Below are 115,343 nucleotides of genomic sequence, written 5' to 3' on the forward strand. Positions count from 1 at the left end.
CGCCCGGGATCCGAGTTCCTCGAGGTTTCCGGTGGCCTTCTGTGGGCGCTCGTGGTGTTCACCTCGCTTCTGGGTCTGAACCGCTCGTTTTCCAAGGAGACGGAGAACGGGTGTTTGGAGGGCCTGCTTTTAGCCCCGCTCGACCGAGGCGTGATCTTTCTGGCTAAGGCCACGTCGAATTTGGTGTTTTTGGCGTTGGTGGAAGTGATCGCCGTGCCGCTGTACTGGGTGTTCTTCTCCAGTTTCGCGGCGCCGGCCGATACGGGCTGGCTGCTCGTGGTGCCGCTCGTCGTGGGCAGCATCGGTATCGCGGGTATCGGCACCATGCTCTCCACCATCACGGCGGCCACGCGCGGCAAGGACGTCATGCTGGCGCTTTTGTTCGTGCCCGTGATCTTCCCGCTTCTGTACGCCTGCGTGTCGGCCACTACCTGCGCGCTCGTGGGCGGAGATGTGTTCGCCGACGGGTTTTTCACGTCGCTGGCGCTCGGTGCCGGTTACGACGTGATTATGATTCTGGCCAGCTGGGTGCTGTATGACTTTGTCGTCAACTAAAGGAGGACTGAGTGACTGATAAGAAATTGAAGCTGCCTGAGGTGGGGCAGTGGCCCGACAAGCTGGTGGTGCCGGCGCTCATTGCGGGCGCGGTGCTGTCCACGGTCGGCTTCCTCATGGCGTTCTTCTACGTGGCCCCCGTGGGCGGTGCGGCGGTGAACGGCGCCGAGCTCATCGGGGACGTGATGGTGTCCCAGAAGATGCTCCTGTCCCAAAAGATCTTCTACTTCCATATGCCCGTGGCCATCACTTCGTTCCTTGCCCTCGGCTTCGGGTGCTACTATGCGGTGCGGTTCCTCATGACGAAGAACCAGCGGTTCGACACCTGTTCGCGCATTTGCCTGGAAATCGCGCTGCTGTTCGTGGTGCTCACCATGATCACCGGCGAGATGTGGACCCGCTTCGAGTGGGGCGTGTGGTGGAGCTGGGAGCCGCGGCTGACGACGTATCTGATTCTGATGCTCATCGTGATCGCCTATTTCGTGCTGAGAAGCTCCGTGGACGAGCCCGAGCGCCGCGCCACCTTCGCCGCGGTTGTGGCCATCATCGCCACCATCGACGTGCCCATCTGCTTCATGATCACGCGGCTCATTCCCTCGTCCATCCATCCGGTGGTGCTGCGCGAGGGCGGTATGAGCCCCGAGATGGGCCTGTGCGTGGGCCTGTGCGCGCTCGGCATGCTGCTCGTGGGCTTCGTGCTGTACCGTACGCGCTTCAACCAGGTGCGCCTTACCCAGCGCGTTGAAGCGCTCAAAGAGACCGTCGACGACGAACGTTAGCCCTTGTCATCCTGAGCGAGCGAAGCGAGTCGAAGGATCCCGCTTGAGTCGCCAACCAACGAGAAAGGTCGAACATGAATCCCATTCTTGCCGATATCTATTCCACCATCCTGCCCTCCGCCCCCTACATCATCGCGGCTTACGCGCTTCTGTGGGTGGCCCTGCTCGTGTACGTGCTCATGATCTTCCGCGGCACCAAGAAGGCGACCGCGCAGCTCACGCTTCTGGAAGAGGCCGTTGCCGATAAGCAGGCGAAGAGCAAGTAGCGCGCTTTCACTGAACCAGAAAGCATGAAGAAGGCCTCGGTGTCCTTGTTCGGGTACACCGAGGTCTTTTCTTTGCGCTAGAATGGCAAGTCAATGAGATGCCGTGCAGGAAAGGAGGCGACAGGCCATGGCCTATGGTTCGGCACTGAGTGCGGCAGAGGACGCTCCGGGGACGCGCAAGGCCCGTGGCGCCTTCTTCACGCCGCCCGAGTTAGCGCGCTTCGTGGCTCGATGGGCGATTCGCTTTCCGGACGATCACGTGCTCGAGCCCGCTTGCGGGGAAGCCGAGTTTCTTGTCGCCGCCTCTGATTGCCTGCGGTCGCTGGGCTGCAAATCTGCCGTGGCCGAGCGTAACGTCGTCGGCTGCGAAGTGCACGAGGCCAGTGCCGAGAAGGCCGTCGGGCGACTGGGAGCCTTAGGGTGCTCCGCGAATATCGTCGTCTCTGATTTTCTTCGGCTTGCGCCCGATCCATCTTTCGACGTGGTGATCGGCAATCCGCCCTATGTGCGGTTTCAGTCGCTGTCGTCCGATCAGAAAGATGCCATCGGAGCCATCGCTGAGCGCCACGGCGTTGCCGTAAGCTCGCTCTCGTCCCTCTGGATGCCCTTCGTGCTCCACTCAGTTTCCTTCCTGAAGCCCGGAGGACGCCTCGGCTTGGTTCTTCCCGCCGAATTGCTCACGGTGAACTACGCGGCCCCTCTGAGGTCCTTCCTCATGGCGTCGTTTTCGTCGGTGCGTCTGGCAACATTTGACGAGCCGGTTTTTCCCGAGGTGCAAGAAGAGGTCGTCCTTCTTCTGGCCGATGGCTGGAGGGCAGGGTCATGCTCGTCTATTACCTGGCAGCAGTGCGACGATATTGCCGATCTTGCGTCGGGCAAGCTAGCGCTCTACCAGCCCCCTTCGGAAGGCGCGCGCTGGTCGGGGCTTTTCGCCTCGAGTGACTCGCTTTCCTCGCTGGGCCGGCTTACGGGCGCGGGCGAATTCGTCTCTTTGTCCCAATGGGGCACTCTGTCGCTGGGAGCCGTGACGGGCAACAACAGCTTCTTCGTTCTGAATCAGAGCGAATTCGAGCAATGGGGGTTCGCCTCTGACGACGTGCTGCGCCTTTGCCCGCCGGGCTCGAGGCACTTGCGTCGCTTGGCGTATACGGAAAAGGACGAAGGAGCCGCCGCGGAACGGGGTGCAGGGGTCTATCTCTTTCGCCCTGGCGCTGATCCTTCTGAGGCGGCGCAGCGCTACATTGCCTACGGGGAGGAGCTCGGCGTGCAGAATGCCTACAAATGCCGGGTGAGGAGTCCCTGGTGGCGCGTGCCTGTTGGGGGAGTCCCCGATGCGTTTGTCACCTATATGAATGCTTACGGTCCCAGCATCTGTGCCAATGACGCGAAGGTGCGGGTTCTGAATTCCTGCCACAGCTTGTTCTACCATCCCGAGATAAGCGAGGCGGCGCGTTCGCTTCTCCCCATTGCCTCCCTCAACTCCGCTACGATGTTCGGCGCGGAGATAACGGGGAGGGCCTACGGAGGCGGCATGCTGAAGCTGGAGCCGCGCGAGGCCGGCATGCTGGCGGTGCCCTCGCCTGTGTTGGTGGCCTCGTGCGCCGACGATCTTCGGACCGTCGCCCCCTATGTGGAAAAGCTTCTGGAGAAGCGCGACTACGATGGCGCGATCTCGCTGGTGGACGCCGTGCTCATTCCTCGGACTTCCCTGCAGGAGGTGAGCTTCGTGCAGATGAAATCAAGTGCGACGCTCATGCGCCTGCGCCGGAAGAAGCGTGCTAAGTTCAAGAAGGTGGGGTAATGGATTCCTATCAGAAGTTCGAAGACGCCATCGTGGAGCACTGGGAGGCGCAGGGCACCTCGAGCGTGCGTCGGCCCTATTGGTCCGATGCCGGCGAGCCACTTCTGGAAATACCCCTGTTGGAGAAGCTTCTCACGGTGGCGGTGCGGGATGGGAGCAGCGCCCAATCCGGCAGTTTGGCTAAGGCTTTGGACATGTGGGTGGCCGAAGAGCTGCGCGCGGCTGGCTTCGATGCGCAATCGGTGTGGCCTCGGCTCGTGCGGCCGCGGGTTTTGGATCCTTCGGTCCTGCGTTTCATCGGCTCACTGGATGCGCGAACGGCGGAAAAATGCTGCGAGGTCCTTCCTCGCTTTGCCAGCGCCAACGCCAACGTGCTCGGGTCGACCTATTGCAAGCAGGTCGATGTGGGGCTATCCTCTTGGATGACGGGTCCTGAAATCCTCATCTCGACGAAGACCATGAGCTCGGCATTTGGCAAAAATCTCGCCAACCGCTTCGAAGAGGCCTATGGCGATGCGAAGAATCTGAAAGGGCGTCATCCGCTTGCCACGCTCGGCTTTTTCTTCCTTTTGAACTCCTCCATCGTCGATGAACCGCGGAATTTTTCGAAGGCCATTACCATGCTTCAGAAGCTGCGCGTGGAAGACGATGCCTACGATGCAACCTGTCTTATGCTCGTCGATTGGGAGGAGGACGGGCGGCTTGCGATCTCCCCTTTGAACGAGAAAGTGCCTGAAGGGCTGTCGGCCACCTCGTTCTTCCGCGAGATCGTCGATCTGACCTTGTTGCGGGGAGCGCCCGAGAGCCACGAATTGGCACGGGAGAAACGGCGTCTTCTGTAGGGGAGTGCTCTGGAACCGCCTGGTTGGGACATGCGGGCCTGAGCGCAATATAGCCCGTTTAGGTGATACGCCTAGGTGGGCTTTCCCGTATTATAGTGGCAGAGCAAAGCTCGAAACCTTCCTCGGAGCCGCCCTTCCTCCTCCTTCCTTCCAGCGGTACCCGAGCCCTCCGCAAGGCGGCCGCCCAATAGGGTTGGCCGCCTTTTGCTTCCGGCCGCGGTCGTTGGGCTCGCACACGACGATTGCCCCCGTGGGTCAAGAGAACCGTCCCCTTGACCCACTTGAATCAGTTCTGGCTCACGCGGACTCCCGCATGCGCTGGGCGCGATCTGCCCCTATCGCAAGAACCATTTCCACGCGGGAACGACATCGATGGGACCGGCGTCGGTCTCGATACGGTCCTCGTTGAGGCGATTCTGCACGCCGGGGAAGCCACCCTCCGTCAGGTGGCGGTCGAACATCCCTTCCAGGAGTGTTTGCGTCTGGGGCGAGAACGCCGATCCTTCCAAGCGGTCTTCTGTGATGCCTCCGCCGTAAGGGCCGCAATGTTGTCCATGGCTTTCTCCAGATACAAACTTCTAAAAATTTTTGAGAAGTTGGCGCGTAGGCTTCTCAAAAGTTTTTAGAAGCTGTAAACAGGGATGGTATTAAAGAGGAGCCGACCCAGCTGTTCGGACAGTTCGGATTGCCCATTTAAAGCCCCAGCTCCTTCTCTCCCCATTGCTTCAGAGCGAGGAGGATGGGCACGAAGCTTTCGCCTTGCGGGGTGAGGGCGTATTCCACCCGTGGGGGCACCTCGCCGAAATCGGTGCGTGTGAGGAAGCCGTCGGCCACCAGTTCTCTGAGCTGCTTGGAAAGGGTGGACTCGGATATGTTCCCGATGCAGCGCCTGAGCTGCCCGAAATGCCGCACGTCTTTAAGGGCGATATAGAAGAGAATCTCGATCTTCCATTTTCCGCCGATCATGCGCTGGATGGTGGAGACGGACTTGCAGCGCTCCACCTCCTCGCCCCGTCTTTGTGCCATGGGCTCTCCTCGCTTCTACTCCAGAAAAAGACAGTACTTCAAATTGAGCACTGATCTTAGCATGATGGGGAGCGACGTCGAATATGAGAGAAAGGATTGCCATGCATTACACGGGAACGATCTGGCGGCCGCCCTACGAGGCGGACTCGCTCATCATCGAGGCGACGGCGGGCTGCACGCATCACCGGTGCAAGTTCTGCACGTTGTACGAGGACCTGCCATTCAAATTCCGCCCCTCGCCTTTGGAGGACATCGAGGCGGATCTCCTGGAGGCGCAGACGTGGTATCACGATCCGCTCCGGAAAACCGAGGAGCACCTGTTCGAGCTGCCCGGCGCCCGCGCGAGTCGGATATTTCTTGCGGGAGCAAACCCCTTCGGGATGAAGGCGCCGCATTTGCGGAAGATCGCGTCGCTTGTTCGCGCCTACTTCCCGCAATGCAAGAGCATCGGGTGCTTCTCCCGCGTGACCGATGTGGCGGCAAAGACCGACGAGGAGCTCGCCGAGCTCGCGGCGGCTGGGTTCGACGGCCTCACCATCGGCATCGAGACCGGTGACGAGGAGGCCCTTGCGTTCATGGACAAGGGCTACGGGGCCGAGGACATCGCGAAACAGTGTGCACGGCTCGATGCTGCGGGGATCTCCTACGCATTCTTCTACCTGGTGGGTATCTCGGGCGCCGGGCGCGGTCTGGCGGGGGCGCGGGCGACGGCGGATGTCTGCAACCGGACGAACCCCTGGCTCATCGGTGCGAATATGCTCACCATATACCGTAGCTCGGCGCTGTACCGAGAGATCGAAGCTGGACGATGGCATGAGGCGACCGAGGTGGAGAAATATGAGGAGGCGAAGGAGCTGGTCGCCCAGCTGGATATTCCCGTGGAGTTCGCCATGCTGGGGGCGTCCAACCCGGTGATGTTGCACGGTCGGTTGCCCGAGCAGCGCGAGGGGCTCCTTGCGGCTCTCGACGTCGTCATCTCCGACATTGGTGAGGAGCGCCTGCGCCGCTACCGTGTCAACTTGCGGCATTTGTAGGCGGTTCGCGAAGAGGTCCTGACGTGGGTGATTCGCGAAAAGGGCGCCGTAGATGCCAGTTGGGGGTCGAAATGGTCGAAAGGCGGCGCGAGAAATCGCGGTTATCCGGCCATTTCTACCCTCAACTGGCATTTTCCGAATCGGGCATTGACCATTTCTGCCCCCAACTGGCATTCACTTCGCGAAAATGAAAAGGAGGGGGATTCACGCGAAAAAGAAGAGGGGGGATCCGCGCCGTTGCGGATCCCCCCCTCTGCGGGATGAGCTTGTTTTGGGAAATGGGCTTGCTCGAGCGTCCGCGGCCAGGCTGGTTTCCCTGGCCAGCCACTTAGTCGAATGCCAGCTTAGCCAACCAAATGACTACTGCTCGTCCTTCTCCACGGCGACGTAGACGTAGCCAGGGGTGCCGGTCGCGGGCAGCTCGTTGTAGGCCACCATCTCGGCGATCTCGGCGGCTGTGGCGCTCGCGGGCTCGGTCTCAAGCAGGTAGGCGGTGTCGGCGCGGCGCTCCATGGCCTTCTGGAAGTCCTTGGTCCCCACGAACACTTCCTGCTTGTAGGGGTTCACGCCGAGCTTCTTGGCACGGTACATGATGTAGGCCAGGGCGGCGACGTTCGCGAGGAGCGCGATGAGGGACACCGCGAGGTTCACGTTGGGGTTGTTCACGGAGTTCGCCGCGAAGATGGAGTCGTTGGCGAACATCGGCACCATCTGACAGAACATGCACCACATGGACAAGGTGAAGGCGCGGTTCTGGATCCAGCCGCCCTTGTTCCACAGAAGCCCGGCGATGGTCGGCGCCAGCAGCAGGGCCACGCCGCAGTACCAGGAATGGGTGGGCAGGCAGTTGTAGGTGTAGCAGAAGTTCCACAGATCGTAGGCGATGATGAACACCCAGGTCATATCGGGCCACAGCATGTCCTGGCGCTTCTTGGAGATGTAGATGCCGAACCAACCGGTCATGCAGGCGATATTAAGCAGGCCGGCGATGCCGTTGAACACGTTGTGCCAGCCGCCGTAGAGCGTGACGCCTTCGGTGGACACCCAGGTGGTGCCCCAAGCGCGAAACGCGCTCTCGAAGTCGCTCACCACGGCGATGAGGATGTTGATGGCCACGATGACGAAGGGGAAGGCCTTGAACCAGTGGGAGCGGCCGATCTTGCCCCAGGAGTACTTGAGCATCATGAAGCCGATGCAGCCGGCGGTGGCGGCATACACCTTGGCATAGTGGAACCAGCTGTTCATGTCGGTGTGGGTGGGGTTGGCAAGCGCCCATTCGGCGCCGGCCGCCGCGCCGATCTCCACGGCGAGGCAGTAGACGGTCATGGCGCCGCACACGCCGAAGAACATGAAGCATCCGCCGAACTTGGTGCGGCGGGCGAACTCGTTCAGCAGGATGAGCAGGACGAGCACCATGGCCAGGCCGAGCCATTGGTAGAGCGCGTTGGGACCGTACACATCGAATAACATGGTGATCCCTCCTTTAAGGATCGGTGCCTTCCTTGCCGCGAAGCCCGCCGCGGGTGGAGCACAAGAGGCCTCGCTGACCCACTCGCACCGGCTGCGCAGGGCATCAAATAGATGCTGTGCAGTACCATACCTGTGAAGAACTCTTCAGTCAATATCCATAATTTTGCAAGTTGGTAATAATTGACGGAATTGGTAAAAGAGTCAATAAAGCATTGATAAGCGGGGAAAATACTGCTAAGATTCCCCAAATAAAGTTCATTGAAGAAAGAAAAAGAAAACTTTCACGAAGAAATAATTGGAACGCACAGCCGAATGATAGGAGGGAACATGAAGCGAACAACGACGGCCATCGCCTGCAGCGCGGCCGCCCTGGCCCTGGGGCTTTCCGGTTGCGGGGCGTCCTTTGAGGGATCCGGGTCGAAGGACGCCGCCTCGGCGGAGCAGCTGGCCCTGCGCACCGACGATCCCTGGGCTGCCGAAGTGGCGGTCGATGGGGCGGCCCGGGCCGAGGGTGCCTACGCCGACGGGGTGTATGTCGGGCGCGGGCGCGGCATGGAGGGCGCTATCACGGTGACGCTGCTTCTGGATGACGGGCGTATCACCTGCTTGGAGACGACCCAGGAAGGGGAGAGCCAGAGCCGCGGCGGCTACGAGGCCATCCGCGACGGGCTGTACGCCGAGATGATCGAGGCGGCCCAGGGCGCCGACATCGACGCTGTCGCCGGGGCCACCATTACGACCGCCGGGGTGAAGCAGGCCGTGGCCGACGCGCTCGCCCAGGCGGAGATTGCCGCCGGCGCCGAGACGACTGGCGGCGCGGCAGCGCAGAGCAGCGAGGATACCGCCGCAACGAGCGGCGCCGACGGGGCCGGCGTCCCAACCGGAAAGGAGGCCTAGCCATGGCCGAGAACATCACGGGCGTTGGCGCCCTTTCCCGTCGCGACTTCCTGACCGGCTCGGCCGTGGCCGCCGCCGGGGCTGCCATGCTGGGCCTTGCCGCCGTCGAGCCGGCCACGGCCGCCGAGACCCGCAGCGGCAACTGGGCCGCCGACGGCTCCGCGGCCGTGGCCGCCGAGCCTTCCGCCGCCACCAACGCCACCGCCGCCGACGGCACCTACCGCGAGCACAACGCCAGCTCGTTTCCCGCCGACGACGCCACGCCCATCCCTCCCCGGGCCGTGCCTGCTCGTTGGGACTACGAGTGCGACATCTGCGTGGTGGGCGCCGGCGGCGGTGGCCTGAACGCGGCGGCCCGCGCGGTTCAGCTGGGCGCCGACGTCATCTGCGTGGAAGCCATGGGGCTTCCCGGCGGCAACGCCCAGGAGGCCGGCATGTGCGGCATCTTAGGCGGCTACTCGGGCCAGGAGGAGAAGAAGTTCGCCTTCCCGAGCTATCCCTTCGATCCCAAGGCGCTGACCGATTGGGCCATGGACGAGTACCACTACGCGGCCGACCCGAAGCTCATCTATCGGCTCGCCTGCGAGGGTGGCAAATCGCTGGATTGGATGGCCGACTGCGGTGTGCACTGGCGTTTGGGCGAGGTTCCGGTGTACGTGGCCCCGAAGCGCTCGACGCTGGACCACCACGTGCTGAAGATGAAGGACGCCACCGACGCCATGTACAACTACGGCTATGCCCACGGCGTCGATTTCCACTTCCAAAGCCCTGCTGTGGCCCTCGTGCAGGACGACGGCGGCCGCATCGTGGGCGTCGTGGTGAACGAGGACTACGAGACCGAGCGCTACATCCGCGCCGACCGCGCCGTCATCCTCACGGCGGGCGGCTTCTGCAACAACAAGGCGCTCTTGGACAAGTACATTCCCACGGCCGCCATGGGCTGCGCGTCCAGCTATCTGACGGCCGGCGAGCGCGGCGAGTGCTTCCGCATGGGGCTGGGCGTGGGCGCCGATGTGTCCGGATTCAACAGCTCCGCCTCCTTCGACGGCGGGGTCGACTGGCAGGCCGAGGGCGGCACCTGGGCGCGGTTCCTCTACGACGGTATGACCCAGCTCTCGCGCCAGCCGTGGCTGACCATCGACCGCTGCGGCAACCGGCTGCGCTACATGGACTCCCGCGTGGCCGAGGACGGCGCGAACGCCATCTACGCCTTGGGCGACCTCGCCACCATCCAGATGACCCCGCCGGGCCACCGCTCCTACATCGTCTTCGACGCGAACTACGAGGACCACCTGGCCGGTTTCGCCCAGGAGCACTGCCGCAAGCTCCTCACGCCCGACCTGGAGCAGATCGAGAAGGTGCCCGAGCACTACCGCGACTGGCACCACGGCGTGCAGGACGCCATCGACGCCGACGTGCTGAAGCGCCGCGACACCCTGGAGGAGTTGGAGCGCGATTTGGGCCTCGCCGAGGGCGTGCTCACCGAGGCCGTGGCTAAGTGGAACGACGCCTGCGAGCGCGGCGAGGATGACTTTCTGTACCCTATGCCGCCCGAGTGGCTGCACGCTATCACGACGCCGCCCTTCTACGGCTGCCGCATCGGCGGCAACCTGTACGGCACGAAGGCGGGACTGCTCATCAACGACCAGATGCAGGTGATGAGCGTGAACGGGCGCGTCATCCCGGGTCTGTACGCCGGCTGGCACACCGCGGGCGGCGCCTGCGGCGAGAACAGCTACATCGGCGACCCCATCCTGGGTTCGCTCATGGGGGACGTGGGGCTCGCCTTCTGCGGCGGGTATCTCTGCGGAACCTCGGCGGTGGAAAACGAGATGGGCGAGGCCTAAGGGCGCGTCCTCGAACGCGCGGGGCGCAGGACGTCCTGTGGGATTGCTTCGGAAGGAGCTGACTATGAACGATATGAAAGCAATGGCGCGGCCGTTTCTCACGCTGTACGCCATGGCGCTCGTGATAGCGATTCTGGCCCGCATCGGGCTTACCGTGGCCGGCGGCACCGGCGTGCTCGCCTTCGACTACATCTCGGCTTCGGGCGTGCCCATCCTGGATGTGATCTGCTCCATCCTCACGGGCTCGGCCTTCGTGGCCTTCCTGTTCGCGGCGGGACTGGCACTCGTTGTGTCCACGGCTGGCGCGGTGCTCTACACGGCGCTCACGGCTCGCGGCGACGGGCGGGCGCGACCTGCGACTGCGTTTCTGTGGGGCTGGGCCACGGCGCTTGTGGCCATCGTATGCCTGGTCGTGGTGGTGCTCGGCATCCTGTCGGCCGTGCAGGTGGGCTCCATGAGCTCGAAGCTGCCGGGGCTGCCCGTCATCGTGCTGGGCGTTATCGCCTTTGCGGCCTTCCTGGGCACGCTGCTCGGCGCGGCGTCGATGGTGGTATGCGCTTGCGTGGCCCGCGCTCGCGCCGGGCATTCCATGGCGGTGGGCCTTATCGTGGCCTGCGCGGCTTGTGGCGCGGTGGTCATGGTGCTTACGGTGGGCACCTTCTCGGCCCTGAACGTGGCAGCGGTGAGCCTGCCGGCGCTCGGCGGATGGGCGGCGGCCGACCTGGTCGTGAACGTGATCCTGCTCTTTGGCTCTGCGGCCCTTATTCGCAGGCAGGAGGGCGCCCCGGTGCCGAAGGCGAGCGCGGAACCAGCGGCGGCCGGCGCTGCAGGGTAGGGCGCGGCCGACCGTTTCCTGTGCGGGATGGCGGTCTCGACCGAGATAGGAGAAGGCCCCGATTGCCGGCATCGTCGCTGGCATCGGGGCCTTTTGCATCGGCTGAAAACGAGTGGGTGGGTAGCTTCTAGATTTCCTGGAGCAGGTCGTAGGCGGCCTGCTCCTTTGCTTGGCGCTGGGCGTTCAGGTCGGCCACCACCACATGGCCCACGCGCTCGATGGCGTCCCTCTGCTCGGGAGTCAGGCGCACCCACAGCTTGGTGGCAGCCAGCTCGTTCACGGTGGCGCTGATGAGAAATCCCTGGTAAACGCCCTCGTCGGTGAGGGCCACGTAGACGGCCTTCTTGTCCGCGGGCGATTTCAGCCGCCGGGCCCAGCCGCGCTGCACGAGTCGCTCGATGGCCCGGGCGGCGTTCACCGGCGACATGCGGAGCGCCTCGGCCAGAGCGCCGACGCGCTCGGGGCGGTCGGTTTCGCCGAGGCGCTGCACGATGCGGCACTCGTTGAATGACGCGCCCGTGGCCTCGCGCAGGGTGCGCTCGGTTTCCGCACGGATGAGCTCCACCGACACGAGCGAGCGCGAGGCGGGGAAGCGATCGGCCACCTCGGCGTTGAGCGGCGGCTCGATGGCGGCGCCGGCGGCCACGGCGGCCTCCAGGATAGTGCGGTAGGTGGGGTTGCCCGTGGGGAAGTTCGCGTACAGGCTCGCGACGAGGGACTCGTTCACCGTGGCGATGTGGGCTCGCCCCGCCTCGGTGATGGCCAGAAGGCGCGTGCGGCCGTCGGACTCGCCGGCGGCGCGGGTGGCGTATCCGCGCGATTCCAGCGCGTCCACTGCCTGGGTGACCACGTTGGGCTTCATGCCCAAAAGCCGTCCCAGCTCGCCTTGGCTGATGGCCCCGTTGGCCTGCAAGAGCTTCGTGAGCACGCGGTATTGGGTGATGTTCAGCTCGCTCGCGGCCGCCAGCCCCTGGCGCAGCGTCTCGTGGGCCATCTCGAAGGCCACGAAGTACGTGGAGTCCAGGTTGAACTTGTCTTTGGCGGGGGTGGGGCGCGTCTCGGTCATGGAAATCCTCACTTGTCGCGGTTGCCGAGTTGGCGAGCGCTAGATAGTTCACTGCTGTAATAATTGTACTGCGCAGAGCGCGTGCGGCAGAGGTCTGCAAGGTAAACAGTCATAATTTGGCCAGAAAAGCCGTTTTTGGTGCAACAGCGGCATTGCCGAGATGCTGCACAGGTCGGAAATGCACGAGTATCAACAATCGGCATCGTGAATGAGCGGAAAAGCGGGTCGCTCGAAGACGAGGATGACCCCACTCTGCACCAAAACCGTCAATATGCGCCACATTGCAGAGGTGGAAGATGCAGCATGACAGCGGCGAACGCTACGGCGGCGAACACTACAGTGGCGAACGCGGCGATCGTTTCCGATGTCGAGTTGGCTCCGGGGTCTAGCCGCGTGCCGGAGTGATAGTGCCCTGGGCGTCGATGAAGAAGGCCTGCTCGATCTCGGGTCGGCGGCGGGCGAGGGCGAGGCCGCGCTTAAGGCCGAGGGCGAGCAGGGTGGTAGAGAAGCCCTCCGCGTCGATGGATTTCTCGCAGATGACGGTGACGCCGGCCACGTCGGTTTCGACGGGGCGTCCCGTGCGCGGATCGAGGATGTGGTGGTAGAAGGTGCCGTCGGGTGCGGTGAAACAGCGCTCGTAGACGCCACTCGTGACAGCCGACCCCACAACCAGGGGCACGGCGCCGATGAGCTGGGAGGGGTCGCGCGGATCGCGGATGCCCACGCGCCAGGGGTCGCCTGTGGGCTTGGTGCCGCTCACGGCCACGTTGCCGCCGAGGTTCACGATGGTGCCCGAGAGTCCGTGGGCCTCCATGGCCGCCACGAGTGCATCGGCGATCCATCCTTTGGCGATGCCGCCGGCGTCCACGGCGGCATCGGGGTCGGCCAGCTGCGCGAAGCAGGTCTTGGGTTCGGGCACTGTCTCGAACCCGGGCATCGCCTCGGTTGCGGCATCGGCGTCGCTCTCGGCCGCTGTGACTGCCGGCGTCTTCCACAATCTGAGCGCGTGCCAGTCGACGTGGCGCACCGCCTCGGCGAGTGCACCATCATCGGGCACCGTGCCCTCGTGAAAATTCCACAGGCGCACCGCCGGGCCTACGGTAATGTCGAAGGCGCCCTCGCTTTCCGCGCAGTAGGAAAGCGCCCTCTCGAGCAGGTCGTAGGTCAAAGGGTCGATGGCCACGGGCTGGCCGTGCGCGCTGTTGATGCGCGCGATGTCGGAGTGGGGAAGCGTGCGGCTGAACAGGCGCTCATAGCGGCGGCAGAGCGCCCGGGCCTCTTCGAAGGCCGCCTGACATGCTGCCGTCTCGCCGTAGGCCTCGATGTCGATGACGGTGTTGAAGGCCAAAAAGCGCACGCCGGCCGGTTTGCCCTCGGCGGCGTCGTGCGTCTCCAGGAATTGCTCGTCGGGAATGGGGTCGAGGCTATGTGCGTCCATTTTACTCATGGGGGACAGTATAGCGAACTCGGCGAAGGAGAGAGGCGACGCGCGCGCCATCTGTAGTATCATGGGCGGCACGCGAACAACGAAGAGAAAGGCGCTCGATGAAGGCACTCATTCCCGCGGCGGGGCTCGGTACCCGCTTTTTGCCGGCCACCAAGGCCCAGCCCAAAGAAATGCTGCTGGTGGTGGACCGCCCGGCTATCCAGTACGTGGTGGAAGAGGGTCTGGCTTCCGGCGCTGACGAGGTCGTGATCGTCAACAGCCGCGAGAAGAAGGCCATTGAGGACCATTTCACGCCGAACCCGGAGCTGGTGGCGCTTCTGCGCGAGCGCGGCAAGGACGCCTATGCCGATGCGGTGGAATATGTCGGCAACCTGCCGGTCAGCTACGTGTATCAGGAGGAGGCGCTGGGGCTGGGACATGCCGTGCGCTGCGCGGCAGAGAAGACGGGCGACGAGCCGTTCTACGTGCTGCTCGGCGATGTGCTCGTGCCGGGCAATGAGATGCTGCCGGCTATGAAGGCGGTTTCCGACGCCCATGGCGGGGCCAGCGTTATCGCGGTCATGCCCGTGCCCGACGACCAGGTGAGCCGCTTCGGCGTCATCGCCGGGGAGGCGGTGGCCGAGAATGTGTGGAAGGTGGACTCGCTGGTGGAAAAGCCGGCGCTAGAGGATGCGCCGTCGAATCTGGCGGTGTTCGGCCGCTACCTGCTCTCGCCCCGCGTGATGGAACTGCTGGCCGATGTGGAGCCGGGGGTGGGCGGCGAGATTCAGCTCACCGACGCGCTGGACGCGGTGCTTGCCGAGGAGGAAATGTACGCGCTTGTGGTGGATCCGGCCGACGGCTTCGACACGGGCACCGTGGAGAGCTGGCTCGAGACGAACAACGTGCTGTTCGCGCGTCGTCAGGGATAGGTACGATTCGGCATTCGGCGGCGCGGGGTAGGGTGCTGATGGCGCTCCATCAACGGTGCCGTCGCTCAGGCTCGCCGTCGTATTACCGCTGATGAGGTTTCTTCTAAAATGTGAAGAATTACTTAACGATGAGCCTATGAATCCACAAGTTCACCATGGGTGCATCATAGGGAATTCAAGGGTGGCTGTTATACTGACGTCAGTAAGTGAGACAACCCCCTCCGATCACTTGCCTGCTTTGTCTCTTTAAAGCAGAAAGCGGCTCCGCGAGAGTCGCATCCCCCCTCCTTCTGGCCCGGCGGCCCCCTCCGCCGGGCCGCTTCTTTTTGTCGTGCATTTCGCATTGATAAAACATTTGTTCTATTATTTTGGCGGGCTCCGTGGTACCATTACGGGCTATGGATACTTTGTTTACTGCTATGGAAAATGATCGGAAGCGTGATGTGGCTCCGCTCGCGGTGCGCATGCGGCCGCGCACGCTCGACGAGGTGGTCGGGCAGACGGAGGCCGTGGGCGAGGGCAGCTGGCTGCGCGCGGCCATCGAGAACGACACGTTAAGCTCCGTCATCCTCTTCGGGCCGGCGGGCACGGGCAAGACGTCGCTTGCCCACGTCATCGCTGAATCGACCCGCGCCACCTTCGTGGAGGTGTCGGCTATCGGGGGCACGGTGTCCGACTTGCGCCGGGAAATCGACGCGGCGGAGAAGCGTCTCGTCATGGGGGGCTTGCGCACCATCCTGTTCGTCGATGAGATCCACCGCTTCAACCGCAGCCAGCAGGACGCGCTTCTGCACGCGGTGGAAGATCGCCTTGTGGTGCTTGTGGGCGCCACCACGGAGAACCCTTTTTTCGAAGTGAACTCAGCCCTCATCTCCCGCTCGCGCATCGTGGAGCTGCATTCGCTGTCCGACGACGAGATCGCCGAGCTGGTGGGTCGCGCTGTGGAAGACGCGCGGGGGCTGGCTGGCTGCTATGCTCTGGAGGAGGCCGCTACCGCGGCCATCGTCACCCTGGCCGGCGGCGACGGCCGCGGGGCGCTCACAACGTTGGAGTTGGCCGCTGGTATGGTGGCGCCGGGCACGAAGGAGGCCCCCGTTTCCATCACCGAGGCCATGGTGCGGGCCGCCACGCCCCACCGCGCGCTGCCCTACGACAAGAACAAGGACATGCACTACGACATCATCTCCGCGTTCATCAAGAGCATGCGGGGCAGCGATCCGGATGCCGCCGTGTACTGGCTCGCCCGCATGATCGACGGGGGAGAGGATCCGAAGTTCATCGCCCGCCGCATGTACATCGCTGCCTCGGAGGATATCGGGAACGCCGACCCCCAGGCCCTGCTCGTGGCCGAGGCCGCCTTCCGGGCTGCCGAGGTCATCGGCTACCCGGAGTGCCGCATCAACTTGGCCCAGGCCGCCATTTACTTGGCGCTGGCGCCGAAGTCCAACAGCGCCGAGGCCGCGATCGATGCGGCGCTGCGCGAAGTGCGCAACGGCCCGGTGCGCAAGGTGCCCGACTACCTGCGCGATCGTCATCGCCCCGGCTCGGAAAACTACGGCGAGTACAAGTACCCCCACAGCTACCCGGCCGGCTGGGTCGATCAGCGCTATCTGCCCGAGGGCCTTGAGCGCGGCTGCTTCTACCAACCCGGCGAGCGCGGCTGGGAGGCTTACCGCACCGACGCCGCCGCCCGCGACCGCCAGGGGAGTTGAGTCGCGGCTCGGCGTGTTGCGTCCGCCGCATTGCGGGCACCGCGCAGCGAGCCAGGCATCGTGCTGGGGCGACGTTCGGTCGAGGGCGCCCCAGCACGGGTGCCGCTGGCGATGCCGCTCGCGTGTGACACGATGTCAACTTCCGTTTACGGAATGGCTACCGTAGCGGCGCGTTCCGTGGAGGCCCTGCGCAACTTAATTAGAATGACTCCAGTAATGGTATAGTCAGGTCTTCGGAATTATAAGGAGGCTCATCATGGATTTCGCAGGGATCGTGGACATCGCGCTGCCCGTCATCTACGTGCTCGTCGGCGCGGTGCTCGTATGGTTTGTCGTGGAATTGGCGCTCACCATCCGCTCGACGCGCTCGACCATCGACGACGCCCATAAGGAGCTCACCCCCACGCTGAAGAACGTGGAGAAGATCACCGCCCAGGTCGATCCCCTCATCGCCCATGTGGATGCCCTGGTGACCGATCAGATCGACCCGCTGCTTACCCGCGTGAACGAGATCGCCGAGGAGGCCAAGCCCGCCGTGGGCCGCGTCGATCCGCTGGTGGAGCGTCTGTCGCTCACGGTGGACGCGGCGAATTTGGAACTCATGCGCGTCGACCAGATTCTGGAAGATGTGACCCAGATCACCGATTCCGTCTCGAAGGCCGCCGGTGCCGTCGATACCGTGACGAGCGCTCCGATCGATTTGGTGAACTCGCTCACGGGCAAGTTGCGCAGCAAGTTCAAGCCGCGCTACGCCTCCGATGAGTCCGTGAGCTTGGGAGCCGCTGCCGACGCCAGCGCCGCCGCGAAGGCCGGCCGCGCGCCCGAGCGCGGGGCGACCGTTGCCGACGCCGTCTCGGCCATGGGGGATGCCGCCCGCGCCGTCGTCGCCGAGGGCAAAGACCGCCGCGCCGCTGTCAAGGCCGCCAACGCAGCCAGCCAAGAACGTGCCCACGACTTCGAAGACCAGCTCTCCGGCACCGCCGGCACCATCGCCGATGCGGCCGTGGCCAACGCCAACGCCGACATCGACACCGACGCGCCGGCCGCGCCGGCCGCGACGGCCCCTGCCGACCCCGCAGCCGCTGCCCCGCCGGCCGTCTCTCCCAACGCCGCCGCGGCTCAGGCCAAGCCGGCCTCCGCGGGGAACAGCCCCTACACCGTTCAGTAGCTTGCACCCGAGGAGATTCCCATGAGCACCGACGCGTCTCAATCGCAGGGAGGAGCCGACGCGCCCGCTTCCGTCAACAACCCGCGCAGCGCGGCCGCCGCGGCCACCGCTGCCGCCAATGCCATCTCGCGCACCAAGCAGGCCCGCGCCCGCACGCGCTTCTTCGACCTGTGGGCCGTGGTGGCGGCCATTCTGCTTTTGGCGGCGACCGTCTATCTGCTGAACATCCTGTCGGTGCCCGTGGCCATTCTCATCTGGACCGTCATCATCGTCTTCTGCCTGCGCGGCATTGTGAACGGGCTGGAGAAGCGCCATATCAACCGCGGTTTGGGCACCACGATCGCCTATGTCATCATGGCGCTCGTGCTCGCCCTTATCGGCTTCCTTCTGTTCTCGCCTATGTTCGGCCTGAACGCCCAGTTCAACGACTTGGTCAGCAACCTGCCCCATTATGTTGATGCGGTCATCGCCTGGGGCAACGACCTGTACGCCCGCTACGCCCCGATGCTCGAGGACGAAACGGTGAAGAACGTCATCAGCGAGGTGCAGAAGTCTGCTGCCTCGTGGGCCTCCTCCATCGCCCAGGGCAGCGCCAACGGCATCGTGGCCTTCTCCACGACGCTGGCCAACGGCCTTATGGCCTTAGGGTTCGCGCTCGTCATCGCCTTCTGGATCCTCATGGAGCTGCCGGCCATGGGCCGCGAGACGCGCCGGCTCATCGGCCCCAAGCACGCCGAGGACGCCGAGTTCTTCCACGCCACCTTCACCCGCGTCATGGGCGGCTACATCAAGGGAACGCTTCTGCAGTGCGCTGTCATCGGCGTGGGCTGCGGCATCCTGTTCCAGGTCGTCGGCGTGCCCAACGCGGCCGTGCTCGGCCTCATCACCGGCGTGATGAACATCATCCCCATCATCGGCCCGTGGCTGGGAGGTGCGCTCGCGGCCATCGCGGCCGTCTTCGTGAGCCCGCTGGTGGCCCTTATCGCCCTGGCCGGGACCGTGGTCATCCAGCAGCTCGTCTACACCTTCGTCTCGCCGAAGATCATGGCGAACTCGGTGGACATCCACCCGGCTCTCACCCTTATCGCGTTGATGGTGGGCTCGGCCCTCGGCGGCGCCATGAGCGGTCTTATGGGGTCGCTCGTGGGCATGCTCGCCTCCATCCCGCTGGTGGCCGTGGCCAAATCGGTGTTCGTCTACTACTTCGAGAAAAAGACCGGCCGGCACCTGGTGGCCGAGGACGGCGTGTTCTTCAAGGGCGTGCCGTCGGACAACGAGGAAGTGAACCCGCTGTCGGACGCCACGTCACCGGGCGTCACCACCGGCTCCATGAAGCCCATCAAGCTGGACGACGCGACGCTGTTCGGCCGCAAGTTGCCGAAGCTGCGCTCGCAGGCCCATGGGAAGGTGACGGCGCGCCATTCCCATGATGACACGTCGTCTTCCAAAAAGTAGCGCGCAAGGAGCGCTATAATCTGCTGCAACTGTTTTCGTTGACCGTAAAGGACGGATAGAACACCTATGCGTTACATGACCACCGCTGAGATTCGCGAGAAGTACCTGAACTACTTCCAGGAGAAAGGCTGCAAGCTCGTGCCCTCCTCCTCGCTCATTCCCGACGACCCGTCGCTTCTTCTGACGAGCGCCGGCATGGTGCAGTTCAAGCCCTACTTCCTGCAGCAGAAGCAGCTGGAAGCGCCCTATATCGGCACCACCTCCGTGCAGAAGTGCGTGCGCACCAACGACATCGACATCATCGGCACCACGGGACGTCATCTGAGCTTCTTCGAGATGCTCGGCAACTTCTCCTTCGGCGCGTACTTCAAGGAGGAGATGTGCGCCTGGGCCTACGACTTCTCCGTGAACGTGCTGGGGCTGCCGCCGGAGCGGCTGTACTTCACGGTGTTCGAGGACGACGACGAGACCATCGAGATTTGGAAGAACCTGGGCGTGCCCGAGGACCACATCTCGCGCCTTGGCGAGGACGACAACTTCTGGCGCGCCGGCCCCACCGGTCCCTGCGGCCCCTGCTCGGAGATCTACTACGACCAGGGCCCGGAGTTCGGTTGCGGCAGCCCCGACTGCGCTCCGGGCTGCGACTGCGACCGGTTCCTGGAGTACTGGAACTGCGTGTTCACCCAGTACGACGGCCAGGAGGACGGCACCTTGGCGCCGTTGCCGAAGAAGAACATCGACACGGGCATGGGGCTCGAGCGCATGGCCGCCATCATGCAGGGCGTGCAGTCCAACTACGAGACCGACGTGCTGCGCAGCCTGGTGGCCGTGGGCGAGCGTCTGGCCGGCGTGACCTACGGCGAGGATGCCGAGTGCGACCTGGCCCTGCGCATCATCGCCGACCACTCCCGCTCGGTCACCTTCATGATCGCCGACGGCATCCTGCCGGGCAACGAGGGCCGCGGCTACGTGCTGCGCCGTCTGCTGCGCCGCGCCATCATGAAGGCCCAGCTCATCGGCATCGAGGGGCACTTCCTCAACGAGTACGTGGACGAGATCGTGCGGCTCATGGGAGATGTGTACCCCGAGATCGTGGAGAACCGCGAGCTGGAGCGCGGCCTCATCATGGCCGAGGAGGACCGCTTCGGCGCCACGCTGCGCCAGGGGCAGGCCTTCCTGGAGGAGGCCCTCGGCAAGCTTGAGGGCGACGTGCTCTCCGGCGAGGAGGCCTTCACCCTGCACGACACCTACGGCTTCCCCGTGGAAGTGACCCAGGAGATCGCGGAAGGCCGCGGCGTGAAAGTGGACATGGAGGCCTTCGAGGCCGCCATGGAGGCCCAGCGCGAGCGTGCCCGCGCCGCCGGCGCAAAGGACGCCGAGGCCGCCTGGTCCACCTACGGCGGCATCTACAGCGATCTTTTGAACGAGCTCGGCCCCACGGAGTTCATCGGCTACGACGCCACCGCCGCCGAGACGCGCGTGCTGGCCGTCGTCGTCGATGGCGAGCGCGTGGGCACCCTGGCGCCGGGGCAGACCGGCGAGGTGGTGCTGGCCGCCACGCCCTTCTACGCCGAGATGGGCGGAGAAGTGGGGGATACGGGCGTCATCGAGAACGGCGAGGGACGCCTTTACGTGCTGGACACGAAGGCTCCCGAGAAGGGCCTGTTCGTGCACGCGGTGCGCGCCGAGGAGGCCGGTCTTGCCGAGGGCGATACCGTTGTGGCCCGCGTGGACGCGAACCGCCGCGCCGCCATCGAGCGCAACCACACCGCCACCCACATCCTGCACGCCGCGCTGCGCCGCGTGCTCGGTGACCACGTGAAGCAGGCCGGCTCCTACGTGGGCCCCGACCGCCTGCGCTTCGACTTCACCCACTTCGAGGCGTGCACGCCCGAGCAGCTGGCCGAGGTGGAGCGCGAGGCCAACGAGCACATCATGAGCGCCACGCCCACCACCATTTACGAGACGTCGCTGGAAGAGGCCCGCGCCGCCGGGGTCACGGGCTTGTTCGGCGAGAAGTACGGCGAGGTCGTGCGCGTGGTGGAGGCGGGCGACCTCTCCCGCGAGCTGTGCGGCGGCTGCCATGTGAACAACACCGCCGAGATCGGCTTTTTGAAGATCACGAGCGAGTCGTCGGTGGGCGCCAACGTGCGCCGCATCGAGGCCGTGACGAGCTACGGCGCGCTCGCCTACGTGAACAAGGTGGAAGCCGAGCTGAAGGAAGCCGCGGCCACGCTGCGCGTGCCGCCCTTCGACGTGTCCGAGCGCGTGGCGGCCGACCAGAAGGCCCTGAAGGAGATGCGCACCAAGGCCAAGCGCGCCAAGAGCATGATCGGCGACGACATGTTCGCGACGCTGCTCTCCCAAGTGCAGCTGGCTCCGGCGGGCTATCCCGTCATCATCGCGCGCACCGAGGTGCGCGACGGCGGCCAGATGCGCAACATGTGGGATGTCGTGCGCAGCCGCATGGACGCGCCCGGCGCCATGGTGGTGGCCGGTGTGAACGACGGCAAGCCCGTGCTCATGGCCGCCGGCACCGATGAGGCGGTAGCGGCGGGCTTCAACGCCGGGGCCATCATCAAGGCCATGGGCCCGGCCATCCAGGGCGGTGGCGGCGGCAAGCCCACCATGGCCCAGGCCGGCGGCAAGAACCCCGACGGCATCGATGAGGCCCTGGAGATCGCCCGCAACATGATCCTGTAGCGGCGCTGAAGAGCGATCAAGAGAGGGGTGTGGCGGTTTGCCTCGCCCCTCTTTTGCGTCTCGAGGAATACGGCTGTGTGCTGCTTGAGGGAATCTCGCCGAACGACGGTCATGTCGGTATAAATGTCGGTATAAATGTCGGTATAACCGCGTCGCTCGGAAACATTGCCCCGACTGATTTTTCTCTGCGATAAGGTTTCCTTAGCATACGGCGATTTGCCGTGCGTGGTTGCTTTTGGAAAGAATTAAAGGTGGTGCGCATTCCGTGCGGTTGGGCGGGGGCTTGGGGGTGCCGTGGTAAGATGACTCAGAAATGAGGAATGCGCGGTTTGATGGCCGTGCGGGCGCGTTAGGGGTTATTCCATGAATCCGCAGAGTCCGGGAACGGGCGGTCGAGGGCCGTACGACAGCTGGGGGAGACCTCAGGGCGCGCCGCAGCAACCCGGGCCGCAGCAACCTGGGCCTGAATATGTTTACGAAGTGCCCGAGGATTTTCAAGGGCAACAGAGTGCCTGGCAGAGCGGCGCCAGCGGGAATGCGAATGGACATCCTCAGGGCAGCGCCCCCGCGTCGGGCGCGTCGGGGACTGGTTCCTGGTCGGCCGGCCCCTCGGGCAGTCCCATTCCCGGCATGTCGGCCAAGGATTTCCAGAAGATGTGCCGGTCGGTTGACAAAGCGTTCTCGCAGTTCGCCCGCATGGTCGACCAAGGGGTGAACGAGGCCGCCGAGGCGCTAGGGCAGTCGCCCGAGAAGAACCTGAAGGCCCATAAGGAGCTGCAGGAGAAGCGCAAGCGCGAGAAGAAGGCGCGCAAGGCCCAGGAAGAGGCGCAGCGCCGGGCGGCTCAGCAAGCCCACGGGCAGCAGCGTTACGGGCATCCGGGCTACGGGGCGTCCCAGGGCGCGCCGACAGGTGGCGTCCCCCAGGGTTTTCAACAGGCGGTGACCTCCGCGGCCCAGCAGGCCCAACAGTGGGCGCCGCTGGCCAAGGCAAAGAAGCGCTTCCGCTCGTCGTGGGGGCTGACGGCCTCCGGGGTCGTCATGGCGGCGGCCGGCGGGGCGGGCATGGTCTTTTTCGGCATTCCCGCCTTAGTCTCGGCGCTGGCGCCGGCGGTGGCCGGGAATCCCGAAGTGGCCGTGACGGCGATCCTCGGCATTCTGACGGCCGGTTTCGCCACGTTGCTCGGCTTCGGCATCCGCAACCTACGGCGTGCCTCGAAACTGAAGGCTCTCCAGCGGGCGGTGGGCCAGCGCGAGGCCGTTGGCTTCGACGACCTCGCCGCGCGCATGCAGGTGAGCCCCAAGGCCGCCCTTGCCGCCTCGCGCACGCTCATCAAGGGCGGCTACCTCCCCGAGGGGCGCATCGACGACGAGAACACCACCCTCATGGTGACTGAGAACGCCTACCACCAGTATCGTCAGTTCCAGCAGAGCCAGCGCCAGACGCTCGCCGAGCGCGAGGCGGCCGAGGCGGCCCGGGCAGCTGAGGCGGCGGCGCGGGCGGCCCGCGAGCAGGATATCTCCGAGCGCCTGACGCCCGAGCAGCGCGCCTTTGTCGCCTGCGGCCGCGACTACGTGCGGCAGATGGACGAGCTGAACGCCGCCATCGACGACGCCGCGGTGAGCGAGCGCATTACGGCCATTCAGGACGTGGTGGGCCGCATTCTCGCCCGCGCCGAGGAAGAGCCGGCCATCATCGCCGGGCTCGACCGCCTGACCGCGTACTACCTTCCCACCACGGTGAAGCTGCTCGATGCCTACGACCGGTTAGAGGAGGAACCTATTCAGGGCGAGAATATCTCCAGCTCGCGCAGCGAGATCGAGCATACGTTGGAAGTGTTGCACAGCGCTTTCGAGAAGCTCTTCGACGACACGTACCAAGACCTCTCCCTCGATGTGTCCGCCGACATCTCGGTGCTGCACGCCATGCTCGCCCAAGAGGGACTCACGGAAGGCCCCTTCGATGTGAAACCGTAAGCAATGGCTTCGAGCGCCTAACCCCGGACGCTCTTGAGCGCGAGGCTCGCAAGGCCCCCTCGCAATTTCCGATTCATCCGTACCGTGCCCGTGAAAGGATATGCTATGACCAACGAACTGACCGATCTCACGAACATTCCCGCCCCGACGCTCACGCTCGATCCCGTAAGCGACGGCGAGGTGGCCGAGGCCTCCATCGTCGAGGTGGACACGCCCGCCGCGCCCAGCCTCGCCGACTCGCTTTCCGCCGAAGAGCTGGCCCAGGTGGACGCCTTCGCCCAGCAGATCGACATCGCCAATTCCCAGCAGGTACTCACCTTCGGCGCCGGCGCCCAGAAGAAGATGGCGTCGTTCTCGGAGACGGCGCTCGCGAAGGTGCGCACCCAGGATTTGGGCGAGGCGGGCGATCTTATCGCCGGGGTAGTGACCGAGCTCAAGAACTTCGACGTTGATGACGACGACAAGGGCTTCTTCGGCCTGTTCAAGAAGTCGGCGAACAAGATCACGTCGCTCAAGGCCCGTTACGACACCGCCGAGGCCAACGTCGACAAGATCGCCAAGACCCTCGAGGGCCATCAGGTGCAGCTCATGAAGGACGCGGCCACGCTCGACAAGCTCTACGAGCTGAACCTCACCTACTTCAAGGAGCTGACCATGTACCTTCTGGCCGGCCGTCAGCGCCTGGCCGAGGTGCGCGAGGGCGAGCTGGCCGAGCTGTCCGCCAGGGCTCAGGCGTCGGGTTCCACCGAGGACGCCGAGGCGGTGCAGAAACTCGCCGCTGCGTGCAACCGCTTCGAGAAGAAGCTGTCGGATCTGGATCTGTCCCGCACCGTGGCCATGCAAATGGCGCCGCAGATCCGTCTCGTGCAGAACAACGAGATGCTCATGATCGAGAAGATCCAGACGACGCTCGTGAACACTATTCCTCTGTGGAAGAGCCAGATGCTGCTGGCGCTGGGGCTCGCCAACAACGAGGCGGCGCTCAAAGCCCAATCCGCCGTCACCGACATGACCAACGAGCTTCTGCGCAAGAACGCCGAGAAGTTGAAAGCTTCCACCGTGGAGGTGGCCCGCGAGTCCGAGCGCGGCATCGTGGACATCGAGACGTTGAAGGCCACCAACGAGAACCTCATCCAGACCTTCGATGAGGTAATGAAGATCCAGGCCGAGGGCCGCGCCAAGCGTGCCGAGGCCGAGGCGGAGATGCGCCGCATGGAAGCCGAGCTGCGCCAGAAACTGCTGGAGGTGAAGTAGCCCGTGCGCGTGATGGCGCTGGATATCGGGGAAGTGCGCGTGGGGGTGGCGGTGAGCGACCCGGGCGAGCGCGTGGCAAGTCCGGTGTGCGTGATGCCCGCCGCCGAGGTGACCGGTTGCGCCAAGCCCTTCCGCCGGCTTCTGGAAGACTGGGAGCCGGAGCTGCTCGTCTGCGGGCTGCCCCGCACGCTCGCCGGCGAGGAGGGCCCCCAGGCGGCCCGCATTCGCAAGGAGGCCGCGCGCATCAGCGACGCCTGCGGCATTCCCCACGTTTTCGCAGATGAACGGCTCAGCTCGGCCGAGGCCAAGCGGAGTTTGCGTGAAAAGGGTCTGACTGAGAAGGAGATGCGCGGCAAGGTTGATATGATAGCCGCAAGTCTGTTTTTGCAATCTTGGCTCGACGAGCGTGCCCGCGCTTGAGGTATTCGCGGGGCTAATCGCCGGGCCGTTTCGTAGAGAAAGGCCGCACCTTGGCTCTCCATGGCAAGAAGGTCACCTATTCGTCCCATTCCTCCCGCGCTGCCCGGGCGGCGCACGCCAAGGGGGATCGGGAGTTCCGCACCTACGACACGAGCGCCATCATGCCGAAGAAGTCCCCGGCGCCCTTCATCTGCGCGGCCGTCGTGGCTGTCGTCGTTATCGCCGCCGTGTGCTTCTTCGCCTTCCGCGGTTGTGCCGGCTCGCAAGTGGAACTGCTCGCGCCGGGCCAGTCGGCGGAGGTGACCATCACGGAGGGGGAGACCGCCTCCTCCATCGGCGACGCGCTCGTGGCCGCGCGCCTCATCGGCAGCTCGCGGGAGTTCACCGACGAGGTCACGCGCCTGGAAGCCGCCTCGGCGCTCATTCCCGGCACCTACACCTTCCAGGGCGGCAGCACCCCCGAGGAGCTGGTGCGCGCCATCATGGTCGGCCCCGCTCAGGTGGGCGACACGCTCGCCGTGCCCGAGGACATCACCCGTGCGGAGCTGTCCGAGCTGGTGGCGAGCGCCACGGGCGGCCGCATCACCGCTGAGGCCTTCCTCGCCGCTTCCGAGAACGCGAGCGCCTATGCGGCCGACTACGCGTTTCTGGAAAGCGCCGGCGAGAACTCGCTGGAGGGCTTCCTGTTCCCCAAGACCTACGCCGTGACCGAGGACATGGATGCCGAGGCCGTCGTGCGCATGATGCTCGACCAGTTCGGCACGGAGACCGCCAGCATCTTCGGCGACTTCGCCAACAGCTACCCGGCGAGCCAGGGGCTCACGCTGTACCAGGCGGTGAACCTGGCCTCCATCGTCGCCAAGGAGTCCACCGGCGACCAGGAGGTGCGCGATCATGTGGCCGGGGTGTTCTACAACCGCCTCGCCTCCGATCGGCCCTACCTGGAATCCGACGCCACCACGGCCTACGAGGTGGGCCGCGAGCCCACGGCCGAGGAGGTGCACGCCGAGACGCCCTACAGCACCTACGCGAATGCGGGCCTGCCGCCGACGCCCATCTGCTCGCCGGGCCTCGAGAGCCTCACCGCCGTGTGCGAGCCGACCCAAACCGAGGACATGTTCTTCTACTTCTATCCCGATGCCGACGGCAACATGCAGGCGGCGTTCAGCAAGACCTACGAGGAGCATCAGCAGGCCATCGCCGATAATTCCAACGCTGGTGGCGCCGACGGGTCGGGCGATGCTGCCGCCGGTGAAGGCGCGGCCGCCTAAGGGCGCCCTTTTGGTCTTCAGGTGCGACCCATGGCGCTTCTCACCCCCGATCGCTATTTCTCGCGCATCAGCGCCATCGATATCGAGCGCGATTTGCTCGGGTGCGGCCTGACTCATGCGCTGCTCGACATCGACAATACCGTGCGCGCCCGGGATACGGGATGCGTGCCGCGCGATGTGGGGATGTGGCTCGGTCGGGCGCGGGAGGCCGGGGTGAGCTTCTGTTTGCTCTCGAACAACTGGCACGCCGACGTGTACCGGTTCGCCGGCGAGTTGGAGATGCCCATCGTGGCCAAGGCCTTAAAGCCGCTGCCGCCGGCGTTTCTCGCGGCCCGGCGGAAGATCGGGGGAGCCGCCGCCGACACGGTCGTTGTTGGCGATCAGCTGGCGACCGATGTGCTGGGAGCCCATCTGACGGGCATGAAGGCCTATATGCTGCAGCCGTTGGTCGAGCAGGATCTGCCCCACACGCTGCTGCTGCGCAACGTCGAGCGGGCTATTTTGGGAGATCGCAAGCCGGAGCCGGCAATCAATATCGCGGAATGCGAGGCGAGCCGTTCCGCGGCGCGCCGCGGACAAGGAAGCGCCCCGCGCCGCTTCGGGCAGGGCGCGCAGCGCGGGGTCGAAGGGGCCTCGCGCGAAACGGGAAGGGAATCGCTGTGAGCGAGAAGCTGTATGTGCTGGGGCACCCGGTGAGCCATTCGAAATCGCCGGTCATGTACAACGCCGTCTACGAGAAGGCGGGGCTGCCCTGGCATTACGGTCTCATGGATGTGCCGACGGCGCCCGAGACCGAGGCGTTCCTTGCGGCTCGCGACTTCCTTTCCATCAACATCACCACGCCCTATAAGCCCGAGGCTTTCGCTGCCGCCGATGTGCGGGCCGCCTCGGCCACGCTCGCCCACGGGGCCAACGTGCTCGTGAACAAGGACGGGGCCCTTATCGCCTACAACACCGACGGCCAGGGCTGCGTGGCCTATTTGGAACGGGCCGGCGTCGATTTTCGCGGCACGTCCGTCGTCGTCTGCGGCACGGGGCCGACCTCCCTCTCCATCCTGCACGCCGTGGCCCAGGCGGGGCCGGATGAGGTGATCCTCATCGGCCGTGACAAGGCCAAGGCCCGCAACGTCATGCGCACCTACGCCGACGAGCTGGGGGCGATGGTCGGACGGGTGGTGGACATGCCCGCCTTCAAGGAAGGGCACCTGAGCTTTTCCGAGGTGTACAAGCAGGTGGGCTTCAAGTTCGGCAGCTACGCCACGTCGCGGCAGGCCATCGCGGGCGCGGACATCATCATCGACGCCACGCCGCTCGGCATGAAGGCGGGCGACCCTGCCCCCTTCGACACGGCGCTTCTGAGCGCGGACCAGACGGTGTTCGACGTGGTGTACGGCCACGGCGAGACGGCGCTGGCCCGGGCGGCCCGGGCGGCGGGGTGCCGGTTTTTCGACGGTGCCGGCATGCTCGTCGGCCAGGCCGTGGTCACGGTGGGCATCCTGCGCGACATCACCGGCGAGGCGGCCCTCGACATCCCCGAGGACGAGCTGTTCGCCCTTATGGCCCAGGCGGCCGGGTTTAATCTCGCCTAAGACGCCTCGGAGGCGCAGGTGGGCGGCCGAAATGCCTTTGGCCCCATAGGCGGCGCGGCGCTGTCCTGCTATCATAGCGGCAATGGAAAACACCCTAGCTCGAAAGGTCGCGCCATAATGAACCGCACTAAGATCGCCCAGCTCTACGCCGATGCCGACGCCTTCGCCGGGAAGACCGTCACCGTTGCCGGTTGGGTCAAGTCAGTCCGCGATATGAAGAACTTCGGTTTCGTCACGTTGAACGACGGCAGTTGCTTCAAGGACTTGCAAGTGGTCATGGACCGTGCGACGCTGGAAAACTACGACGAGATTGCGCACCAGAACGTGTCGGCGGCTCTCGTGTGCGAAGGCGCGTTGAAGCTGACGCCGGACGCCCCGCAGCCCTTCGAGCTTGCCGCCGAGAGCATTCGCGTCGAGGGCGCCTCGGCTCCCGACTACCCGCTGCAGAAGAAGCGCGCCACGCCGGAGTTCCTGCGCACCCAGCAGCATCTGCGGCCGCGCACGAACCTGTTCCGCGCCGTGTTCCGCATCCGCTCGGTGGCCGCCGCCTCCATCCACCGCTTCTTCCAAGATCGCGGGTTCGTCTACGTGCACACGCCCATCATCACGGCGAGCGACTGCGAAGGGGCCGGCGAGATGTTCCGCGTGACCACCATCGACCCGGCCCAGGTACCGCTCGTGAGCGAGGAGGCTGCCGCGGCCTCGGACGGCGCGCTTGTGGCCGGCGAGGTGGATTGGAGCGCCGACTTCTTCGGCAAGCCCGCCTCGCTCACCGTGTCCGGCCAGCTGAACGCCGAGAACTTCGCCATGGCCTTCGGGGATGTGTACACGTTCGGCCCCACTTTCCGCGCGGAGAACTCCAACACGGCGCGCCATGCCGCCGAGTTCTGGATGGTGGAGCCCGAGATTGCCTTCGCCGACCTTGAGGACGATATGGAACTGGCCGAGAGCATGCTCAAGTACGTCATCCGCGACGTGATGGAGCGCTGCCCCGACGAGCTGGCCATGTTGAACAAGTTCGTCGACAAGGGGCTTCTCGAGCGCCTGGACCATGTGGCCTCCTCCGACTTTGCGCGCGTCACCTACACCGAGGCCATCGATATCCTGCTCGCGGCGCAAGCGGCCGGGCGCGCCTTCGAGTATCCCGTTGAATGGGGCATCGACTTGCAGACCGAGCACGAGCGGTTCCTCACCGAGGAGCACTTCGGTCGCCCGACGTTCGTGATCGACTATCCCGTCGGCATCAAGGCCTTCTACATGCGCCTGAACGACGACGGGCGCACCGTGGCCGCCATGGACTGCCTCGTGCCGGGCATCGGGGAAATCGTGGGCGGCTCCCAGCGCGAGGAGCGCCTGGAAGTGCTCGAGCGGCGCATCGCCGAGCTGGACATGGACGCCGAGCAGTACCGGGCGTATCTGGACTTGCGCCGTTTCGGCACCTGCCAGCACGCGGGCTTCGGGCTCGGGTTCGAGCGCCTCGTGATGTACCTCACGGGCGTGAGCAATATCCGCGACGTCATCCCGCACCCGCGCACGGTGGGCAACGCCGAGTTCTAAGAGGGCTCAGGGGCCGCTTCCGCCCGCACTTTACCGTCCCGAAACGGTCGGGTGCCTCTGCGTGCGCTACAATGGGTGCCGATCTGTCTCGGGCGCCCTCTGTCGGCGCGCCCTGCGAGAAAGCTGCGTCTATGGAATACATCACTGCCGGAGAAAGTCACGGGCCGAATCTTACGGCCATCGTGACGGGCGTGCCGGCCGGCCTGCCCGTGTCCGTCGATCACATCAACTCCGATCTGGCCCGCCGCCAGGCCGGCTACGGGCGCGGCGGCCGCATGGTCATCGAGAAGGATACGGTGCGCGTCACGAGCGGCATCCGCTTCGGTCGCACCATCGGCAGTCCCATTGCGCTTGAGGTGGCCAACCGCGATTGGGAGAACTGGACGGAGCGTATGGCCGCCTTCGGCGAGGCGCCGCGCGACTTGGTGCGCGAGGTGACGCCCCGGCCGGGGCATGCCGACCTGGTGGGCGCCCTGCGCACGAACACCGATGACTGCCGCAACATCTTGGAGCGCGCGAGCGCCCGGGAGACGGCGGCCCGGGTGGCCGCGGCCGGCGTGGCGCGCGAGTTTCTGGCGGCGCTCGGCGTGGAAGTGATGTCGTACGTGGTGTCGGTGGGAGATGCGGCCATGCCCGAGGAGACGATGGCCGACGCCGCCGAGCACAAGCCGCTCGACATCGAGCTGTCGGAGATGCGCTGCCCGGACGCGAAGACGACCATCGCCATGAAGAAGGCCATCGACCGCGCGAAGTCCGACGGCGAGAGCTTGGGCGGCACCTTCCGCATCGTAGTCTGCGGGCTTGCGCCGGGGCTCGGCACCTACGCCACGGGCGCCGATCGGCTCACCTCGCGGCTGGGCGCGGCGCTCTTTTCCATCCCTGCCATCAAGGGCGTGGAATTCGGCCTCGGTTTTCAGGCAGCCGCGCGTCCTGGGTCGCAGGTGCACGACCCCATCGTGCTCGCCGACGGCGAGTTCCGCCGCACGTCGAACAACGCCGGCGGCTTAGAAGGCGGCATGACCACGGGCATGCCGCTCGTGATCACGGCGGCCATGAAGCCCATTCCGACGCTCATGACGCCGCTGGAAACGGTGAACCTGGACACGCTCTGCGTGGAGGAGGCGTCGAAAGAGCGCTCGGACGTGTGCGCGGTGCCGGCGGCGGCCGTGGTGGCCGAGGGCGAGGTGGCCTTCGCGCTGGCGAACGCCTACTTGGAGGCCTTCGGCGACACCTGCATGGCCGACATCAAGGCGAACATCAAGGCCTACAAGGCGCGGCTGCGCACCATGGGGCGCTAAGATGGCAGAACGCATGGAGCTGACTCGCCCGGTCTTTTTCGTCGGGTTCATGGGCGCCGGCAAGACGTCGGTGGCCCGGCGCCTCGCCCGCACGTGCGGCGCGGCCTCGGTGGACATGGATACCTACATCGAGCGCCGCGAGGGCAAGAAGGTGAAGGAGATCTTCGCCGAGGGCGGCGAGGAGGGATTCCGCGCCATCGAGACGGACGTGCTGCGCGAGCTGGGCGCTAAGCCTGACCCTTTGCTCATCTCCTGCGGCGGCGGCGTGGTGGTCACGCCGGCCAACCACGACGTCTTCCGCGAGGCCGGCTTCGTGGTGTATCTGGAAGTGACCGCCGACGAGGCCGCCAGCCGCATCAGCGATACGTCTACCCGGCCCTTGTTCCAGAACCTGGAAGCGGCCCGGGCCCGCTGCGAGGAGCGCCTGCCGCTGTACGAGGCGGTGGCCGACGTGCGCGTGAGCACCGCTGGCAAATCGGTGCCGGTCATCGCGCGGGAAGTGCAGCGCATTTTGGAAAAGGAGGGAATCCTGTGCCCGCAACAAAGATAGTGGTCAACATCCCCGGCGAGGCGCCCTACGACGTGCGTATCGGAGCCACGGTGCTCGCCGGCCTCGGCGAGTCGGTGCGGCGGCTCGATGGCGTGGGACGGGCGCCGCACCTGCTCGTCCTCACCGATTCCAACGTGGGGCCGCTGTATCTGGAAGAGGCCAAGTCGTCGCTGAAGGCGGCGGGCTTCCGCGTGAGCGATATCGTCGTGCCCGCGGGGGAGGACTCGAAGTCGCTCGCGGTGGCCGGGGAGATCTGGTCGGCCATGGCATCGCTTGGGCTCACGCGCGACTGCGCCGTGGTGGCCCTCGGCGGCGGCGTCGTGGGCGACTTGGCCGGGTTCGTCGCTTCTACCTACATGCGGGGCATCCCGTTTGTGCAGGTGCCCACTTCGCTTCTGGCCATGGTGGATTCCTCGGTCGGCGGCAAGACCGGCGTGAACCTTCCCGAGGGGAAGAACCTCGTGGGCACGTTCAAGCAGCCGGCCTACGTGTGCGCCTCCACGGCGGTGCTCGCCACGCTGGACGACCGCGAATGGGCCTGCGGCTGCGCCGAGATCGCCAAGGCGTCGGTGATCGATTCCGACGAGTTCTTCTTCTGGATGATGGATCACGCCGCCGCCCTGGAGACGCGCGATCCGGTGGTGGTCACCGAGGCCATCGCGCGGTCGGTGGTGTTCAAGGCCAACATTGTGGCCGAGGACAAGACGGAGAGCCGCGGGGTGCGCGAGTGCCTGAACTACGGGCACACCCTGGGGCATGCGGTGGAAGCGCTCGCGGGCTATGGGACGTTCTCCCACGGGGCTGCGGTGGCCGAGGGGATGCGCTTCGCGGCGCGCCTCGGCGTGGATGTGGTGGGCACGTCGGCCGAGCTGGTGGATGCCCAGGACGAGCTTTTGGACGGGCTCGGGCTGCCGGCGCTTGACTGGTCGGAGCCGGCCGATGAGATGCTGGCCGCCATGAAGCGCGACAAGAAGACCCGTGCCGGCGAGGTGCGCTTCGTGCTGCCCCGTGACATCGGCGACTGGGAACTGGTGGCCGTGCCTGACGACGTGATTTTGGAGCATCTGCGCCGGTGGGAAGCTTCCAAATGAAGAAGATATTGCTCATGAACGGGCCGAACTTGAATATGTTGGGGGTGCGCGATCCGGCCATTTACGGGTCGGACACGCTTGAGGCCATCGAGGAGATGGTGCGTGCCTACGGGGCCGAGCATGGCTGCGAGGTGGACTGCTTCCAGTCGAACCACGAGGGCGCGCTCATCGATCGGCTGCATGCGGCTCATGGCAACTACGACGGCATCGTGTACAACCCCGGGGCCCACACGCACTACTCCTATGCGCTGCATGACGCCGTAGAATGCATCGACGTGCCGGTGGTGGAGATCCATATCTCCGACATCAGCAAGCGCGAGGAGTTCCGTCGCACCTCGGTGATCGCGCCGGCCTGCATCGCCCAGGTGAAGGGCCTCGGCAAAGAGGGCTACCTGCGCGCACTGGATATTTTGCTGGAAAACGCTGTGGCCGAAGGTAGCGAATAGCCCGATAGGGTAGGACGCCGGTGCGACGGGGCGTCCCGCGCGCAGGTTGCGCAGCGAACGGAACAGTCCAGTGAACTGTTCCGCCGAGCGAGCCATTGCTTGAGCACGGGATGCCCCGTCGCACCGGCGTCCGGACGAACCAGGAGGAATTCATGACGGTATTCGACGAATTGAATGATCCGAAGGCCTGCGAGCGGCATCTGGCTCGCTTGCGCGAGACGTTTCCCGAGCTGGGCGTGGGGGCGTTTCTCGTGCGCGACACGTCGAACGTCCAGTGGCTCACCGCCTTCGACGATGTCTTCGACGAGGAGGCGGCTCATGCTCTGTATGTCTGTCCCGACCACGCGTGGCTGCATACCGACTCGCGCTACGTGACGGCCTGCGAGAACGCCGCGCGGCACAAGCCTTTGGAAGTGAGCGCCGAGCGCGAGACCCACGCGCAGTTTGCCGTCAAGCGGTGGGGAGGCCGGCCCTCCGGGGCCGCCGATGCGCTTTTGGGCATCGAGGACGGTGTCTCGCTCGCCGAGTACCGCTGCTTGCAGAAAGCGTTCGCCGAGGCCGATGCCGGGGAGCCTTTCGTGGAGACCGACGGCGTCGTGGTGGGACTGCGCGCGGTGAAGGATCGCTACGAGATCGCGCGGATGCGCGGCGCCCAGTCCATCACCGACGCCGCCTTCGAACACATCGTTCGCTATATGCGCCCGGGCATGATGGAGCGCCAGGTGCAGCTGGAGCTCGAGGAGTTCATGCTGCGCCATGGTGCCCAGGGCCTGGCGTTCCCCTCCATCGTGGCCACCGGGCCCAACGGCGCGAGCCCGCACGCCATCCCCGGCACCACCATGCTGGAGGCCGGCCAGTGCGTCGTGCTCGACTTCGGCGCCCGCTCCTACGGCTACTGCTCGGACATGACCCGCACGGTCTTCCTCGGCGAGCCCGACCCGGAGATGCGGGCGGCGTGGGACGCGCTGCGGGAGGCCAACGAGTCCGTGGAAGCTATGCTTCGACCCGGCGTCACGGGCAAAGAGGGCCACGAGCAGGCCGAGGCGGTGCTGGCGGCGGCCGGCTTCGGCGGCCGCATGGGCCACGGCCTCGGCCACGGCGTGGGCATCGACATCCACGAGGAGCCGGTGCTCGCTCCGCGCAACGAGCGGCCTCTCGTGGCCGGCAACGTCGTCACCGTGGAGCCGGGCATCTACCTGCCGGGCAAGTTCGGCATGCGCCTGGAGGATTTCGGCGTCGTGACCGCCGACGGCTTCGACGTGTTCACCAACTCCACCCACGACCTCGTGGTCATCTAGGGCTTCGCCTTGTCGCCGTTGCGTCGCCGTCGTTCTGCCGCTCGTCGGTGGTGAGCGGTTGAGTTTGCGCCATCTAACCTTTGCGCAGTCGTGCTCGCGTATTTTCTGCGAACCGCGTCTCTTCCCGTGCTATAACTGAAAGGTATTTGCACGCCGCGACACCGGAAAGGACGGTGAGGAGACGATGACGGAACGGAAGATCAATCGTGGAAGCGAGATTCGGACCAAGGGAAAATCCATGGGGCGCGAGCGCTCGGGCGCATCTGCCGATCCGTCCGACAGACCCTCGCCGCAAGCCGGCGGCTTAAAGACTGCGTCTTCGGCCGAAGGCGTCCGAGGCACTCAAGACGGTCTTCCTCCTTCGACGAAATCTGCGGAAGGCTCGGCCGCCGCTCTCGCCGAGCGATCGCTGACGCTGCGCGCCGCCCTGTTTCTGACGGGCCGCATCGCGCTTATGCTGGCGGGCATCGCGGTCATGGGGCTTGGCATCGACATCGTCGTGAAGGCCGATTTGGGCAACTCGCCCATCTCCGCCACGCCCAACGTGCTTTCCATCGGCTTCACAATGGTGAGCTTCGGCACGTTCATGCTGGGGTGGCAGTGCTTTCTCGTGCTGGTGCAAATCGCTCTTCTTCGTCGGGAGTTCCGTCTGGTGGACTTGTGGCAGATTCCCATCTCGGTGTTCTTCGGCGTGTGCATTGACGCCTTCATGGCACTGCTCGGCCCCGCTGCGCCGACGAGTTATGTCGCCTCGTGGCTGTGGCTTATCGGCGGCATGGTCGTTCTCGCGCTGGGCATTGTGATGACGGTCGTCTCGGGCACGGTCATGAACTGCGGCGAGGCCGTGGTGCAGGCCGTGGTGCGCAAGACCGGCGCCCGGTTCGGCACCGTGAAGGTGGGCTTCGATCTCGCCTGCGCGGCCTTGGCGTGCCTGTGCGCGTTCCTGTTCGTGGGTCATTTGGCCGGCGTGCGCGAGGGCACCTTCGTCTGCGCCGCCTTCACCGGCGTCATCGTGAACGCCTACATGGGCCTCTACGGCAAGCTGCGCGACGCCGCCCGCAGACGGCGCAAAGGGACGGAGAGGCCTTCCGCCGACGAGCCGCAGGGCGCCCCCGCAACAGAAGAGGCGTAGGCGACAGGGCCGAAAGAAGCGCCACTGCCGACCGATCGTCCAACAGGGTGACGTGTCCGGGCAAGAATAAGCTCCCGATGGGGCGGAAAATTCGACTTGTTAGACTTTGGGGATCGTAAGCGCCGAGTATCGCGGGGCAAAACTGACGAATAACGTAAATAGCAGGTCTTATCGGAGCTGCTTTGCCAAACAAGAAATCTAACAAGTCGAAATTTTCGCCCATATCGAAAGGGGTAGTTTGCTCGTGCCTTTAAGCGGCATCTCCGACGGCCGCCTCTTCTTCTATGGCGATGGCTGGCGTTGCGCTCGCGTCCTCCTGCGTCTCTTCATGGCGCTCCGCAACAGCTTTGCCCAAACGCAGTATTCCGTAGGCTCCGAACACCGCCGTATACACGAAAAGCGATTCTTGGGCGGCAACGCCTCCGTGTAGGGCAGCAGGAAGAAGCATGAGCGCAAGATGGCAGAATATCAGAGCGAAGAATAAGTAGGCGAATCGCTGGATGCGCGTCCAGCGACGGCTGCTCATGGCCCGCTTCACGATGCCGAGGGACGTCACGCCAAGAAGAGCGAGCAGCACGAAGAGTGCGACGGCCACGCCGAAGGCGACGGCAACATTGCTGTTGATGCTCGCATTGCCGAGCAGTCTGGGCAGGTAGGAGCCAAGGTACACGGCCATGTGCCCGAGGCAGAGAATGCAGGCAATAATGGACAGCTCGGCCCTGATCGGCTTCATTCGACGGTAGAGAGTCTGCTCCTTGCCGAGGCAACCTATGAGCATGACGACTGCGAAGAGGGCGACGGCAAGCTCGCACTTTTGAATGAGATCGACCAGGGGCATCCACAGCCAGCGGGGAACGCCGAAGGTGGCACCAAAGAAGTAGAGAAGGACGAGCATCGCGGCAATGCTGTAGAAGAGAGAGGGATGAGCCTTGAGAGGGCTTCGGAGGAGGTAGGCCGCCACTGCCGCGATAATCAAGAGAAAGAGGAAATTCATAGGGGCTCCTAAGGTTGCCGAAGGGCGAAGCTGACTGCATGGACCAACTTCACGTGAGAAAGAGAAGGGCGTCCGACGAAGGGGAGGGTCGGACGCCCTTGAAACGGGGAGGGACTAGGATTACCGCGACTGGGCGATGGCCTCCAAAGTGAGCAAGGCGAGGCGCCCCAGCGGCTCGTACAGGGTGCCGGCGGCCGCTGGCCCAAGCTGTTCGAAATAGCGCAGTGCCCAGGTCATCAAGTGCTCGTCCAGAAAAGGGCCGACCTGGTCCGGCTGGTTGTCGGAAAGCCAGCTGAGAAGCACGAGCATGCGCCCAATGTGGTCGACGGGCTCGCGACTTTCCCCTTCGTGCAGCTGGATGCCTCGGGCGCGCATCCAGCGCTGCAGGGCGACGCACGAATCGCCGAACAGCACCGACTCCGAGTCGAGGTAGACCGACCCCCACGGGGGCGCGGCGAGCTTGCCTGGCCCCACGAACAGCCGATGGTAGTCGCGGTCGAGGTCAGCAGGGTCGGCCCCGACCGTGCACTGGAGCTGCTCGCCGATTTCCTCCAAGGCCGCCTTATCGCCATAGGGCCACTCGGCCGGAAGATCCGCGGACGCCAGGCCCTCCAAAAGCAGTTTGGCTGTCGAAGAAGAGGGCTTCTCAAGGAAGAGCGTTCCCAGTACCAGCGCGCAGGGCGCGGTGTTCTCAGCGGGCGCGTTCATGGCTACTCCACTTCGAGGGGGTTGGCTAGGTAGCCCTCGTCGAGGTTGTAGGTGTCGGAGTCGATGGCCTGGCAGCTTCCGATGACGAGGTTGGGGCCCGTGGTCGGCTCGGGCAGGGGCGGCACCTGGCAGAGATCGCCGTGCTTCTCGCGCAGCTCGTCGATGGGGCCGAACTCCAGAGCGCGCAGCGGGCAGGAGCCGACGCACATGGGCTGCTCGTCGTTGCGCACGCGGGCCAGGCAGCCGTCGCACTTGCGGGAGACCGACAGCTCCGCATCGATGCGCGGCGCGTCGTAGGGGCATGACTTCTGGCAGGTGCCGCAGCCGATGCACACTTCCGGGTCGGCGTTCACAAGGCCCGTCTCGGCGTCTTTCCGCATGGCGCCCGTGGGGCAGTTTTCCACGCAGGCGGGGCTGTCGCAGTGGTTGCAGGAGACGGCCAGATGGTAGTTGAAAGCCGTCTTGTTCCACGCCCCCTCGGGGGTTTTCTCCCAGCTGCCACCCTCGAAGTCGTAAATGCGGCGGAACAAGATGTCGGGCCCCAGGTCGTGGTAGTCCTTGCAGACGAGTTCGCAGGTTTTGCAGCCGGTGCAGCGCGAAGAGTCGAAATAGAAACCGTATTGCGTCATGGGAAGCCTCCTTAAGCCTTCTCGACCTGCACGAGCGTAGAGCCGGTCGACGGGCAGTTCTTGGAAATGGGCGACCAGTGGTGGCCGCTCAGGGTGTTGGCGTTGGCACCGATGTCCACGCCGTCGACCACCTCGCGCCGGTGGGCATGGGGCATGCCCACGACGCCGGGCATGATGCGCGCCGTCACGCGGGCCATGATCTCCACCTCGCCCCGGTCGTTGAACACGCGCAGGGTGTCGCCGTTTTCAATGCCGCGCGGCTCGGCGTCGATGGGGTTGATCCACAGGCAATGACGGCAGGCCTGCTGCAGCTCCTCGATCACCTGGTAGCGGCTGTGGAACTGGTTTTTCGCCTTCCAGGTGGAGAACAGGAGGGGGTAGGTCTCGTTAACGTCGGCCACGCCCTCGATCTCGGGGAAATAGCTGGGCACCGGCCGCACCACGTCGCGCTCCCCGTTGTGGAACGTCCAGGTGTCCCGTATGGTGGCCAGGCGCTCGGAGTACAGCTCGATCTTGCCCGAGGGAGTCGTCCGGGGGCGTCCTTCCGGGTCCTCGACGTAATCTTTGAGCGCGATGAAGGGGACGGCCTCGACGGGATCGCGCCAAAAGCCCATCTCCAAGCCCTCCTGGAAGGACGGGGCGTTGCCGTTGGGGGCCGAGGGGCGACTGTACTCCTCGTAGCGGGTCTCCATCCATTCCTCCCATGTCTTGCCTTCGGTGAACTCGTCGCGCAGGCCGAGGCGCTCGGCGAGATCGGCGACCCAGTCGTAGGAGAGGCGGCATTCGAACTGCGGCTCTTGCACGGGGCGGCCGAAGACGAAGCCGAGCGCGGAGCCGCCGGTCACGGTGGAGACCATGTTCATGCGTTCCTGGTACATGAGATCGGGCAAGATGATGTCGCAGAAGGGCAGGGAGGTAGACATGATGACGTCGCAGCCGAGGATGAACTCGCACTTGCTCTCGTCCTCGAGGATGGTGGCCGCCCAGTTCAAATCCGAGCTGGAGTTGCCGAAGCAGCCGGCCTCGTAAAGAGCGAGGAACTTGATGCCGACCTCGAGCTTGTCGCCACCCTGGATGCCGTCGGTCAGTGCGGTCATCTCCAGGGGATGGTCCATGGCGTTGAAGCGCCCGGAGATGGAGATCTTCTTGGTGACGGGGTTTTCGCCGATGGGCACCGAGTTCCACATGCCGCCGTCGAAGTTCATCTGCATACCCTTGCCGTTGAGCCCCGGGCAGGTGCCCGCTCGGCCGATATTGCCGGTGATGACGGGGAGGGCGGCGATGGCGGCGGCGTTCCATTCGCCGTTGTGGCGGCGCTGGGGCCCGAAGCCCTGGGTGATGAAGCAGGTCTCATGGTCGGTTATGAAGTGCGCCAGGTACGTGATCTTCTCGGAGGGAAGGCCGCAGATGGGGGCCGCCCACTCGGGCGTCTTGGGGATATTGTCGTAGCCGGTGCCCATGATGTAGTCCATGTAGGAGGAGTTCGCCGGAGCCGATTCGGGCATGGTGTCGGCGTCGAAGCCGACGACGTATTTGTCCAGGAAGGCCTTGTCGTGCTTGCCCTCGCTGATGATGACGTAGGCGATGGCGCTTGCCAGGGCGCCGTCGGTGCCGGGGTAGATAGGGAACCACTCATCGGGGTTGCCCGAGGACCCCTCGCCCAGGCGGTAGTCGACGAAGGCGACGGGGATGCCGGCTTCCCGCGCCTTGGCCACCTCGTACACTTCCCCCATTCCGCACATGCGCGATTCGCCCGAGCCGCAGCCGAAGAACAGCCCGCAGTCGGCATCTTTAATGGCGGAGGTGTTGCTTCCGAGGCCACCGGCACAGTCGAAGGTCTGGCCGTCGAAGCCGAAGAGGTAGTTGGCGGTCTGCGCGATCTGTCCGTTGGACTCGGAGTTGATGGTTCCCAGATGTCCGCCGGTGAGGTTGAACAGGCGCTGGATGGGGTAGTTGCGGGTTCCCGTTGCGCACAGGAAGAACGCCTCGGGCCCGTAGGTGTCAAGGGTGTAACGGTACTTCTCGGCGATGATGTCGAGCGCCTCGTCCCAGCTGATGCGCTCGAACTCGCCTGAACCGCGCTTGCCGGTGCGCTTCATGGGGTACTTGAGGCGATCGGGGCTGTTGATCCACTTCCGCACAGAGCGCGCCTTCAGGCAGGAACGGAACGAGACGCCACCGAACTCGTCGTCGCCTTCGGTGTCGTTGTCGACCCAGCGCAGGGTTCCATCCACGACGTGGCACTTCAGGGGGCAGGCGACGAAGCCGCAGTGGCAGCAGCTCTGCCAGATGACCTCTCCCTCCTCGGGGATGTCGTTGGCCACGACGTCGGTGGTTCCCGTTTGCGCGAGGTCTTCGCCCTTCTCTGCCGTTTGGGGTGCGCAGCCGAAGAGGGAGCTTGCGGCCCCTGCTCCGGCCATGGCCGCTAAGGCCGATAGGGTAGAGCCCTTGACGAACCCCCTCCGCGAGACGGTCCTCTCTGTTGCTTGTGCCATAAATGGTCTCCTTTCTCCTCGAGGCGACACCCCTCCGGTGTCTGTGCCGTCTGATGCCAGTTTGGCCTCGGAAGAGCGGCTTGTGTGAGACCCTGTTTTGGTGAAAAGTCGTTTTCAGCTGTCAACCTTTTTCGTGAATTACCGAGAAATGCCTGATGGCAGAGAGATTGGAGAGGAGCGAAAGATGCCCCGCTTGCGGCGGTTCTCCTCCTGATCTGGTAGACTTCGGTTTGTTCGCAGTTGAAGAGGGGGTCGCAATCGGTGAAGCTGTTCGATGTGGGCAAGGTCGTTTCATCGTCGATCGGCATGGCGGCGGCCATGTCGCTCTCGTCGCTGTTCTTGTGGAAAAGCGACTGGCTCTCTGTCCCTTCGGGGGCCTTCTACGGTTCCCATGGCGTGGGAATTGCAATTGGCGTCGTGGTGAGCGCGGTGGCGATGCTGTGGTGCACTCTGTCGCGGCGGTCGCTGCGCCATTTCGGGATGGGCGTGGTTCCCTGCGTCGCCCTTGCGAGCTTGCTCGTGTCCGGCCTGCCGATGGTGGAGGGGACGGCTCAGTGGGTGCTCGGCATCGCGATTCCCGTTGCGGGCTCCTATGCGCTTGTATTCTCGTGGTTCTACGTTATATCGTTGCGCGATATCGAGGTCAGTTTGATGACGCTGCTCTTGGCATGGGTGGTGAGCTTTTTCGCAAGGACGTTCTTCGAATCCTTTACGGGCGCGGCGGTGACGCTGGCGATTTCAACGGCCCTTATGGCCGCCAGTTGGATATTGCTTCTCGCGCAGAACCGCCAGATCGACCTTGCCTCGCCGATGGCGACGTGCTCTTTCGCTGACAACCGGGTGAGCTATATCCACGGGCTCGGCAGTTTCTGGCGCAGCGTGCTGTACTGCGGAGCCTTTGCCTTTCTCGGCGGAGTGGTGCGGTTTCTCTCCATCGACACGACGGCGATGACGTTTGTCAACTACGGTTCCGCGCTCGCGGGGCTGTTCGCCCCCATCGCCCTTATGCTGCTGTGGCGGTTTCGGACGGTGCGCTACACCATCGACGGTGTGTTCCGGCTGGCGTTTCCCCTGATCGTGGTGGCTCTCGGGGCGCTTCCGTTCGCCTATGGGACTCCGCTTGTCGTTGCGGCCGCGCTTCTGTACATGATTTACAGCTTTCTGTCGCTGAGCGTTCAGATCCTCGCCGTTCAGGTGTCGCACGACTACGGCATCGACCCGGTGTTCTGCCTGAGCTTCCAGACGCTCGTTTGCGTAGCCGCGCAAGGTCTGGGGTACCTTCTGGGCGCTTTGGCCCCCTGCGGCACGGCATTCGACGTCTCCCCGTATGCCGTTATAGCTCTCGGGTCGGTGTGCTTTCTGGCGCTTGTTCTGTACGGAACACGGGCGCTTCATCCCTCGCGCTCGGAGACGAGCCGGCCCATCGAGTTCCTGTCGCTGGCTCGGACGCGGGAGGGCGCGACCGATCCGGCGTCGGATGGCGCCATCGACTTGGATGCGGACGACGCGATCGCGGAAGAGGCCCTGGGAGATGCCGAGCAGCCGCACTACGAGGATAAGACGGCCCTCCGGTGCGACCTCATCGGGAGGAAGTACGCCTTGTCGCAGCGGGAAATCGAGGTGATGGCCCTGGTGGCGCGAGGGCACACCATCTCCTCCATCGCCACGGAGCTGTTCATTTCCGACAACACGGTGAAGACGCACCTGCGCCGGCTTTACCAGAAACTGGACATCCACAAGAAACAGGAGCTGTTCGCCCTCATCAACAGCTACGTCGATTAGGGGCGATTAGGGGTCGATGGAGGGATGCTTGTCCTCGTCGACCTGCGTCCTCTCATATTTTCTTTGCGAAGAGGGCGCGAGACGGCTATACTGTACCAGTTTGAACCAAACGCGGCGGGCGACCAGAGGGTTTGCCGCAGCGCGTGAGCAGGAAAGGAAGCATCCGTGGCAAGCATTTCTACCGCCGATTTCAAGAACGGCATGTGCATCATCAACAACGGCAAGATGTGCACCATCGTCGAGTTCCAGCATGTGAAGCCGGGCAAGGGCGGCGCGTTCGTGCGCACCAAGCTCAAGGACATCAAGACCGGCCGCGTGGTCGACTACACCTTCAACGCCGGCACGAAGTTCGATTCCGTGCGTCTTGAGTCCAAGAAGATGCAGTACCTCTACAACGACGGCGCCGATTACTGGTTCATGGACAACAGCACGTTCGAGCAGATGCCCGTCTCCGCCGATATGGTGGGCTCCGCGGCCGACTGGCTGAAGGAGAACGACGAGGCGACGCTTCTGTACGCCGGCGACGAGCTCATCAGCCTGGAGCCCCAGATGTTCGTGGAGCTCGAGGTCACCCACACCGAACCGGGCTTCAAGGGCGACACCGCCACCAACACGCTGAAGCCGGCCACGCTTGAGACGGGCAAGGAGGTGCAGGTGCCGACGTTCATCGAGATTGGCGACGTCCTGCAGATCGACACCCGCGACGGCCGCGTCATCAAGCGCGTTTAAAGTTCCGCGCCGCTTCGGTGATCTCGAGGGCTCCCTTAGGGGAGCCCTTTTTGTGCTTTGGGCAAAACGCCGTCGCGTTTTTTCCGAAATATTGCGTTTGTTAGCATTCACGGACTCGTTTTCGGAGCGCTGCCCCTTCCGATGCGGTGAATTTGGGCGCAATTCCTCCGTTTTGAGCTGAAAACAGAGTCAAACGGAGGCGAATAGCCCCTCTTCACGCTAACAAACGCAATTTCTTGGAAAAAATGGGCATGCAACTGTTCTGGAGGATTGGACTAGTTCCATGGAAGAGCGAACGGCGCCCTTCTGGTTCCGTCTATTCTCTGGCAAAGAAGGCGAAAGCGACGCCGCCCGGGCCCACATGGGTGCCGATGACGGCGCCGACCTGCGCGAGGGGCAAGTCGTCCGGCACGGCGGACTCGTCGGCGGCTGCTTCCTCGGCGGCTTTCGCCTGCGTCAGGCTGTCGGCGATGTACTTGCGGGCCGTCGCGTCGGACAGGCCCGAGTAGGCCACCCAGATGGGCCGCGTGAAGTCGATGCCGCCGGCCTCGTCGATCTTCTGGAACACCATGTTCTTCGACTGCTTCGATCCGCGGGCCTTGCCCAGCACAACGACGTCGCCATCGACGACGCCCACCACGGGCTTGATGGAGAGCATGCCGCCCACGAGGGCCGCCGCTCCGGAAATGCGGCCGCCGCGGCGCAGGTACTCCAGCGTATCCAGGGAGGCCACGAGCCGGATGTCCTTCTTCTCCTGGTTGAGGCAGTAGGCGATGTCGGCGGCGGAAAGCTCTTCATCGCGCAGGGCCCAGGCGCGCTCGGCGAGGATACGCTCGCCGATGGTGGCGTTCTCGCTGTCGACCACGAAGACCGACTCCTTAAACGGCGCCGCGGCGATGCAGGCGCTCTGGTAGGTGCCGGAGATGTGGCTGGAAAGCGTGATGCAGACGACCTCGTCGCTGGCATCGACGGCCTCTTGGAAGAGGTCTTGGAACACCATGGGAGGGATCTGGCTCGTGCGGGGCAGCTCGTCGGTTTCTACGAGGCGCTCGAAGAACTCCTCGCGCGAAAGGTCGACGCCCTCGGCGTACTGTTCGGAGCCGAATGCGATGGTCATGGGGATGATGGTAATGTCGTGGGCGCGGGCGTAGCCCTCTTCCATGTCCGCCGACGAGTCCACGATGATGCGAATGGCCACAATGCCTCCCGTGTCAATTGTTTTCTTGCATATTTTATCGTCCGTACACGGGGCTTTGTTGAAGCGAGGAAAAGGCAAGTAAATTGTTCATAATTAGGCAACAGTTTCTCGATTGACAGCGCGCTGCAAACGTGGCCGCTGGGAAGTGTTCAACCTTCCACTAGATCGAGCAGCTCCTGGTGGGAATGGATGCCGAGCTTCGCGTAGACGTGCTTCACGTGGGCCTTCACGGTGTTGCGGGACACGACGAGCGCCTCCTCGATGTAGGCGCGGTCGCGGCCGCGGGCGAGCATGGCGAACACCTCGGCCTCGCGCGGGGTAAGGGAGAACTCCTCGGCGATGGCCGCGCAGCGGGAGGCAAAGGCCTCCTCGGGGGTGCGGGCCGCGGGCATCGGCACCGGCACTGACCCCGTTCCGGCGCCCGGTACCGCTTGTGCTCCCGCATCGGTTCCCTTCCCAGTGGTCGTCGCCCCCACCAGCACCGGATCGATGCCGTCGATGGCGCCGGCGAAGGTGAAGCGCTTCAGCCCGATGGTCACGTAGGCGGCGAAGACCAGCAGCAGCGCCGCGGGGATGGCCACGCGCAGGGCAGGCACGCTGGCAGCGGCGCCGTTGGCGAGCATGCCCGCGGCGGCTCCTGTGAGCGATCCTAAGGCCGAAACGCCGTTGCCCCAGGCTACCGTTGTGATGGCCCCGAGCGGATTGCGCGTGGCAATGGTGATGAGCGCCATCTGGGCGGCCATGATGAACAGGCCGTTGCCGGCGTTCAGCAGCGCCACGTCGGCCGCTCCGCTGTCGGCGGCGAGCAGGGGCTGGGTTGCCAGAAGGAACCCGGCCATCACCGCGAGGGCCGACAGCTGCACGAGACCGTCGGCGGGAAAGCGCCGGCGCGAGCAAATCACGTAAAGGGCCACGAGGGCAAGCGGGATGGCCGAGAGAAACGACATGCGCGGCGTGCCCGCCACCTCTCCGAAACGCAGGGCGAACCCGAAGGCCACCTGGAACAAAAACAAGCACACGAACAGGGCCGAGAACGGCGCGAGGAACGAGGCCGGCCGCGTGACGGCGATGTCGCTCGGCGAAGGCCGGTCGTGGGCCACGGCGAAGTAGAGGCGCGCCCCCCGGGCGGTAAGCGCGATGGCCGCCAAGGGGAAAGCCAGGAAGAGAGCGGTTCCGACCCACGGGGGCAGAAGCGATGACGCGGGGCTCGCCGCCAGCTGAACGGTGTAGGCCGCAGCGATGATCACGGCCGTCGCGTGCATTTCGAGGCGCGCGAGATAAAGCGCCACCGATATGGTCGCCACCGATCGGCCGATGGCGGCGAGGCTCGCACCCGCAACGAGGGGCGCCGGCGCGGAAAACCCAAGCCCCAGGGCCAGAAGCGCGCCGCCGCCTACAAGACACGCCACCGCCACGGCGACGATGGCGCGCTCCCGCAGAAGGCGCGGGGCGCGGTAGGCCGCAAGTCCAAGGCCGAGCAAAGTTGCTGCCGAGAACGTGACGGAGATGTCGCGGGCGAACATGAAGATCGCGTCGAACTGCGGGAAGAGCGAGCCGTTCATAAGAGAGGTGGTGCCGAGCGTCAAAAGCAGCGCGACGAACCCGCACAAGGGGCTCGCCTTTTCTGCAGTGCATTCCGTTTCCATGTCGCTCCCTTTCGCTCCTTCCCGCTTCCCTCCATTCTACACGCGAAAGCCCCCTGTCCGCGCGGGACAGGGGGCTCGCTCTCATAACCGCTGGTCGCTGGAGGGGAGGCGCGACGGGTGGTGTCCCTTAGGAAGGGCTTGACGAACTGCCTTCGCGGGTTGCGGAATAAACGACTCGCGAAGGCGAAGGGGCCTTGAAGACGCGGACGCCTTACGCCTGCCCGGTTGCCGCCAGCATGCCGGCGCGGCGGCCGAAGGTCATGGTGCGCCCGCAGGCGAGTCCCGTCAGCAGGTTTGGATAGCTCACCGAGAAGAAGCCGCCCGAGTCGTTGCCGGTGAGGTACAGGCCCTCGATGGGGTCGCCGTTTTCGTCGCACGGGTGCATGTTCGTGTCGATGGTGACGCCGTCGAGCGTCGCCAAGAACCACGCCCCGGTGCGCACGCCGTAGAAGGGCGGCGTGTCGATGGCCATCAGGCGGTGCTTCTCCTTGTAGTAGTCGGTGTCCTCGCCGGCCGCGGCCATCTCGTTGTAGTGCTTCCACGAGGCCACGGTGGTCTCCACGGGAAGGTTCAGCTTCTCAGCGAGCTCTTCCATGGTGTCGGCCTTCTGCACGTAACCGTCCTCGATGAGCTTCTCTATCATACCGTCCACCACCTGCATGGGGATGTTGTTCTTCGCCCCGTTGGGGAAGGGGAACAGACGGCAGCAGCCCACCTCGTCGAAGGCCTCGGCCTGCGCGGCGTGGTTTGCGTCCCAGATGTCCACGTAGGTCTGGTGCGGCTGCATGATGGTGGAGTGCAGCATGTAGTCGTAGGGGCCGCTCTCGTTGCAGAAGCGCTCGCCCTTCAGATTCAGCTTCAGGAAGGGCTGCTCGCCAAACCAGAACCAGCGGCCGAGCACGCCGTCGCCGGCGTACTGGTCGGGCTTCACGCAGGCGCGGTTGAAGGTGCAGGCCGCGCCGAGCGGGTCCATAGTGGCGCCGAGCCACAGCGCCGCTTTAATGCCGGAACCGGTGGGGTTGCCGCCGGAGCCGGGGGCCGCGATGCGGATCTTCTGGTTCCAGGCCTGGCGGTCCTCCATCATCTCCAGGTTGTTGCCGTAGCCGCCGGTGGAGAGGATGACGCCCTTGCTGGCGTTGATGCGCAGGTAGTGGCGGTCGCCCTGCACGTCGCGGGCGATGACGCCGGTCACGCGGCCGGACTCGTCGGTCTCGCATTTGATGAACTCGCAGTACCAGCGTGTCTCGGCGCCCTGCTCGGCGGCGTAGGCCAAGATGGACTCGGCGAAGCCCCACTCCTCGTCCTCGGCCACGGCATCGGTTTTTTGCGGACTGTGGCCGGTGGCGAAGGCCTTGTCGCGGCCCGGGTCGGAGGTGTCGCCCACGCCGCCCTCGAATTCCATGACGAGCTTGCCGTCGCGCTGGATGATGTCGGTGAGCCAGTCTACCATGGCGCCGGACTCGTCGGCCCACAGCTTCACCAGGTCGTAGTTCACAAAGCCGTTGGCGTAGCGGACGATGTCCTCGACGGCCTCTTTCTTCTCGATGCGGAACTCCGGGAACTCGTCGAAGGAGGCCTGTTGCAGGCGCGAATCGATGGCGCCGATGTCCTCGCGGACGTTATGGGGGGTGCCCTGGCGGTCGATGCCGAGCACCTTCGCACCGTTCTCGGCGGCCGAGATCATGGCCGGGATGCCGCCGGTGCCCATGCCCACGACGAGCACCTCGGTCTCGATGGTCTCGGCGATATTGGCCTCGTCGATGACGGGCGGCGCTCCCAACCAGGAGGGGCCGTCGAAGTCGCCGGTGCTCGGATTGGTCGGCTCGGCGGCGGCGTAGCCGTGCCCGCAGCCGGAGAGGGCCGCAGCGGACAGGCCGCCCAGGGCCGCAAGGCCCGCGCCCTTGAAGAAGCTGCGACGTGTTATGTTACTGGACATTGGGAGCCTCCCATCCCTCGGGCAGGGTCAGATCATGGCACTCGTTGCAGACGAGCACCTGGTTCTCGTGGGCTTTGTGGCAGTCGCCGCATTCCAAGGCCATGTCCTGATGGCTGGAATGCGGGTTGTACTTCTCGTCGTTGCCGGCGAATCCCCACAGGCCCGCGGTGATCTCGTCAAAGGACTTGCCTCCGTGGCACTCGGCTCGCGCGCAGAACTCCTCGCTGGCGAACTGCTTGCCGGTGGCGAGCATGGTGCCGTCTTCGGTCATGGGGTAGTTGTCGGACACCCAGGCGCACACCTCCGAGATCTGGGTCGTCAGCTCGGCGGTGTGGCAGTCGAGGCACGACTCGCCGGCCTTCGCGTGCACGGTCACGCCCAGGTTCGGGTCGCCGGAGTCGTAGGTCTCCACGTAGTAGTCCATGGGGCTGTGGCAGATGGCGTTGCAGAAGCTCGGCTGCTCGTGCCACACCCAGAACCCGGCGCCGGCCACCACGATAATGGCCGCCACCACGCCGGCGACGATCCACCCGCGCTTGGGACGCTTCTTGGGAGCCGGTCCGCCCGCGGCCCCCTTCTCTTCGTCGATGCTCATGATCGTTTCCTCCCTTCCTTACTTGTGTTAGAAACGATGGCGCCCAGTGTGCGCCGCGCCGCCCCGAAAAGCTATTACCCCAGCGGGGTAAACTTCGCGTTTAGCCTGATGGGGGCGGGGTAGGAAAGCGGGGAGGAGGGAAGCGATAAAGGAGGGGGATGGAAGGTAATGGGGCGGGAGGAGGAGTTTTTGGGTGAGAGTCGAAAGAAAGGGGGGCGGCAAATATGGAAGGGCATCATGCTGCCGGATCGGTTGGCGACGAGATGAAGGCGAAAGGAGAGCGAAAGGTTGGGCGGGGAGGGGACGCAGCGAAAAACGGTTGTTGAATGCGATGGAAGCGCGGCTCAGCAAGCGCGGTGGAAAACTTGGCGTGTCGGATGCGGTGGAAAACGCGAGGCGCTCCTATGCGGCGGGGCTGTCATGGGGGCTTATGGAGAGCGTGTCTTCCGCAAGCCGTAATAGAGTCGCATTTCTATCCTATGACCAGGACTTATACGCTCATGAATGTTGGTTTTGTCGAGGCGATCCCGCCAGCTTTATTCCGCGACAATTCCGTTTATTGTGGTGCGCCATGAAGCTTTACCTCGGTTACATATCGGCTCTTCAGTTCTGGCGCTGGTGGTCTTCTTCTCACCCGCTCGCGCTGCGGGTGTTTCACGACATGCGGCCAGGCGAGACTGGGCATACGCCTTCGTTTCCCGTCCTTTTCGTTCCGTCTCTCCGTCAATGCGCTTTCCGCGATGAGGACGTTATCGACTGCTTACGCGATGCGGGCATTGACGTTTGTTCAGCGCCTGTGCACGTGCTTGTCGAGGGTTCGCAGGGAGCCAGAGACACGCCGGTAGTTAAGAAGCATCGAACAACGGTCGCCTTCCCTCGCGGGTCGTTCGTCAAGGTCGCGCCAAGCGTTCTCGTCAGCTCGCCCGAGCTCTTGTTCCTTCAGATGGCCAAGGCGCTTGCGTTTGGAGAGCTGGTCGCGCTCGGGTTCGAACTGTGCGGCTGCTACCCGCTTTCCGACGAGCTGTCGTCGTCTTTGGTGCGCTCGCCGTTGACGACGCCGAGCCGCCTGTCGGCCTTCGTTGCGCGCGCCCGCAACCACGATGGCGTTCAGTTGGCCAGACGTGCCGTGCGGCATGTTATGGCGAAGTCGGCATCCCCCTATGGAAACCGAGCTTGCAGCCTTGGCGTTTATTTCTTCGCGCGAAGGTGGTTTGGGTTTGCGGCGCGGTCGCCTGAACGAGCCCATTGACTTCTCCGAGAGCATCCAGCGAGCCTGCGGGTGTCGGCGTGCGGTGTGCGATATTCTCTGGCCCGAAGAGCGCCTGATTTTGGAGTATGACGGTAAGAGGTTCCACGGGACAGACGATAGGGTCAGCCGCGATGCGCGGCGAAAGGACGCGCTTCTGCTGGCGGGCTATGATCTGGTCACCATGACGGGCTCTCAGCTCGGCAATGTATTCCAATGCGCTGAGCTCCTTGATCAGCTGTCAGCGAGAATGGGCAAACCTAAGAAGAAAAGAGGGGCCGGCCATTTGGATCGGCACATGCGGCTTCGCAAGCAGCTGAGGAGCTATCACAACTCCTTCTTGTTTCGTGATGGGAAAGGCCCTGATCGTTGATTCGGATGCGGATTATCGAAGGGGTTGGATTTAAGGTGGCGGGGATGTCGAGAGGGCGATTCCGGGATATTGCGGAAGAGGATCGCGAGAATCGGAAGTTGTTGGGAGTTTCGCGCAGCCGGGACGGGAGAATCGGAAGTTGTTGGGAGTTTTGCGTACTTCTCGGAGCGTTTTGCTTACGAGAGAGGCGGTTTTGGCGCTCGAGACTCCCATCTATTTCCCGATGGCGCTCGAAACTCCCATCTATTTCCGAAAAATGCCAAGCGGGCAGAAGGCGTCTCTGGTTTTTGAGGCTTGCGGTGGTTGAACTGCGGTGGTTGAGCGAAGGGAGCGCTTGGATTAAGGATTGCCGATGCCGCCCCCTGCGCAACCCTTCGGCCGCGTTCGCCCCTCCCGCCGCTTCGTTGATGTTTCTTGTCGGCAAATCGGACGGCGCGGCGCAGGGCCGTGGTAGGCTTCCCCTATAATCCGAAACTTGATCTTTGACTAACCTGTGTATAAGGAGGTGTGAGTTCATGCCACGGCTTCAGATCATGGACACGACCATCCGCGACGGTCAGCAGAGCCTCTGGGCCACCCGTATGCAGATCGGCGACATGCTGCCGATCCTGCCGAAGATGGACCGCGTCGGCTACTGGGCCATCGAGGCGTGGGGCGGGGCGACGTTCGACTCCTGCCTGCGCTTTTTGGACGAGAACCCCTGGGAGCGTCTGCGCGCCATCAAGGCGAACACGCCCAACACGCCGCTCGCCATGCTCTCGCGCGGGCAGAACCTCGTCGGCTACAAGCACTACTCCAAGGAGATCGTGCACCGCTTCATCAACGCGGCGCATCGCAACGGCGTCGAGGTCTTCCGCGTGTTCGACGCGCTGAACGACATCCGCAACGTCGTGGACAACGCCGAGGCCATCAAGGAGTGCGGCGGTCTGTTCGAGGGCGCCATCTCCTACACGATCTCGCCGGTGCACACGCTGGACTCCTACTTGGAATACGGCCAGCAGCTGAAGGATCTGGGCGCCGACACCATCGCCATCAAGGATATGGCCGGCATGCTCACGCCCTATCGCGCCGAGCGCATGGTGAAGGCGTTCAACGAGGAAATCGGCCTGCCGGTGCACATCCACTGCCACTATGTCGGCGGCATGGCCCCGGCCAACATCCTGAAGGCCGCCGAGGCGGGCGTGGCCGTGGCCGACACGGCTCATGCTCCGCTCGCGTTCGGCAACTCGCATCCGGCGGTGGAGATGATCGTGGCCGCTCTGAAGGAGAGCCGCTACGACACCGACCTCGACCTCGATCTGCTGTTCGAGATCTCCGAGTACTGGGAGGAGATGCGCAAGCGCGGCCACTACAAGCGCGGCGTGTCCTCGCTCATTCATATGCAGGTGTACTCGCACCAGGTGCCCGGCGGCATGATGAGCAACCTCATCAGCCAGCTGGAGGTGCAGAAGGCCGCGCACCGTCTGCCCGAGGTGATGGCCGAGATTCCGAAGGTGCGCGCCGAGGTGGGCTATCCGCCGCTCGTGACGCCGATGTCCCAGATCGTGGGCACCCAGGCGGTGTTCAACGTGCTGACGGGCAAGCGCTGGAGCGTCATCTCCAAGGAGATGAAGGACTATGTGTGCGGCTACTACGGCAAGGCGCCGGGCAACATGGACAAGGAAATCGTGGCGAAGGTGGCCGGCGATGCCGAGATCTTGGATCCGAAGATCGCCCCCGGCACGCTGGTGACCACCACCTACGACGAGTGCGCCGCCGAGATTGGCGATTTGGCCCAAAGCGAGGAGGACGTGCTCATGTACGCCCTGTTCCCCAACGAGGCCCGCACCTATTTGAGCAAGCACCGGGTATCCGAGAAAGTCGATTTCATGCTGGAGCAGGAGTCCAGCGCCACCAAGGAGGACGATTACGTGGACATCAATCAGATTCGCGAGCTGGTTCGCGTTGCCGAGGAGAGCGGCGTCGGGGAGATCGTCGTAGAGGAAGAGGGCATGCGCATCGCTGTCCGCATGCCGGGTCAGGGTACTCCGGCCGCTGCCGTGCCCGCCGCTCCGCAGGCCCAGGCGGCTCCCGTTGCCGCCGTGCCCGCGCCGGCCGCCGAGGAGCCGGCGAGCGATCGTCCGGCCACATGGAAGCCGGTGGTGGCTCCCATGGTGGGCACCTACTACGAGGCCCCGGCCCCGGGCGAGCCGCCCTTCGTGAAGGTGGGCGACGAGGTGGCCGCCGGCGAGACGCTGTGCATCGTGGAGGCCATGAAGCTCATGAATGAGATCGCCGCCGAGGAGATGGGCACCGTGCGCGAGGTGTGCCTGTCCGACGCCACGCCGGTGGAGTACGGCACCGTGCTCTTCTACGTGGAGCCCCACGACCCCACGCCGGGCGCGTAGGAGACAAGCATGTTCGAGAAAATTCTAGTTGCCAACCGCGGCGAGGTGGCGCTGCGCATCATGCGCGCCGCCCGCGAGCTGGGCGTGAAGACGGTGGCCGTGTACTCCACGGAGGACGCCGACACCTATCCGGTGCGCTACGCCGACGAGGCCGTCTGCATCGGTCCTGCCCAGTCGAACAAGAGCTATCTGGTCATGGCCTCCATCATTGCCGCGGCGAAGAACACCGGTGCCGAGGCGATTCACCCCGGCTACGGCTTTTTGGCCGAGAACGCGGAGTTCGCCCGCGCCTGCGCCGACAACGACCTCGTGTTCATCGGCCCCGCCCCGGAGTGCATCGACCGCATGGGCGACAAGTCGTCCGCCCGCGAGACCATGAAGATGTGCGGCGTGCCCACGGTGCCCGGCTCCGACGGCTGCCTGGATACCGTGGAAGAGGCTGCGGCCTTCGCCGAGAAGGTGGGCTACCCGGTGCTCATCAAGGCCACGGCCGGCGGCGGCGGCAAGGGCATGCGCGAGGTGCACGATCCGGCCGACCTCGCGGCCCAGTACAAGGCTGCCCGCACCGAGGCTGGCGCCGCCTTCGGCAACGACGGGGTGTACCTGGAAAAGCTCGTGCTGCGTCCGCGCCACGTGGAGGTGCAGGTGCTCGCCGACGACCATGGCAACGCCGTGGCGCTCTGCGAGCGCGACTGCTCCATCCAGCGCCGCCACCAGAAGCTTCTGGAAGAGGCCCCCTCGCCAGCGCTTTCCGAGAACCTGCGCCGCGACATGATGAAGGCGGCCCTGAAGGCCGTGCGCGCCGTGGACTATCGCAACGCCGGCACCATCGAGTTTCTGCTGGACGAGCGCGGCCAGTTCTACTTCATGGAGATGAACACCCGCGTGCAGGTGGAGCACCCGGTCACCGAGGAGATCACCGGCACCGACATCATCAAGGAGCAGCTGCGCATCGCCGCCGGTGAGCCCATGAGCTGCGCGGGCCGCGCCCCGTTCTCGCCTTCGGGCCACGCCATCGAGCTGCGCATCAACGCCGAGGATCCCGAGCACGGCTTCCGCCCGTGCCCCGGCACCGTCACGCGCTTCGAGCCCCCGGCGGGCCCCGGCGTGCGCGTGGAGACCTACCTGCGCCCCGGTTCCCGCATCTCGCCCTACTACGACTCGCTCGTGGCCAAGGTGGTCGTGCACGGCCAGGATCGCGCCGAGGCCGTCGCCCGCGCCAAGCGCGCCTTGGACGAGTTCGTTATTGAAGGAATTGCAACAACTATCCCATTCCACAAACGCGTGCTCGATAACGAGGTATTCTTGGCCGGTGACGCGACAACCGACTTTATCGAAACCCAGATGGGAGACGTACTATGACAGACCAGATGAACGTCGAGGGCCTTTCCATCGCCCCGGGGGTCATGGAGACCATCATCTCCGTGGCCGCCAGCGAGGTGGACGGTGTGGCCTCGCTGGGCTCCTTCGCCACGAGCGGCATCCGCTCTATGCTGGCGAGCAAGCCCTCCACCTCCGGCATCGAGACCAAGATGGGCGACGACAGCAAGCTTTCCGTGGCGGTGCACGTGGAAGTCTACTACGGCTATGTGCTGCCCGAGCTGGCGGCGCAGCTGCGCAGCGCCATCGCCGAGGCGCTGGCCACCCAGGCCGGCGTGGAGGTGTCCTCGGTGGACGTGTACATCGACGGCCTCCAGTTCAAGGCGTAGGTGGCGCGCGGTATGGCTCCGAGAATCCACGAGCGCACCCGCGACCGCATCAGCGCGGTGCAGGTGCTGTACACGAGCGAGCTGACGGGGAAATCGCCCAGCGAGCTGCTCGACTGCGGGCTGTGCCTGGTGGCACGCGAGGCTCCCGCCGATGAGGCCGATGCTGCCGAGGCGGGCGCGTTCGGCCGCATCGAGGAGGGGACGCTGACCGATTACGCCCTGGCGCTCATCCACGGCGTGGAGGCGAACCAGGCCCAGGTAGATGAGCGTATTGAAGCGGCGTCCGAGAACTGGGCGCTCTCCCGCATGCCCATCGTGGACCGTTCCATCCTGCGCTTGGCCGTCTTCGAGATGTTCCACTGCGACGACGTGCCGGTGTCGGTCTCCATCAACGAGGCGGTGGAGCTGGCCAAGGGCTTCGGCGGCGAGGACGACTCGCCGCGCTTCGTGAACGGTGTGCTGGGGCGCATCGCGCGTTCTATGGAAGGCGATGGCGCGGTCGCGGCTGATGCGGTCGGAGCCGACATTGCCGCCGCCGGCCCGGTGGATGCCCTGGTGGGCGCCTCGGGCGCCGCTGCTTGCGTGCAGGTGGGGGTGTAGGCGCCATGGCCGACGAGCAGGGTCGCACCTTCGAGGACGTGCACGAGCGCCTTTCCGAGATCGTTGACGAGGTGTCCGCCGAGGACATCTCGCTGGACGACGCCTTGAAGCTGTACGAGGAGGCCGTGAAGCTGGGCCTTTCCGCGTGCGATTTGTCCGAGCAGGACTTGGACGCGTTTCTGGCGACGGAAGAGGAAACGACGGTCGAGGAGGGCGGCGCAAGCGCTACCCCTACGGGTTCAACCGACATGCCCCGCGAGGCCTAAAGGAAACCGCCCATGGATGTCCCGCGCATACTCGATGCTATCAGCTCGCCGGCCGATTTGAAGGTGCTCGATAACGAGGAGCTGGCCATTTTAGCCCGCGAGATCCGCCAGGAGATCGTCGCCACCACCTCGGTCACCGGGGGACATGTGGCGTCGTCTTTGGGCGCCGTGGACATCATCGTGGCCTTGGAGAGCCTGCTCGACATGCCGCGCGACCGCGTGGTGTTCGACGTGGGGCACCAGGCCTACGCTCACAAGCTGCTCACCGGCCGACGCGAGGCGTTCAAAACGCTGCGCACCTACGGCGGCCTTTCCGGCTTCACCAAGCCATCGGAGAGCCCCTACGACGTGCACCCGTCGGGTCATGCGTCCGACTCGCTCTCCATCGCCACGGGCCTCGCAAAGGCGCGGCAGTTGAAGGGCACCGACGAGAAGGTGGTGGCCCTCATCGGGGACGCGTCGCTCGCCGGCGGCATGGCCTTCGAGGCGCTGAACTACATGGGCAACGAGCAGTTGCCGCTCGTCGTCATCTTGAACGACAACGAAATGTCCATCTCGCGCAACGTGGGCGCCCTCATGAAGCATCTGGGCAACATCCGCGCCAACAGCCACTACCGCGAGGCGCGCGAGGGCCTGCAGGCGGCCATGGAGCAGGGCGGCCCTGCGGCCCGCGGTCTGCTTGGCTTCGGCAAGAACATGAAGGAATCCCTCAAGCAGATGGTGATTCCCCATACCATGATCTACGAATCGCTCGGCATCGTGTGCACCGCTCCCATCGACGGCCACAACATCGCCGAGCTGCGCGACGTTTTGTCGCTCGTGCTGGAAATGGACGGCCCGGCGCTCGTGCACGTGGTCACGCGGAAGGGGGAGGGCTACGAGCCCGCCCGCCGCGATCCCGAGGCGTTCCACGGCACCGGCCCCTACGATATTGCCACGGGCCGCGCGTTGAAGAAGCCCGGGCGCGCCCCCAGCTACACCGAGGTCTTCGGTGCGGCGCTCGCCGACGAGGCGGCCAACGATGCGGACGTGGTGGCCATCACGGCGGCCATGACCGGCGGCACGGGGCTGAAGACCTTCGCGGCGGAGTTCCCCTCGCGCTTTGTGGACGTGGGCATCGCCGAGGAGCAGGCGGTGGGCATGGCGGCCGGCCTCTCGTCGGGTGGCAAGAAGCCCGTGGTGGCGCTGTACTCCACCTTCATGCAGCGGGCTGTGGATCAGATGATCATCGATGTGGCCCTGCCGGAGGCGAATGTGGTGTTCGCTTTCGATCGCGCGGGCCTGGTGGGCGATGACGGGCCTACGCACCACGGCGTCTTCGACATGGTGTACACGCGCATGGTGCCGAACATGCGGGTGCTCGCGCCCTCCGACGAGGCGGAGCTCGTGCACGCGCTGCATACGGCGCTGGTTTTGGAGGGCCCCGTGTCGCTGCGCTACCCGCGCGGCGAGGCCGAGGGTGCGCCGTTGCCGGATGTGCCGGAAGTTCTGGAAGTGGGGAAGTCCCGCACGGTGCGCGAGGGGGGCGACGTGGCCCTGCTCGCCTTCGGTCGCATGGTGGGCCAAGTCCGCGCCGCCGCCGAGCTGCTGTCCGCCGAGGGCATCGAGTGCCGCGTGGTGGACATGCGCTGGGTGAAGCCGCTGGATGCGGAGGCCATCGCTGCGGCGGCGGCCTGCCGTTTGGTGGTCACGGTGGAGGAGGGCGTCATCGCGGGAGGCGCCGGCGAGGGCGTGCTGGAGGTGCTGGCCCGCCAGGGTGCCACGACGCCTGCCGTCACGCTGGGCATCCCCGACCGCTTCATCGGCCAGGGTCCCGTGCCCCAACTCTTCGCCGACCTCGGCCTGAATGCCGAAGGCATCGCCGCTACGGTGCGCGAGGCGCTAGGTTAATCGAACCTCACAGCCAACGCGCTTCGTTCAGCCAAAACACCTGCTTCTTTCCCTGGTAGGCAGTCGAGCAATAGCGCAAGTCGACAAGTCGATTCAAATCGTCGCGAGCCGTGGAGGCGGCGCACTCGAAGGATGGGCGTAGGCCTCCTCCGATAGCCGAATCCGTCTGGCTCGCCCGTTCCTTCCCTCCCCAGGGGCGATGCCAGCTGTTCGAGAAAGGACGCGCACCCGTCACGGATGCGCGTCCTTCTTTTCGTGCGGTAGGACGGGCGCCTCGTGCTATAGAGTCCCAAATACGATACACTGCTCTGTGTACTTGTTTACAAATTCCTTAGGATGAGGTACAGTGAGGCTAGCGAATGGAGGTTGCTATGGCGACGAAGACGTTTTCGGGACGGGCCGATGCCGAGAAGATCCTTCTTGCCGACGCCCTGGCACGACAAGAGTACGGCTTGTCCTTTGGGCAATACTGCAGCGGTGTCCTCGTCGATTACATTTGCGAGACGGGGGCGCTCCCCGATACGCGTGTGCACTCGAAGAAAAAAGGCGGTGTGGCCATGATGCTGAGCCTTGCGAAGAAGCATCAGGGTAGCGACATCGCTCGCCTGAGTGACCAAGAGATTCGCGATCTCGTTGCGAGCCGCTATGAGTAGTAAGGTGCTTCTCGATACCAACGTTATGCTCGACCTCGCCTTGGCACGGCCGGAGGGGTTCGATGCAGCCGCCGCCATCGCCGAGGCCGTGGCCTATGAAGAGGTCGTCGCATATGTTTGCGCCACGTCGCTCAAAGATCTGTACTACATCCTCTCCAAAGCCATGGGGGAGAAGGACGCGCGAACCTACATCAAGGCTGTGATGGACGATTTCATTATCTGCTCAGTCGATTACGCCCTCTGTCGTCAGGCTGCAGATTCCGACGAGCCTGATTTCGAAGACGGTTTAGTGCGCGCCTGCGCCGAGAACGCCCGCGTTGATTTCATCGTCACGCGAGACGTTACGGCGTTTGCTCGATCAAAGGTGCGCTCAATCGCTCCGGCAGATTATGTGGCGCGGTTTCTTGTCGACGAATAGGCATTGCGGATCAAGAGAATTCCGCAGTACTTTGTTTTCTGATTGGGAGGGGCGACCGAGGTCGCCCCTATGGAGGCTGACTCGCGGGGCCAGCTACTGCAGCTTCTTCTCCATGATGTAGTCGTCCATGATGTAGCCGTCGCCGATGTCGGTTTCCGCGGCGTCGATGACCTCGAAGCCCTTCGCCTTGTAGGCGCGGATGGCCATCTCGTTGCGCTTGTTCACTGTGAGATAGAGGGCATCCAGACCGCGCTCGCGGGCGAGGCGCTCGTAGAAGCGGATGGTGGCCGAGCACAGGCCCTCGCCGCGGTGCTCCTTCAGCAGGTAGATCTTCGAGATGAAGAAGCGGTTCGTGTCCGTCTCCACGTGCCCTCCGGTGTAGCCGACGATGCGGGGGACGGCGGCCGTGCGGGCGAAGTCCTCGGTGTCGTGGGCCAACTCGTCGTCGCGGTCGGATTCCACGTCGTCGTTGACGCGGCCGGCTACGGTGTCGCCCTGGTCGTGGATGTCGGCGCCGTGCGTCGCCGCGCCCAGCTCGTGGGGCGTCTCGTCCTCGTGCTGCATGATGAAGAAGTACTCGTAGCCATTGTCGGCAATGTCGGTGCGGAAGGCATTCAGGCTCTGGAACTTCTCCACCATGTAGTCGGTCTGCGCTTGGCCGATGATGGCCGGCCAGTACTCGTTCCAAATATGGTAGGCCATATGGGCCAGGGCCTCGACCTCTTCGTCGCGCTCGACCTGTCGAAATGTAACGCTCATGAGTGCATCCTTCCGCGTTGTGACAAAACTTTTCGAAAAAGTGGTCACAAAATCGAGTTCTGGGTTTTCTTTATGGGCGATACGACCCAATTAACGGTTGCGACTTTGTGTAGTATATCGTTTAGCGATATATTCCTCTTGCTCTTATGTCGTCTTGAGGTCTGCAAAAACCCAGAACTCGATTTTGTGACCAAATCGCGCCGATTCTTTGTAAAGGCAACGCTGCCATTGTAATGCTTCGGCGATCTGTGACGGGACGCGCGGGCATTTGTTTCCGCCCAGTAACAAGGAATGGTCGCCAGTGTTAACACTTATTTTTGAGGGGGTTAACAATCATCGTTGAGCGCGCAGGTCACCAGGTGCCGTGGAACAATCGGGGTGTCCTTGCCGTTGGGCATCTTGGGCGACAAGGGGTGGGGAGGCCCGCGCGGTGCGGCGCGCGGCGCCTCCCGACCTCTTTTCGCCGAGGGCCCGCGAACTGTGAAAGGGGTTGATCGCGATGATTGACACCGGTTCCACTGGGTTCATGCTCGTCTGCGCCATGCTGGTGCTGCTCATGACGCCCGGACTCGCCTTCTTCTATGGAGGTCTCTCCCGTCGCAAGAACGTCGTGAACACCATGGTGATGGTGTTCGGCGTGCTCGGCATCGTTGGGGTTATGTGGGTCGTTTGCGGTTGGTCGTTCGCCTACGGCGGCGACGGCTCGTTGCCGTTTTTCGGCGGCCTCGACCAGATCGGGTGCCTGAGCGCCGTGAACGACATGGTGGCCGAGGCCGAAGGCACACCTGACGCCTTCGCGGTGCTGTCCGGCCAAGGAGCGCTGGCCAACGACCCCGAGTTAGCGGCGGGCTATCCGGCCATTATCGACATCGTCTTCCAGATGGCCTTCGCCATGATCACCTGCGCCATCATCACCGGTGCTGTAGCTGGACGCATGAAGTTCGGCGCCGTATGCGCGTTCGTGGCCGTGTGGGTCGTCGTGGTGTACGCGCCGCTCGCCCATATGGTGTGGGGCGGTGACGGCTCGCTCATTGGCGACATGATCGGGGCCCTGGACTTCGCCGGCGGCGATGTGGTGCACATCTCCTCGGGCCTCACCGGGCTCATCCTCTGCCTTATGCTGGGGCGGCGCAAAGGGTTTGCGGTGCTGTCTTACCGCCCGCACAATGTGCCCTTTGTGGCCCTGGGCGCGGCGCTTCTGTGGTTCGGCTGGTTCGGTTTCAACGCTGGCAGCGAGTTCGCCGCCGATGGCGTGGCGGGTCTCGCGCTGCTGAACACCGTGGCCGCGAGCGCCGCCGGCGTGCTTTCCTGGATGATCACCGAGCGCATCACAGTGGGGAAGTGCACGCTCGTCGGCGCGGCGACGGGCCTGGTGGCCGGCCTTGTGGCCATCACCCCGGCGGCAGGGTTCGTGGAGCCCTGGGCGGCGATCGTCATGGGACTTATCGTGAGCCCCATCGTGTACGCGGCCATTTCCCAGGCCAAGCGGCGCCTCGGCTACGATGACGCGCTGGACGCCTTCGGCTGCCACTGCGTCGGCGGCATCGTGGGCGGCATCCTCACGGGTCTGTTCTGCGTGCCCGGGCTCTCCTGGACCGAGCACGGCGGCCTTCTGTACACCGGCGACTGGTCGCTTCTGGGCTCGCAGGTGCTGGGCATCCTGGTGACCATCGCCTTCGTGGCCATCGCGGACGTAGTGCTGGGGCTTATCATCAAGGCCTGCTTCAAGGGCAGCTTGCGGGTGAGCGCCGAGGATGAGGCGGCTGGGCTCGATGTGGCCGTCCATGGCGAGTCGGCCTATCCGGTCTACCTGGGTCTGGACTAGCACGGCGGAGCGATTGAGAAAGGAGTTGCGGCTATGAAACGAGTAACGGCTATTGTGCGGCCCGAGAAGATGGAGCCGCTGAAGGATGCCCTGTTCGCCGCCGATGTGAAGGGCATGACCATCTCGCAGGTGCACGGCTGCGGCGCCCAGCACGGCTGGAGCGAGTACGTGCGCGGCACCGAAGTGATGCTGAACATGGTGCCGAAGGTGAAATTCGAGGTAGTGGTGGAAGACGACGCGGTGGACGCGCTGGTGGACACCATCGTGGGCGCCGCCCGCACCGGCGAGGTGGGCGACGGCAAGATCTTCGTGGCGCCTGTGGAGGAAGTGGTGCGCATCCGCACCGGCGAGCGCGGCGCGACGGCGGTGTAGGCCACAATGCGGTACAATCTCGCCGAAACAAGGTGCGAGAAAGGAACCGACATGCACACCTACATTCCCCGCGGCGTCTGCTCCCGTCAGATCGATGTGGAACTGGACGGCGACACCATCAAGAGCGTCCAGTTCACCGGCGGCTGCGACGGCAACTTGAAGGCCATCTCCAAGCTGGTGGCTGGCCAGAACGTCGACGACATCGTCGCCATGATGGAGGGCCACACCTGCGGGCGGCGCTCTACCTCCTGCGTGGATCAGATGACCAAGGCCATCCGCGAGGCCCAAGCAAAAGCCGCTGAGGAAGCGTAAGGCGATCCCAGCTGCGGTTCACCCAAGGGCCCGGACTCATGTCCGGGCCCTTTTCTACAGCATCATGAACAGCTTGGCCAAGGCCCAGCCGATAAATCCGCAGCAGGGGAAGGTGAGCACCCAGGCCCACACCATACGGCGGGCGACGCCCCAGTTCACGCGGCGGAAGCTCTTCGAGGCGCCTACGCCCATGATGGAGGCGGTGGAGCAGTGGGAAGTGGAGACGGGCATGCCGGTCATGGATGCCACGAACAGCGTGATCACCGTGGAGAGGGAGGCCGCCACGCCCTGGTACTTCTCCAGCGACACCATGTCCATGGCCACGGACTTGATGATGCGCTTGCCGCCGAGAAGCGTGCCCAGCGACATGGCCGCTGAGCAGATGATCATGAGCCACAGGGGGAAGTCGGTGGCGCCGCTCGTCTCCATGCCGAAGGCGAGCGCGATGCCCAAAAGCCCGATGGACATGAACTTCTGCCCGTCCTGGGCGCCGTGGAGGAACGACAGCGCGCAGGCGCAGATGTCCTGCAGCACCATGCACACCTTGTTGCCGCGCTGGCGGTTGACGCCGGAGAAGAGAAACTCGATGATCTTGGTGGTGGTCATACCGAGGATGAAGCCGCCCACCAGCGAGAACACCATGCCGTAGATGACGAGCATCCACTCGGAGAGCACGACGCCGGCAAGCCCGTTCAGCGCGATGGCCCCGCCGGTGACGCCGGCGATGAGCGAGTGGGACTTGCTGGCGGGAATGCCCCAGAACCAACAGAAGACGCCCCAGCCGATGGAGCCTATCATGGCGGCTATGAGCGCGAGTAGCGCCTGGTGGGTGTTGCCGGAGAAATCGACCATGTTGAACATGGTGTGGGCCACGGCCGTGGAGATGTAGGTCATGCCCACCAGCCCCACGAAGTTGAACACGGCAGCGAGCGCGAGGGCGGCGCCGGGGGTGAGGCAGCGGGTGGAGACCGCGCTGGCGATGGCGTTGGGGGCGTCGGTGGCGCCCGAGATGATGGTCACGCCGATGACCAGCGCCAGAATGCCGAGCAGGATCGGATGATTTCCTGCCTGCGAGAGGAACACCGAAAGAGTCAATTCCATGGCTGAGCCTTATCCCGATGAAGCCGACCGGACGCAAACGCATCCTCTCATTCTAGCGCAACGTCTGCGCTCACGAAAGATGATGCGGAAAGTAAAGAATAGGGCGAGGAGGCCCTGCGTGAGCTGGACGTGCATCAGATTATACTTTGAAGTATAATACTTTGAAGTATAATATCCCTCCAACGAAGCATGGGAGAGAAAGGGGCAATTGTGGACGCGTTCGTCGATCGCACTGAAGAACTCGCCGCCTTGGAGGAGCAGTTCGCCGACCACCAGGCGGCCATGGTGGTCATCTACGGCCGGCGCCGCATCGGGAAGACGGCGCTCATCACCGAGTTCGTCCGCGACAAGCGCGCGCTGTACTTCCTGGCGACGGAGGAGTCGGAGGAACAGAACCGCGCGGCCTTCCAGAAACAGGTGGCCGCGTTCACGGGCGACGAGCTGCTCGGCCAGGTGTCTGTCGACAACTGGGACGTTCTCTTCGACCGTCTGACGAGCGACGGCGAGCGCCTCGTCGTCGCGCTGGACGAGTTCCAGTACCTCGGCAAGGCGAACCCGGCGTTCCCCTCCGTCTTCCAGCGCATCTGGGACACGATGCTTTCCAAGCGCAACGTGATGGTCATCCTGTGCGGCTCGCTCATCTCGCTCATGGAAAGCCAGGTGCTCTCCTATAGCAGCCCCCTCTACGGGAGGCGCACCGCGCAGGTTCGCATGAAGCAGATTCCCTTTCGGTTCTACCGGGATTTCTTCTCGAAGGAGATCGGGCGCCGCGAACTGGTCGAGCTCTACAGCGTCACGGGCGGCGTCCCCAAGTACATCGAGAGCTTCAGGGGCGTGGACGATGTGTACCGCGGCATCGAGAAGAGCGTTTTGAACTCCAGCAGCTATCTGTACGACGAGCCGAACTTCCTTCTGTCGAAGGAGGTGAGCGAGGTGGGAACCTATTTCTCCATTTTGAAGGCGGTGGCGGCGGGCAACCGCAAGAGCGGGGAGATCGCCGCGGCGCTGAACGTGAGGCAGACGGGGCTGTCGAAGTACCTGAAAGTGCTCGAGCGGCTCGATGTGCTGGAGCGCGTGGTGCCCGTGACGGAGGAGAACCCCGAGAAGAGCAAGAAGGGCCTCTACCGCATCAAGGACAACTACCTGCGCTTCTGGTTCCGCTTCGTCTTTCCCCAGATGGGGCTGTTGGAGACGGGGCGGCGGGCGGAGGCGCTGAAGACGATCAGGAACAACTTCGTCGACGGGCAGGTCGCCTACGTGTACGAGGACGTGTGCCGCGACCGCCTGTGGGATGCGGGCGCGGAAGGGGCGCTCCCCTTCATGCCCGAGCGGGTGGGCGCTTGGTGGGGCGCACGCGATGTGGAGCTGGACGTTGTGGGGCTGGGCGCCGAAGAGGGCCGAGCGGTGTTCGGCGAGTGCAAGTTCTGGGCGAGGCCCGTGGGCGCCAATGTGCTGAGGCACTTGGAAGAGCAGGCTCGAAAGGCCCTGGACGACCCCTCTTTTCGGCGCTTTGGCGGCCCGCCCGTCTATGTCCTCTTCAGTATAGGCGGGTTTACCGATGAGGTGCGTAGCGAGGCGCGCGCCCGGAAGGACGTGCTGCTGCTTTCGTAGGGCGCCTTCGACGCGCTGAGGGCTCTTCTTGGCCGCCTTGTGGGCGCGCTGCGAAAAATGTCGGCACTCGGGGAAAATTCACAATGAAGCGCGCGCGAGCGGTGCTATACTGGGCGGGCTTGCCGATAGGCGGCAAGTGTAAGTATCTGTTGGCCCCCGAGACATGTTTGTTGCACCGCGATCCTTGCTTCTGCAAGCGAACATGGTACGTATCAACCATCATGACGAAGGGTCCCTGATTTAGTTTTTGAAAGGGGTCCGTTTTGACCGAAATCAAGAACACCTCCGTGATCGACTTCTCCGACATCTCCGATGAGCAGATGAACGAGATGATCGACGGCACGCTGACCGAGTTCGACGAGGGCGATCTCGTCGACGGTACCGTCGTCAAGCTGGAGCACGACGAGGTGCTGGTGGACATCGGCTTCAAGAGCGAGGGCGTCATCCCGGCCCGCGAGCTGTCCATCCGCAAGGATGCCGATCCGTCCGACATCGTGAGCCTGGGCGACAAGATCGAGGCTCTGGTTCTCCAGAAGGAGGACAAGGACGGCCGCCTCATCCTCTCCAAGAAGCGCGCCGAGTACGAGCGTGCCTGGATTTCCGTCGAGGAGAAGTTCAAGGCCGGCGAAGTGGTCACCGGCGAGGTCATCGAGGTGGTCAAGGGCGGTCTTATCCTGGACATCGGCCTGCGCGGCTTCCTTCCGGCCTCTCTCGTGGACCTGCGCCGCGTGAAGGATCTGGACGCCTACCTGGGCACCGAGATCGAGGCCCGCGTCATCGAGATGGACCGCAACCGCAACAACGTCGTGCTGTCTCGCCGCGTTCTCTTGGAGGAGGGCCGCAAGAACGAGCGCGCCGAGATCCTCTCCAAGCTCTCCAAGGGCATGCGCCTCAAGGGCAACGTGTCCTCCATCGTGGACTTCGGCGCCTTCGTGGATCTGGGCGGCATCGACGGCCTGGTGCACATCTCCGAGCTGTCTTGGAACCATGTCAACCATCCCTCCGAGGTCGTCAAGGTGGGCGACGAGGTGGAGGTCGAGGTGCTCGACGTCGATCTGCAGCGCGAGCGCATCTCCCTCGGTCTCAAGCAGACCACGCCCGACCCGTGGATCCAGCTGGTGGAGAACTACCCGGTGGGCACCATCGTCGACGGCAAGGTCACCAAGATCGTGCCCTTCGGCGCCTTCGTCGAGCTGGGCGACTCCATCGAGGGCCTGGTGCACATCTCCGAGATGGCCGGCCGCCACATCGATACCCCGGCGCAGGTCGTGCATGCGGGCGACGATGTGAAGGTGAAGGTCATGGAGATCAACCCGGAGCGCCGCCGCATCTCCCTGTCCATGAAGGCCGCCGCCGAGGAGCTCGGCTTCGAGATCGACGTGGACGAGTCGGTGCAGGCCGAGGAGAAGCCGGCCCGCCGCAAGAAGGACGAGGCTCCGGCCGAGGCCGAGGTCGTCGAGGTGGAGACCGTCGACGCCGAGTAGCCTCTGCGGGTTCGTGCGACTGCGAACGACCAGTGACTTTTCAAAGGCCGCTCTTCGGAGCGGCCTTTCTCGTGTATGATGGTTCCGTTGAATTACTTGGGTATGATCGCGCGAAGGTGCGCGGTTTTGGAGGAGGTTCGCATGAAGAAGCTGTTTCTCATCGGCGGCATGGGCGCCGGCAAGTCCACGGCGCGCAAGGCGCTCACCGACGAGGGCCTGGCTTGGATCGATCTCGATCAGGTGGGGCACGAGGTGCTCATGTGGGACACGGTGAAGGACGATTTGCGCGGAGCGTTCGGCGATGACATCTTCGATGAGAACGGGGAAGTGGTGCGCAGCGCCCTGGCCGCCAAGGCCTTCGCGACGCCGGCCGCCACGCGCAAGCTGAACACCATCACGATGCCCCGCATCGAGGAGCGCTACACCGACCTCATCGACGGCTTCGAGGCCGAGGGCAAGCCTGCCGTGGTGGTGGAGTACTCGGTGTTCCGCAACCGCCAGAGCTCGCTGGCCTACGGCGCCGACGTGGTCATGGCGGTGCTCGCGCCGCTGGAGACCCGCATCGAGCGTGCCGTGGCCTCCGGGTTCCCAGAGGAGGACGTGCGCGCCCGCATCGCTCGCCAGATCACCGATGCCGACCGCATCGAGGCGTCGGACGTGGTCTTCAACAACGACGGCACACCCGAGGAGCTGCGCAACGAGGTCCTGGCCTGGTGGAACGAGTATAAGAAGGAGCTGTAAGAGCCACCTGCTAGACTTAGAATCAATCAATGGGGTCCCGAGAAATCAATCCTCGGGACCTTTTTCTGTTTGGAAGAAAGCAACAAGTGCCTCTTGGGCCGTCATCTTCGGAACGAATGAGTTCTTGAAGGCGGCTTTGTCGTAACTGATGATAGCTTCTACCTGAAGTTCCTCTGCGGCGACGCGGATGAGGCCGTCTTCGTAGTCGGGTTCGTCGGAGTCGATGGATTCGTGCACGAAAAGCCCGGTGAGATCGATAAGGTCGAAGGTGTCGACGATGTCCCGCAACGATTCACGCGCCTCTTCTTCCGTCATATAGTGGCGACAGAGGATGTAGTAAACATCATTCAGAGAGGAGGAGAGAGCGCATATTGTGCTTCGATTGATGTATGCCTCCTCCACAAGGCAGAGCGCTTCCTCGTGAAAAGATGAATCGGGATGTATCCAGTAGATGAGGGCGTTGGTGTCAAAGAGCAAGGAAGTCACGATAGCGCTCCTCCTTTGCCTGCGCAATCAAGTCGTCAGCGGTAAGCCCTTCCGGCCAGGGTTTTATCTTATTGCGTCGGGCAGCGATGCGTGCTTCGACGCGTCGTAGGCGAGCAAGTCTATCCTCTTCGTCGTCGAGCATGGAGGTAATGACTACCACACCCTTGCGAGGTGAGGCAAGTCGCAGGGGGGTATCCTGGTCTATAGCTGCCTCTTGTCGAAGTGCCTTGGGAAGGAGGACGGCCATGCTGTTGCCGACCTTGGTAAGTGTTGCCGTTGCCATAATGCCTCCAATCAGTTCAGATAATTATAACACGTTATAACGATAGGAGAAGAGAAATGGGCACTCTCTTTTCTGGAAAACCTCTCAACTCGGCATAGGGTGCAGGGTGTATGCTGAATGGGGCGTCTTTGTTGAAGGAGGGGAATGTGATAACGACAAAGGAACTCTGTGCGGTTCTCGGGGTAGCTCCCAGCACTATTCGTCTCTACGAGAAGTATCTGCCGAAAGATCCATGGGCCCGCGGGCAGAACAACTATCGGGGATTTCATTTCGAGAACATGCTGTGCCTACTCACGGCGCGCCTATTAGGCTCTTACGGCATCTCGATGAAAGAATCCGTAGAGGTTATCCTTGCAGGTGATTTAACATCTATGGATTGCGAATTGGGCCAGCGCGTAAGCCCTTTGGCGGAGGAGCGTCGGCGGGCTTCTGATCTGATTGAATCTCTCGATCGCGATAGGGCGCTCTTGGCGAAGGTTCCATACCTACTAGAGGCGTATGAAGTGATCGACATTCCGTCGTTTTTCTATCTGGAAAGCGCTTGGACCAAGGCCTCTTCGGAGCAGCAGCGTTTGGTGCGCACCTGGTCCCGCGAAATCCCCTTTGTCCGCTATACGCCTCATTATCATGTCGAGGGGTTGAGAGATGGGGCGGAGCCGTCGCCCGACCTTCCGCGGAGCGGCTTTTCTGTTCCAACTCGTTTTGCCGATTACGTCGACTTGGCTAGCCCTCATGTGCGCTTCGTGCCCTCGTTCAAGGCGGTAGCCTTGGTGATCCGGGTTGATGGGATATTCTCTGAATCTTCCGAACGCGATAAGGGAACGATGCCTTTTAACGAGCCGTTATACGTTCGTGTCCTCGACATGGTGTCGTCCGCTTTGTCCCGGGAAGGCTCGGAGTTAACTGGCAATATTTACACGCAGCTCCTGTACGCAAATCTCCCTCTGCGCGCTGATGGAAGCGATGCCGTGCAGTACTACTATGTCTTCTCCCCTCTTGTGCGCTAAAAAGTCCTTGACTCCGCATAGGGTGCAGCCAGCAGAATGCTCCCGTCGCTTGACGAAAGTGAGTTCAGAAGTGAAGGGAGATGGCGATGGGTGCATCGAAAAGCACGATGGATGCGCAGGGAAATCAGGGGATTTCCCGTCGAGGGTTCCTGCGGGGCGTTGGCCTTGCGGGCTTGGCAGCCGGCGGGTTGTGCACGGCGACTGCTGTTGCCGCTGCAACAGGATCAGCCGACGCGGCCTATGCGGAAGAGTCCGCGGCGACTGTGGGTAACGAGCTGATTGAGATTTACGGAGAGAACGTCAACCTTATGCCCGCTTATGGGGCTGAATGGGATGTCGTTGCGGGTCCTGTGGGCTTCGAGTCCCGGGAAATCGGCGCAGACGAGATAACTCACACCGATCAGTGCGATCTGCTGGTGATCGGCGGCGGCATTTCGGGCACGATGGCCGCGCTGAAGGGCGCCGAGCTGGGTGCCAACGTGGTAGTGCTTGAAAAGATGAGCAAGGGCCGCAATACGTGGGAGAGCGTGGGCGGCTGCGGAAGCCGCATGCAGGCCGAGACGGGCAACGTCGTTGATCCGGCTCAGTATGTGGAAGAGATTCTGCGAGCTTCCTACTGGCGCGCCCGACCCGATGTAGTATGGTCGTTCGTGAACAACTCTGGCGAGGCAATCGATTTTATGCAGGACTCGTTAGATAAAGCGGGCCGTGATATCAAGATTTACAACACCACTCAGCCAGAGACGGGCTATGGCATCCAGGTGATTCAGGGTGAGCACAAATTCGCCGTTCCCGAGGACTATAACTGGACGAGCTGGATTTTCGGTCCTATCGTCATGGATGCCCTCACCGCTGTAATGCAGAACGAACTCCATATCGATCTTCGCTTTAATACCGCAGGTGTGCAGCTGGTCCAAGATGCGTCGGGCCGTGTGACAGGCGCTGTCGCGAAGGATGCCGACGGCTACTACGCAGTTGAGGCGACCAAGGGCGTCGTGCTATGCACGGGCGGTTATGAAGCGAATCCCGATATGATGAAGGCGTGGACGCGCTCCGAGGATTACGCCGCCTCAAGCTGCTGGGATCCCTCTACTGGCCCCACCGGCGATGGGCACATGATGGGTTTGCAGCTGGGCGCTCAAATGGATCCCATTCCCCATGCGGTTATGAACTTCAATTTCGGTACGCCTGCGCAGTTCCTTGACATCCCGGGCATTTGGTTTACCTCCTCGCTTGGCATCGCCGTGAATTCACGTGGCGTCCGCTTTGTGAACGAGGGGCTGCCGATGAACTTCGTGTCCAATGCTATCAATGCGCAGCCTGGTCGCGGCAAGGGGTGCTGGATTATCTTGAACCAGGGTATGGTTGACGCCATGGCCGACATGCAGCCCACCGCAGATGAGACCATCAAGCAGTATATGGATAAGGGCTGGATGTTCAAAGCTGACACGGTGGCCGATTTGGCGCCACAGCTGGGGCTGGATGCGGCAATTCTCCAGGAAACCGTTGACACCTACAACGCCTATTTCTCCTCGGCCGAGAAGAAGGACTTGCAATTCCGCCGCAACTTGGAAACCGCCATGCCGTTGGCGGAGGGCCCGTACTACGGCCTCGTGACGAACAGCACGGTACTGACCGTGGTCGGCGGCTTGACCATCGACGAATCGTGCCGTGTGTTGAACTGGGACGATGAGCCCATCGAAGGTCTTTATGCCGCGGGCAATGCCTCGGGCGGAGTCTTTTCGGGAACCTATCCGCGCCACCTTCCCGCCACCTCCGTCGGTCGAGCGGCCACTTTCGGTTATGTATCTGCCCGCCATGCCATTCAAGGAGAATAACTATGAGAATCGACAGCAAACGTACTATTGCGATGATCGCCGGAGTTGCCTTGACGGCCTGCTTGGGGCTGGCTGCCTGCTCGGCTGAGAATACGGGTTCCAACCTGTCCGAAACCGGCGATTCTCAGGCAAATACGGAGCAGGTGTCCGTGGCCTCTGGCCAAAATGATCCTTACGTTTCCGACGATGCCTGTCTGGGCTGCCACGGCGGCACCTATGAAAGCGTTGCAGCGCGCACCGAATCGTATGGCGATTCCAATCCTCACGACTCAGTTCATGGCGGCTACCTGTCATGCAATGTATGTCATGCTAGGGGTAATGAGGTGACCAGCAACTATTGCCTCGAATGCCATGATTGGCCGCGCGATTTGGATTGTAATCCCTATGACTAGAGCCTGTTAGCGAGCAAACGATAGGCTGCGGCTGGCTGTTTAGGGGCGCAAAAGCGGCCTCGATGGCGTAACGCCTCGGGGCCGCTTTCGGTTTACCACAGTCCGAGCATATGTTGCATGGCGAGGCTGGCAGCGGCGATGCAGATCCAGCAGATGAGGCCCATGAGGAGGGGCTTGGCGCCGGACTTCACGAGCTTCACGAGGTCGGTGTTCAGCCCGATGGCAGCCATGGCCATGACGATGAAGAACTTGCTTAGGGTCTTCAGCGGCGCGAACACCGCCGCGTCGGCGCCGGCGGCCACGGCGATGGTGGTGATGAGGCTGGCCACGAGGAAGAACAGGATGAACATCGGGAAGGCGCGCTTCAGAGAGAAGTTGCCGAGCGGGTCCTTGCGGCGCGTCGACGAGGGCTCGGAGGCTGCCTGAGCGTTGGAGGCGGACTCGTCTGCGCTCTCCTTGCGGGCCATGACGATGCCGAGTGCGAGCGTGATGGGGATGATGGCGAGCGTACGGGTGAGCTTCACGATGGTGGCGTCGTCCAGCGCGTTCGAGCCGGGGTGCATGCCGTCCCAGGCGGCTGCGGCGGCGGTAACGGAAGAGGTATCGTTCACCGCAGTGCCAGCGAACAGGCCGAAGCCCTCGTTGGACATGCCGAGCATGCCTCCCAGGGTGGGGAAGATGAGCGCCGCTACCACGTTGAACAGGAAGATGACCGAGATGGCCTGGGCCACCTGCTCGTCCTTGGCGCGGATGACCGGCGCCGTGGCGGCGATGGCCGACCCGCCGCAGATGGACGAGCCCACGGCGATGAGCGTGGCGATGGCGGAATCCACGGACAGCACGCGGTAGAGGATATAGCCCACGATGAGCGCCGTGGCGATGGTGGTGAGGATGATAGGCAAGCTCTCGGCGCCTACGGCCGCGATCTGGGCGAGGTTCAGCCCGAAGCCCAGCAGGATGACCGCGTACTGCAGCACCTTCTTCGCCGTGAAGGCGATGCCGTCCTGCACGGTGCCGCGCGCGGGCTGCTTCCACCAAAGGGCGATGACCATGCCGATGAGGATGGCGAACACCGGGCCGCCCACCACGGGCAGCGCCTCGCCGAGAAACCAGCAAGGGATGGCGATGGCGGCGCACAGACCGACGCCGGGGGCCACGTTCTTCACGTTCGCCACGATGAGCTCCTCACGTCACGAGATGTCAACAGCGATTGCAGAGTATAGCACTCATCATTAGGGGAGGGGTGCCGGCGCCACAGCACGGTCGCGCTGTGAACTTTAAGCGAACATCTGTTCATTTCTTGCGGAAGGTGCTAGACTGTTCTCCTTATAGAGAATTACTGCGAGAGGAGGGACGCGCGTGTCCACTCATCTTTCCAATATAGAAGGTATGGAAATGGCGGGGAAGCTGCCCGAGGTGCGGCTGGCGAACACCCCGTTTAAGGTCGTCTCGCCCTTCGAGCCCTCGGGGGATCAGCCCGAGGCCATCGCGGCGCTTGCGAAGGGCGTGGAAGAGGGCCTGCGCTACCAGACGCTCTTGGGCGTCACCGGCTCGGGCAAGACGTTCACCATGGCCAAAACCATCGAAGCGGTGCAGAAGCCCACACTCGTCATGGCGCCGAACAAGACGCTCGCGGCCCAGCTGGCGGCCGAGCTGAAGGAGTTCTTCCCCGACAACGCCGTGGTGTACTTCGTCTCCTACTACGACTACTACCAGCCCGAGGCCTACGTGCCCTCATCGGACACCTTCATCGAGAAGGACGCCTCCATCAACGAGGAGGTGGAGAAGCTGCGCCATGCGGCCACCTCGGCTCTGCTCTCGCGGCGGGACGTCATCGTGGTAGCGTCGGTGAGCTGCATCTACGGCATCGGCTCACCGATGGACTACGCCGGCATGGCAGTGTTCGTCGACAAGCAGAAGGAGATGGATCGCGACGAGGTCATCCATGAGCTCATCGATATCCAGTACGACCGCAACGACTACGAGCAGAAGCGCGGCACCTTCCGCGTGCGGGGCGACGCGCTGGACGTGTTCCCGCCCTACGCCGACCACCCGGTGCGCATCGAGTTCTGGGGGGACGAGATCGAGTCCATCGACGAGATTGACCAGGTCACGGGCGAGGTGCTGAACAGCTACGAGGCGCTGCCCATCTGGCCGGCTTCCCACTACGTTACGGCGCGGCCGAAGATGGACAAGGCCCTCGGCACGATTCAGGACGAGCTACGCGAGCGCCTCATGCAGTTCAAGGAAGAGGGGAAGCTGCTCGAGGCCCAGCGCTTGGAGATGCGCGTGAACTACGACTTGGAGATGCTGGAGACCATGGGATTTTGCTCCGGCATCGAGAACTACTCGCGCCATCTGGACGGCCGTGCGCCGGGCGAGCCGCCCTACACCCTCATCGACTACTTCCCGAAGGACTTCCTCTGCATCATCGACGAGTCCCACGTCACGGTGCCGCAGATCCGCGGCATGCACGAGGGCGACCGCTCCCGCAAGATCACCCTCGCCGAGCACGGCTTTCGCCTGCCCAGCTGCCTGGACAACCGCCCCTTGCGCTTCGACGAGTTCGAGGAGCGCATCCCGCAGTTCATCTACGTGTCGGCCACGCCGGGCGATTACGAGGAGCGCGTGAGCCAGGCGAAGGTGGATCAGGTCATCCGTCCGACGGGCCTTCTGGATCCGGAGATCGTCGTGCGCACGAGCGCCAGCCAGATCGACGACATCATCGACGAGGCGAAGGAGCGGGCGGCGCGCAACGAGCGCGTGCTCATCACGACGCTCACGAAGAAGATGGCCGAGGACTTGACCGACCATTTGCTGGATCAGGGCGTGAAGGCCCGCTACATGCACTCGGACATCGCCACGCTGGAGCGCACGGAGATCCTGCGTGACTTGCGCCGCGGCGAGTTCGACGTGCTCGTGGGCATCAACCTTCTGCGAGAGGGGCTCGACTTGCCCGAGGTGTCGCTTGTGGCCATCCTGGATGCCGACAAGGAGGGCTTCCTGCGCAACCACCGCTCGCTCATCCAGACCATCGGGCGCGCGGCCCGCAACGTGTCCGGCCAGGTCATCATGTACGCCGATCGCATCACCGATTCTATGCGCCGGGCTATCGACGAGACGCGCCGGCGCCGCGACATCCAGATGGCCTACAACGAGGAGCATGGTATCAAGCCCCAGACTATCCGCAAGGCCATCAACGACATCATGGGCTTCATCACGGAAGATGTGGAGGGCACCACTGCCGAGCAGGTGAATAAGGAGCTGGCAGAGCTTTCCCGCGAAGAGGTCCTGCGGCTCATCTCGTCCATGGAGGACGACATGGCCGCCGCGTCCCGCGACATGGACTTCGAGGAGGCGGCGCGTCTGCGCGATCAGGTGGTGAAGCTAAAGAGTACCGTGGAGGACAAGTCCGAGGAAGACGTGCTGAAGGATCTGAAGAAGGGCGCGCGAAAGGGGAGCGCCTACGGCAACCGCAAGCACGCCGCCTACGGGTCGTCGCGCGCGAGCTAAAGGCGCTGCGCCCGGGCTCCTGCCATCGCCGCAAGATTCGTCTCGCAGGACGCCGACCTTCGCAGGACGGTGCCCCTGCGGGACGGTGGCGCGGCGGGGAAGTGCCCTCTGGGACGGCGCGGGCTGTTCAGTTTTCGTGGATTCGGGACGGATTGCGAACTTTACGGAAATGTAAGCTGCTCTGCCGTGAACGCCCCGTCACTTCGTCGTATAATCGCGAGAAAGCACCTGCACCACCTGAAGTACTTCCTAAGGAATAAAGCGATGCCCGATCAGCCCGCCTCCCAAGGTTCGAATAACCCCCGCAACAACCCGCGACAGCACAAGAAGCCCACCCGGCGCCACCCCGGCGCCTCCGTGCCGGTCTCGGTTCCCCATTCCCACGGGGTCTCAGCACCGCAGCCGCAGTCGGCGGCCGTCCCGCCGGAAATGCGCCCCCAGCCGGCAGCGCAGGCCCCTTCCCCGCAGCAGGAGCCGGCAGCGCCTCGCGAGCAGACGGACTATGGCGCCCAGACGCAGGATCCGCGCCTGCATGAGGCGCCGTCCTATCAGCCGCACGCCTATCAGCAGGCCCAGCCCCAGCCTCGCCAGGCGGCGTCGCCGCACGGCTATGCGGGCTACGCGGCCCAGGTGCCCCCGCGGGTCGTTCCGGCCACCAAGGCCGATGGCCAGGTGGCTCCCTATGCCGATATGGGGCGCTACAAGAAGAAGGGCAAGAAGAAGGCGAGCGTCGTCTCCATTATCGTCTCCGTGGTCATTCTGGCCGCCATCGGCGTGGGGGTGTACCTGTATCTGAACCCGCTGCAGTTCAACGTGACGGTCAACGGCATGACGCGCACGGTGGATCGGGGGACGACCTTGAACGACATGATCGCCGAGGGCGTCGTCTCCCCGCAGCCGGGCAATCTGCTCGCCGTCGACGGGGAGGTTCTGGAAGAGGGCGGCGGCGCTGCCTTTGCCGGCACGGTCAACGGCAATGAGGTGACCGACGGCGCAACTGAGCTGCACAAGGGCGATGTGGTCCAGCTGGACGACGGCGCCGATGTGACCGAGGAATACGATGTAACTACCGAGGAGACGGCCCCGGGCCAGGTGGAGCTGGGCGAGGGGGCCATCCACGTGTACGTGCCCGGTGAGGCGGCCCAGGTGGAGAAGCGCACCGGCAAAGTGTCGGGCAAGACGGTGGAGGAAACCGTGAAGGAGGGCTCCGACAACGTCTATCTGAAGTACAACGCGAACACGAACGGCGAGAAAGTCATCGCGCTCACCTTCGACGATGGCCCGTGGCCCACGACCCAGGAACTGCTCGACGTGCTGAAGGAGAACGACGCCGTGGCGACGTTCTTCACGATCGGCGAGCAGATTTCCGATAAGACCGATTACGTGGAGACGATCAAGCGCATGGCAGCCGAGGGTCACCAGATCGGCACCCACTCCTACGACCATGCGGCCACCGGCGGCGGCAACGGCGTGGACATGACGCGCCAGAGTCCCGAGAAGCAGATTGAAGAGGTGCAGATGGGCCAGCAGGCCATCGCGGATGCGACGGGCGCCGAGGCGTCGAAGGTGTTCCGTTCGCCGGGCGGCAACTTCCACGACGAGATCATCTGGAACTTGCAGCCCTACATCACGGGCGAGATCGGCTGGAACGTGGACACCGAGGACTGGCGGCGACCGGGCGCCGACGCCATTGCGGAGCGCCTGCTGTCGGCGAAGCCAGGGGATGTCGTGCTCATGCACGACGGCGGCGGCGATCGGAGTCAGACCATCGAGGCGCTGAAGATCGCGCTGCCCCAGCTGCGCGCCGAGGGCTACAAGTTCGTGACCATCGACCAGCTTCTGGCCTACGATGACGCCAAGGCCCTCGCCCAAGAGCTGGCGGCCCAGCAGGCAGCGGAATAGGCGTTACTGCCCCAAGAGTTCGCGGGCGTGGGCGAGGGAGGTCTCGGTGGCGGTGCCCGACAACAGGCGCGCCACTTCGGCCACGCGCTCGTCGCCCTCCACCGGGGTCAGAACCGTTTCGGGCGCGTCGCCCGCGGTTTTCGTCACGGTGTAGTGGGTATCGGCGAGCACAGCCACCTGGGCCAGATGCGTGATGGCGATGACCTGGTGGCTTTCCGCCAGCTCCGCCAGCACGGCGGCGAGCGCATTGGCGGTGCTTCCGCCCACGCCGGCGTCCACCTCGTCGAAGATAAGGGTCTCCGTGCCGTCCTTTGCGCCCAAAGCCACCTTGATGGCCAGCATGACGCGGCTGATTTCGCCTCCGGAGGCGATGCGGGCCAAGGGGCGCGGCTGCATGGAGGCGCCGGGCTTGAACTCGAAGACGACGCTTGCGCTGCCCGCGGCGCTCCAGCTTTCGCGGGGCAGCGGCTCCACCGTGCACACCAGCGCCGCCGTCCCCATCTCCAGGCGTCCGAGCACCTCGTTGACCGCCGCCGCGAACCGCGGCGCGGCCTCGATGCGGGCTGCATCATAGGCGGCCGCCGCTTCGGCGAGGGCGCTTTCGGCCGCTTCCGCGGCCGCCTCGGCGCGGGCCAGGTTCTCGTCGGCGTCGTCGACGAGCCCGACGAGGGCCGCCGCCTCGTCCCAGCGCTCGAAGACGGCCTCCATGGTGGGACCGAAGGAGCGCATGAGCCCCATGAGCTGCCCCATGCGCTTCTGGGCCGCGGCCAGAGACTCGCCGTCGAAATCGATGGCGTCGCAGTAGCCGGCCATATCCCGGGAGACGTCCTCCACGACGAAGCAGATTTCCCTCAGCGACGCGGCGAAGGGGGCCAGCGACTCGTCGGCCCGGGAGGCCTCCTCGATGAGGGAGATGGCCGTGTTCAGGGCGTCCAGCGCGCCGCCGTCGCCGGAGAGCGCCTCGGCGGCCCCGTGGGAGTTGCGGGCGAGCACCTCGGCGTGCTCGGCCCGGGCGAGCCAGTCGCGCGTTTCCTCGTACTCGCCGCCCTCGGGGTTCACCGCCTCTATCTGCTGCAGCGTGAAGCGTGCCTCCTCCAGCTGGGTGTTGGAGGCGCTCGCCGTTGCCCTCAGCTCTTCCAGGGCCGTCTCGGCGGCACGGGCATCGGCGAGGGCCTCGCGAAAGGCCGCCCCTACGGTGCTTTCCAGATCGGCCCAACCATCGAGGATGCGGCCGTGCTCTGCCGGCTTCAGCAGCGATTGGTACTCGTGCTGTCCGCAGAGCTCCACCAGCGGCCCCACCGTGCGCGCGAGCTCCGACACGCTGGCCATGGCGCCGTTTATCGTGGCGCGGCTGCGGCCGTCGGCGCTGACCTTGCGCACCGCGACGAGCTCTTCGGCGGTGGGATCGGAAGGGAACAGGCGTCCCCGCACTTCGGCGTTTTTTGCCCCCTCGCGCACGCAGGAGCTGTCGGCGCGCTCGCCGACGAGCAGCTTCACGGCGCTGACGAGCGCCGTCTTTCCGGCGCCCGTCTCGCCAGTGAGGACGGTGAGACGGGGGGAGGGCGAAAGGGAGGCCTCGCGGATGAGGGCCACGTCCTTCACTTGGATTTCGTCGATCATGGTTCCCCGCTAGAAGTCGATGACGTCGAAGACGATGCCCTGCTCCGCCTCAAGCACGCTGAACAGCTCGTCGGGGGCCACGCGGCGCACGGCCCGGGAGACGGATACCTCGCCGCCGTGGGTGACGATGAAGTCGGCCTGCAGCTTGCGGGCGCAGGATTCGGTGAGGGCCGCGTGATAGGGCAGCCCCTCGTGTTCCAGGGCGAAGCGCACGTCGGGGCCGTCGATCGAGCACACGGACAGAAACGCCATGGCCGAACGCAAAGCCGAGCGGGCGTCGTGGTCGGAGAGGGCCTCGGCGAGGGCGGTGCGCACCTCTCCGAAGGCCTCGGCGGAGACCCACAGCTCCGCGGCCCCGGCCAGCTCCATGGCATGGAGCTTCACCCAGGCGGCGGCGGTGCTCTCGCGCTCGCCGATGAAGTCGAGCAGAACGTCGCTATCGATGAGCAGGCGCATGGCTATTCTCCTTCCCTGGTTGCGGGCGCGCCGTCGCGGGCCTCCCAGAACGACGCCGGTACGGGGCGCGTGGCCTGGCGCAAGCGGAAGCGCAGCTCGTTGGCCTGGGCGTCCGTGAGGGTGATGCGAAGGGGAGATTCTCCCCGTTGCGCATCGGGCAGCTCGCCGGTGGCGAGTACGTAATCGTAGGCGGCATTCACCAGCTCGGTGGGGGACGAGCCGATGGACCGCAGCTTCGCGTTCACCTGGTCGCGGATTTCCAGGGGCACTCGGGCCGTTACCATGGCGTGCATGGCCGCTCCTTTCTCTTACTTTTGGCGCAGTATAACGGAACACTGAATAAATTGCAATAATAATACGAACAAGTATTTGCATTATGGTCAAAAAGTGTTATGCTCCATGGACAAGGAGTCGACGGCTCGTGTCTTTTTCGGCAAGACGCTTGCCTCGGTCGGTCGATTTGGGGAAGATGGAGCGATGCAGCGCACCGGTCGGCATGTTCGCCCGGTGCAAGCTGCGGCGTAATGGCAGAACGGAAGGGAAACCTTGGCACAGCGAGCGTTCGGAAAAGGAAAAGCGACGAGGGTCTTTCTCGCCCTGTTGCTCGCCTTCTCCCTCGTCGGCATCGGCGCGGTTCCGGCTGCGGCCGATCCTGCCGACGACACTCAGGCTGCCGTGGATGCGGCGCAGGCCACGCTGGATGAGGCCGAATCCCGCATGGCCCAGATCAATAGCGAGTACGAGCAGCTCACCGCCGAGGTGGCCGAGCTGCAGACCAAGATCGACGAGACGGCGGCGGCGGCCATGGAGGCCCAGCAGGCCATGCTCGAGGGGCGCGCGGCTTTAGGCCAGGTGGCCGTGGGCGAGTACCGCGACGGCAGTTCCATGGGGCTTTTGGGCCTCATCCTTGATTCGAAGAACTTCGACGAGTTGCTCCGCAACATGGAGTACGTCACTCAGATCATGTCCTATCAGGCCGACGAGGTGGCCGAGCAGAAGGAGCGCAAGCGCGCCTTCGACGACGTGAGCGACGAGCTGAACGCCCAGAAGAACGAGCAGGAAGAGGCGTTGGCGGCCCAGGAGGCCAAGCGCGCCGAGGCCCAAAGCGTCGTGGAGGATGCCACGGCCCGCCTGGAGGGCGCTCAGGAGGAGCACGCGGCCCGTCTGGCCGAGCTCGCCGCTCAGGCCGAGGCCCTGCGCAAGCAGGAAGAGGAGGCCGCCGCAGCGGCGGCCGCGGCCGTGCAGGAGAGCCCCGACGCCAATACGGGCGATCGCGAGCCGGTGGTCTCCGACGACGAGGGCCCCTCCGATAACGGCGGCTCGTCGGGTAGCTCTGGCGATTCCGGCAGCTCAGGATCATCGGGGAATTCCGGCAGCTCCGGCGGCTCCGGCAACTCGGGCTCGTCGGGCGGCTCGTCGGAGGAAGGGTGGCTTTCAGGCGTGGCCTCGGCCTACGGCGGCAGCACCGATCCGAACACGCCGAACCCCGGTACCACGTCCACCGGCGCCGTCTGCGACGACAACTCCATGGGTGTGGCGGTGCCCAAATCGATGCCGAACTACCGCAGTTATTTCGGACGTACGGTGGAAATCGTCTACGGCGGTCAGACCGTGTATGCCACGGTGAACGACTGCGGCTCCATGGGCGGCGGTTCCCGCGTCCTCGATCTGCAGCCGGGCGTGTGGAAGGCCTTCGGCTTCTCCAGCTGCCGCGCCTGGGGCCTGCGCACCGTCAAGTACCGCTTCCTGTAGGGCGCCTCGCCGCGCCACTGGAGCGCCGCGCCTCTTCGCGGCTCGCCGGAGCCCGCTTCCCGTCTGCCTTCGTACGCCCGCGGCCCGCTTTCCGTCTGTCGGGCGCGGGAAAGTTCTGCGCTCGCTCCGCCTCGAAGTGCGCTATACTGTGGCGTTACATGCGATGACGAAGACAGCGGACGCGCGTCACGGTCGCCAGAGAAGGGCTTCACCGGCTGAGAGAGCCCGACCCCCTGGGTGCGTCTTATTCCCTTCCGAGCAGCATTTCCGAACGCGAACGCCCACGGGCGAGGCGACCAGTAGGGGTGCCGGGTGCTCCCGTCACAGAGCGCGAACAAGCGGGCGACGCCGCACTGCGATTCCCTTCGGGTCGCTGGAGCGTTGCCAACCGAGGTGGTACCGCGAGAGCCTTCTCCCGTCCTTGGATTCCTGGTAAGCCGCAAGCGGCCCCAGGCGGGACGGAAGAAGGCTCTTTTTGTTGGCTCGAGAAGAAAGGCGAACCTTATGGCAATCGCAGAGGAGTTGGCGGCGCTGCGCGAGCGCACCTTGGCCGAAATCGCCGCGGCGGACACGTCGGCGGCGCTCGAGGCGGTGCGCGTGGCGGTGCTGGGCAAGTCCGGCACACTGACCGGGTATTTGAGATCCATGGGCCAGGTGCCCGCTGAAGAGCGCGCGAGCGTGGGCAAGGCCGTGAACGCGGCCCGCGTGGAAGTGGAAGAGGCGCTGGCCGCCCGCAAGGCGGCGCTGGATGCCGCCGAGCTTGAGGCGGCCATGGGGGCGGCGGCCGTGGATGTGACGCTGCCCGGCCGCGCCCAGCAGGTGGGTACCCGCCATCTCATCAACGGCATCATCGATGAGGTGTCCGACATCTTCTTGGGCCTGGGCTACAAAGTGGTGGAAGGCGAGGAGATCGAGACCGACTACTACAACTTCACGGCCCTGAACGCCCCGGCCGACCATCCGAGCCGTTCCATGCAGGACACCTTCTACGTGCACGACCTGTCCGGCGACACCTCGCGGGTGCGCGGCGAGTCCGACGTGCTGCTGCGCACCCAGACCTCCGGCGTGCAGGTGCACGTCATGGAGGACTGGGATCTGCCCATCTACATGATCGCCCCGGGCAAGGTGTACCGCCGCGATGTGGCCGACCCGTCGCATCTGCCGCAGTTCCACCAGATCGAGGGGCTCGTGGTGGATCGCGGCATCACCTTCGGCGACCTGAAGGGCACGCTCGACTACGTGTGCAAGCAGATCTTCGGGCCCGAGCGCAAGACGCGCTTCCGCGCCCACTACTTCCCGTTCACAGAGCCCTCGGCCGAGGCGGACGTGAGCTGCGGCATCTGCCACGGCGAGGGTTGCCGCATGTGCAAGGGCACCGGCTGGATCGAGATCTTGGGCTGTGGCATGGTGGACCCGAACGTGCTTTCCATGAGCGGCATCGACCCGGAGGAGTACTCGGGGTTCGCTTTCGGCATGGGGGTGGAGCGCATCGCCTGCCTGAAGTACGACGTGCCCGATCTGCGCATGCTGCTTGAGGGCGATATGCGGTTCCTGCGACAATTCTAGCTGTGACTCTGCCGGGGTCGGGCTTCCGGGCAGTGCTCAGTCGCTCAGACAGTCCTCGCTCGGCGGAAATGCCCACTGGGCATTTCCGTTCGCTGCGGAACTCGCTTGGTGAGCACCACCCGAAATCCCTCTACACATTTCCATGGCAGGGAATGGATAGTGAGCAGTCGGAAAACTAGTTGCCATAAGAAGCAGGCGATTAAGAGAAAGAAATCAGTATGAAAGTATCTTTGAAGTGGCTTTCTGAGTATACGGCGGTGCCGGAGGATTTGAAGGCGTTCTGCGACCGGCTCGATTTGACGGGCACGGGCGTGGAAGGCGTGGAGAAGACCGGCGAGGCCTTCGAGGGCGTTGTGGTGGGACACGTGCTCACCTGCGAGCCGCATCCGGATTCCGACCACATGCACGTGGTGACGGTGGATGTGGGCGCCGAGGAACCCGTGCAGATCGTCTGCGGGGCGCCGAACATCGCGGCGGACATCAAGGTGCCCGTGGCGCTCGTGGGCGCGGTGCTGCCCGGCGATTTCAAGATCAAGAAGTCGAAGCTGCGCGGGGTGGTGAGCTGCGGCATGTGCTGCTCGAAGCGCGAGCTGGGGCTGGGGCAGGACCACTCCGGCATCTGGGTGCTTCCCGATGACGCGCCCGTCGGCCAGCCCATGGCGGACTTCATGGGCGCGGGAGATACCGTGCTCGACCTGGAGATCACGCCGAACCGGCCGGACTGCCTGTCTATGGTGGGCATGGCCCGCGAGGTGGGCGCCATGTACCAGCAGCCGGTGACCTGGCCGCTGGCTGCCGATGTGGAGAAGCTGCCCGCCGTCACTGCCGGCGAGGACGTGGCCGGCGCCGTCACCGTTGAGGTGCCCGATGCCGCGCGCTGCCCGCGCTACACCGCCCGGGTCATCGACAACGTGAAGGTGGGGCCCTCGCCCGAATGGCTCGCCGAGCGCGTGACCGCCGCCGGGGGCCGTTCCATCAACAACGTCGTGGACGTGACGAACTACATCCTGTACCTCTACGGCCAGCCGCTGCACGCCTTCGATTTCGCGAAAGTGGCCAGCGCTGACGGGTGCGCCCATATCGTCGTGCGCGCCGCCGCCGACGGCGAGCACCTTACCACCCTGGACGGCGAGGACCGCGCGCTCACCGAGGACATGACGGTCATCGCCACACCCGAGCGCGCCGTGGCGCTCGCCGGCGTCATGGGCGGCGAGAACAGCGAGGTCACCGAGGAGACCACCTGCGTGCTTTTGGAGTCCGCCGCCTTCGAGCGCGGCCGCACCTCCCGCACGAGCCGCAATCTGGGCCTTATCTCCGAGGCCTCCATGCGCTACGAGCGCGGTGTGGACGATCATCTGTGCGAAGTGGTCTCCCAGGCCGCGGCGGCCCTTCTGGCCGAGGTGTCCGGGGGCACGGTGCGCCCCGGGGTGGTGGACGTCTACGAGCTTCCCACCGCCCGTCCGGAGCTCATCTTCCGCATCCCGCGCTTTGTGGCCATGATGGGGGCCGACATTCCCGCCGACTTCATTGAGGACATTCTCGTGCGCCTCGGCTGTGCCGTTGAGGCCACTGACGACGCCTCCGTGCTCTCGGTGCTGCCGCCCACCTTCCGTCCCGACCTGGAGCGCGAGATCGACTTGTACGAGGAAGTGCTGCGCCTGTGGGGCATGGACCGCATCCCCCCGACGCTGCCCGGCGGCCGCGAGCGCGTGGGCGCGCGCACGCCGGAGCAGGAGACGGTGCGCGTGATCAACGACACCCTGCGCGCCTCCGGCATGAATGAGACCATGACTTACTCCTTCGCCGAGCCCGGCGACATCGAGCGGCTGCGCCTGCCCGCCGAGGGGCTGGGCCTGGCCGTGGAGCTTCTGAACCCGCTGAACGCCGACATGTCGGTCATGCGCCAGTCCATCGTTCCCGGGCTTCTGCGCTCGGTGGCCTATAACCAGGCCCGCGGCGTGAAGAACATCCAGCTTTACGAGATCGGCACGGTGTTCGCCGCCGCCGAGGGACGCAAGAAGGCCAAGGAGCGCAAGAAGCTCGCCGGCGTTCTGGCCGGTTCCATGCGCGACGGGGCGTGGAACGCGCCAGCGGTGCCCTTCGACTTCTTCGACGCCAAGGGCGTGCTGGAGAACCTGGCCCGCGAGCTGGCGCTGCCCAAAGTGCGCTTCCGGGCGCTTTCCGCCGATGAGGCCCCGCAGCTGCAGCCGGGCCGCGCCGCCGAGATGATGGCCAACGGCGCGGTCGTCGGCTGGGTGGGGGAGGTTCATCCGCTCGTGGTCGACGCCTTCGGGGCCGAGCCGCCCGTGGTGGCCTTCGAGCTGGACGTGGCGGCCCTCGTGCGCGCGGCCCGTCCGGCCCGCGACTACGTGGACGTGCCCACCTTCCCGGCCGTCACGGTGGATCAGGCCTTCGTGGTGGCCGAGGACGTGCCCCACGAGAAGATGGTCCAGGTGATGACCTCGGCCGGCGGGAAGCTTCTGGAATCCGTGGCGCTGTTCGACGTGTACCGCGATGCGGAGCGCGTGGGCGCCGGCAAGAAGTCCATGGCCTACAGCCTCGTGTACCGCGCCCCCGATCGCACGCTGACCAGCGAGGAAGTGGAGCGCGCCCACGGCAAGCTCGTGTCAAAGGTGGAAAAGGCCACCGGAGCCGAGATCCGCGGGTAGCTCCGCGCTTTTCGTGGAAGGCGGCCGGGGACGGCGCCCCTTCGGTACAATAGCGAACCGGCAAATGAGTGAGGGCGGCCTCGTGCCGCCCGCTTTCGATAAAGGAGCATCTATGTGCGGAATCGTCGGCTATACCGGTGAGGCGAGCGCCACTCCCATCCTGGTGGAGGGGCTCACCCGCATGGAATACCGCGGCTACGACTCGGCGGGTGTGGCCGTGGAGCAGGACGGCGGCATTCAGGTGATCACGCGCAAGGGCAAGGTGGCCGAGCTCGCGCACACCCTCGGCCACTTCGAAATGACGGGCACCTGCGGCATCGGGCACACCCGCTGGGCCACTCACGGCAAGCCGAGCGAGGCCAACGCGCACCCGCACACCTCGTGCTCCGGCGACATCGCCGTGGTGCACAACGGCATCATCGAGAACTTCGCCGAGCTGCGCGAGGAGCTCGTCGGTCGCGGGCACGTCTTCAAGAGCGAGACGGATACCGAGGTGGTGGCGCACCTCGTGGAGGAGTCCTACCACCGCATGCTCGCCGAAGGCACCGGCGACCTGCGTGCGGCGGTGGCCGAGGCGGCCGCGCGGCTCGTCGGGGCCTACGGCCTGGCCGTCATGGCCGATGCCGAGCCGGGCACGATCATCGCCTGCCGCAAGGATTCCCCCATCGTGGTGGGCTGCGGCGAGACCGGCAGCTACGTGGCCTCCGACATCATCGCGATGATCGACGCCACGCGCGATGTGGTGGTGCTCGCCGACGGGCAGATGGCGCGCCTGCGCCCCGATGGCATCAAGTACTACGACGAGGCCGGCAACCCCATTAAGCCCGACGTCACCCATGTCGATTGGGATCTCGACGTCGCCGAAAAAGGCGGCTACCCCGACTTCATGCTGAAGGAGATTCACGAGCAGCCCCGCGTCATCCGCGATACGCTGGCCGGCCGCCTGGTTGCCGGCTCGCTGGTCATCGACGAGCTGGACATGACGCCGGCCGAGCTCAACCTGGTCGATCGCGTCTACATTATTGCGTGCGGCACCTCCTACCATGCGGGCCTTATCGCCAAGAACCTCATCGAGAGCTGGGCGCGCATCCCCTGCGAGGTGGAGGTCGCCAGCGAGTTCCGCTACCGCAATCCCATCATCACGCCCACGACGCTGGTCGTGGCCGTATCGCAATCGGGCGAGACGGCCGACACGCTGGCCGCCATCCGCGACGCCCGCGTGAAGGGGGCGAAGGTCTTCGGCATCACGAACGTGGTGGGAAGCCCGGTGGCCCGCGAATCCGACGGCGTCATCTACACCAAAGCCAACAAGGAGATCGCCGTGGCCTCCACGAAGAGCTTTTTGGGGCAGGTCGTCTCCCTCACGCTTTTGGCGATGCTGCTCGGCCAGGCGGTGGGCCGGCTGACCGGCCGGCAGATCAAGCTTCTGTTCAGCGAGCTGGCCGATACCGCCGAGCAGGTCGAGCGCATCCTCGCCGACTGCGATCCGGCGGTGGAGGCGGCGGCCGACGCCATGGTGGACGCGACAAGCGCCCTGTTCATCGGCCGGGGCATGGGGGCCGCCACCAGCTACGAGGGCGCCCTTAAGATGAAGGAGATCAGCTACCTGCACGCCGAGGCCTACGCCGCCGGCGAGATGAAGCACGGCCCCATCGCCCTTATCGACGAGGGATTCCCCGTGGTGGCCATCGCGACGAAGAGTCCCGTTTACGACAAGGTGGTGTCGAATTTACAAGAGTCCCGGGCCCGCGGTGCCTGCATCATCGCCGTGGCCACCGAGGGCGACGAGGAAATCGCCAAGCACGCCAACCACGTCATCTACGTGCCGAAGGTGCGCGACGCCTTCTCGCCCATCACGGCCAGCGTGCCCTTGCAGCTGCTCTCGCGCGCCGTGGCCGTCAAACGCGGCTGCGACGTGGACCAGCCCCGCAATCTCGCGAAATCGGTGACGGTCGAATAGCTATGAGTCTCTTTCGGCGCCGCGCTCGATCCCGAGGCGGCGCCTTTGCGTATCCCCGATGATCTGAAAGGCAGATGGAGTGGCCCGATCGAAGAAACCCCAAGCCGTCGTCGATGGCGCGCTTGCCATGGACGTGCCCAACGAGGAAGTGGGCCTCGGCGTGGACATCGTGGAAATCGCGCGCATGCGCAAGATCATCGATCGCTCGCCGGCCTTCGTGGAGAAGGTGTACTCTGCCGCCGAGCGGGCCTATTGCGACGGGCACGCCCATCCCGAGGTGCACTACGCCACGCGCTTCGCCGCCAAGGAGGCGGTGCTGAAGGCGCTCGGCACGGGGTTTTCCGAGGGCATCGGCTGGCTCGATGTGGAAGTGCGCCGCACGAGCAAGGGGCGCCCCTACGTGGTGCTCACCGGGCGCGCCCGCGAAGTGGCCCGCGAGCAGGGCGTGCGGGAGATCCCCCTTTCGCTGTCCTACACCCATACCGATGCCGTGGCCTGCGCCATGGCCATCACCGAGGAGTCGGTGGCGGCCACCGAGCGGCGGCGCGACCCCATGGAGGAGCTCACCCGCCAGTTCAAGGACGCCCGCGCCCTGCTGGACGACCTCCCGGGAGCGCCTGCGGCTGGGTAGAATCCCAGGGTGTCGTGCGGCGCGGTTCGCACCCGCGAGGGCCGCCTCCCGCGCTGTGGCCAAAAAAGTATCGCCGACTGCATTTGGAAGGGTCTCTGGACCGCATTTTGGCCAAAAACGGGCCGCTAGCTGTAATGGCATCGCCCAGCTCATTTCACGGCTGCAACCTCCGATCCTCTGAGCTGGGAAAACTCAAAGAAGCTACAAGGAACTCTCCCAACAGACGGTACGATGGCCAAAAAGTAAGTCCAAACTGCCAGTCTGCGGCCTGTTTTTGGCCAGAATCCCCTTCCAGCTGCTCGCAAGCGCGACGCAACGCGCATTTTCGTGCAACGCATCATGTCCCGCTCAGGCGTACGAAGCGAAAACGAGGCGGCCGCCCTCACGACGACCGCCTCGCGCACCCCCGCGGCCGCCTTCCACGAAAAGCCCGTCTAAGACAGCTCGGCTACTACGCGTTCCAGGGCGTGGACGTCGATGGGCTTGGCGACGTGGGCGTTCATGCCGCAGGCGAGGGCCTGGCGCTCGTCCTCGGCGAAGGCGTTGGCCGTCATGGCGATGATGGGGATGGTGCCGGCGTCGGGGCGATCCATCGCGCGGATAGCCCGGGCGGCGTCGTGGCCGTTCATTACGGGCATCTGCACGTCCATGAAGATCATGTCGAAGGTGCCGGGCGCGCTTTCCTGAAACTTCGCCACGGCCTCCTCGCCGTTGGCCGCCACCTCGCAGGTGACATCGTGGATGTTCAGGATGGCGGTGATGACCTCCGCGTTCAGGGCGTTGTCCTCCGCCACGAGGACGTGCTTGTGCGCCAGGGCGTTCCCGCCGGTCCCGCTGGCGTCGCCGGCTCGCTTTCCGTCGCCGCCCTCGCTGCCGTCCGACTCGTCGCCGGCCGGCGGGAAGTCCAGATCGACGATGAAGGTGCTGCCCGTCCCCAACTCGCTTTCCACGGAGATGGTGCCTCCCATAAGATCGACGAGGTTCTTCGTGATGGCCATGCCGAGGCCCGTTCCCTGAACCTTGTTGGTGAGGCTCGACTCCTCGCGGGTGAACGAGTCGAAGATGGTGGCGAGGTAGTCCTTCGACATGCCGATGCCGTCGTCGCGGACGATGATGCGCAGGTGCTGCAGCTCGCCGTGGCGCTTGGCGGAGCCGTCGACGCGGAAGAGGATGTGGCCGCCCTCCGGGGTGTACTTCATGGCGTTGGAGAGAAGGTTCATGAGGATCTGGCGCAGCCGCCCCTCGTCGCCGACGAGCCGATCGTGCTCGACCTTGTCCACTTCCACCGTGAACACTTGGTTCTTGGCATCGGTCTGCTGGCGCATCATGGCCTCGACGGATTCCACGGTGCCGGAAAGGGCGAAGGCGCTTTCCGGCAGGGTGGTCTTGCCGGCCTCGATCTTCGACATGTCCAGCACGTCGTTGATGAGCCCCAAAAGGTGCTGGCCGGAGGTGGCGATCTTGCGGTTGTAGTCGCGCACGTGGGCGGGGTTGTCGGCCTCGCGGTCGATGAGCGTGGAGAAGCCCAGGATGGCGTTCATGGGCGTGCGGATGTCGTGGCTCATGGAGGAGAGGAACGAGCTTTTGGCGCGGTTGGCGTCCTCGGCGGCGGTGGCGGCGCGCTCGAGGCGAGCGCGGATCTCGTGGTCGGCGGTGACGTCGGTGAGTGAGAAGATGGTCTTCTCGCGCTCGGCGAGCATCACGGGCCGTGCCGTCATGCGCAGCCACTGCGAGCGGCCCAGCGCCGGGTTGTGCGCCTCGAATTCCCAGGTGCGCGCCTTGTCGCCGGCGCCGGAGTGCACGATGGCGGCCACGTGGGTGTAGGCCTCGTTGGGCGACAGCTCGTTGGGGACGAAGAAGTCGCGGGCCGGAATGCCGAGGATGTCCTGGGTGTTTTCGAAGACGGCCTCGACCAGGCGCTCCTTGCGGTCGACGATGAAGATGGCGGTGTCGATGTTGGCGCCGATGGCCGAGTACACGCTTTGGATGTACTGCTCGTAGCGATGCTCGCGGCGGCGCCGGTACACCATGAGAGCCACCATGGCCGCCGTCGCCAGGGCCACGGCCACGGCAAGCACGGCCACCATCTGGTTGGTGATGCCGACGATCTGGGTGCCGTCGGATTCCACCACCGAAAGCGGCAGGATGGTCACGAGCGACCAGCCGCTCTTGGCGTCGATGGGGGTGTAGAAAACGAACTGGTCGGCGCCGTCGAGGGTCATGACGAGGCTGCCAGAGGTGTTGGAGGCGATGCCGGCGAGCAGCGATGTGACCTGGGTCGAGTCAGCGTCGTCGTTGATGAGGGCGGTCAGGCTGCCTTGGACCGCCTCGTCGGCGCCGCGGTTGGCGTCGAGCACAATGGTGCCGGAGGAGTCGACGACGAAGGTGGCGCCGGCGCTGGAATAGGCGGTGCCGTAGGAGTTCTGCAGCTCGTCGGCGGGGTAGGAGACGTAGACGGCGCCGAGAATGTCGTCGGGATTGGCGGGGGCGGCGGTCGTCCCGGGGCCGGAGGCGACGGGCTCGTCTACGATGGGAGCGTAGAAGAGGATGCGGCGCTCGCCGGCGTGGCCGAGGTACATCTCCGAGGAGCCGGTCTCGCCGGCGAGCGCCGGACCGAACAGCTCGTTTTCCAGGGCCGGGTCGTACAGGTCGGTCTCGCTCGAGGAGCACCAGGTGGTGCCGTCCTTGGAGCGAATCCAGGCGGCGGCGGCCTCGTGGGTGGAGATGAAGTCCTCCACCTGGGCGCGGGCCTCTCCCGGAGTGACGTCGGCGATGAAGTGGGCGAGGCTCTTCACGGAGTTCTGGTCGGAGGCGAGGCATTCGTCCAGGTAGTGGGCGCGGGTCGTTGCCAGCTCCATGACCGAGGTGGTCGTGGTGTTGCGCACGAGGGACTGAATCTGCCCGAGGTAGAACAGGTTCACCGTGATGGCGACGGCGGCGAAGACGGCAACGATGACCAGGCCAATGGCCATGATCTTGCGGCTGTCGACTTTGACGGCGTGCACGACCTCCCCTTTCTGCTCTCGATGACATCCCAGTATAAGGCCTTGAAGCCGCAAATGCGATGAGATTCGCTATTAACCCTCGTCAATAGGGGAGGCGCGGCGCGCCTTGCGAACGGCGCCGCGGCGAGCTGTGCGGGCGGGGCCGTGGGTCCAGGGAACCCCGTGCGGGCGGGCCCGGGCGTACGGGCCCCCGAATCTCCTAGGGGGCGATGGCGCGGATGGCCTCGGGAAGGAAGGTGACGAGATCCTCGGCGCTGGCGCAGATGTCGGTGAAGGCTGCCGCGGCGGCCCGCCCCGCCTCGGCGTGCAGGGCGCAACCGAGGGCTGCGGCGTCGCGAGGGTCGAGCCCTTGGGCCAGCAGGGCGCCGATCATTCCGGCGAGCACGTCGCCGGTGCCGGCCTTGGCGAGCGCGGAAGTGCCCCGGTCCATGACCTCGGCGGTGCCGTCGGGCGAGGCGATGAAGGTCACCGGGCCCTTGAGGGCCACAACGGCGCCGTAGGCCTCGGCGAGCGCGCGGGCCAGGGCAGCCGGTGCCGGGGCGGCCTCGGCCAGGGTGGCGCGGCCCGCGGCGGATAGGGCGTCCGCGACCCCTTCCAGGGGGCCTCGCGTTCCGCGGGTCGCTGCGACCTCGGCCTCTTCCAGGGCCTCCCGGGCCCCTTGAGCCAGCCGCGCCGCCTCGCCGCCGTGGGGCGTGAGCAGCGTCGCGCGCCCGGCGGCGGCCCGCTCGCGGGCCAGGCGCAATCCGGTGGCGTTGGCGAGAAGCGCGAGGGCGCCCCCGTCGATGAGCAGAGGCGCCTCCCAGCCCCGCACCGTTTCCATAAGAAGCGAGGTGAGGGACGTCTCTGCCGCGTCGAAGCCGCAGCCGATGACGCAGGCGGTCGGGTGACCCGGCCGGGGCGCGGGCGCCTTGGCCGGCTTCCACGCTCTCCAGTCGCGCACCACCAAAGACGGGCGCCAGCCGCGCACGGTGATCATCGACTTCCCGGCGCAGAACACCTCGGTGTAGCCGGCGCCGGCCCGCTCGCCGGCCGCGGCCGCCAGGCAGGCCGCTCCCGGGTAGGCGGCCGAGCCGGCCACGAGGCTCAAATGCCCGCGGGTGTATTTGTTGGCGTCGGCGGCCGGGTGCGGCAAGAGCCGGGCCAACTCGGCGTTGCTGCGGCTGAGGGCCACGTCCAGGTCGTGCCCCTTTTCCGTTGTCCTCGTATCATGCGTCGCTTCCATCTCTTTCACGCCTCCCGTGTCGTTCGCGCTTTCTCCCCCGGACATCTTTTCCCCGCCTTCCAAATAATGAGCGAAACCCTCATGAAACGCAGCGCCAACGCAGCGCAATCCTGTCGGAAACGGGAGGGGCGCGCGGCGTAATTCTCACATTCCCGCTTCTAGAATGAATATCGTCACCGTAACACACTGCGATGGCAGATCGTCAAAGGGTTAAGGAGTTGTGATTATCATGGACATCAAGGTAGGACGCAACTGGGGCCTGTTCGCCGCGGGCATTGCCCTGGTCATCATCGGGTTCGTGCTGCTTATGGTGCCGGGGCTCACGCTGGTGAGCATCGCCGTCATCGCCGGCTGCATGTTTCTGGCCGCGGGCATCGTGGACGCCTACGCTTACTTCAAGTACCGCGAGGCCGAGGGGCTGTCCGGCTGGGCGCTCGCCTACGCCATCTGCGACATCATTTTGGGCGTGCTGTTCATCGTGCACCCCATAGCGTCAGCCGTGGTGATCCCCTGGGTCATGGGCATCTTCGTCGTGGCCTATGGCATCTTCGAGATTGTGGCCGCCGTCCGCTTCCGCGACGCGCTTCCCGGCTGGGGCTGGGTGCTGTTCGCCGGCATCGTGTCGCTGTTCTGCGGCATCGCCTTCTTCCTGTGGCCGGGCACCTTCGCGCTGTTCCTGGGCTTCTTCCTGATGGCCCGCGGCGTGCAGATGGCCGTCTACGGCGTGTCGCTGCCCCAGGCGACCATCGTGGCCCACACCCACTAGGAAGTGCGATGCGCCGTTGGGGAGTCGCACCCTTGGGAAGCGATGCCCGCTAGGCGAGGAGTTGGCAGCACTACGGCCGTGCCAGTGATACCATAGGCGCGGCGACCGACGAGGCCCGGAAACGCTTCCGGGCCTCTTTGTTACCCCGGCAGGATCAATTGACTCTCTGGGAGAAGCGGAGGCGTGTTTTTGGCGAAAATTTCGAGTTGTTAGACTTTGGGAAGCTCTGTTTCTCCGAATTCGCTCCTAGGTTTCCGCAAAATCCCAACATTTCTACGATAGGGTGCCTTGAAGGGAGAGCTGAGGGAAGGGCAAAACTCTAACAACTCGAAATTCTTGCCCGAAACCGGCCCTGCGATTTCCCGAGATGAAAAGACAGGATTGGCGTAATCCGAGAAAGGCGAATGGCATGGACGCAGAACAGAACCCGTTGTTCGACGGGGCGGACCTGGCGAAGGCGACGAGCGATCCGGCGGCGCGGGCCGAGGCGCTCCGGCGCGAGATCGAGCACCACAGTTACCAGTACTACGCCCTGGACGCCCCCACCATCTCGGACGCGGCCTTCGACTCGCTCATGCGGGAGCTGCGCGAGATAGAGGCGGCGCACCCGGAGCTGGTGACGGCCTCCTCGCCCACCCAGCGGGTCGGCGGGTATGTGGGCGAGCAGTTCGCGCCGGTGGTGCACGAGCGTCGCATGTACTCGCTCGACAATGCCATGGATTTGGACGAGCTTGACGAGTGGATGGAGCGCACCGCCGAGGCCTGCGGCGGCTCGCTTCCGCCTTTGTGCTGCGAGCTGAAGATCGACGGCAGCTCCATTGCGCTCACCTACGAGGACGGCGTGCTCGTGCGGGCGGCCACCCGCGGCGACGGCACCACCGGCGAGGATGTGACCGTGAACATGCGCACCGTGCGCGACGTGCCCTTGCGCCTGCGCGACGAGGCACGCGGTGCCATCGCGCCGGGGGTGGAGACGCTGGAGCTGCGCGGCGAGGTGTACATGCCGAAGAAGAGCTTCGAGGCCTTGAACGCCGCCGCCGAGGAGGAAGGCCGTGCCCCGTTCGCGAACCCGCGCAACGCCGCCGCCGGCTCGCTGCGCCAGAAGGATCCGGCCGTGACGAAGATGCGCGACCTCTCTACCTTTATGTACGCCATCGCCGACGACGGCGCCTTGGAAGTGGAGGGTCAGTGGGAGCTTCTGCAGTGGCTGCGGAAGGCAGGCTTCCACGTGAACCCGGACGTGCGGCTGTGCGCCACCGCCGAGGAAGTGCGCGGCTTCTGCCGCGAGTGCCTGGATCGGCGCGAGTCGCTGCCCTACGAGATCGACGGCGTGGTGGTAAAGGTGAACGACTTCGCCCGCCAGCGTGCCATGGGCTTTACGGCCCGCGCGCCGCGCTGGGCCATCGCGTTCAAGTTCCCGCCCGAGGAGAAGACGACGCTTCTGCGCGACATCACCGTGCAGGTGGGGCGCACCGGCGCGCTCACGCCGGTGGCGGAATTGGTGCCCGTGGTGGTGGCCGGCTCCACGGTGGCCCGGGCGACGCTGCACAACCTGGACGAGGTGCACCGCAAGGACGTGCGCGTGGGCGACACGGTTATCGTGCGGAAGGCGGGCGATGTCATCCCCGAGGTGCTGGGGCCGGTGCTTTCCCTGCGCAGCCCCGAGGCGCGCATCTGGGAGATGCCGAGCGTGTGCCCGAGCTGCGGCAGCCCCGTGGTGCGCGACCCGGGGGAGGTGGCGTTCCGCTGCATCTCCATCGACTGCCCGGCCCAGGCGCTGGAGCGGCTGCTGCATTGGGCGAGCCGCGGGGCGCTCGACATCGACGGCATGGGGGAGGAGATCGTCTCGCGACTCGTGGAGAGCGGGCGCGTGGCGGATGTGGCCGACTACTACTCGCTGTCCGAGGAGGAGCTGGCGAGCTTGGACATGGGCCGCGTGAAGGCCGACGGGGAGCCGGTGCGCCTCGGACACACGGTGGCGAAGAAGCTCGTCGCGGCCATTGAGGCGTCGAAGGGCCGCACCTTCGCGCGCGTGCTGTTCGGGCTGGGCATCCGGCACGTGGGCAAGACCACGGCCGAGGCCATTGCGGCGGCATACCCTTCCATGGACGCGCTTTCGACGGCGGGCGAGGACGAGCTGGCGGGCATTTACGGCGTGGGGCCGAAGGTGGCCCACGGCATGTGGCTGTTCTTCCGCACGCCGGACAACGTGTCGGTCATCGAGCGGTTGCGCGCGGCCGGCGTGACCATGGCCGATGAGGCAGCGGCTCCCGGCGAGGAGGTGCCCCAGGTGCTGGCGGGCCTTACCTTCGTGCTGACGGGGACGCTTACGCACTCGGGCATGACCCGCGACGAGGCCGGGGCGCGCCTGAAGGCCATGGGGGCCAAGGTGTCGGGGTCGGTGTCGAAGAAGACGAGCTTCGTCGTGGCGGGGGAGAACGCGGGCTCGAAGTACGACAAGGCGGTGGCGCTGGGGGTGCCTGTGCTGGACGAGGCGCAGCTGCTGAACTTGCTGGAGACCGGGGAGGTGCCGCGCGAGGTGTAGTTGCGAGGCTTCCGGGGGCGGAGCCGCGGGGTACCCTGATTCGCTCAGACAGTCCTCGCTTGGTGGAACAGCCCACTGGGCTGTTCCAGTCGCTGCGGAACTCGCTCGGTCAGGGCACCCCGCGTCTCCGCCGGGCTCCCCCTTTCTTCTAATTGCCTTTGTCATGAATGGCGAACCCGTGAACGGGGCGTGGGGGTTCGGTTTAGTTCTCGCGCACAGGGCGTGAACTGAAGGCGGGCAAGTTGTGGAGGGGGTTGGCGGGCGCGTCTTCCTCCTTTAGGCTTCGGCCCCATGGTTATGTTCAAAGCGCACACCAAGGCCGCGGGGATGATTGTCGCGGCTGCTCTTCTGGCGGCGTTGTGCACCGCCTTCGCCCACACTCCGGCCTATGCATCGGAGGTGGAAAGCCCCTTTACCAAAGTGGAAAGCTTCGCCGAAGATATTCGCGACTACGTTGGAGGCGTGGCCGACGAGGCGGCCGCCCAAGCCGAGGCTGAGGCGCTCGAGGGCCGGCGGCAGTCGGTCGTTGCCGAAGCTGATGCGCAGCTCGGGGTGCCGTACTCCTATGGGGGCACGACGCCTTCGGGCTTCGATTGCTCCGGGTTCACCCGCTGGGTGTTCTCCCACGCCCTCGGGCGCGAGCTGCCGCGCACGGCCGCCGAGCAGAGCGCGCTGGGCACGGGCGTCTCGCTGGACGAGCTGGTGCCCGGCGATCTTCTGTTCTGGGGAAGCGGCTCGGGCGTCTATCATGTGGGCATTTACGCCGGCGATGGCGAGTACATCCACGCCTCCACCGGAGGCGGCCGCGTCATGCGCGCCACCTTCGACTACTTCGCCCCCGACTTCGCCAAGCGAGTCATCGACTAGGGCGGCGTGGGCGTGGAGTAAAGATGACTCCGCTCATCAGCGAAAACGGCCGTAGGGCGCCGATTGTTCAAGAACCATATTTGTTGCCTTTGCGACGGTGCCATGCGGATTCTGCGAGAAAATGCCAGTTCAGCAACGGTAAAGGCGCTCTACTTGCCAAATGATCTGCTGATTTGTCCGCTCAACATCTGTCAACAAGGGCAAATTACCTGTTGGACAGCCCTTCTCTTCACGTTATAATGCAAGCTTCCAGGCATTTTATTGCCCTGATTTTGCGCACCCAAATGCGCAAACGCGAAACGACGACGATAGAGGAGGCACGATGACTTCACCGAGGGAGGCAGTATCTCTTCTCACTGCTGCGGCGCTGGTCGTTGCCCCTGTGGGCGGCGTGGCCGCAACCTACACCACCGGCTACGCCGAGGACGGCGACGGACATACTATCAAGGATGACCGAGATCACGATGTCCCGGCTAGCTACGAGGAGGCCATCGCGTGGATCAAAGAGGGAAAGACTCTCTATAAGTCCTGCGTCGAGTACATGGCGGCCAACGCCGGTCAGTTCGGCGGTCTGACCGAGGCGCAGCGTGCTGAGCTGTGGAACATGGCAGCCGATGATCTGACTACTGGAGCAGAGTCTGAGGAGTCTACGGCACCCGAGCCCGAGTCCGATCCCGTTCCGGCGGAAACCGCTCCGACGCCTGAGGGGCCGAAGACGCAGGAGCCCGAGCAGCCCCAGACCCAGGAGACGCCCCCGTCGGAGCCGGAGGAGTCAAGCGAGCAGCGCAATCCGGGCGACCTCGATACGCCTGATATGCCCGACGTTCCGGACACGCCCGATGCTCCCGATACCCCGGATACCCCGAACGCCCCAGATGTTCCTGACACTCCCGATGCCCCGGACACCCCGGATGTTCCCGACAATCCTGAGATTCCCGATCAGCCGGAGAATCCCGATCAGCCCGACACCCCGGACGCCCCCGATACTCCCGACACCCCGGACGTTCCCGACACCCCTGATGTTCCCGATCAGCCCGACACGCCGGATGTTCCCGACACCCCGGACGAACCCGCGAAGCCGGACGAGCCGGTCATCGACACGGACAATCCGGTGGATTCCGGCATTCAGAATCCTGGTGCCGCCGGCGGCGTGACGGACGAGTCGCACACGGCCGCCGTCATCAAGGGCCAGGCCCAAACGCCCCTCAAGCAGGTGGCCGTCACGGTGCCGTCCATCTCCTTCACGCACATCGACAACTCGGCCTACGTGGCGCGCCACTACAGCGAGGACCTCACCACCGAGAAGTTCATCTCGCTGGTGGGCGAGTCGGCCCGCACCATCGCCGCCGAGAACGACCTGTACGCGTCGGTTATGATCGCCCAGGCCATCCTGGAATCCGCCTCCGGCAACTCCACGCTGGCTCAGGCGCCGAACAACAACCTGTTCGGCATCAAGGGCACCTACCACGGCAACTCCGTGCAGCTGCCCACGCGCGAGGACGACGGCACCGGCGCCACCTACACCATCATGAGCGACTTCCGTCAGTACGAGACGGTGGACGAGTCGCTTTCCGACTACGCCGACCTGCTCAGCCATTCCATGGGCGATTTCTACGCGGGCGCGCGCAAGTCGAACTCCGACAGCTTCGTGGGCGCCTGCGACTTCCTCGTGGGCCGCTACGCCACGGACATCTTCTACTCCGAGAAGCTGCAGGACCTCATCGAGACCTACGACCTCACCCGCTTCGACGTGCCACTGACCTACGAGCTGGCCGACACCTTCGTGCTGCCGGTGAAGGACGAGGTCACGGGGCTGGATAAGTACCTCGATCCGGTGACCGACAAGGTGGAATACGAGGCGCTCGTGGCCGAGTACCGCGATTACGTCGCCCGCACGAGCGAGTACCAGCAGGCGCTCGCCGAGTGGGGCCAGCAGATGGCGGCGGCCGAGGAGCTCTACCACGTGCCGGTGTATCTGGAGAAGCCCTCCATGCCCGCGGCGGACACGCCGATGCAGCAGCATCAGGATGCCATCGACGCCGAGCGCTTCGAGGGCTTCGATACGCTCATCGCCACGGGCCAGCCCCTGCCGGTGCGCGAGGCCCGCACGCTGAACGACCTGACCGCCTGCGCGAACTCGTTCCTCGGCGTGCCGTATCTGTGGGGCGGCACGACCCCGGCCGGCTTCGACTGCTCGGGTCTGGTGCAGTACTGCTACCGTGAGGTGTTCAACATCGAGCTGCCGCGCACGACCTACTACCAGTGCGAGGTGGGCGTGGAAGTGCCCTTCGAGGAGCTGCTTCCGGGCGACTTGCTATTCTTCGCCGACGGCGGGGATGTGCACCACGTGGCGATGTATCTGGGCGACGGCTACTACGTGGAGGCGCCGCACACGGGCGACGTGGTGAAGATCACAGCTATGAACGACAAGCTGCCGGACTTCGCGAAGCGCGTCGTGGACGTGCGCTCCATCGACATGAGCGAGTTCTCCGACGAGCAGCTGGCGCAGTTCGTGGAACGCGAGAAGTACCTGCAGGAGCGCGAGCAGCGTTTGGGCGTGACCGACGAGACCTTGGCCGAGCTCACCGAGTGGCTCCGCGGCCTCGAGTTCTAGGCCGTATGCGCGCCGCGTGGGAGTAACTCTGCGACATTTCCTGGTGCTGGGCCTCCTTGCCTTCGTTGTGACGTATCTGTGCGTCCCGTTGGCACGGAGGCTCGCCCTGCGTTTGGATGCCGTCGACTACCCGAGCGCCCGGCGCGTCAACAAGCGCCCCACGCCGCGCATGGGTGGCATCGCCATGGCGGCGGGCATCGCGGCGGCGCTCATCGTGGAAGTGGCCGGGGAGTACTTCTTCGGCTGGGCCGGGTTCTACATCCACGGCACCGATCGGGCCATCAACCATGCTGGTGTGATGTGCGGCCTGCTCACCATCGTGTGCGTGGGCGCCATGGACGACGTGTACTCGCTGAAGCCCAGCGTGAAGTTCGCGGGGCAGATTCTGGGGGCGACCATCATCGCGGCCTCGGGGCTTCTGCTGTCGAGCATTGCAAACCCTCTGGGCGCCGGGTTCATCCAGTTCGGCTGGTGGTCCTATCCGCTGACGGTGCTCTACCTCGTGTGCTTCATGAACGTCATCAACCTCATCGACGGCCTGGACGGCCTAGCTGCGGGCATCGCGGCCATCGCGTCGTTCTTCCTGTTTCTCATCGCCTTCGGGCGCGGTTTGGAAGAGACGGCGATGCTGTCCATCATTTTGCTGGGCGCGACGCTGGCGTTTCTGCGCTACAACTTCGCGCCGGCGAGCATCTTCATGGGGGATTCGGGCTCGCTGCTCTTAGGCGCCATGATCGGCGTCATCTCGCTCATGGGCGTTATGCGCTCGCCCACGGTCATCGTGCTGGCGGTGCCCCTTGTGATCGCCGCCATCCCCATCGCCGACACGGCGGCGGCCATCATTCGGCGCGTGTACCACCACCAGCCCATCCAGCAGGCCGATCGGAAGCACTTGCACCACATGCTTTTGCGCAAGGGCTACGGCGTGCGCAAGAGCGTCGTCATCGTGTACGCCTGGACGGCGCTTCTGGGCGTGGGCGCCTGGGTTATGAGCAGTACCCACGGTGTTGCGGTGTGGGCTATGATCGCCATCATGCTGATGGGGTCGTTTTTGATATTGTGGCGCCTCGGCATCTTCGACCAAGTCCTGCGCCATCACTACCACGGCCGCCACACCCGCCAAGAAGACAAGCCCCGCTGGTACGGCCGGCACGGGCGGTAGGGAATGGAAGAGCTGTCCAAATACGCGCTCTTTGATGGACGGCTCTTTTAAGAGAATCTGATGCCCTTTATCGAGTAAGCGACGAACGCTTTGCGGGATCCGGCATTCGGGTGAGCTCCAACGGCGAGTTCTTCGGCCGCGCGGTTGCCCGATTTGGAGGCGGGTGCGTCGTATTCCCAAGTGTTGGAGAAGCTTTGCGCGCACGGCAAGAGAAACGCCCTGGTCGTGGAGGACGTTCATGAAGCCGTAACGGCCGGGCGCACGCCCTTGGTGGTGTCGAAGCGGAAGTATCACGCTCGGATGATCCATCACGCTCTGCGCTCGCTCGGCCTTGACGCGAGGCTGTTGATCGGGGAGGGTACGCCCAAGCAGAGACGCGAGGCCATCGAGAGGGCTAAGCGGTCCGAAGATGGCCAGCCCTTCATTCTGGTAGCGACGGAGAGCTATCTGGGAGAGGGCTTCGACATGCCGCAGCTCGATGCGCTGTTCCTGACGACGCCCATAGCCTGGGACGGCAACGTCACCCAGCAGTCGGGTCGGCTGCATCGCGAGTTCGAGGGCAAGACCGAGGTGGTCGTCTACGACTACGTGGATGTATCGGTTCCCATGCTCGAGCGCATGTACAAGAAACGGCTGAAGACCTATGGAAACCTCGGCTACGAAGTGTGCTCGCCAACAGATGAGGATGAAGGGGCGAATGGGGGCTCTTTCATTGGGAAGGGCGATTGGCTTGGTAGGTTCGAAACGGATATTCGAGAGGCGAAGCGCTCGATTTTGGTGAGGGCCCCTTATGCGAGCGAGGCAGCGGTAAAGAAGCTTCTGCCCGCGCTGCGGGATGCTCGCGAGAGGGGTCTGGAGGTGACTTGCGCGGTGCGGAAGCATGCGGCGAGCGAGCAGACGGATTCCAGAGACGCCGCCGCTGCCGCTCTGCTCAGAGAGGCTGGCATTGAAGCTACTTGGTTTGAGGACGGCCCAACGCGTTTGGCAATCATCGACGACGCTCTTATTTGGTACGGTTCTTTGCCGCTGCTCGCCTTCCCGAAGACCGACGATTGCAGCCTACGCCTGCGCGATACAGAGCTGGCGGCGGAGTTGAAGGACGAGCTGTGGCGCGAATTAGATGGACGAAGTCGCGTTGATATGTAATGGGGATGCTTCTGCCCTTCTCCCTGTTGGCATTGCATAAAGGGTAATTGTACGTTGAAAATAGAACAAATGTATGGTAGTATTCCAGCAAAGGCTGGGCTTGCCCTAACTCGATGAATCGAGGACAGTCTCAAGGTCGGATATCGCTTTAGAGCGCAAATTCCGTCTTGACATTAGTATCCTATAAGATACAATAAGGGGTGAGCAACTGTGAGGATTGTCAAATCTCCGCGTTATGAGAAATGGGCGTCTTCTCTCAGGGATCGCAATGTGATCGCGCGTATCAATGCGCGGATCCTTCAGATCAAGCACTATGGGGCATTGACGGGGGATTGGAAAGCGGTAGGCGATGGAGTATTCGAGTTGAGATTTCATTTCGGAGCTGGATATCGCGTCTATATCGCCCTTGAAGGCGCAGTCCTCCTCCTGCTGCTCGTTGGAGGCACGAAGTCGTCTCAAGCGAAGGACATTAAACTCGCCAAGGAGATCTACGAGTCGTGGAGGCGTGACTATGAATAGCGAATGGATAGAATGGGATCCATCGTTGGATGTTAATTCCAGCGAGGACGTTGCCGCGTTTCTCAATGCCGTCCTAGAGCTGGGGGATCCAGCGATTCTGCCAGATGCGCTCGGCGTTATCGCCCGATCGCGCGGCATGAAGGCTATTGCCGAGGAAACGGGCCTCGGACGCGAGAGCCTCTATAAATCGCTGAGCAAATCGGGCAACCCTCGCTTCAGCACTGTTGTTAATGTGCTTGATTGCCTTGGATTCAGGCTTCAAGTCGTGCCTGCCGCCTAGGGCAATCACGAGGAGGATGTTGCGGCAATGATGGCAGAAGAGAGGGATGCGGCTAACGGAAGTGCGAAATAACTGCGAGTGCATGAGGGCGATCCGCTATTCAGGGCACAACCCCGGTTCACCATCCGGTTCACCATCCTGCCTCCTGCAGTCGAACAATCGCGTATGGGTACTGTGATGGCGGCGAAGCAATGGTAGAATAGAAGCTCGCTGATTATCGGTTGCGAGAAACGAGGATCGTGGGCACGCTCTCGGAGATACTCAAGGAACAGTGGCAATGGCGCAAGCAAATCTTGAGCCTGGGGCTGTTCGATCTGAAGAAAACGTCGGCGGGCGCGGTGCTGGGGCCTTTGTGGTTCTTCGCGAAGCCGGCGGTGTACATTCTGGTGTTCTGGTTCGCGCTCGAGGTTGGGCTGCGTAGCGCTGACCAGACGGGTTCCGATGTCCCCTATATCCTCTGGCTTATGGGCGGCCTTATTCCCTGGTTCTACATTCAGGAAATTCTCGGCACGGGCATCAATGTTTTCAAGCGTTACTCGTATTTGGTCACGAAGATTAAGTTTCCGCTTGCGGGCATTCCGACGATCTTCAGCATTTCGACGTTCGTCGTTCAGCTGGGGCTTGTGGTGGCGCTACTTGTCGTTTATTTCCTCTGCGGTTTGCCGTTGGATCTGTATTTGCTGCAATTGCCGGTGGCCCTTGTGCTCATGTTCGTGTTCTTCAACATGTTCTCGCTTGTGACAAGCTTGCTCTCGGCCATCAGCAAGGATTTTATGAACTTGATGAAGACGCTCTCGACGCCTCTCTTTTGGTTGTCGGGTATCATTTTCAACGTGTTTAATCTGGGAATTCCCGTTATTGAGCTGATCCTTATGCTCAATCCCATCACGTTCATTGTCACGATGTACCGTTGCGCGGTGTACGACAAGATGTGGATTTGGGACAAGCCGGAGGCCATTATTGGCTTTGTCGTGGTGTTCGTCGTCACGCTGCTGGTCACGCTGGTGATCTACCGGCGCACGCACGAGGAGGTGGCCGATGTCCTCTAGCGCCGAGGCGCCCGTCGCCATCAAATTCGACCATGTCACGAAGACCTACAAGCTGTACGAGAACGACCGGCAGCGGTTTTTCAGCATCTTTAGCAGCCGCGACAAGCGCAAGCTCATTACCAAGGTGAACGCCAGCAACGACCTCTCTTTTGAAATAAAGAAAGGGGAGGCGGTGGCGTTTCTCGGGCACAACGGCGCGGGAAAATCGACGGCGCTGAAGATGATTACCGGTGTGACGTTCCCAACTAAGGGTGAGGTGATCGTGAACGGCACGGTTAGCGCGCTTCTGGAGCTCACGGCTGGTTTCGACATGGCGCTCACGGGGCGCGAGAACATTCATTTGCGCGGGCACGCCATGGGGCTCGATGCGGACGAGATTGCCGCGCTGGAGCCCAAGGTGGTGGAGTTCGCCGATCTGGGCGTGTACATCGACCAGCCGGTGCGCACCTACTCGTCGGGTATGAAGTCGCGCCTGGGTTTCGCTTTCGCCGTGTCCAGCGACCCGGAGATTCTCGTGGTGGACGAGGCGCTGTCGGTGGGGGACAAACAGTTCCAGCAGAAGTGTTTCGCCCGCGTGCGCGAGATCATGGAGGACGAGAACGTGACGGTGCTCTTCGTCACCCACTCCTCATCGGCTGCGCAAGAGTTCTGCACTCGCGGTATCGTGCTGGACAAAGGCACAAAGAAGTTCGACGGCTCCATCCAAGACGCCATTGCATTCTATGAGAGTCACGAGTAGGACTCGCCGGCTTAGGATTTTTTCTTGCAGGGCGTTGCAGCGCGGATGATGACTTCGCAGATCGTCTCCGTGCACGACGCGTTTTCCGGCAGCGTGACGTTGGCGTTTTCGAAGACACGGTAGGCCTCCGCATCGAACTCTTTGTCCTCGATGGCTTTTATGATTGCGTCGGGATCGTCTGTGAACAGCGCGGGAACGTCGTTTTCGAAATCGATAGTGAGGCCGCGTTTCTCCCGGTAGGTAGCCCAATCGTAGGCGTACAAGTAGACGGGGATGTCCAGCAGGCCGGCCTCGTAGATGACGGTGGAGTAGTCGCTGATGATGACGTCGGCCACGAACAGGGCATCGAATTGGCCTCCGGGGATGGTGACGATGCGCGGATCGTCGATGACCTGCTTGCTCACGGGATGCGGCTTGTAGACGAAGTTGAAGCGGTCGAAGTCGACGGCATCGACGAGCGCGCCCGCGGCCTCGGCTTCGTTGGCGGCCGGCTGCTTGCGGAAAGTGGGGCAGTAGACGATGGTATCGCGCCCGCGCAGCTGCGGGTAGGCGGCGAGGATGGCCTCGCGCTGGCGGGCGCGGTGCTGCTCGTCCAGCAGGAGGTCGACTCGGGGGAGGGGCGCCTCGAAGAGTTTGGCCGGCTCGGCGTTGAACGCGGCGGCGAACTCGTCGGCGAAGCTTAAGGACGAGGTGGCGATAGCGTCGTAGCCCTCGTGCATGTGCATCAGGCGCGCCGTCGCCTCGGAATGCCCCTCGTCTGTGCCGAAGGCGGTGTAGCCGAACCTCTTCATATTGCCCAGGGAGTGCCAGATTTGAATGACGGGCACGCGAATGCGGTCGTGCAGCAGGCTGACGACGATGCAGTAGGAGTCCAGCACCACGGCGCGGCTCGTCGCGATGTAGTAGACCTGGCGGATCATCTCGAGTAGGTAGGTCGTTGGATTGCGCAGCTGCTTGGGAAGAATGATGACTTCCCATGCCGGGTCGCGGCGCTCGCAATAGTCCTTAATGAGTCGAAAGTCGATCGGCGCGCTATCGCTCTGCCGGCTGATGCACACGATGCATTGCCGTTGCGGCAACAACGAGCACAGCGCATAGAGCGCCGCCAGAAGAAAAGTTGCTATGCCAATGACGATCTTGCGCACTAATCTGTTTTCCTGGTTCTGCGGTGATGCGTTATTCGAATGCTAGATATTCTATCTTAGATTGTCGAAGCAGAGTTGATCATTGGCAATGTGGCTGCAAGGATGCTAAGAGACCTTCAAGTCTTTCAAGTTACCGCAATTGTCCTATTATAGATTACCGCGTAAGCAAGAGAGGGAATCTATAATAGGTGCGACGCCCGTACTCGCTGACGGTTGGTCTATTCACTTTATAACGGAGACATATGCGGGAGCGAAGCGGTCGGTATCGGGCAATATCATGCGGAGCTAGTCCAATCGCGCATTCTCGTTCGAGCTGCGTCCGTTTTCCGGATAAGGATGGTGGCTCAATGACCGATATTTGCTATTAGCGTACTCGTTGAAGGCTTGATAGGACGTGCAGAGCAGGGGCAAGTGAAGTAATAGTACTTTGATCTCAGCGCTCAAATTGTACGATCCTTCTGAGTGGTATACGGTGACTCCACTTGAGTCTTGCTGGGCGTCGTTTATTTCTTCCAGAAGGGTCGGATGCGCGTCATGCACGAATCTACCATGAAGACTTGCAAAATGTTTGGCAGTATCCGATCCGTACAGATCCTTAGCGGCGAGTTCGTATGGGGGCGACAAATCAGCATCTATTGCTGCAGCTCGCTTCATTGCGTCTGCCTGGTTTCTCCTGCGATCCTTGTGCTTGCTCGAGATATATTCGAGATCTCCTATTGAAACGTGAGACAAAATAGTTGCCGCTCTCAAAAGCTGGTCTTTGAAGGTGATGGGGACGTCTCAAATTGTCTTGAAAACTGGATGCAGATAGTCCATGATCAATGTTGGTGTTGCGTCGGAATCGACATCAGGAAGTACTTCTTCCCATGCTAATAGTTAAATAGCGAACGTAGAGCTGCAACGATCTAAACAGGGCTGTATTGTGCTTCCTCCAAAGTGTCGTGTATTCTTCGCAAAAGAAGTCGGAGGGTGCCTGATAGAAAGGTATGCGTACGTTCTCGATTCCGATGGCGTAAGCGATCCCGGCTTGCTTCTGCAGGTTGCAAGAAACGTTGGTAATGAGCGCTTCTTTGGTCATGCGATTCCTTCGGTTTTGCGTTTCGAATATGAAAAAGATGCCGTCATGGGAGGCTGTCAGAATTGATGTACCATGGAGCGCTCGGTGTCGCGTACGGAAATGTATTCAAGAAAAACGGCCCCGAACGCGGGCGCTCGGGGCCGATAAAGCTCTGGCATGAGCTTTTCTTATCGACGAAATGTTATAGAACCATTGACTAAAAGTCTAGTGTTTTCGATCAGCTTGTGGATCAAAATATGTGAACGCTCTCGAACGGGGAACGGGGGCAACCCTGCCATTGTATGCTACTTGCGAAATTTTGTCGCAAATAGCGAAATGATATGTTATACTCCCAATCAAGGTCGTCACCTATGACGGGTCGGCTCCCATCCATTGGGGCGTCTCTGACGCCCGTGGGGCTTTGCCCCAGCCACTGCTTCGTGCACACCGCCCGGCGCTCCGCGCTGGGAGCGCGCGGAGCGCAGAAAGCCGGGTAGGCCGCTTCTTGTGGACCCCTCTCTTCTCTGGGAGGCCTCGCGAATAAAGTATTGTCGTGCGAGGCGGAAGGGAGCGATTCATGGGAATCTGCGGACCTACTACAGGAAGCACCGAGACGAAAGGGGAGGAACGGCAGGGCAAGCGAGTCTCGCTTCGTGCCCGAGTAGCGCGCTTTATTTTAAATAGAGCCGATCTGCTCGTTGCGATTATCAGAATCGTGGTGGCCATGAAGAACCTGTTTTCCTCGTAGAGCTTCGATTTTGGTAAAGGCCTGCCTGGCATTCGTGAACGTTCAAAGAAACGAGGACGAGATGATCGGTACTGCCTTGAGGAGAATACGTCTCATTTTCGATTACTCTGCTTCGGAGATGAGCTCTATGCTGGGTATATCCAGAAGCTATCTGTCCGAGATCGAAAACAACACGAAGCAGCCTACCATGCGAATTTTGGAGCGCTATGCCGATGTGACTGGCATCAAGTTGTCCTCTATCATGTTGCTGGCAGAGCAATACGACGGGGGTTCTGATGAGGCCAAGGCGAGGCTGCTCACCTCTAAGGTTCTGAATTCCGTGATCGAAAACATGGCGGTGAACCTCCGATGAAGAAGACGGTCAGACAATATCCTCTTCAGAGAAGCCCCATCTATCGCCTGGGAAGGAGGCGAGATCTTGAAGAGCTATTGTATATGCAAAAGGGAGATTCTCGCCGCGTCAAGTGTTTCTCAGAATACAACATTTTTGACAAAGAGAAGTCTTCAGGGGGAAGCAGAACCATCGAGGCTCCATGCAGCAAGATGAAAAAGTGGCAACGTCGAGTATGGGATTTGATGGCTCGAATCGAAAAGCCCGACTGGGTGATATCTGCGACCAAGGGAAAGTCTTACAAGGACAATGCCTCAAAGCATCGGTCTAATGGCTATGTTATGACAATGGACATCAGCTCTTTCTACCCAAGCTGCGTTCGGGAGTACGTGTACCGTCTTTTTCGCGAGAGGCTTGAATGCTCGCCAGATGTGGCGCAGTGCTTGACAGATATTTGCACGTATCAGGGAGGGATACCCACAGGGAGTCCGGCAAGTCAGGCAGTGGCGTACTTTGCCTATGCAAAAATGTTCGAGGAAATAGAGGACCTCGCTCGTACATACGGGTGCACGTTTACTCTCTATGTTGATGACATGACCTTCTCCTCACAGGACAACTTCTCCTGGAAAAAACTCGCCTATGAGGTCGATGGCGTTCTGCACAAGTATGGACACCGGGCGAAGGGATCCAAAACGAAGTATCGTCTTCCCGGTGATTTCAAGATCGTAACAGGTGTTTGCCTAGCACCTGATGGTGCATTGGTCGCGCCTAACAAGTTGAGAAGCAAGATAGTCGGTAACACGCGGAGTCTGAAAGCGAGTGGCGACTTAAGCCTGCTGTCTCGAATACAGGGGCAGATACAGGCTGCGGACTACGTAGAGGGGAGGAGAACCTTCCCGGGGATTCGAAGTGAGTTGGAGAGGATTGCCGAGGCGGCTCTGTAACGATTAGGATGCCATGGAGGGAATGAAAAAGACCTGAGAAATCGGTAGGGTCGCCAATCGGGAAGGATGGAACTCGTATGGATTCTTGTACGAGCTATAAGGCAAACGAATCAGATGACTGGATTGTGAAGTTGGTTGCTGAAGGGCGGTATTTTGGTTCGAAATATGGCCCCGTGATGAGGAAGTGGATCCTTTTATCCGGCGCTTTGACAAGTGTAGACCAGCTTTTTGACGTATATCTCTGGAACTATAGGCAACTGACTCATGGCATTTTGATGTTTGATAGCGGGATCGTTGACGGAACGACCGACAATGGTACGGGTATGGATGATAGGATTACTGTCAATGCTTATGCGATGAATTATGTTTCCAATGGCGTTAACCTCGTTGAGTTCCTAGAAGCGTTCTGCAATGCAGCCAAAAAGGATGGATACGCTGAGGCCCAAGTCTTTATCGATGATCTTCGTCGTGAATACGACGGCAATTTTAATTATGCGCTGGCTCACACTCTTCGAAATCACGCCCAGCATGGCCAGCTTATAGTTTCTCTTTGTCCAGACGATAATGATCGCCAGCATGCTGGTTTTGATTTATATCAATTGCGAAATCCGATATTTTTTACTAATAAAGAGTTGTTTGAAAAAAGAATTGATATATATCAGAAAATTATCGAAAGTGTCTGCAGTGGTTCTGTGAAACTGTCGTTTTACTGCGAAGTAACGGCGATTCACGAAAGCATCTGTCAACTGACGAGCAATTTCATTGATGCTGTCTCTCGCTACTACGAAGATTGCAGCGGGGAGATCGAAGAGACGTATAAGTTATTGCCGGAATATGTGATTCGGGATGGCGGGGGTGGCGTCTTTTCGATATTCATCGACGACCAGACCGACGACTCTGAAGCGCATTTATTGATAGGGGATCCAAAAGAGATGCTGGATTCGTTTCAGACTTTGCGAAAGCGTGTTCTCGAAGAGCTTCAACTGGCTACTCAGGAGTATGAAGAGATGCGCAAACACTTGAAGCCGTTAAATCGGTAGAATAAAGATGGTGCAAATGATCGATTGTCATCGTGGTTCGGGAGTGCGGGAATAATGGCACTCGTAAAATACGGCGGACGGCTAGCTATGCCGCGATAGTTTGCTTCGATTGGTTTTACCCATGAGTCTCTTTGATGAGCGAAGCGTCAAGAAAGCCTCGAGGGTTTGAGGCGAGTTCTTCAAAGTGGTATGAAATGGATTCGATCGACATATCGAGTTCCTTGGCTACTGTTGAAGCTTCCTCCTCTCTAGAATTCTCGGAAAGCACGATTACCGTTCCGTCAACGCCCCAATATGCGAAATAAACACATCCTTTCAGATCATGCTTCATCAGGTGCGACTGCAGCTTCTCTCCGCCCGGATGATATCTGCCGACAAGCGTCCTCGTCGCATCTTCTCCTCCCTGGCAAGCGAAGCCTCTCTGCTGGTTCAGAGGACACCATCCGTTAACTGCCAAGGAAGCCCATCGTTTTGTCGTGATGTGTGAAACTTGGACGCTCTGGGATCGGCTGATGTTGTATTGCCGGAGCACGAAAGCTTTGGCGGCATCGAAATAGCTATATACGTCCAGAAGATACGTTCCACAGTATTTTCCGTATAGGGTGCTTGACCGAATCTCTAACGCCGTGAGCATCTCTGCTAACTCGTAGATATAGCCATCTTGGAAGGAAACCAGACAGGGTGCGTGTCCTTCTTCATTCATGGGGTCAATTGTGAACTCAGGGTATGTTTCGATGAACTCATCGTAAATATCCGACACTATGTCATACGCACAAGCGATGCTCTCTTCATCTGAAAGCGGACGGTCAGACGTTGTCTGCATCAGCCCAAAGGTTCCCGGTTTCTTGAAGGGGAGAACATGGTAAGCGATTCGCTCGGCTTGTCGGATCCACGAGGGTCGATAGGTGTCCTCGATGAGCGCGAAAGTGTAGAACAAGATCAGCAGTGCCGTATCCTGCTTATATCGTTCGGGCATTGATTTTCGGCAGAGCTTGTCGATGGCAAATAGCTGCTTTTCCATCAGAGGCGATCTAGGCGAGCGGTCTTTTCGGAACATCGGACTTTCAGCCAAGATGTAAAACAGCACGGTCATGGCGAGGATGATAAACTCCAGCGAAACATCTCCGACGTCAGGAATCAGAGATCGCAAGGGGTCATTCCCGATTGCCGTAAACAGATACCAAGACAAGAGGAGCGAAACTGCGGCTTGGGCAAAGACCATTGCAAGGTTAGAGCGAACGGTTCGGCGCTTTGACACCCATGCCAAAATGCGAAGGGTCCAATAGGTTCCTCCAGAGATCAAAAGACACGAGAATTGGAAACGGAGGCCAACAAAAAAGCAAAGGGCACCAAAGAGGGTGAGGACGACGACGGGGGCAATGATGCGAAAGGCGATATTGAATACTGTGCTCTTTCCGAATTCGCCATCGAAGAGATCGTTTTGGTAGGATTGTTGAATGTGCCTTCCCCCCAAGTAGTTGATGAGGAAAAAGGCGATGATTCCGAGGACGAGGAATAGCAAAATCGACATACGAGCTCCTTTTTGCGCTTGATGCATCCATTTTATGCTTGAACATACAACTCTTGGCCGTTTGACGTAAGTTTTCACAACATTCGGCAATGTGCGACTGTCGTGGAACGGCGTTGTGGGCTTGAGGCTCAATGGTAGAATTGCAGACGTAACAAGGTCCGTGGCGTCTTGGGCGCTGCGTGTTGACTAAAGGAGCGTACATGCAGTTTGCTGCTATTCTTGCGGGAGGGTCGGGGGTTCGGATGGGGAACCCTAATAAGCCGAAGCAGTTCTTCTATCTGGGCGACAAGCCCATTCTTGTGCACACTCTCGAGAAATTCTGCGCCGCTGGATGCTTTGATGGGATCCTCGTGCTCACGCCGGCAACGTGGATCCAGCAGACGAAGGACATCATCGCCAAGCACTGCCCACAGTACGCTGGCCAGGTTGCCGTCATCGCCGGTGGCGCCGAGCGCAACGACACCATCATGAACGCCATCCGCTACTTCGAGGACGAGTGCCAGGCGGACGACGCCTCCATCATCGTCACCCACGATGCGGTGCGGCCCTTCGTCTCGCTGCGCATCATCGAGGATAACATCGCCGCCGCTCTCGCTCATGGCGCCTGCGATACCGTCGTGCCTGCCACCGACACCATCGTTGAGAGTCTCGACGGCGAGCTCATCTCTTCTATCCCGAACCGCAGCGTGCTCTACCAAGGCCAGACGCCCCAGAGCTTCAATATGCGCGAATTGCGCGAAACGTTGGAATCGCTTACTCCCGAGGAGAGCGCCATTCTCACCGACGCCTGCAAGGCCTTCGTTCTGCGCGGCAAGAAGGTGGCCCTGGTGCGCGGCGACGTGTCGAACGTCAAGATCACCTATCCGCAGGATCTGCGCGTGGCAGAAGCAATGCTGGAGGCCTAGCCGATGCTGAATACTGTCTATCGCCTCACAGCCCCCCGAACTATCGAGCCGGTTGTCGTGTCTCAGGACACCACCGGCAAGGTCATCGTTCGACCAACATATCTGTCGATCTGCAATGCCGACCAGCGTTACTATCAGGGGACGCGCAGCAAGGAGGTGCTGGACAAGAAGCTGCCCATGGCGCTCATCCACGAAGGTATCGGCCGTGTGGTCAGCGATAACACGGGTGCGTTCCAGCCCGGCGATATCGTCGTCATGCTCCCCAACGCCCCCACCGAACAGGATGAATTTATCGCTGAGAACTACCTTCGATCCAGCCGGTTCTGCGGCAGCGGTTTCGATGGGTTCATGCAGGAGAGCATGGTTCTTCCGCCGGAGCGCGTGGTGCTGCTTCCTCAGGACGTGAATTGCGAGGTGGCGGCTTTCACCGAGCTCGTGAGCGTGGCCACCCATGCTATCTCCCGCTTCGACAAAATCGCCCACGGCCGACGCGAGCGCATCGGCGTATGGGGCGACGGCAACATGGGCTACATCGTCTCGCTGCTTCTTCATACGAGATACCCTGATACGAAGATCGTCGTATTCGGTCGCAACGAATCGAAGCTGCACGATTTCACGTTCGCGGACGAGACGCATCTTGTCGACGACGTGAGCGGCGTGGAGCTCGTCGATCACGCCTTCGAATGCGCCGGCGGCGAGGGATCCGTCGCCGCTATCGAGCAGATCATCGACCGCATCAACCCCGAGGGCACCGTATCGCTGCTCGGCGTCTCCGAGAACAACGTGCCCATCAACACCCGCATGGTGCTGGAGAAGGGCTTGCGCTTGTTCGGCAGCAGCCGCAGCGGTCGCGAGGACTTCGAGGCCACGGTGCGGCTCTACCACGAGCATCCAGAGGTGCTGGACTACCTCGCCGCTCTCGTCTGCAGCGTGAACGAGGCCCGGCAAATATCGGATATTTCGGCGGCCTTCGAGGCGGACATCCGCAAACCCATGGGCAAGACGGTCATCCGCTGGAACATGTAGAGTCATCCAAGCGAGGAAGCGATGAACGAGACCAGTGAGAAGAAGCCGCTTTTGACGCGAGCGAAGGGCGCCGTGCTTCATCGGATACGCCAATGGGCAAAGGATCTGCTGCTCTTCCGCATTCTGCCGGGCGAGTACCGCCGCGCGGCCAAGCAGCCCATTCAGCCGGGGAAGGTCGTCTTTCTGGAAAACAAGGAACCGACTGTCCCTGAAAGCTTCGAAGTCCTCTACGAGCGTCTGAGTTGCGTGCCCGAACTCGACGTCGAATTCATTTCTCTCGGGGAGACCCGCGTTAGGCTGCGTCAGTATTATCGCAACTGCATCGAAGCCGTCCGTGATCTCGCCACTGCCCAGTGCGTCTTCCTGAACGACGCCTCCAACGTCGTAAGCTGCCTGCCACTGCGAGAGGAAACGACGGTGGTTCAGCTGTGGCATGGGTGCGGCGCTTTCAAGAAGTGGGGTATGAGCACCGCCGATCTCATCTTCGGCGGGTCTCGCGATGAGATTCTGCGCCATCCGTTCTACAAGAATCTCTCGCTTGTCACGGTGAGTAGCCCGGAGGTCGTATGGGCCTACGAGGAGGCTATGGTGCTGCAGGATGAACCCGGCGTTGTGCAGCCGATAGGCGTGAGTCGCACCGATGTGTTCTTCGACGAGGCATACTTGAAGAAAAGCCGCAACAAGCTGCTATCCGTAGTCCCCGAGGCGAAGGGCAAACGCGCGATCGTGTACGCCCCTACCTTTCGGGGCCGAGTGGCTCATGCGGAAGCGCCAACTGCCCTTGACATCGAGGCCATGAAACGTGCCATGGGGGAGGATGCGGTGCTCCTCATCAAGCACCATCCCTTTGTGCGCGAGTTGCCCGCCATACCAGAGTGCTGTCGCGATTTCGCCTTCGATGTCACGCACGATATCGCCATCAATGAGCTTATCTGCAGCGCAGATGCGGTGATCTCCGATTACTCCTCGCTTGTGTTCGAGTATTCGCTTTTCGGTCGTCCCATGGTGTTTTTCGCCTTCGATCAGGACGAGTACGCTGATTGGCGCGGCTTCTACTACGATTACGATGCGCTCACCCCTGGCCCCGTCTGCACCTCGACCGAAGAGGTGATTCAGGCGATTGCAGAAAGCGCCGAGAGCTTCGATTCGTCCGAGGTGGATAAGTTCCGCGACCGCTTCATGGGCGCATGCGACGGCCATGCGACGGACCGCATCATCGAGTTCGCGCTCGGTCGGGAGATCCTTGAGAAGTCGTTGAAGGGATAATCAATGACCGACCGCGAGTCATATTCAGATCGCCAGCCTGCGGCCTCCGTCGTCGTTCCCGTGTACAACAAGGCTTCGCACTTGAAAGCGTGCTTCGATTGTCTGGAGCGCCAAACAATCAGCAAGAGCGATCTCGAGGTTTTGCTTATCGACGACGGCTCTACGGATGAGTCGCTTGCGCTCTGCGAGGCCTTTGCCGCAGAGCGTCCCTGGGTACGCGTTGTCGCGCAGCCGAACGCCGGCGTCTCCGAGGCGCGCAATGCGGGCATCCGAGCCGCACGTGGCCGCTACCTCTTCTTCCTTGATCCGGACGACTCCTTAAGCCCCGAGACGCTGGAGAATGTCTCGAAGTTTTTCGAGTCGTGCCCAGATGAGGTGGAGTTGGCCACTTACCCCATCGTGTCGATTCGCGAAGGAAAGCGTCAGCGGCTGCACCACCGCTACGATGTACTGCGAGAGACGGGCATCTACGATTTGACGCTTCCGGAGAACGCCACGATTGCCCAGGCCACCATGAACGTGGCCGTGCGCAATCGCTTCGACGGGAATGTGCTCTTCGATTTCGCGCCCGCTAACGGCGTTATCGTGCACGAGGACGAGAAGTACTGCACCGACGTGCTCCAGCGCAGCATGCAGCTGGGCTTCTGCGCCGAAGCGGAATACCGGTGGATTCGCAGCGACGAGGGGGCGTCCACTGCCCTGCGCCAGCCGGAGCGCCTCTACGACAACAACATCGCGCTGTTCGAGGACTTCTTCGGCCGCTACGGCAACGAAGTGCCTTCCTATATCCAGGGACTGCTTGTGAACGATCTCTCGTGGAAGCTGAAGGCGGGCATCGCGCTGCCCGCGCATTTGGAAGGCGCAGCCTACGGTAGGGCGCTGGGCCGACTGGGAAACCTCATGGAGTGCGTGGATGACGATCTGATACTAAGGCACCCCAATCTGCGGGAGGAGCATCGGTTGTTCGCACTGAGCTTGAAGCGCCGCGAGCCATTGCGCTGGCGCGTGGCGCCGGGGGCTCTTGCGGTGTTGAGGGGTGATGCCCTCGTGTTTGCTGACGGCTGCGCAAGCGCGACACTGACGCGGATTGCCGTGCGCGATGGCGAGCTGCACGTATCCGGTACGCTGATCTCGCCGTTCTTTGCCGGTTGGGAAGGGGGAGTGGAATTGTTGCTGCGCCGGCGCCCCCGAAAGGTCGATCGCGGGGGCAGTGCGGATGCCCTGGCGCTGACGGAGATAGTGGAGGGCTGTCCGACGGCAACGGTGAAGCTGGGCCGCTCCTTCCGGTTCGACTTCGCATGCAATTTGGACGAGAGCGAGGATATCTGGCTTGAGTTGCGCCTCGACGGCGCGAGCATTCCCCTAAGGTGGTCGGTCAGGGAGATGGCCTGCTCGGCCTATGCGCTTCGTCATACGAGGATCGTGGGGAAGTGGCGCGTTAGGCTGGACTTGGGCAAGGGCGAGATTGTCGTCGACCACTTGACGGGGAAGGCCCGGGAGAATGCGATCAAGCTGCTCGACGGCCGGGTTCCGCGCTGGAAGACGCGGCTCGACCGGCGCCTGATTCGCCGACTCGCCGAAGGCGGCGACATCTGGATTTACACGGACGGCCCCGATGGCCCGCGAAGCGCCTTGACCCAATTCGAGTGCGACGGCCAGCGGGATGACGGCATTGCCCGCTACTACGCCCTACGTGAGGGCCAGCGGCCTCCCCGCTGCGGCAGCCACGGCAAGCTGGTAGCCTTCGGCTCCCGCCGCCATAAGATGCTCTTCTGCGCGGCAATGGAGATAATCGCATCGGACACGGACTTCGCCGCCTACAGCCCCATGCCCGAGAAGAGCCTGTTGGACTTCGCGGATTTGTTCAACGCCGAGATTGTGCCGACGGGCTCTAACGATGCCGTGTGATTTGTTCGACGTGCCTTGCTTGGCGATCCAGGTGGTCGGGGATGGGCGTGGTACACTTCAATATCATTAACAGGCAAGGTAAGATAAGAGCAAGGGAAGGCGCATTGGCCATGGCGATCGCTTTGATGGCACACTCGGATAAAGACGGGCGTCGTCGCAGCACCGTGCCCCGAAGGCGGAATTCGTTTGGAACGGACTGGCGATACGTTCTCCTATTCGCTGCTCTGCTGATACCGTTCTTCGAGCCGACGGGGTTTATTCGGGGTGTTGTTCCCGAGGTGGCCGGGCTGTTCAAGGTGTGGCGCGTGGCGACGGTGGCCGCGCTCGTCTGCTTGTGCATACGACATGGCAGCAAGGATGCCTTCTCGCTCATTGCTATCGCCATAACGGCGCTCATGTTCCTTTCGACGCTCATCAACGAAGGTGCAGGGCGTACGTGGATATACGTACAATGCTTCTACGATTGGGCTCCTCTTCTCGTGTCAGTGCTGCTCGTGAACTATGCGTACAGGGATCGCATGACTGAACTCCTCTGGGCCATCCTGATCGTCACGGGGGTCTTGTCGATCTGCAATACGATTTCAGTGCTAGGATGGCCTCAGGGTGTGGTAACGGGCACTCGGGAGCCCTCGAATTTCTACGGTCACAAGAATGCTTCCATCGATCTTGCTCTGCCGTCGGTTGGCTGCTCGCTGCTCTTGGATGCGCAGCGGGGGAGGCGCTGCTCCGCCCGCAGTGTCGCGCTTTTCGCCATAGGGCTTGTGCAGTGCATTGTCTCCTATTCGGCCACCTCAGTGGTTGCCCTGGCTCTTTTTCCCGTGCTGTTTGTTGCGGTGCAGTTTCGCAAAACGCGTCCGGCGGTCAACGGATTCAGCTGCTTCGGGGCTTACGTGGTCGCGGCCGTGCTTCTGATGGGAGTGAAGATCCAGGAGCTTTTCGCGCCCATCATCGTGGGAGTCTTGGGGAAGACGGTTACGTTCACGCTGCGCACCTTCGTATGGGATGGCGTTTTCTCGCTCATGACGCCGGATCATCTGCTTCTGGGCTACGGCGCATCGGTGAGGTTCGGGTTGTTCTTCAACGACTTCCTCTACAACAATGCCCACAACTTCTTCCTGCACGTGCTGGTATCGGGCGGTCTGGCGGGAGTGGTGCTCTACGGAATCCTCATCCTGTTGGCGATGCGCACACTCTATCAGGGGCGCCATGACTTCGCGTCAGCGGTGCTGACGGTCGTTGTGGCATGCTTCTTTGTGATCGGTCTCATGGAATCTCTCATTACCATCAGTTGGCCCCTCAT

Annotated in this window: 99 protein-coding genes (2 of these 99 running past the window's edge); 73 read left to right on the forward strand and 26 right to left on the reverse strand. The window is 63.4% G+C overall.

Annotation, left to right across the window (positions count from 1 at the left end; all coding sequences use genetic code 11):
* The 5 genes from ACYVRU_RS04280 to ACYVRU_RS04300 all read left to right on the forward strand — a co-directional run.
* Positions 1–555, forward strand: the 3' portion of a protein-coding gene (locus ACYVRU_RS04280; protein ID WP_256156718.1) for a heme exporter protein CcmB. The gene continues 204 nt to the left of window position 1, outside the view; 555 of the gene's 759 nt are visible here — the last part of the coding sequence; the start codon falls outside the window, past its left edge; the stop codon is at positions 553–555.
* 11 nt (positions 556–566) lie between these two features.
* Entirely contained in the window at positions 567–1,334 is a 768-nt protein-coding gene (gene ccsA, locus ACYVRU_RS04285; protein WP_173113933.1) for a cytochrome c biogenesis protein CcsA, read from the forward strand.
* A gap of 74 nt (positions 1,335–1,408) precedes the next feature.
* On the forward strand, positions 1,409–1,600 hold the full coding sequence (locus ACYVRU_RS04290) for a hypothetical protein (RefSeq protein WP_114540300.1): 192 nt from the start codon (positions 1,409–1,411) through the stop codon (positions 1,598–1,600).
* 127 nt (positions 1,601–1,727) lie between these two features.
* Positions 1,728–3,401 carry an HsdM family class I SAM-dependent methyltransferase gene (locus tag ACYVRU_RS04295; RefSeq protein ID WP_173113929.1) on the forward strand — a complete coding sequence of 558 codons (1,674 nt, stop codon included), beginning with the start codon at positions 1,728–1,730 and terminating at the stop codon, positions 3,399–3,401.
* The gene (locus ACYVRU_RS04300; RefSeq protein ID WP_451917939.1) at positions 3,401–4,243 is read left to right on the forward strand and encodes a hypothetical protein; all 843 of its coding nucleotides are present in this window, start codon (positions 3,401–3,403) and stop codon (positions 4,241–4,243) included. Before ACYVRU_RS04295 ends, ACYVRU_RS04300 begins: the two co-directional genes overlap by 1 nt.
* A gap of 335 nt (positions 4,244–4,578) precedes the next feature.
* Here ACYVRU_RS04300 and ACYVRU_RS04305 read toward each other — a convergent pair whose 3' ends face one another.
* Both ACYVRU_RS04305 and ACYVRU_RS04310 read right to left on the reverse strand, forming a co-directional pair.
* Positions 4,579–4,752: a hypothetical protein gene (locus tag ACYVRU_RS04305; RefSeq protein WP_157012951.1), complete on the reverse strand. Its 174-nt coding sequence runs from the start codon at positions 4,750–4,752 to the stop codon at positions 4,579–4,581.
* Positions 4,753–4,936: 184 nt separating this feature from the next.
* The gene (locus ACYVRU_RS04310; protein WP_302403821.1) at positions 4,937–5,269 is read right to left on the reverse strand and encodes a winged helix-turn-helix transcriptional regulator; all 333 of its coding nucleotides are present in this window, start codon (positions 5,267–5,269) and stop codon (positions 4,937–4,939) included.
* A gap of 101 nt (positions 5,270–5,370) precedes the next feature.
* Between ACYVRU_RS04310 and ACYVRU_RS04315 the strand changes: the two genes are divergently transcribed.
* Entirely contained in the window at positions 5,371–6,303 is a 933-nt protein-coding gene (locus tag ACYVRU_RS04315; RefSeq protein ID WP_461185748.1) for a radical SAM protein, read from the forward strand.
* Positions 6,304–6,663: 360 nt separating this feature from the next.
* On the opposite strand, the gene ACYVRU_RS04320 is transcribed toward ACYVRU_RS04315, so the two are convergent.
* A complete protein-coding gene (locus ACYVRU_RS04320; RefSeq protein WP_461185749.1) occupies positions 6,664–7,773 on the reverse strand; it encodes a DUF5692 family protein in 1,110 nt (369 codons plus the stop codon).
* 327 nt (positions 7,774–8,100) lie between these two features.
* Between ACYVRU_RS04320 and ACYVRU_RS04325 the strand changes: the two genes are divergently transcribed.
* The 3 genes from ACYVRU_RS04325 (at position 8,101) to ACYVRU_RS04335 (ending at position 11,352) form a co-directional block, all read left to right on the forward strand.
* Positions 8,101–8,670: an FMN-binding protein gene (locus ACYVRU_RS04325; protein ID WP_114540304.1), complete on the forward strand. Its 570-nt coding sequence runs from the start codon at positions 8,101–8,103 to the stop codon at positions 8,668–8,670.
* A 2-nt stretch (positions 8,671–8,672) separates the two neighbouring features.
* Positions 8,673–10,517 (forward strand): FAD-dependent oxidoreductase, encoded by a 1,845-nt coding sequence (locus tag ACYVRU_RS04330; RefSeq protein ID WP_461185750.1) that lies wholly within the window; start codon positions 8,673–8,675, stop codon positions 10,515–10,517.
* Positions 10,518–10,581: 64 nt separating this feature from the next.
* Entirely contained in the window at positions 10,582–11,352 is a 771-nt protein-coding gene (locus tag ACYVRU_RS04335) for a hypothetical protein (protein ID WP_461185751.1), read from the forward strand.
* 127 nt (positions 11,353–11,479) lie between these two features.
* Here the strand turns inward: ACYVRU_RS04335 and ACYVRU_RS04340 are convergent, their stop codons facing one another.
* Positions 11,480–12,418 carry a MarR family winged helix-turn-helix transcriptional regulator gene (locus ACYVRU_RS04340; protein ID WP_461185752.1) on the reverse strand — a complete coding sequence of 313 codons (939 nt, stop codon included), beginning with the start codon at positions 12,416–12,418 and terminating at the stop codon, positions 11,480–11,482.
* Positions 12,419–12,803: 385 nt separating this feature from the next.
* Complete coding sequence (locus ACYVRU_RS04345) at positions 12,804–13,856, reverse strand: FAD:protein FMN transferase (protein ID WP_461185753.1); 1,053 nt, start codon at positions 13,854–13,856, stop codon at positions 12,804–12,806.
* 107 nt (positions 13,857–13,963) lie between these two features.
* Between ACYVRU_RS04345 and ACYVRU_RS04350 the strand changes: the two genes are divergently transcribed.
* The 18 genes from ACYVRU_RS04350 to ACYVRU_RS04435 all read left to right on the forward strand — a co-directional run bounded on the left by ACYVRU_RS04350 (position 13,964) and on the right by ACYVRU_RS04435 (position 35,694).
* Positions 13,964–14,776: a UTP--glucose-1-phosphate uridylyltransferase gene (locus ACYVRU_RS04350; protein WP_022739428.1), complete on the forward strand. Its 813-nt coding sequence runs from the start codon at positions 13,964–13,966 to the stop codon at positions 14,774–14,776.
* A gap of 398 nt (positions 14,777–15,174) precedes the next feature.
* Positions 15,175–16,488 carry a replication-associated recombination protein A gene (locus ACYVRU_RS04355; protein WP_041714386.1) on the forward strand — a complete coding sequence of 438 codons (1,314 nt, stop codon included), beginning with the start codon at positions 15,175–15,177 and terminating at the stop codon, positions 16,486–16,488.
* A gap of 256 nt (positions 16,489–16,744) precedes the next feature.
* Positions 16,745–17,656 carry a DUF948 domain-containing protein gene (locus ACYVRU_RS04360; protein ID WP_461185754.1) on the forward strand — a complete coding sequence of 304 codons (912 nt, stop codon included), beginning with the start codon at positions 16,745–16,747 and terminating at the stop codon, positions 17,654–17,656.
* Positions 17,657–17,677: 21 nt separating this feature from the next.
* The gene (locus ACYVRU_RS04365; protein WP_417176713.1) at positions 17,678–19,111 is read left to right on the forward strand and encodes an AI-2E family transporter; all 1,434 of its coding nucleotides are present in this window, start codon (positions 17,678–17,680) and stop codon (positions 19,109–19,111) included.
* 66 nt (positions 19,112–19,177) lie between these two features.
* A complete protein-coding gene (gene alaS, locus ACYVRU_RS04370) occupies positions 19,178–21,814 on the forward strand; it encodes an alanine--tRNA ligase (protein WP_461185755.1) in 2,637 nt (878 codons plus the stop codon).
* 654 nt (positions 21,815–22,468) lie between these two features.
* Positions 22,469–23,788 (forward strand): 5-bromo-4-chloroindolyl phosphate hydrolysis family protein, encoded by a 1,320-nt coding sequence (locus ACYVRU_RS04375; protein WP_461185756.1) that lies wholly within the window; start codon positions 22,469–22,471, stop codon positions 23,786–23,788.
* 105 nt (positions 23,789–23,893) lie between these two features.
* Complete coding sequence (locus ACYVRU_RS04380; protein WP_161127498.1) at positions 23,894–25,042, forward strand: toxic anion resistance protein; 1,149 nt, start codon at positions 23,894–23,896, stop codon at positions 25,040–25,042.
* 3 nt (positions 25,043–25,045) lie between these two features.
* Positions 25,046–25,462 carry a Holliday junction resolvase RuvX gene (gene ruvX, locus ACYVRU_RS04385; protein WP_117284972.1) on the forward strand — a complete coding sequence of 139 codons (417 nt, stop codon included), beginning with the start codon at positions 25,046–25,048 and terminating at the stop codon, positions 25,460–25,462.
* A 50-nt stretch (positions 25,463–25,512) separates the two neighbouring features.
* Entirely contained in the window at positions 25,513–26,733 is a 1,221-nt protein-coding gene (gene mltG, locus ACYVRU_RS04390; RefSeq protein WP_161127497.1) for an endolytic transglycosylase MltG, read from the forward strand.
* 30 nt (positions 26,734–26,763) lie between these two features.
* Complete coding sequence (locus tag ACYVRU_RS04395) at positions 26,764–27,396, forward strand: YqeG family HAD IIIA-type phosphatase (RefSeq protein ID WP_161127496.1); 633 nt, start codon at positions 26,764–26,766, stop codon at positions 27,394–27,396.
* Positions 27,393–28,322, forward strand: a complete 930-nt coding sequence (locus ACYVRU_RS04400; RefSeq protein ID WP_202427830.1) for a shikimate dehydrogenase family protein — start codon at positions 27,393–27,395, stop codon at positions 28,320–28,322. Before ACYVRU_RS04395 ends, ACYVRU_RS04400 begins: the two co-directional genes overlap by 4 nt.
* 117 nt (positions 28,323–28,439) lie before the next feature.
* On the forward strand, positions 28,440–29,879 hold the full coding sequence (gene asnS, locus ACYVRU_RS04405; RefSeq protein ID WP_161127494.1) for an asparagine--tRNA ligase: 1,440 nt from the start codon (positions 28,440–28,442) through the stop codon (positions 29,877–29,879).
* 131 nt (positions 29,880–30,010) lie between these two features.
* The gene (aroC, locus tag ACYVRU_RS04410; protein WP_161127493.1) at positions 30,011–31,177 is read left to right on the forward strand and encodes a chorismate synthase; all 1,167 of its coding nucleotides are present in this window, start codon (positions 30,011–30,013) and stop codon (positions 31,175–31,177) included.
* A gap of 1 nt (position 31,178) precedes the next feature.
* Positions 31,179–31,727, forward strand: a complete 549-nt coding sequence (locus tag ACYVRU_RS04415; protein WP_237418782.1) for a shikimate kinase — start codon at positions 31,179–31,181, stop codon at positions 31,725–31,727.
* On the forward strand, positions 31,709–32,818 hold the full coding sequence (aroB, locus tag ACYVRU_RS04420) for a 3-dehydroquinate synthase (protein ID WP_161127492.1): 1,110 nt from the start codon (positions 31,709–31,711) through the stop codon (positions 32,816–32,818). Before ACYVRU_RS04415 ends, aroB begins: the two co-directional genes overlap by 19 nt.
* A complete protein-coding gene (aroQ, locus tag ACYVRU_RS04425; RefSeq protein ID WP_161127491.1) occupies positions 32,815–33,264 on the forward strand; it encodes a type II 3-dehydroquinate dehydratase in 450 nt (149 codons plus the stop codon). The genes aroB and aroQ overlap by 4 nt, the downstream gene beginning before the upstream one ends.
* 152 nt (positions 33,265–33,416) lie before the next feature.
* A complete protein-coding gene (locus ACYVRU_RS04430; RefSeq protein WP_302233612.1) occupies positions 33,417–34,562 on the forward strand; it encodes a M24 family metallopeptidase in 1,146 nt (381 codons plus the stop codon).
* A gap of 184 nt (positions 34,563–34,746) precedes the next feature.
* Positions 34,747–35,694 carry a YczE/YyaS/YitT family protein gene (locus tag ACYVRU_RS04435; RefSeq protein WP_161127489.1) on the forward strand — a complete coding sequence of 316 codons (948 nt, stop codon included), beginning with the start codon at positions 34,747–34,749 and terminating at the stop codon, positions 35,692–35,694.
* A gap of 250 nt (positions 35,695–35,944) precedes the next feature.
* On the opposite strand, the gene ACYVRU_RS04440 is transcribed toward ACYVRU_RS04435, so the two are convergent.
* The 4 genes from ACYVRU_RS04440 to ACYVRU_RS04455 all read right to left on the reverse strand — a co-directional run bounded on the left by ACYVRU_RS04440 (position 35,945) and on the right by ACYVRU_RS04455 (position 40,520).
* A complete protein-coding gene (locus ACYVRU_RS04440) occupies positions 35,945–36,688 on the reverse strand; it encodes a ferric reductase-like transmembrane domain-containing protein (protein ID WP_161127488.1) in 744 nt (247 codons plus the stop codon).
* A gap of 120 nt (positions 36,689–36,808) precedes the next feature.
* On the reverse strand, positions 36,809–37,396 hold the full coding sequence (dmsD, locus tag ACYVRU_RS04445; protein WP_161127487.1) for a Tat proofreading chaperone DmsD: 588 nt from the start codon (positions 37,394–37,396) through the stop codon (positions 36,809–36,811).
* A 2-nt stretch (positions 37,397–37,398) separates the two neighbouring features.
* Positions 37,399–38,025 (reverse strand): DMSO/selenate family reductase complex B subunit, encoded by a 627-nt coding sequence (locus ACYVRU_RS04450; RefSeq protein WP_114540457.1) that lies wholly within the window; start codon positions 38,023–38,025, stop codon positions 37,399–37,401.
* An 11-nt stretch (positions 38,026–38,036) separates the two neighbouring features.
* Entirely contained in the window at positions 38,037–40,520 is a 2,484-nt protein-coding gene (locus ACYVRU_RS04455) for a molybdopterin-dependent oxidoreductase (RefSeq protein ID WP_114540458.1), read from the reverse strand.
* A 261-nt stretch (positions 40,521–40,781) separates the two neighbouring features.
* On the opposite strand from ACYVRU_RS04455, the gene ACYVRU_RS04460 reads away from it, so the two are divergent.
* Both ACYVRU_RS04460 and efp read left to right on the forward strand, forming a co-directional pair.
* Positions 40,782–42,302, forward strand: coding sequence for a helix-turn-helix transcriptional regulator (locus ACYVRU_RS04460; RefSeq protein WP_114540459.1), 1,521 nt, complete (start codon positions 40,782–40,784; stop codon positions 42,300–42,302).
* 165 nt (positions 42,303–42,467) lie between these two features.
* A complete protein-coding gene (gene efp, locus ACYVRU_RS04465; protein WP_114516453.1) occupies positions 42,468–43,031 on the forward strand; it encodes an elongation factor P in 564 nt (187 codons plus the stop codon).
* Between the two features lie 316 nt (positions 43,032–43,347).
* Here the strand turns inward: efp and ACYVRU_RS04470 are convergent, their stop codons facing one another.
* From ACYVRU_RS04470 to ACYVRU_RS04485, 4 genes are all read right to left on the reverse strand, one after another.
* Positions 43,348–44,229: a DegV family protein gene (locus ACYVRU_RS04470; RefSeq protein ID WP_161127486.1), complete on the reverse strand. Its 882-nt coding sequence runs from the start codon at positions 44,227–44,229 to the stop codon at positions 43,348–43,350.
* Positions 44,230–44,378: 149 nt separating this feature from the next.
* Positions 44,379–45,875, reverse strand: coding sequence for a helix-turn-helix transcriptional regulator (locus tag ACYVRU_RS04475; RefSeq protein ID WP_161127485.1), 1,497 nt, complete (start codon positions 45,873–45,875; stop codon positions 44,379–44,381).
* Between the two features lie 211 nt (positions 45,876–46,086).
* Positions 46,087–47,811, reverse strand: coding sequence for an FAD-dependent oxidoreductase (locus tag ACYVRU_RS04480; RefSeq protein ID WP_461185757.1), 1,725 nt, complete (start codon positions 47,809–47,811; stop codon positions 46,087–46,089).
* Positions 47,801–48,406 carry a cytochrome c3 family protein gene (locus ACYVRU_RS04485; protein ID WP_114540474.1) on the reverse strand — a complete coding sequence of 202 codons (606 nt, stop codon included), beginning with the start codon at positions 48,404–48,406 and terminating at the stop codon, positions 47,801–47,803. The genes ACYVRU_RS04480 and ACYVRU_RS04485 overlap by 11 nt, the downstream gene beginning before the upstream one ends.
* A gap of 193 nt (positions 48,407–48,599) precedes the next feature.
* Between ACYVRU_RS04485 and ACYVRU_RS04490 the strand changes: the two genes are divergently transcribed.
* From ACYVRU_RS04490 to ACYVRU_RS04530, 9 genes are all read left to right on the forward strand, one after another.
* The gene (locus tag ACYVRU_RS04490) at positions 48,600–49,655 is read left to right on the forward strand and encodes a hypothetical protein (RefSeq protein WP_417177151.1); all 1,056 of its coding nucleotides are present in this window, start codon (positions 48,600–48,602) and stop codon (positions 49,653–49,655) included.
* Between the two features lie 885 nt (positions 49,656–50,540).
* Positions 50,541–52,412, forward strand: a complete 1,872-nt coding sequence (gene accB / locus ACYVRU_RS04495) for an acetyl-CoA carboxylase biotin carboxyl carrier protein (protein ID WP_443613109.1) — start codon at positions 50,541–50,543, stop codon at positions 52,410–52,412.
* A 9-nt stretch (positions 52,413–52,421) separates the two neighbouring features.
* Positions 52,422–53,774, forward strand: coding sequence for an acetyl-CoA carboxylase biotin carboxylase subunit (gene accC, locus ACYVRU_RS04500; RefSeq protein WP_114539891.1), 1,353 nt, complete (start codon positions 52,422–52,424; stop codon positions 53,772–53,774).
* Positions 53,771–54,121, forward strand: a complete 351-nt coding sequence (locus ACYVRU_RS04505; RefSeq protein WP_114539890.1) for an Asp23/Gls24 family envelope stress response protein — start codon at positions 53,771–53,773, stop codon at positions 54,119–54,121. The genes accC and ACYVRU_RS04505 overlap by 4 nt, the downstream gene beginning before the upstream one ends.
* Positions 54,122–54,133: 12 nt before the next feature.
* Complete coding sequence (nusB, locus tag ACYVRU_RS04510; RefSeq protein WP_114539903.1) at positions 54,134–54,721, forward strand: transcription antitermination factor NusB; 588 nt, start codon at positions 54,134–54,136, stop codon at positions 54,719–54,721.
* A gap of 5 nt (positions 54,722–54,726) precedes the next feature.
* The gene (xseB, locus tag ACYVRU_RS04515) at positions 54,727–54,987 is read left to right on the forward strand and encodes an exodeoxyribonuclease VII small subunit (protein ID WP_114539889.1); all 261 of its coding nucleotides are present in this window, start codon (positions 54,727–54,729) and stop codon (positions 54,985–54,987) included.
* Between the two features lie 12 nt (positions 54,988–54,999).
* Positions 55,000–56,877 (forward strand): 1-deoxy-D-xylulose-5-phosphate synthase, encoded by a 1,878-nt coding sequence (dxs, locus tag ACYVRU_RS04520; protein ID WP_114539888.1) that lies wholly within the window; start codon positions 55,000–55,002, stop codon positions 56,875–56,877.
* A gap of 371 nt (positions 56,878–57,248) precedes the next feature.
* Complete coding sequence (locus tag ACYVRU_RS04525; protein ID WP_114549065.1) at positions 57,249–57,530, forward strand: hypothetical protein; 282 nt, start codon at positions 57,249–57,251, stop codon at positions 57,528–57,530.
* The gene (locus ACYVRU_RS04530; RefSeq protein WP_114539886.1) at positions 57,523–57,948 is read left to right on the forward strand and encodes a PIN domain-containing protein; all 426 of its coding nucleotides are present in this window, start codon (positions 57,523–57,525) and stop codon (positions 57,946–57,948) included. The genes ACYVRU_RS04525 and ACYVRU_RS04530 overlap by 8 nt, the downstream gene beginning before the upstream one ends.
* Positions 57,949–58,041: 93 nt before the next feature.
* Here the strand turns inward: ACYVRU_RS04530 and ACYVRU_RS04535 are convergent, their stop codons facing one another.
* Positions 58,042–58,707, reverse strand: a complete 666-nt coding sequence (locus ACYVRU_RS04535; RefSeq protein ID WP_227070055.1) for a GNAT family N-acetyltransferase — start codon at positions 58,705–58,707, stop codon at positions 58,042–58,044.
* A 499-nt stretch (positions 58,708–59,206) separates the two neighbouring features.
* Between ACYVRU_RS04535 and ACYVRU_RS04540 the strand changes: the two genes are divergently transcribed.
* From ACYVRU_RS04540 to ACYVRU_RS04550, 3 genes are read left to right on the forward strand one after another with little or no spacing between them, the layout of a single operon-like run.
* Positions 59,207–60,532, forward strand: a complete 1,326-nt coding sequence (locus tag ACYVRU_RS04540) for an ammonium transporter (RefSeq protein ID WP_461185758.1) — start codon at positions 59,207–59,209, stop codon at positions 60,530–60,532.
* A gap of 33 nt (positions 60,533–60,565) precedes the next feature.
* Positions 60,566–60,904 (forward strand): P-II family nitrogen regulator, encoded by a 339-nt coding sequence (locus ACYVRU_RS04545; RefSeq protein ID WP_114539884.1) that lies wholly within the window; start codon positions 60,566–60,568, stop codon positions 60,902–60,904.
* Between the two features lie 51 nt (positions 60,905–60,955).
* Positions 60,956–61,216 carry a TIGR03905 family TSCPD domain-containing protein gene (locus ACYVRU_RS04550; RefSeq protein ID WP_114539883.1) on the forward strand — a complete coding sequence of 87 codons (261 nt, stop codon included), beginning with the start codon at positions 60,956–60,958 and terminating at the stop codon, positions 61,214–61,216.
* Between the two features lie 54 nt (positions 61,217–61,270).
* On the opposite strand, the gene ACYVRU_RS04555 is transcribed toward ACYVRU_RS04550, so the two are convergent.
* Complete coding sequence (locus tag ACYVRU_RS04555) at positions 61,271–62,317, reverse strand: inorganic phosphate transporter (protein WP_114539882.1); 1,047 nt, start codon at positions 62,315–62,317, stop codon at positions 61,271–61,273.
* A 210-nt stretch (positions 62,318–62,527) separates the two neighbouring features.
* On the opposite strand from ACYVRU_RS04555, the gene ACYVRU_RS04560 reads away from it, so the two are divergent.
* The 3 genes from ACYVRU_RS04560 to coaE all read left to right on the forward strand — a co-directional run bounded on the left by ACYVRU_RS04560 (position 62,528) and on the right by coaE (position 66,153).
* The gene (locus ACYVRU_RS04560) at positions 62,528–63,928 is read left to right on the forward strand and encodes an ATP-binding protein (protein WP_198161046.1); all 1,401 of its coding nucleotides are present in this window, start codon (positions 62,528–62,530) and stop codon (positions 63,926–63,928) included.
* 263 nt (positions 63,929–64,191) lie between these two features.
* Positions 64,192–65,412: a 30S ribosomal protein S1 gene (gene rpsA, locus ACYVRU_RS04565; RefSeq protein WP_302233621.1), complete on the forward strand. Its 1,221-nt coding sequence runs from the start codon at positions 64,192–64,194 to the stop codon at positions 65,410–65,412.
* A gap of 141 nt (positions 65,413–65,553) precedes the next feature.
* A complete protein-coding gene (gene coaE / locus ACYVRU_RS04570; protein ID WP_461185759.1) occupies positions 65,554–66,153 on the forward strand; it encodes a dephospho-CoA kinase in 600 nt (199 codons plus the stop codon).
* Positions 66,154–66,198: 45 nt separating this feature from the next.
* Here coaE and ACYVRU_RS04575 read toward each other — a convergent pair whose 3' ends face one another.
* Both ACYVRU_RS04575 and ACYVRU_RS04580 read right to left on the reverse strand, forming a co-directional pair.
* Positions 66,199–66,639, reverse strand: a complete 441-nt coding sequence (locus ACYVRU_RS04575) for a type II toxin-antitoxin system VapC family toxin (protein ID WP_114549057.1) — start codon at positions 66,637–66,639, stop codon at positions 66,199–66,201.
* Complete coding sequence (locus ACYVRU_RS04580; RefSeq protein WP_114549056.1) at positions 66,620–66,922, reverse strand: AbrB/MazE/SpoVT family DNA-binding domain-containing protein; 303 nt, start codon at positions 66,920–66,922, stop codon at positions 66,620–66,622. The genes ACYVRU_RS04575 and ACYVRU_RS04580 overlap by 20 nt, the downstream gene beginning before the upstream one ends.
* A gap of 146 nt (positions 66,923–67,068) precedes the next feature.
* Here ACYVRU_RS04580 and ACYVRU_RS04585 point away from each other — a divergent pair, with 146 nt between their 5' ends.
* The 3 genes from ACYVRU_RS04585 (at position 67,069) to ACYVRU_RS04595 (ending at position 70,159) form a co-directional block, all read left to right on the forward strand.
* Positions 67,069–67,929, forward strand: a complete 861-nt coding sequence (locus ACYVRU_RS04585) for a MerR family transcriptional regulator (RefSeq protein WP_114549055.1) — start codon at positions 67,069–67,071, stop codon at positions 67,927–67,929.
* Between the two features lie 86 nt (positions 67,930–68,015).
* Positions 68,016–69,767, forward strand: a complete 1,752-nt coding sequence (locus ACYVRU_RS04590) for an FAD-dependent oxidoreductase (protein WP_181815562.1) — start codon at positions 68,016–68,018, stop codon at positions 69,765–69,767.
* Between the two features lie 2 nt (positions 69,768–69,769).
* The gene (locus tag ACYVRU_RS04595) at positions 69,770–70,159 is read left to right on the forward strand and encodes a cytochrome c3 family protein (RefSeq protein ID WP_114549053.1); all 390 of its coding nucleotides are present in this window, start codon (positions 69,770–69,772) and stop codon (positions 70,157–70,159) included.
* A gap of 92 nt (positions 70,160–70,251) precedes the next feature.
* Here the strand turns inward: ACYVRU_RS04595 and ACYVRU_RS04600 are convergent, their stop codons facing one another.
* Positions 70,252–71,334, reverse strand: coding sequence for a YeiH family protein (locus tag ACYVRU_RS04600; protein ID WP_114549052.1), 1,083 nt, complete (start codon positions 71,332–71,334; stop codon positions 70,252–70,254).
* Between the two features lie 220 nt (positions 71,335–71,554).
* Between ACYVRU_RS04600 and uvrB the strand changes: the two genes are divergently transcribed.
* The gene (gene uvrB / locus ACYVRU_RS04605; protein WP_181815561.1) at positions 71,555–73,672 is read left to right on the forward strand and encodes an excinuclease ABC subunit UvrB; all 2,118 of its coding nucleotides are present in this window, start codon (positions 71,555–71,557) and stop codon (positions 73,670–73,672) included.
* Positions 73,673–73,936: 264 nt separating this feature from the next.
* A complete protein-coding gene (locus ACYVRU_RS04610; protein WP_461185760.1) occupies positions 73,937–75,574 on the forward strand; it encodes a polysaccharide deacetylase family protein in 1,638 nt (545 codons plus the stop codon).
* 3 nt (positions 75,575–75,577) lie between these two features.
* On the opposite strand, the gene ACYVRU_RS04615 is transcribed toward ACYVRU_RS04610, so the two are convergent.
* From ACYVRU_RS04615 to ACYVRU_RS04625, 3 genes are read right to left on the reverse strand one after another with little or no spacing between them, the layout of a single operon-like run.
* Complete coding sequence (locus ACYVRU_RS04615) at positions 75,578–77,194, reverse strand: DNA repair protein RecN (protein ID WP_114549049.1); 1,617 nt, start codon at positions 77,192–77,194, stop codon at positions 75,578–75,580.
* Between the two features lie 9 nt (positions 77,195–77,203).
* On the reverse strand, positions 77,204–77,650 hold the full coding sequence (locus ACYVRU_RS04620) for a PIN domain-containing protein (RefSeq protein ID WP_114549048.1): 447 nt from the start codon (positions 77,648–77,650) through the stop codon (positions 77,204–77,206).
* Positions 77,651–77,652: 2 nt separating this feature from the next.
* Positions 77,653–77,943 (reverse strand): hypothetical protein, encoded by a 291-nt coding sequence (locus ACYVRU_RS04625; RefSeq protein ID WP_022739489.1) that lies wholly within the window; start codon positions 77,941–77,943, stop codon positions 77,653–77,655.
* Positions 77,944–78,196: 253 nt separating this feature from the next.
* On the opposite strand from ACYVRU_RS04625, the gene ACYVRU_RS04630 reads away from it, so the two are divergent.
* From ACYVRU_RS04630 to acpS, 5 genes are all read left to right on the forward strand, one after another.
* Positions 78,197–79,402, forward strand: a complete 1,206-nt coding sequence (locus ACYVRU_RS04630) for a coiled-coil domain-containing protein (RefSeq protein ID WP_237974077.1) — start codon at positions 78,197–78,199, stop codon at positions 79,400–79,402.
* A gap of 504 nt (positions 79,403–79,906) precedes the next feature.
* Positions 79,907–80,968 carry a phenylalanine--tRNA ligase subunit alpha gene (pheS, locus tag ACYVRU_RS04635; protein ID WP_022739492.1) on the forward strand — a complete coding sequence of 354 codons (1,062 nt, stop codon included), beginning with the start codon at positions 79,907–79,909 and terminating at the stop codon, positions 80,966–80,968.
* Positions 80,969–81,186: 218 nt separating this feature from the next.
* On the forward strand, positions 81,187–83,637 hold the full coding sequence (gene pheT / locus ACYVRU_RS04640; RefSeq protein WP_114549045.1) for a phenylalanine--tRNA ligase subunit beta: 2,451 nt from the start codon (positions 81,187–81,189) through the stop codon (positions 83,635–83,637).
* A gap of 112 nt (positions 83,638–83,749) precedes the next feature.
* Positions 83,750–85,597 (forward strand): glutamine--fructose-6-phosphate transaminase (isomerizing), encoded by a 1,848-nt coding sequence (glmS, locus tag ACYVRU_RS04645; RefSeq protein WP_114549044.1) that lies wholly within the window; start codon positions 83,750–83,752, stop codon positions 85,595–85,597.
* 79 nt (positions 85,598–85,676) lie between these two features.
* Positions 85,677–86,228: a holo-ACP synthase gene (gene acpS / locus ACYVRU_RS04650; RefSeq protein WP_241521373.1), complete on the forward strand. Its 552-nt coding sequence runs from the start codon at positions 85,677–85,679 to the stop codon at positions 86,226–86,228.
* Between the two features lie 434 nt (positions 86,229–86,662).
* On the opposite strand, the gene ACYVRU_RS04655 is transcribed toward acpS, so the two are convergent.
* The gene (locus ACYVRU_RS04655; RefSeq protein ID WP_452039486.1) at positions 86,663–89,233 is read right to left on the reverse strand and encodes an ATP-binding protein; all 2,571 of its coding nucleotides are present in this window, start codon (positions 89,231–89,233) and stop codon (positions 86,663–86,665) included.
* 199 nt (positions 89,234–89,432) lie between these two features.
* Complete coding sequence (locus tag ACYVRU_RS04660) at positions 89,433–90,455, reverse strand: ADP-dependent NAD(P)H-hydrate dehydratase (protein WP_452039731.1); 1,023 nt, start codon at positions 90,453–90,455, stop codon at positions 89,433–89,435.
* Positions 90,456–90,684: 229 nt separating this feature from the next.
* Here ACYVRU_RS04660 and ACYVRU_RS04665 point away from each other — a divergent pair, with 229 nt between their 5' ends.
* The 10 genes from ACYVRU_RS04665 to ACYVRU_RS04710 all read left to right on the forward strand — a co-directional run bounded on the left by ACYVRU_RS04665 (position 90,685) and on the right by ACYVRU_RS04710 (position 102,142).
* Positions 90,685–91,221 carry an HdeD family acid-resistance protein gene (locus ACYVRU_RS04665; protein ID WP_114539871.1) on the forward strand — a complete coding sequence of 179 codons (537 nt, stop codon included), beginning with the start codon at positions 90,685–90,687 and terminating at the stop codon, positions 91,219–91,221.
* Between the two features lie 409 nt (positions 91,222–91,630).
* Positions 91,631–93,766, forward strand: a complete 2,136-nt coding sequence (gene ligA, locus ACYVRU_RS04670) for an NAD-dependent DNA ligase LigA (RefSeq protein WP_114539870.1) — start codon at positions 91,631–91,633, stop codon at positions 93,764–93,766.
* A 291-nt stretch (positions 93,767–94,057) separates the two neighbouring features.
* Complete coding sequence (locus ACYVRU_RS04675) at positions 94,058–94,633, forward strand: C40 family peptidase (protein WP_114539869.1); 576 nt, start codon at positions 94,058–94,060, stop codon at positions 94,631–94,633.
* Between the two features lie 322 nt (positions 94,634–94,955).
* Complete coding sequence (locus ACYVRU_RS04680; protein ID WP_461185761.1) at positions 94,956–97,247, forward strand: NlpC/P60 family protein; 2,292 nt, start codon at positions 94,956–94,958, stop codon at positions 97,245–97,247.
* A 16-nt stretch (positions 97,248–97,263) separates the two neighbouring features.
* Positions 97,264–98,409, forward strand: coding sequence for a glycosyltransferase family 4 protein (locus ACYVRU_RS04685; protein WP_114539868.1), 1,146 nt, complete (start codon positions 97,264–97,266; stop codon positions 98,407–98,409).
* Positions 98,410–98,634: 225 nt separating this feature from the next.
* Positions 98,635–99,555, forward strand: a complete 921-nt coding sequence (locus tag ACYVRU_RS04690; protein ID WP_461185762.1) for a helicase-related protein — start codon at positions 98,635–98,637, stop codon at positions 99,553–99,555.
* Between the two features lie 210 nt (positions 99,556–99,765).
* Positions 99,766–100,074 carry a type II toxin-antitoxin system RelE/ParE family toxin gene (locus tag ACYVRU_RS04695; RefSeq protein ID WP_452039482.1) on the forward strand — a complete coding sequence of 103 codons (309 nt, stop codon included), beginning with the start codon at positions 99,766–99,768 and terminating at the stop codon, positions 100,072–100,074.
* The gene (locus tag ACYVRU_RS04700; RefSeq protein WP_302808557.1) at positions 100,067–100,354 is read left to right on the forward strand and encodes an addiction module antidote protein; all 288 of its coding nucleotides are present in this window, start codon (positions 100,067–100,069) and stop codon (positions 100,352–100,354) included. Before ACYVRU_RS04695 ends, ACYVRU_RS04700 begins: the two co-directional genes overlap by 8 nt.
* A 239-nt stretch (positions 100,355–100,593) precedes the next feature.
* On the forward strand, positions 100,594–101,403 hold the full coding sequence (locus tag ACYVRU_RS04705; protein WP_231699492.1) for an ABC transporter permease: 810 nt from the start codon (positions 100,594–100,596) through the stop codon (positions 101,401–101,403).
* Positions 101,393–102,142, forward strand: a complete 750-nt coding sequence (locus ACYVRU_RS04710) for an ABC transporter ATP-binding protein (protein ID WP_173113766.1) — start codon at positions 101,393–101,395, stop codon at positions 102,140–102,142. The genes ACYVRU_RS04705 and ACYVRU_RS04710 overlap by 11 nt, the downstream gene beginning before the upstream one ends.
* Before the next feature lie 11 nt (positions 102,143–102,153).
* On the opposite strand, the gene ACYVRU_RS04715 is transcribed toward ACYVRU_RS04710, so the two are convergent.
* Positions 102,154–103,287, reverse strand: a complete 1,134-nt coding sequence (locus ACYVRU_RS04715; RefSeq protein ID WP_197745939.1) for a CDP-glycerol glycerophosphotransferase family protein — start codon at positions 103,285–103,287, stop codon at positions 102,154–102,156.
* Between the two features lie 847 nt (positions 103,288–104,134).
* A complete protein-coding gene (locus tag ACYVRU_RS04720) occupies positions 104,135–104,365 on the reverse strand; it encodes a hypothetical protein (RefSeq protein ID WP_173113763.1) in 231 nt (76 codons plus the stop codon).
* Between the two features lie 556 nt (positions 104,366–104,921).
* Between ACYVRU_RS04720 and ACYVRU_RS04725 the strand changes: the two genes are divergently transcribed.
* The 4 genes from ACYVRU_RS04725 to ACYVRU_RS04740 all read left to right on the forward strand — a co-directional run bounded on the left by ACYVRU_RS04725 (position 104,922) and on the right by ACYVRU_RS04740 (position 107,407).
* On the forward strand, positions 104,922–105,092 hold the full coding sequence (locus tag ACYVRU_RS04725; RefSeq protein WP_173113760.1) for a hypothetical protein: 171 nt from the start codon (positions 104,922–104,924) through the stop codon (positions 105,090–105,092).
* 61 nt (positions 105,093–105,153) lie between these two features.
* Complete coding sequence (locus ACYVRU_RS04730; RefSeq protein WP_114539861.1) at positions 105,154–105,444, forward strand: helix-turn-helix domain-containing protein; 291 nt, start codon at positions 105,154–105,156, stop codon at positions 105,442–105,444.
* The gene (locus tag ACYVRU_RS04735; protein ID WP_173113757.1) at positions 105,441–106,367 is read left to right on the forward strand and encodes a reverse transcriptase family protein; all 927 of its coding nucleotides are present in this window, start codon (positions 105,441–105,443) and stop codon (positions 106,365–106,367) included. Before ACYVRU_RS04730 ends, ACYVRU_RS04735 begins: the two co-directional genes overlap by 4 nt.
* Before the next feature lie 77 nt (positions 106,368–106,444).
* Positions 106,445–107,407, forward strand: coding sequence for a hypothetical protein (locus tag ACYVRU_RS04740; protein ID WP_173113754.1), 963 nt, complete (start codon positions 106,445–106,447; stop codon positions 107,405–107,407).
* A 115-nt stretch (positions 107,408–107,522) separates the two neighbouring features.
* Here ACYVRU_RS04740 and ACYVRU_RS04745 read toward each other — a convergent pair whose 3' ends face one another.
* The gene (locus ACYVRU_RS04745; protein ID WP_173113752.1) at positions 107,523–108,938 is read right to left on the reverse strand and encodes a hypothetical protein; all 1,416 of its coding nucleotides are present in this window, start codon (positions 108,936–108,938) and stop codon (positions 107,523–107,525) included.
* A gap of 200 nt (positions 108,939–109,138) precedes the next feature.
* Between ACYVRU_RS04745 and ACYVRU_RS04750 the strand changes: the two genes are divergently transcribed.
* From ACYVRU_RS04750 to ACYVRU_RS04770, 5 genes are all read left to right on the forward strand, one after another.
* Positions 109,139–109,843 (forward strand): IspD/TarI family cytidylyltransferase, encoded by a 705-nt coding sequence (locus ACYVRU_RS04750; RefSeq protein ID WP_173113749.1) that lies wholly within the window; start codon positions 109,139–109,141, stop codon positions 109,841–109,843.
* Between the two features lie 3 nt (positions 109,844–109,846).
* Positions 109,847–110,869, forward strand: a complete 1,023-nt coding sequence (locus tag ACYVRU_RS04755; protein WP_173113745.1) for an alcohol dehydrogenase catalytic domain-containing protein — start codon at positions 109,847–109,849, stop codon at positions 110,867–110,869.
* A gap of 21 nt (positions 110,870–110,890) precedes the next feature.
* Positions 110,891–112,135 carry a CDP-glycerol glycerophosphotransferase family protein gene (locus tag ACYVRU_RS04760; protein WP_173113742.1) on the forward strand — a complete coding sequence of 415 codons (1,245 nt, stop codon included), beginning with the start codon at positions 110,891–110,893 and terminating at the stop codon, positions 112,133–112,135.
* 3 nt (positions 112,136–112,138) lie between these two features.
* Positions 112,139–114,043, forward strand: coding sequence for a glycosyltransferase family 2 protein (locus ACYVRU_RS04765; protein ID WP_173113739.1), 1,905 nt, complete (start codon positions 112,139–112,141; stop codon positions 114,041–114,043).
* A 278-nt stretch (positions 114,044–114,321) separates the two neighbouring features.
* Positions 114,322–115,343, forward strand: partial view of an O-antigen ligase family protein gene (locus ACYVRU_RS04770; RefSeq protein ID WP_302683309.1) — the 5' portion only. It continues 55 nt past the right edge of the window; the window shows 1,022 of its 1,077 coding nt (coding positions 1–1,022); it begins with the start codon at positions 114,322–114,324; the stop codon falls past the right edge of the window.

The sequence above is a fragment of the Adlercreutzia sp. CNCM I-6216 genome, from assembly GCF_977113345.1.

What these genes read in the sequence shown, in the direction of transcription:
- ACYVRU_RS04290 (WP_114540300.1), top strand. Translation starts at nt 1,409, where the DNA reads ATGAATCCCATTCTTGCCGATATCTATTCCACCATCCTGCCCTCCGCC.
- ACYVRU_RS04295 (WP_173113929.1), top strand. Translation starts at nt 1,728, where the DNA reads ATGGCCTATGGTTCGGCACTGAGTGCGGCAGAGGACGCTCCGGGGACG.
- ACYVRU_RS04300 (WP_451917939.1), top strand. Translation starts at nt 3,401, where the DNA reads ATGGATTCCTATCAGAAGTTCGAAGACGCCATCGTGGAGCACTGGGAG.
- ACYVRU_RS04310 (WP_302403821.1), bottom strand. Translation starts at nt 5,269, where the DNA reads ATGGCACAAAGACGGGGCGAGGAGGTGGAGCGCTGCAAGTCCGTCTCC.
- ACYVRU_RS04315 (WP_461185748.1), top strand. Translation starts at nt 5,371, where the DNA reads ATGCATTACACGGGAACGATCTGGCGGCCGCCCTACGAGGCGGACTCG.
- ACYVRU_RS04320 (WP_461185749.1), bottom strand. Translation starts at nt 7,773, where the DNA reads ATGTTATTCGATGTGTACGGTCCCAACGCGCTCTACCAATGGCTCGGC.
- ACYVRU_RS04325 (WP_114540304.1), top strand. Translation starts at nt 8,101, where the DNA reads ATGAAGCGAACAACGACGGCCATCGCCTGCAGCGCGGCCGCCCTGGCC.
- ACYVRU_RS04330 (WP_461185750.1), top strand. Translation starts at nt 8,673, where the DNA reads ATGGCCGAGAACATCACGGGCGTTGGCGCCCTTTCCCGTCGCGACTTC.
- ACYVRU_RS04335 (WP_461185751.1), top strand. Translation starts at nt 10,582, where the DNA reads ATGAACGATATGAAAGCAATGGCGCGGCCGTTTCTCACGCTGTACGCC.
- ACYVRU_RS04340 (WP_461185752.1), bottom strand. Translation starts at nt 12,418, where the DNA reads ATGACCGAGACGCGCCCCACCCCCGCCAAAGACAAGTTCAACCTGGAC.
- ACYVRU_RS04345 (WP_461185753.1), bottom strand. Translation starts at nt 13,856, where the DNA reads ATGGACGCACATAGCCTCGACCCCATTCCCGACGAGCAATTCCTGGAG.
- ACYVRU_RS04350 (WP_022739428.1), top strand. Translation starts at nt 13,964, where the DNA reads ATGAAGGCACTCATTCCCGCGGCGGGGCTCGGTACCCGCTTTTTGCCG.
- ACYVRU_RS04355 (WP_041714386.1), top strand. Translation starts at nt 15,175, where the DNA reads ATGGATACTTTGTTTACTGCTATGGAAAATGATCGGAAGCGTGATGTG.
- ACYVRU_RS04360 (WP_461185754.1), top strand. Translation starts at nt 16,745, where the DNA reads ATGGATTTCGCAGGGATCGTGGACATCGCGCTGCCCGTCATCTACGTG.
- ACYVRU_RS04365 (WP_417176713.1), top strand. Translation starts at nt 17,678, where the DNA reads ATGAGCACCGACGCGTCTCAATCGCAGGGAGGAGCCGACGCGCCCGCT.
- alaS (WP_461185755.1), top strand. Translation starts at nt 19,178, where the DNA reads ATGCGTTACATGACCACCGCTGAGATTCGCGAGAAGTACCTGAACTAC.
- ACYVRU_RS04375 (WP_461185756.1), top strand. Translation starts at nt 22,469, where the DNA reads ATGTGCCGGTCGGTTGACAAAGCGTTCTCGCAGTTCGCCCGCATGGTC.
- ACYVRU_RS04380 (WP_161127498.1), top strand. Translation starts at nt 23,894, where the DNA reads ATGACCAACGAACTGACCGATCTCACGAACATTCCCGCCCCGACGCTC.
- ACYVRU_RS04395 (WP_161127496.1), top strand. Translation starts at nt 26,764, where the DNA reads ATGGCGCTTCTCACCCCCGATCGCTATTTCTCGCGCATCAGCGCCATC.
- asnS (WP_161127494.1), top strand. Translation starts at nt 28,440, where the DNA reads ATGAACCGCACTAAGATCGCCCAGCTCTACGCCGATGCCGACGCCTTC.
- aroC (WP_161127493.1), top strand. Translation starts at nt 30,011, where the DNA reads ATGGAATACATCACTGCCGGAGAAAGTCACGGGCCGAATCTTACGGCC.
- ACYVRU_RS04415 (WP_237418782.1), top strand. Translation starts at nt 31,179, where the DNA reads ATGGCAGAACGCATGGAGCTGACTCGCCCGGTCTTTTTCGTCGGGTTC.
- aroQ (WP_161127491.1), top strand. Translation starts at nt 32,815, where the DNA reads ATGAAGAAGATATTGCTCATGAACGGGCCGAACTTGAATATGTTGGGG.
- ACYVRU_RS04430 (WP_302233612.1), top strand. Translation starts at nt 33,417, where the DNA reads ATGACGGTATTCGACGAATTGAATGATCCGAAGGCCTGCGAGCGGCAT.
- ACYVRU_RS04435 (WP_161127489.1), top strand. Translation starts at nt 34,747, where the DNA reads ATGACGGAACGGAAGATCAATCGTGGAAGCGAGATTCGGACCAAGGGA.
- ACYVRU_RS04440 (WP_161127488.1), bottom strand. Translation starts at nt 36,688, where the DNA reads ATGAATTTCCTCTTTCTCTTGATTATCGCGGCAGTGGCGGCCTACCTC.
- dmsD (WP_161127487.1), bottom strand. Translation starts at nt 37,396, where the DNA reads ATGAACGCGCCCGCTGAGAACACCGCGCCCTGCGCGCTGGTACTGGGA.
- ACYVRU_RS04450 (WP_114540457.1), bottom strand. Translation starts at nt 38,025, where the DNA reads ATGACGCAATACGGTTTCTATTTCGACTCTTCGCGCTGCACCGGCTGC.
- ACYVRU_RS04455 (WP_114540458.1), bottom strand. Translation starts at nt 40,520, where the DNA reads ATGGCACAAGCAACAGAGAGGACCGTCTCGCGGAGGGGGTTCGTCAAG.
- ACYVRU_RS04475 (WP_161127485.1), bottom strand. Translation starts at nt 45,875, where the DNA reads ATGGAAACGGAATGCACTGCAGAAAAGGCGAGCCCCTTGTGCGGGTTC.
- ACYVRU_RS04480 (WP_461185757.1), bottom strand. Translation starts at nt 47,811, where the DNA reads ATGTCCAGTAACATAACACGTCGCAGCTTCTTCAAGGGCGCGGGCCTT.
- ACYVRU_RS04485 (WP_114540474.1), bottom strand. Translation starts at nt 48,406, where the DNA reads ATGAGCATCGACGAAGAGAAGGGGGCCGCGGGCGGACCGGCTCCCAAG.
- accB (WP_443613109.1), top strand. Translation starts at nt 50,541, where the DNA reads ATGCCACGGCTTCAGATCATGGACACGACCATCCGCGACGGTCAGCAG.
- accC (WP_114539891.1), top strand. Translation starts at nt 52,422, where the DNA reads ATGTTCGAGAAAATTCTAGTTGCCAACCGCGGCGAGGTGGCGCTGCGC.
- ACYVRU_RS04505 (WP_114539890.1), top strand. Translation starts at nt 53,771, where the DNA reads ATGACAGACCAGATGAACGTCGAGGGCCTTTCCATCGCCCCGGGGGTC.
- nusB (WP_114539903.1), top strand. Translation starts at nt 54,134, where the DNA reads ATGGCTCCGAGAATCCACGAGCGCACCCGCGACCGCATCAGCGCGGTG.
- xseB (WP_114539889.1), top strand. Translation starts at nt 54,727, where the DNA reads ATGGCCGACGAGCAGGGTCGCACCTTCGAGGACGTGCACGAGCGCCTT.
- dxs (WP_114539888.1), top strand. Translation starts at nt 55,000, where the DNA reads ATGGATGTCCCGCGCATACTCGATGCTATCAGCTCGCCGGCCGATTTG.
- ACYVRU_RS04525 (WP_114549065.1), top strand. Translation starts at nt 57,249, where the DNA reads ATGGCGACGAAGACGTTTTCGGGACGGGCCGATGCCGAGAAGATCCTT.
- ACYVRU_RS04530 (WP_114539886.1), top strand. Translation starts at nt 57,523, where the DNA reads ATGAGTAGTAAGGTGCTTCTCGATACCAACGTTATGCTCGACCTCGCC.
- ACYVRU_RS04535 (WP_227070055.1), bottom strand. Translation starts at nt 58,707, where the DNA reads ATGAGCGTTACATTTCGACAGGTCGAGCGCGACGAAGAGGTCGAGGCC.
- ACYVRU_RS04540 (WP_461185758.1), top strand. Translation starts at nt 59,207, where the DNA reads ATGATTGACACCGGTTCCACTGGGTTCATGCTCGTCTGCGCCATGCTG.
- ACYVRU_RS04545 (WP_114539884.1), top strand. Translation starts at nt 60,566, where the DNA reads ATGAAACGAGTAACGGCTATTGTGCGGCCCGAGAAGATGGAGCCGCTG.
- ACYVRU_RS04550 (WP_114539883.1), top strand. Translation starts at nt 60,956, where the DNA reads ATGCACACCTACATTCCCCGCGGCGTCTGCTCCCGTCAGATCGATGTG.
- ACYVRU_RS04555 (WP_114539882.1), bottom strand. Translation starts at nt 62,317, where the DNA reads ATGGAATTGACTCTTTCGGTGTTCCTCTCGCAGGCAGGAAATCATCCG.
- coaE (WP_461185759.1), top strand. Translation starts at nt 65,554, where the DNA reads ATGAAGAAGCTGTTTCTCATCGGCGGCATGGGCGCCGGCAAGTCCACG.
- ACYVRU_RS04580 (WP_114549056.1), bottom strand. Translation starts at nt 66,922, where the DNA reads ATGGCAACGGCAACACTTACCAAGGTCGGCAACAGCATGGCCGTCCTC.
- ACYVRU_RS04590 (WP_181815562.1), top strand. Translation starts at nt 68,016, where the DNA reads ATGGGTGCATCGAAAAGCACGATGGATGCGCAGGGAAATCAGGGGATT.
- ACYVRU_RS04595 (WP_114549053.1), top strand. Translation starts at nt 69,770, where the DNA reads ATGAGAATCGACAGCAAACGTACTATTGCGATGATCGCCGGAGTTGCC.
- uvrB (WP_181815561.1), top strand. Translation starts at nt 71,555, where the DNA reads ATGGCGGGGAAGCTGCCCGAGGTGCGGCTGGCGAACACCCCGTTTAAG.
- ACYVRU_RS04610 (WP_461185760.1), top strand. Translation starts at nt 73,937, where the DNA reads ATGCCCGATCAGCCCGCCTCCCAAGGTTCGAATAACCCCCGCAACAAC.
- ACYVRU_RS04615 (WP_114549049.1), bottom strand. Translation starts at nt 77,194, where the DNA reads ATGATCGACGAAATCCAAGTGAAGGACGTGGCCCTCATCCGCGAGGCC.
- ACYVRU_RS04620 (WP_114549048.1), bottom strand. Translation starts at nt 77,650, where the DNA reads ATGCGCCTGCTCATCGATAGCGACGTTCTGCTCGACTTCATCGGCGAG.
- ACYVRU_RS04625 (WP_022739489.1), bottom strand. Translation starts at nt 77,943, where the DNA reads ATGCACGCCATGGTAACGGCCCGAGTGCCCCTGGAAATCCGCGACCAG.
- pheS (WP_022739492.1), top strand. Translation starts at nt 79,907, where the DNA reads ATGGCAATCGCAGAGGAGTTGGCGGCGCTGCGCGAGCGCACCTTGGCC.
- pheT (WP_114549045.1), top strand. Translation starts at nt 81,187, where the DNA reads ATGAAAGTATCTTTGAAGTGGCTTTCTGAGTATACGGCGGTGCCGGAG.
- glmS (WP_114549044.1), top strand. Translation starts at nt 83,750, where the DNA reads ATGTGCGGAATCGTCGGCTATACCGGTGAGGCGAGCGCCACTCCCATC.
- ACYVRU_RS04660 (WP_452039731.1), bottom strand. Translation starts at nt 90,455, where the DNA reads ATGGAAGCGACGCATGATACGAGGACAACGGAAAAGGGGCACGACCTG.
- ACYVRU_RS04665 (WP_114539871.1), top strand. Translation starts at nt 90,685, where the DNA reads ATGGACATCAAGGTAGGACGCAACTGGGGCCTGTTCGCCGCGGGCATT.
- ligA (WP_114539870.1), top strand. Translation starts at nt 91,631, where the DNA reads ATGGACGCAGAACAGAACCCGTTGTTCGACGGGGCGGACCTGGCGAAG.
- ACYVRU_RS04675 (WP_114539869.1), top strand. Translation starts at nt 94,058, where the DNA reads ATGGTTATGTTCAAAGCGCACACCAAGGCCGCGGGGATGATTGTCGCG.
- ACYVRU_RS04680 (WP_461185761.1), top strand. Translation starts at nt 94,956, where the DNA reads ATGACTTCACCGAGGGAGGCAGTATCTCTTCTCACTGCTGCGGCGCTG.
- ACYVRU_RS04700 (WP_302808557.1), top strand. Translation starts at nt 100,067, where the DNA reads ATGAATAGCGAATGGATAGAATGGGATCCATCGTTGGATGTTAATTCC.
- ACYVRU_RS04710 (WP_173113766.1), top strand. Translation starts at nt 101,393, where the DNA reads ATGTCCTCTAGCGCCGAGGCGCCCGTCGCCATCAAATTCGACCATGTC.
- ACYVRU_RS04720 (WP_173113763.1), bottom strand. Translation starts at nt 104,365, where the DNA reads ATGACCAAAGAAGCGCTCATTACCAACGTTTCTTGCAACCTGCAGAAG.
- ACYVRU_RS04725 (WP_173113760.1), top strand. Translation starts at nt 104,922, where the DNA reads ATGGGAATCTGCGGACCTACTACAGGAAGCACCGAGACGAAAGGGGAG.
- ACYVRU_RS04730 (WP_114539861.1), top strand. Translation starts at nt 105,154, where the DNA reads ATGATCGGTACTGCCTTGAGGAGAATACGTCTCATTTTCGATTACTCT.
- ACYVRU_RS04735 (WP_173113757.1), top strand. Translation starts at nt 105,441, where the DNA reads ATGAAGAAGACGGTCAGACAATATCCTCTTCAGAGAAGCCCCATCTAT.
- ACYVRU_RS04740 (WP_173113754.1), top strand. Translation starts at nt 106,445, where the DNA reads ATGGATTCTTGTACGAGCTATAAGGCAAACGAATCAGATGACTGGATT.
- ACYVRU_RS04745 (WP_173113752.1), bottom strand. Translation starts at nt 108,938, where the DNA reads ATGTCGATTTTGCTATTCCTCGTCCTCGGAATCATCGCCTTTTTCCTC.
- ACYVRU_RS04750 (WP_173113749.1), top strand. Translation starts at nt 109,139, where the DNA reads ATGCAGTTTGCTGCTATTCTTGCGGGAGGGTCGGGGGTTCGGATGGGG.
- ACYVRU_RS04755 (WP_173113745.1), top strand. Translation starts at nt 109,847, where the DNA reads ATGCTGAATACTGTCTATCGCCTCACAGCCCCCCGAACTATCGAGCCG.
- ACYVRU_RS04760 (WP_173113742.1), top strand. Translation starts at nt 110,891, where the DNA reads ATGAACGAGACCAGTGAGAAGAAGCCGCTTTTGACGCGAGCGAAGGGC.
- ACYVRU_RS04765 (WP_173113739.1), top strand. Translation starts at nt 112,139, where the DNA reads ATGACCGACCGCGAGTCATATTCAGATCGCCAGCCTGCGGCCTCCGTC.